This window comes from Brucella lupini, from assembly GCF_002252535.1.
In the GTDB taxonomy this organism is placed as follows: domain Bacteria; phylum Pseudomonadota; class Alphaproteobacteria; order Rhizobiales; family Rhizobiaceae; genus Brucella; species Brucella anthropi.
Map to the genome: position 1 here is coordinate 57672 of NZ_NNRN01000042.1, position 86572 is coordinate 144243.

The following is an 86572-nucleotide window of genomic DNA, read 5'->3' on the forward strand; positions in this document are numbered from 1 at the left end:
CGCGCACGAAATATTTTACGACGTTATCGGGATAAGATTTGTAGCCGACGCCGTTTGCACCGCGCAAAAGCATCTGCAGAAGAAGGTTAGGCGCAGCTTCACGCACCAGCGCCAGACGCTCCCACGGGTCTTCGGTGAGGAAGCGCATCGAAACGTCGAAGGTCGCACCGCCCCAGCATTCCAGCGAAAACAGATTCGGCAGTGCCTGCGCATAGGAATTGGCGATGCGGGCAATGTCGTATGTGCGCATGCGCGTCGCCAGAAGCGACTGATGGCCGTCACGCATGGTCGTATCGGTAATCAGCGCACGCTTTTCGTTGCGCATCCATTCCGCGAACTTCTTCGGTCCAAGCTGGTCCAGACGTTGCTTGGTGCCATCAACGACCGGCTTATCACCGAACCACGGCACGCGCGGCTTGGCGGCATCCTTAGCCGGCTTTGCGCGCCCCTTGGTTTCTGGATGGCCATTGACCGTCACGTCGGCGATATAGGTCAGAAGTTTGGTGGCACGATCCTGCCGCTTGACCTGCTCGAACAGTTCCGGCGTCGTGTCGATGAAGCGCGTCGTGTAGTCGTTTGCCTGAAACTTCGGATGATTGATGATCGCTTCGAGGAAGGTAAGATTCGTCGCCACGCCACGGATGCGGAATTCGCGCAAGGCGCGGTCCATCCGGCGGATGGCTTCCAGAGGCGTTGCGCCTGAAGCAGTCACCTTGACCAGCAGCGGATCGTAGTAGCGGGTGATGAACGCACCCGAATAGGCCGTACCGCCATCCAGACGAATGCCGAAGCCCGACGCCGAGCGATAGGCCTGAATGCGTCCATAATCAGGAATGAAGTTCTGTTCCGGATCTTCCGTGGTGATACGGCACTGAAGCGCATGGCCATTAAGGCGAATGTCCTCCTGGCGCGGCACACCCGATTCCGGCGTGCCGATGGCAAAGCCTTCGAGAATATGAATCTGCGCCTTGACGATATCGATGCCGGTCACCTGTTCGGTCACCGTGTGCTCGACCTGAATACGCGGGTTGACCTCGATGAAATAGAACTTGCCGCTATCGGCATCCATCAGGAACTCGACAGTACCCGCGCCGATATAATCGGTCGCATGGGCAATCTTCAGACCATAGCCTGCCAGTTCCTGACGCTGCGCGTCATCGAGATAGGGCGCTGGTGCGCGCTCCACGACCTTCTGGTTGCGGCGCTGGATCGAGCAGTCACGCTCGAAAAGATGAACCGCATTGCCATGGGTATCGCCCAGTATCTGCACTTCGACATGGCGCGCGCGTTCAATCAGCTTTTCGAGATAAACCTCATCCTTGCCGAATGCGGCCTTGGCCTCGCGCTTGGCTTCCGTCACTTCACGGGCAAGATCAGCCTCGGCGCGGATAGCACGCATGCCGCGACCGCCACCGCCCCAGCTTGCCTTCAGCATCAGCGGATAGCCGATTTCTGCCGCAAGTTTCTTCACTTCCTCAATATCGTCGGGAAGCGGGTCGGTGGCTGGAACCACCGGCACGCCGATTTCAATGGCGAGATTGCGTGCCGCAACCTTGTTGCCGAGGCGGCGCATGGTCTCCGGCTTCGGGCCGATGAAGATGATGCCATTTTCAGCGCAGGCTTCAGCAAATTCCGGGCTTTCGGACAAAAGGCCATAGCCGGGGTGGATCGCATCGGCGCCCGAAACCTTGGCGACGCGGATAATCTCATCGATAGAAAGATAGCTTTCAATCGGACCAAGATCTCGATCCAGATGCGGACCGCGACCGACCTGATAACTTTCATCAGCTTTGAAGCGATGCAGGGAAAGTTTGTCTTCCTCAGCCCATATGGCCACCGTTTTGAGCCCCAGCTCATTGGCGGCGCGGAATACGCGGATTGCGATTTCAGATCGGTTGGCGACCAGAATTTTCCGGATAGGCTTTTGGGCGAAAGACAAGGCAGATCTCCCTAACTGCAATGACAAAGGCGCCATTGCTTAACCTGCAATAGACACAAGCGCAAACAAACTGTGCAACAGGGAGATAAAAACAAAATGCCCGACTAAATGCCGGGCAGATTGATGAATTTTGTAGCACTTTATGCTAATATATCAGGCACAAGAGTGGTTCCTATTATGAAGCAATCATCAGAACCGTTCTAAGCATCTGTGTTCTCGCATTATCCAACGCAAAACCGCTTCGCACTTTTGCTGGAAATGCTCCATTACTTCTGGAAGTAATTATACTTGCCGTCTTCACCCTTGCGCCATTCGAACATGACGTAAGGCGAAAGGCTCGGATCGCCCTTGGCGTCGAACGAGATGTCGCCAAGCACGGTCTTGAATGGACCCTTTTCCTTCATCGCGGTTGCAACTTCCTGCGGATCGTTGCTTGCGGCAGCATTGGCGGCATTGACCAGCGACTGCACACCGGCATAGGCATAGAAGGTATAGGCTTCGGGCTCAAAACCCTTGTCGCGGAATGCCTTGATCAGTTCCGCATTCGACTTGTCGTCGCGCGGATCTGGACCGAAAGTGTTCATGACACCACCAACAGCATCACCGGCAATCGAGGCAAGTTCGTTGGACACGATGCCATCGCCCGAAATGAACTGTGCCTTGAGGCCCTGATCATCCATCTGACGGATGAGCAGACCCGCTTCCGGATGCATGCCGCCCCAGTAAACAGCAGTAATGCCAGCAGCCTTCATCTTGGAGATGAGCGCGGAGAAGTCCTTGTCGCCCTGGTTTACACCTTCGTAGAGCGTTTCCTTCATGCCGTTGTCGTTGAGCGACTTCTTGGTTTCGTCGGCAAGGCCCTGACCGTAAGGGGTCTTGTCGTGAAGGATTGCGACTTTGCCGTCCTTGTAATTGTCGGCGATATATTTGCCGGCAACGATGCCCTGCTGGTCATCGCGACGGCAGGTGCGGAACGTGTTCCAAAGTTCGCGCTCGGTGAAGGTCGGGTTGGTGGTGCCGGGCGCGATCATCAGCACGCCGTTTTCAGCATAGATGTCCGACGTCGGAATGCTGACGCCGGAATTGAAGTGACCGATAACGAACTGAACACCATCACCCACGAACTTGTTTGCAACGGAAATGCCCTGCTTCGGATCGGCAGCGTCGTCGCCATAGACGATGGTGATCTGCTCGCCGTTCATGCCGCCCTTGGCATTGGCTTCTGCGACAGCCGCTTCGACACCGCGCTTGATCTGCTCGCCGAAAGCTGCCTGGCTGCCGGTCAACGGTGCGCCGACGCCGAGCTGGATGTCGGCAGAAGACACGCCACCCATCGCAACCAGTGCCGAAAGGCAGACGCCGCAGAATAAGGATTTCTTCATTTCAGTTGCTCCCACTAAGCGCATCCCGAAAGGTATGAAACGATTTTCGAGACACACGTCAAAATAGTCATTCAGAGCGGCAGTCTGACAGGATCAGATGACCGCCATTTTTTGCAGGCATGAACAGCAACACCAGAGGCGTTGCATAAACCTGATATTCGAATGGGAGACTGCATCAGCGCCAGAAACGCAATTCGGGCTTGAAACTGCCCGCGCTGAAACTGGTCCTCCCACCAGAACGCGAGACTGGATATAGAGATTCACCCTATATTCAGCCGTCAAGCTAGATACAATCACGTTCAATACCGAAGTAAAGTAATGATTTAGTCTATATCTTGCTTTTTCCGCATGACTTTATGCGGACCGACGCCATCGAAACGAAAATGCCCGGCTTGAAGCCGGGCATTTCCATTCATCGGGAAAGAATGTAAGCGAAACTTACTGCTGAATGTAAGTATATTTCCCGTCAGCGCCCTTTTCCCACTTGTACATGACATAGCCTGGAAGCTTCGGATCGCCCTTTTCGTCATAGGACAGGTCGCCAAGCACGGTCTTGAACGGACCCTTTTCCTTAAGCGCCTTGGCAACTTCCTGCGGGTCGTTGCTTCCGGCAGCCTTCGCAGCCCCGGCCAGAGACTGAACGGCAGCGTAAGAGTAAAGCGTGTAGGCTTCCGGTTCGAAGCCAGCATCGCGGAACTTCTTCACCAGATCGGCATTGTTCGGGTTATTGCGCGGGTCCGGGCCGAACGTATTCAACGTACCGGCAACCGCATCGCCTGCGATGGAGGCCAGCTCGTTGGAAACGATACCGTCGCCAGAGATGAACTGGACCTTCAGCCCCTGATCGGCAAGCTGACGGATAATCAGACCAGCTTCAGCGTGCAGACCACCCCAATAAAGGACCGTAACGCCCTGCTGCTTCAACTTGGCGATCAGAGCCGAGAAATCCTTCTCGCCAACATTCACGCCTTCATAGACGGCTTCCTTGACACCAAGCTCGTTCAGCTTCTTCTTGGTTTCATCGGCAAGGCCCTGACCATAAGGGGTCTTGTCGTGAATGACGGCAATTTTCCCGTCTTTGAAATTGTCGAAAATATACTGACCGGCCACGATGCCCTGCTGATCGTCGCGACCGCAGGTACGGAACGTGTTCCAGAGCTGGCGCTCTGTATAGACCGGGTTGGTCGCAGCAGGCGAGATTTCGAGAATGCCGTTTTCGGCATAAACGTCCGAAGCCGGGATCGAAACGCCCGAATTGAAGTGACCGATAACGTATTTCACGCCATCAGCTGCGAACTTGTTGGCAACCGAGATACCCTGCTTCGGATCCGATACGTCATCGCCGAGAGTGATCGCGATTTTTTCGCCGTTGATGCCGCCCGCATCGTTGATTTCCTTGATGGCCGCTTCCGCGCCCTTCTGGATCTGCGCACCGTAAACGGCATTTGGGCCCGTCAGCGGCGCACCAATACCGACAAGAACATCAGCCCAAGCCGAGCCCCCGAAAGCCATAACTGCTGCAAGAGCAACGCCTGAGAAAAGTGATTTCTTCATTGTTGGAACTCCCATCATTGTATTTACCCCGAAACGATGTTTTGCATCGCCTTATTTTCTTGCTGAATACTCAGCAATATCTACGCTGAATCTTATTACTGTCAACGTGATCTTACAAAAAAGCTTCGCCGCATTACGGCGAAGCTTTAAAATTATTTTGCCTTCCAGCTGAGAGGCGAAGCTTTTTCATAAAGCCAGCTATATTGCCGCACCATCTGTTTGGTGCGGGTGAAGCGAAAGCCGACCGTACCGATAATCATCAGGACGATCGTATCCACCAGATAATAGTGGAACGAAAGAAGCGTTCCCTCAAACAGTGCGAAATGGATGAAGCGCACCGCAGCTCCCAGCGGGATCAGATAGAGCAGAAGCTGCAGATAGGTGCGCCACGTCGAAGCACAGGCACGCCCCGTCATCCAGGCGGCCCAGCCGCCTAGCAGACAGGTGATGAGGAAAAACAACCAGAATGACGATTCTTCGTAGAGAATACCCTGCATCTTATCCTCCTAGTGCCTTCCGCCTTCGAGATAGGCGGCGCGGACTTCCGGATCGGCCAGCAATTCGCGGCCAGCGCCGCTCATGGTGATCGAGCCGTTGACCATCACATAGCCACGGTCTGCGAGCTTGAGAGCACCGAATGCGTTCTGCTCAACGAGGAACACCGTCAGCCCCTGCGTGCGGTTCAGTTCCTTGATCGCTTCGAAAATCTGCTTCACGATCAGCGGTGCCAGACCGAGCGACGGTTCATCCAGAAGCAAGAGCTTCGGACGCGCCATCAGCGCGCGGGCAATGGCCAGCATCTGCTGTTCGCCGCCCGAAAGCGTGCCGCCACGCTGGTTGATGCGTTCCTTCAGGCGCGGGAACAGGTCGAACATCAGTTTCACGTCTTCTTCGAAGTGTTGCTGATGATCGAGACTTGCGCCCATCTGGAGATTTTCCAAAACCGTCATGCGCGGGAAGATGCGACGGCCTTCCGGAGACTGCGCAATGCGCAGCTTGGCAATCTCATGCGGCGGCATGGATGTAATATCCTTGCCGTTGAAGAGAATGCGGCCGGTACGCGCCTTCGGCGAGCCGAAGATTGTCATCATAAGCGTCGACTTGCCGGCACCGTTAGCGCCAATCAGCGCGACGATCTCGCCCTCATCGACGGTAAGGTCAATGCCCTTGAGGGCACAAATATTGCCGTAATAGGTCTCGACCTTCTCGACGGCCAGAAGCGGTTGCTTTTTCTGCATGGTTTCAGCCTGCATCATTCGCCTCCCTTCTTGGGCTTGGCCGCGGTTTTAGTCGGTGCTTTTGTCGGCGCTTTAGCGCGTTTCGCACCACCGCTTTTGGCAGCCTTTACGGGAGCAGTCTTATGGCTCGTCGGAACATCACCCTGTTCAACGCGCTCGGAGAACTCTGTCGCCTGACCGGCGGCAAGTTGTTTGGCCTGCCCGACCCAGTCTTCGCGCGCGATACGCCCGTCGAATTCCAGATAGGTTTCAGCGTCCACAATATCCGCGTCGCTCCAGGCGGCGATCTGATCAAAATGATAGATCCCGTGTTCGTGAAGCTTCTTTTCGTTGACCGCGCCGATGCCCTTGATGAGGGTCAGATTATCGGCCTTGCCACCACGTGCCTCCGCCAGACCACCGGCGAGAGAAACGCGTCCGGACGGTGCTTCACCTGTCTCTTCGGCAATTTCTTCCTCGATGGCTTCCTCGGCGAGTTGTGCCGCCACGAAGTCCGCCGCATCACCGGTGCCCGGCTTGTCCGCCTCTTCGATAAGCTCGGCAATCTCTTCGTCATCGACGCCGAGATAAGCGGCAATAACGCGCGGATCATTCTTGACTGCTTCTGGAGCACCGTCAGAAATCTTGGTGCCGTATTCCAGCACGATCACATGATCGGAGATTTCCATGACCACCGACATGTCGTGCTCGATCAGCAGAATTGACGTCCCGGTTTCCTTGCGGATATCGAGCAGGAGCTTGTTGAGCTCTGCCGATTCACGCGGATTGAGACCGGCGGCCGGTTCATCGAGGCAAAGAATTTCCGGCTCGGTGCACATGGCGCGGGCGATTTCCAGACGGCGCTGATCGCCATAAGGCAGATCACCTGCCGGATCGTCCGCACGACCGATCAGGTTGATTTTCTCCAGCCAGTGACGCGCCTTTTCAATCGCATCCTTCGCCGCCGACTTGTAGCCGGGCAAACCGAGAAGACCGAGGATCGTGAAGCCCGACGAACGCATCAGCGTGTTGTGCTGCGCGACCAGCAGGTTCTCCAGAACAGTGAGACCCGAGAACAGGCGAATGTTCTGGAAGGTACGCGCCACCTTGGCCTGCTTGGTGATCTGGAAGTCGGGCAGGCGTTCCAGCAGGAACTTGTCGCCCGTCTTCCGGTTCATCGTCAGCATGCCGCCCGTCGGCTTGTAGAAGCCGGTGATGCAGTTGAAGACCGTGGTCTTGCCTGCACCGTTCGGGCCGATGATCGCCGTGATATCCCCACGCTTCACATTGAAGCTCAGATCGTTGATGGCGACGAGACCGCCAAAGCGCATCGAAAGATGCTCGACCTGCAGGATCGTGTCTTTTTCAGTGTTGCCCAATTCGGCTTTATCAGGCGCAGTGCCAGACATAGTGCTTATCTCCGCCATCAGCCGTGCCCTTCCTTGGTAAAGGCACCCGACACCATCTTCTTCTCATGCAGGAAGGCACTGGGTTCTCGACTTCCGACGAAACCGCGCGGTTTCCAGACCATGACCACGACCATGGCAAGGCCGAAGATGAGCATACGATAGAGTTCCGGCGTGAAATCTGGGCCGAAAATTGCTTTCAGGAAGCTCATTTCACGCAGGATTTCAGTGCCGCCGATCATGACGATCGCAGCAATGGCGATACCGACCAGGGAGCCCATGCCGCCCAGAACGACGATGGCAAGAATGACGGCGGATTCGAGAAACACGAAGGATTCCGGGCTGACGAAGCCCTGGCGTGCTGCAAAGAAGGAACCGGCAAAACCACCGAACATCGCGCCCGTGGCAAAGGCCGTGAGCTTGGTCGTGGTGGTGTTGATGCCAAGCGAACGGCAGGCAATTTCATCTTCACGCAGTGCTTCCCAAGCACGGCCAACCGGCATGCGGCGCAGACGGATGGTGACCCAGGCCGTCAGCAGCGCCAGCAGAAGGATGACGTAATAGAGGAAGAACTTGTAATGCGCCGCCGAGAAGGTGAGGCCGAAGTGGGCCGCAAAACCGTCCTTGCTGGCATTGAAAGGCAGGCCGAAGAAGGTTGCCTTGGCAATGCCGGAAACGCCGAAGGTGCCGCGGGTGACATCTGTCCAGTTGATGAGCACCAGACGGATGATTTCACCGAAGGCAAGCGTCACGATGGCAAGATAGTCACCGCGCAGACGCAAGACCGGAAAGCCCAGAATGACGCCCCATGTTGCAGCAAGAATACCGGCAATCGGCAGCAGCATCCAGAAGGACAGACCGAAATAGGCCGACAGGAGTGCATAGGAATAGGCGCCGACTGCATAGAAGGCGACGTAACCCAGATCGAGAAGACCGGCGAGGCCCACCACGATGTTGAGGCCCCAGGCCAGCATCACATAGATGAGGATCTGAACGCCGAAATTATCGACCCATTTGAGCGATCCCTGCCAGCCCAGAAAGGTGACGATCAGGACCGGGTAGACAAAAAGGAATGCAACGCCGAGGCGCGAGAAGTTGCGGCGCACGAAAGACGGGCTTTCGTCGACCGCAGCGGTCGGCTGTTTGCTCTTGGCAAGCTTGCGCGCCTCCAGCGTTGGCTGAAGGAATGCAACGAACAGGAAACGACCAACCGCAGCGAGCGCGACCATGACGGCCAGTGCGCCCCAGCGCTGAACGAGCACCAGTTCGTTGTTGATGTTCTGATCGGTCTTGAAACCGATGATGAGGCAGAAGAGACCCAGAGCCAGAAGACCGGCGAAGAACCCTTCACGAATGGCCCGGCCAAAAAGGGAATCCGGGCGTGAACTCGACTGTGCAGCCATGATTAAACCTTTTCGACTTCAGGACGGCCAAGAATGCCGGACGGCATGAAGATTAGCACGATGGCGAGGATCGAAAACGCGGCAACGTCCTTGTAGTCGATCGAGAAATACGCCGACCACAATGCCTCGATGAGACCGATGAGCAAGCCACCGACCACAGCACCCGGAAGCGATCCGATACCGCCCAGAACTGCCGCCGTGAACGCCTTCACGCCGGGGATGAACCCGTCGGCAAAGGAAATCACGCCATAGAAGGAAAGGTAGAGCGTACCAGCCACCGCCGCGAGCATCGCACCCATCACGAAGGTGAGCGAAATGACCCGATCGACATTAATGCCGAGAAGCGCTGCCATTTTGCGATCCTGCTCACAGGCACGCTGCGCGCGACCAAGCGAGGTGCGATTGACGATATACCAGAAGATCGTCAGCAGCACGGCTGTCACCACAATGACCACAATCTGCTTCAGCGAGATCGTCACGTTGGTTCCCATGATATTGTAGGAACCGTTCAGCAGCTGAGGCACCGGCTTGTTACGCGGACCCTGCGTTACCTGTACGAAGTTGGACAAGGCAATCGACATGCCGATAGCCGTGATCAACGGTGCGAGGCGAAACGAACCACGCAGCGGCCGGTAGGCCACGCGCTCGATCGTCCAGCTCCACAAACCCGTCAGCAACATGGCGACGATCATCATCAGAAGAAGCATCAGCGCAATCGGCAATGCTCCAATGAAGGTTGTGATCATGAGAAAAACAATCAGCGCCATGAAGGCGCCGAGCATGAAGACATCGCCATGAGCAAAGTTGATCATGCCGATAATGCCATAGACCATCGTGTAGCCGATGGCGATCAGGCCATAGATCGAGCCGAGCGCGAGCCCGTTGATCACCTGCTGGAAGAAATATTCCATCGAGAAGCCACCCATTTTACCGCCCGGGATTTTATTGACGCATCTTTATTTCGTGCGCCTTCATTTTATTCCCGGCTCTTTACACCTAACGGCTGTATAGAGGAATGCAACCCCCTTTTGCCTCAGACAAAAGACTAAGGGCATCATCCCTCCACAAACTAGTTATGTCCCCTACTAAACGTCCTGTATATGTTTTTTTCTCCTACCCAGGACGCCTTATTCCATACTTTCTACATGGCCGAAAAGCCAAAAAATTGGGGGCCAGCATTAAAATTACCGACCGTACCCACTTTACGCGACCGTAAACCCATGTGCAAAGGGATCACGGTCGTCGATGAAGATCGTATTATATCCCGTCATGCGTGCCCAGCCCGCAATTGAAGGAATAATCGCCGGCAATGTGCGGTCCTGGCCCAAAACTTCGGTAGCACGTTCCACACGGCCATGGAAAAGCGACCCGATGATGGATTCATGCACAAACTCGTCGCCGGGCTTCAATTTGCCCTTGGCAGCCAGTTGCGCCATGCGAGCAGACGTACCGGTTCCGCATGGCGAACGGTCGATTGCCTTGTCGCCGTAGAAGACGGCATTGCGGGCATGCGCTTCCGGATGTTTCGGCTTCCCAGTCCACAGAATATGGCTCAGACGGTTGATATCCGGCAGCAGCAGATGCTGGAATTTGTACTTCTCATTTAACCGCTCACGCAGTATCGGACTCCAGGCAATCAGCTGCAGCGCAGAATAATCTTCCATATCGGTGTAATTTTCTTGCGGCTCGACGATAGCGTAGAAATTGCCGCCATAAGCCACATCGACCTTGAGGTTGCCAAGGTCCGGGCATTCGACCTCAAGTCCTTCAGCATAAAGGAAAGCCGGAACATTGGTGAGACGAACGCGCTCGACATACTGGCCGTTCTGCTCATACTCGATCGCCACCAGACCGGCAGGCGTATCCAGATTGAGCTTGCCCGGTGTCTTCGGCGTCACCAGCCCCTGCTCTATCGCCATCGTCACGGTTCCGATGGTGCCGTGACCGCACATCGGCAGACACCCCGAGGTTTCAATAAAAAGCACCGCAACATCGCAATCAGGACGTGTCGGCGGGTAGAGAATGGAGCCGGACATCATGTCATGGCCGCGCGGCTCGAACATAAGACCAGTACGGATCCAGTCATACTCGCGCAAAAAATGCGCGCGCTTTTCCATCATGGTCGAACCTTCGAGGTTCGGCCCGCCGCCAGCCACGAGACGCACGGGGTTGCCGCATGTATGTCCGTCGACGCAGAAGAAGGAATGTCTTGCCATGATGGTCAGTTCCGAAAACGTTGTGGCTTGAAAGGTTCGATATCGATTGCAGGCGCAGCCCCCGTGATGAGATCACGGATAAGCCGCCCGGTTGCCGCCGATTGCGTGAGGCCGAGATGGCCATGGCCGAAGCCGTAATAGATGTTGCCACCTGCCGAGGCCCGGCCGATGACCGGTACGGAATCCGGCATGGATGGCCGATAGCCCATCCACTGTCGCCCGCCCTCTGTCCGAAAGCCCGGCAGAAACATGGAAGCCTTCTTAAGCATGGCTTCAGATCGCGCGAAATTTGGTGGCAGGTCGAGCCCGCCGAATTCCACCGCACCACCGACACGCAGGCCGGTTTCCATCGGCGTGATGACAAAGCCATGGCCAGGAAAGGTCAATTGCCGTTTCACATCGAAACTGCCCACTGGCAGCGTCGTGTTGTAGCCGCGTTCCGTATCGAGCGGCACCGCATCACCAAAACCCTTGGCAAGATCGCGAGACCATGCGCCCGCCATAAGGACAAGATGCGTCGTCTTGATTTTCGTTCCATCCTCAAGATGAACGCTCGCCCCGCCATGGCCCGGCTTTGCATTCGTGACCTTGGCCTGAAGGAAGCGCGCACCCTTGCTCTGGGCATAAGCCCAGATCGCCTTGCCGAACAGTTTCGGATCGCTGACATTCTTCCAGCCGGGAACGAAAGTTCCGGCAACGAAACGCGGGTTCAGGCCGGGCTGCAGTTCGGCAAGCCGGTCACCGCGCACATGTTCATAGGCAATTCCGGCTTGTTCGCGAACATCCCAGCCCGGCTGTGAGGCAGCGAGTTCGGCTTCGCTTTCATAAAGCTCCAGATTGCCATTCTCGCGCAATCTTCCGCGCAGCCCTGCCCTGTCGATCAACGCCATCATCTCGCTGCCGGCAAGACGCATGATGTCAGCCTGCGCAATTGCAGTTTTCGCCAATGCATCCGCGCTGCTTGCGCGCCAGAAGCGGTAGAGCCACGGCACCATTTTGGGAAAATAGGAAGGACGGATCGTAAACGGACCAAGCGGGTCCATCAGCCAGCCTGGCACCTTGCGCATGACTCCCTTGGAGGCCAGCGGAAGAATGTCCGAAAAAGCGAGCGCCGCAGCATTGCCAGAACTGGTCTCTTCGCAAATACCGGTTCTGTCGACGACCAAAACCTCGCGTCCAGCCTCGGCAAGCAGGGCGGCAGTGGCAACCCCGACAATACCGCCACCGATAATGAGAATATCCTGCTGACCCTGCGGATCAGATTTCATCTTGTGCGGCTCCCCACCGGATTCATTTTTGCCTATAGCCTTGCCAAAGAACCGGACAATGTCGACGCTTCGAGCAATTGGCGTTCAGTATGTTCAATGCCAGCCTTTCGGCTCTGTCCATCGATTTTTTGGAATGACACTGTGCTGAAAGTTCGCCATCGCTTGAAAAAGCCACAAAGGCAAAGTTAGGGATCGACAAACTCAAATCACCTCATATTGATATATCAGAGATATATCTGTAAGATTGCACTATGTCAATCGTCGTAACCACAGGGCATGGACAGGCATGGAAGAAGCAAACGTTCGAGACAGGTTGACGCGGAGCCCGGCAAACATGCCGTTGGCGACCATGGACAGCTGGGGTAGCGAAAGCCTCGCCGAGCAAGCCTATCGCATTCTGGAGCGCTCCATCGTCACACTGGAACTCGAACCGGGCACCGTTGTCAACGAGCGCACGCTGATCGAGCTGACCGGTATGGGCCGCACGCCGATGCGCGAAGCCATTCAGAGGCTCGCCTGGGAAGGTCTCGTGGAAGTGCGTCCGCGCTCGGGCATTGCCATCGCGGCCATCGATCCGACGGATTTCATCAAGGTGCTGGATGCCCGCGAAGGTGTCGAGCGCGTTCTGGCGCGCGATGCCGCACGCTTTGGCAGCCCTCGCGATTATGAACGGCTTGAAGCCGCTGCAGCCGCCATGCGGCAGGCCATCCCCAACGAGGATGTGGCCCTGTTTCTCGATGCCGACAAGGCATTCGATATTGTTCTGGGCGCGGCGGCGAGCAATCCCTATGCCGCGCGTATTGCAGCCCCCCTGCAAACCCACAGCCGCCGCTTCTGGTTCCGCCTTCGCCCCTCGACCGGCATAGCCGGTTCTGCCAATGCCCATGCGACACTGATCGAGGCGATCGTCTCCCGTCAGCCGGAACGGGCCAGCGACACGGCCAGTGAACTGATGGCCTATCTGCGCACTCTTGCACCCTGACACCCGGCGTCCGACCAATATGGCTTTGTAGGGATGGACGCCCTCTCCTCAATGGTGCTCAACAAATCCATTCTGCCACATTAGAGCGCGTTTCGATCTGATTGAATCAGATCGGCGCTCTAATCATTTGTTTTTACGCGCATCTTTTCCGAAAACCGTTTCACACTTTTCGGGATGCGCTCTAAGGCCGTCGGAAGGGCGTCCATCCCACAAGAACCAATCCCAATCAATGAGCCTTGTGTTCGCCCTGCTCCACTTCGGTCGTGACAGGCATGGCACTTTGGAAAAGTTCGGCACGGTTCTCGCCGCTCACGACAAGCGTTCCGACCAATCCGCGTGCCGCTCGCGACAGCGCGTGATCCACCAGAGTGTATTCGCCGGGAACTTCCAGCTTGATGTCGACCGCCGCCGCGCCTCCCGGTGGGACCGTAATTGTCTGGACATCGGATAGCGGCTCCGTCGTCAAGGAGCCCAGCTGATAAACCTTGTCGAAGATTTCTCCGATCACATGAAAGCTCGACGTCTTGTTGGGTCCGCCGACACCGAAGTAGATGCGTACGGTTTCGCCGACCTTCGCCGTCAGGGCATTGTCGCCTGTGAGTGCATTGGCAGCCCCGTTAAAGACATAGTACTCCGGGTCCTCCTTGAGCAGGCGTTCGACGCTCTCGGTCAGCTTCCCCTTGGATCCGTATGGCTGCGACGTGTAGAGCTCGCCCTGCATTACATAGAACTCCCGGTCAACGGGCGGCAGATCGTCTGCCGGCTCGACGAGGATCAGGCCATACATACCGTTGGCGATGTGATGTGCGGCCATTGGCACAGCACAGTGATAGACGTACAGCCCCGGTTTCAGCGCCTTGAACGAGAAGGCCTTGGTTTCGCCTGGTGCGGCATCGGTCGCCGCCGCTCCGCCGCCTGGTCCGGTCACAGCATGGAAGTCTACGCTGTGACGTTCGCTGCTGTCGGCCTTGTTGGAGAGCTCCACCAGGATCGTGTCACCTACTCGGGCGCGCACGAACGGGCCGGGGACCTTCTTGTTGAACGTCCAATAGTGGTAGGCTGCGCCGTCTGCGAGCTGTCCCGTCACCTCGACGGTATCGAGCTTTACCTTGATGGTCGCTGGCTCGCTTCTTGTAATTGGCGATGCCAGGTCATTCGCCGGACGGACAATGTTGAGTGGAGCTTTGACACTGCCGTTTTCCGCCGGATGCTCGTGCGAACCAGATGCGAGGGCTGATGTCCCGGTCACCGCCAGAAATGCGAGTGCCACGGCTGTGTACGAGGGTCTGGAAAGGCGTATCATGAGAACTCCTGAGCAATGGTGTTACTCAGGTATTCAAGACCTCACCGACCTTGCGATCTTTGATCTGCGACAAGGACGACATGTCCTCGCAAGATCGTGATTGCCGGAGCATTTCCTGTTTCATTTGAATCGTTGGAAATACTCTATCTCTTTGTTCTTGCGCATGTCTCCCAAACCGGTTCTTACTTTGGGGAGACATGCACTAGGTGACCGGCTCACTGGAACGTAGCCAAACGTCAATTGCTACGAATTGAACAGATGCGCCGAAATTGTCATCACGGTTATCGTATCAGGTTGTAACGACGTAGCTGACACTGATGAAAACTTACGGCAAAACAACCCGATCAGTGGGTCTTGTTCATCGATTCTGACATTTTGCGAAGCACGTTGAGCGCGATGCTCAACTCCTCATCGCTTACACCTTCCAGCAAATCCTCGCGGACATCACCGGCGAGCTTCACGACCTGTTCAGCCAGAATCTTGCCTTCCGCCGTCATCACCACGCGCTTGGCGCGGCGGTCACCCTGAACGGTTTGCCGTTCGATGAATGACTGGCGCTCCAGACCGTCGAGCAGGCGGACCATAGTCGCATTCTCAATTTCCAGCGCTTCTGCCAGTTCTTTCTGGTAGAGGCCTTCCTGTTCCATCAAGGCAAGCAGGGTGCGCGCCCGCGCCAGGGTCAGGCCCCGTTCCTTTACACGCGCGTCGAAAACAGTGCGGAGCCTGCGATTAACCTTCGCCATGGCATCAATCATTTCAGCTTTAAGATCTGCCGTATCCATGCCAACCGCCTCATATATTAGTAAACTAATGATTACGGATTTGGATAAATCGCTGGCGAACTATTTTCAAGCGAACTTCCTGAACTCACGCAAGCGTGATGGGATTTAGCGGCAATATGACAGTTCTGCGAACAAATTCACTGGAGAGCAGATGATCTGAAAAAGAAAAAGCGGGCAAAAGCCCGCTTTCCCGAAAAACGATAGAATGCTGCCGATCAGGCTGGCATGATCGTTCCCTGCAGCGTCATCAGCTGGTGCAGGAAGATTTCCGCCTTGGTGCGGTGTTCGTTCGACGAAGCATCGTCCAGAGCCTTGCGGGCATGTTCAATGCGGCGCTGAATATCTGCCGGGTCGATATCGTCCACATGGGTCGCCGATTCGGCCAGAACGGTGCAACCCTGCGGGGTGATATCGGCGAAACCGCCGAAGACCACGTAGGAGTCGGACTTGCCGTCGGCAAGCTTCACCGAAACGACACCCGGCATGATCGTCGTCATCAGAGGCGAATGACCGGCGAGAGCCGTCAGATAGCCTTCGCTACCCGGAATGACGACTTCCGTCACCTGCGCGGAAAGCAGGAGCCGTTCAGGCGACACGAGTTCGAATTGGAAAGCTTGAGCCATGGTTCTCACTTGAATTCAAAAGCACAATCCCGAAAAAACCGACTTTCAGAACATGCTTAAACAAAATGATTGGCTTTCACGGCGGGCCTTGCGACCCACCGGGAAATTCAATTCATCAAGCAGCTTCAGCTGCCAGCTTCTTCGCCTTTTCGATCGCCTCTTCAATCGATCCGACCATGTAGAAAGCCGGTTCTGGAAGATGATCGTATTCACCTGCGCAAAGGCCCTTGAAGCCCTTGATGGTGTCGGCGAGGTCAACCAGCTTGCCTGGCGAACCGGTGAAGACTTCAGCAACGAAGAACGGCTGAGACAGGAAGCGTTCGATCTTACGAGCGCGCGCAACGGTCAGCTTGTCGTCTTCCGACAGTTCGTCCATGCCAAGGATGGCGATGATGTCCTGAAGCGACTTGTAGCGCTGAAGGATCGACTGAACCTGACGGGCAACGGCGTAGTGTTCTTCACCAACGATCATCGGATCGAGCATACGCGACGTGGATTCAAGAGGATCCACAGCCGGGTAAATACCCTTTTCAGCGATCGAACGGTTCAGCGTCGTGGTCGCGTCCAAGTGAGCGAACGACGTTGCCGGTGCAGGGTCGGTCAAGTCGTCGGCAGGAACGTAAATTGCCTGAACCGAAGTAATCGAACCCTTGGTCGTCGTGGTGATGCGTTCCTGCATCGCGCCCATGTCGGTTGCCAGCGTCGGCTGATAACCCACAGCGGAAGGAATACGGCCGAGAAGAGCTGAAAGTTCCGAACCAGCTTGCGTAAAGCGGAAGATGTTGTCCACGAAGAACAGAACGTCCTGACCCTTGTCACGGAAGTTTTCAGCAACCGTCAGACCCGACAGAGCAACACGAGCGCGCGCACCCGGAGGCTCGTTCATCTGACCGTAAACGAGCGCGGCCTTCGAGCCTTCACCGCCACCGAGCTTGTTAACGCCCGATTCGATCATTTCGTGGTAAAGGTCGTTACCTTCACGGGTACGTTCACCAACGCCTGCGAATACCGAGTAACCGCCGTGCGCCTTGGCGACGTTGTTGATCAGTTCCATGATGAGAACGGTCTTGCCGACGCCTGCGCCGCCGAACAGACCAATCTTGCCGCCCTTTGCATAAGGAGCGAGAAGGTCAACGACCTTGATGCCCGTTACGAGGATTTCAGCTTCGGTCGACTGTTCGATATACTCTGGAGCTTCCTGGTGGATCGCGCGACGGGCAGTGGTCTTGATCGGACCAGCTTCGTCAACCGGCTCACCAATAACGTTCATGATGCGGCCGAGCGTTTCTTCGCCAACCGGAACCATGATCGGGTTGCCGGTGTCACGCACTTCGTGACCGCGAACCAGACCTTCGGTCGAGTCCATGGCGATGGTGCGAACGGTGTTCTCGCCCAGATGCTGCGCAACTTCAAGAACCAGACGGCTGCCGAGATTGTCGGTTTCCAGAGCGTTGAGGATCAGCGGAAGCTGACCGTCTTCGAACTGTACGTCGACAACAGCGCCGATGACCTGAGTGATCTTGCCGACTGCGCCGGTCTTTGCAGCCTTGGGAGCTGCATCGGACTTAGCGGCGGCTGTCTTCGCCGGAGCCTTTTTGGCTGGAGCTTTCGCCGCTGCTGGCTTCGCTTCGGCCGCGGCGGTAGTTTTCGGGGTCGCTGCTTTTGCCATCGATCCTTTACCTTCCGATTAGAGCGCTTCCGCGCCCGAAATGATTTCGATCAGTTCCTTGGTGATCTGAGCCTGACGCTGACGGTTATACGTGATCGACAACTTGTTGATCATGTCACCGGCGTTACGCGTCGCATTGTCCATCGCGCTCATCTTCGCACCCATTTCGCCCGCCACATTTTCCAGCAGAGCGCGGAAAATCTGGACCGAAATGTTGCGCGGGATCAGCGTACTCAGGATCGCCGCAGGATCAGGTTCGTACTCATAGATCGCATCGCCTGCAGTCTCCGCCTGCACAACATCGCCAGCCGAAGCCGGAATGATCTGCTGTGCAGTTGGAATCTGTGCAATCACCGATTTAAATTCGGAATAGAACAGGGTGCAGACATCAAATTCGCCTTGTTCAAAAAGCTCGATCACTTTGTGGCCGATCTGGTCGGCATGCACAAAAGCGAGCTGCTTGACTTCGCGCAAATTGACGTGGTCGATAATCAGAGAGGCAAACTCGCGACGCAGAATATCTGCGCCCTTCTTGCCGACCGTGATGATCTTGACCGTCTTGCCTTCAGCGAGGAGCTTGCGGGCATGATCGCGCGCCAGACGCGCGATCTGCGAGTTGAAACCGCCGCAAAGGCCACGTTCTGCGGTGCAGACGACGAGCAGATGCACGTCGTCCTTGCCCGTACCGGCCATCAAAGCCGGCGCATCTTCGCCGGTTACGTTCTGCGCGATATTTGCGAGAACGGCACCCATGCGCTGCGAATAAGGCCTTGCGGCTTCCGCGGCTTCCTGGGCACGGCGCAGCTTCGCCGCGGCGACCATCTGCATCGCCTTGGTGATTTTCTGCGTCGCCTTGACCGAGGCGATACGGTTTCTCAGATCCTTTAGTGAAGGCATCCGTTCATCCCGTCACAAAATTCAAGCGAAAGACTTGGCGAACGCGTCGACCGCTGCCTTGAGCTTTGCTTTGATGTTGTCGGTGAGCGCCTTTTCGTCGCGGATCGCATCCAGCACATCCTTGTGCTCTGTGCGCAGCGAAGAAAGAAGACCTGCTTCGAACTTGCCAACCTGGTTGACGGCGATCTTGTCGAGATAGCCATTCACGCCGGCGAAAATCACGGCAACCTGTTCTTCCGTCTTGAGCGGCGAGAACTGCGGCTGCTTGAGAAGCTCGGTCAGACGTGCGCCGCGGTTCAGCAAACGCTGGGTCGAGGCATCGAGATCCGAACCGAACTGTGCGAAGGCGGCCATTTCACGATACTGGGCGAGCTCGCCCTTGATCGAACCGGCGACCTGCTTCATGGCCTTGACCTGCGCCGAAGAACCAACGCGCGAAACCGACAGACCGACGTTAACAGCCGGACGGATACCCTGGTAGAACAGGTTGGTTTCGAGGAAGATCTGGCCGTCGGTGATCGAGATCACGTTGGTCGGAATGAAGGCGGAAACGTCGTTGCCCTGCGTTTCGATGACCGGCAGAGCCGTCAGCGAGCCAGCGCCGTTTTCGTCGTTGAGCTTTGCAGCGCGTTCGAGAAGACGGGAGTGCAGATAGAAAACGTCGCCCGGATAAGCTTCGCGGCCCGGAGGACGGCGGAGCAGAAGCGACATCTGACGGTAAGCGACAGCCTGCTTGGACAGATCGTCGTAGCCGATCAGGGCGTGCATCGAGTTGTCGCGGAAATATTCGCCCATGGCGCAGCCCGCAAACGGAGCGAGATACTGCATCGGAGCCGGATCGGAAGCGGTAGCCGCAATAACGATCGAATATTCCAGAGCGCCGCGTTCTTCGAGAACCTTGACGAACTGAGCGACGGTCGAACGCTTCTGGCCGATAGCAACGTAAACGCAATAAAGCTTTTCGCTGTCCGGGCCGTTGTCGTGGATCGGCTTCTGGTTCAGGAAGGTGTCGAGAATGATAGCGGTCTTGCCGGTCTGACGGTCACCGATGACCAGCTCGCGCTGGCCGCGGCCAACCGGGATCAGAGCGTCAACAGCCTTGAGGCCGGTCGACATTGGCTCATGAACCGACTTGCGCGGAATGATGCCCGGTGCCTTCACGTCGACGCGGCGACGCTCGGTAGCAACGATTGGGCCCTTGCCGTCGATCGGGTTGCCGAGAGCGTCGACGACGCGACCCAGCAGGCCGGGACCAACCGGAACGTCAACGATTGCGCCGGTACGCTTGACGATGTCGCCTTCCTTGATGTCACGATCGGCACCGAAGATAACGACGCCGACATTGTCGCTTTCAAGGTTCAGCGCCATGCCGCGAATGCCACCAGGGAATTCGACCATTTCACCGGCCTGAACATTGTCCAGACCATAGACGCGGGCGATACCGTCGCCAACGGAAAGAACCTGACCGACTTCGGAGACCTCAGCCTCCTTGCCGAAGTTCTTGATTTGCTCTTTCAGGATAGCGGAAATTTCCGCGGCGCGGATGTCCATCAGCCGACCTCTTTCAGTGCAAGCTTGAGAGAAGAAAGTTTAGTGCGAAGGGACGTGTCGATCTGACGCGAACCCATCTTGACGATAAGACCGCCGAGGATCGACGGATCGACGGTGACATTGATCGTCACGTCCTTGCCGGCCACGCCCTTCAGCGTTGCCTTCAATTCGTTCTGCTGCGCAGCACTCAGTTCATGCGCGGAGATGACATCGGCGGAGACTTCACCGCGATGTTCGGCAGCAATCTTGCGGAAAGCGGCGATAATGCCCGGCAGGGCGAAGAGACGACGGTTCCGCGCGACAACGCGCAGGAAATTTCCGACCAGACCCTTGATGCCCGCCTTGTCGGCGAGAGCGCCGATGGCGTGAAGCTGATCTTCCGAAGAAAATACCGGACTGGAAATCAGTCGCTTGAGGTCTTCGCTTCCGCTCAGAAGCGCCTCGAAACGGTCAAGATCTTTTTCCACAGCCGCAACGGATTTCGCGTCGAGTGCGAGCTCGAAAAGAGATCCGGCGTAACGCTGTGCGACACCTGAAATGAGCGAAGACGTTTCAGCCACGAACAACCTGCTCTCTACGTTGAAACCATCCTTTTGGAACCCAATCTTGTTCAGGACGCCAAGCGGATGATTTTATTGAATGTTTCCGGAAAACCACTGACGCGCGAGCACGTCAACACCGAAATGTGATTGCCGTCTAGCATAGACGAACAGGACTCGCAACACGCGAATCCGGCACTTTTGTGTAAGATTTGCCGCCTTTCGCGGTCAAAAAAGTCGCATCCACCGCAGCGATGCTATCTTCCCCTGCGCAGCCTGCACGTCAGAAGTGCAGAACAGAGCTCTTTCCGATCAGGAAATGAAGCCGAAAGCGTAGAGCAGCGGACCTGCTGCAAGCACGAACTCCACCAGCGCTGCGAGACCGCCATAGAAGCGTCCGCCGCTCGGTCCGCCCTTGCGCCCACCCGCATCCGACATCATCGAAATGAAGCGTCCGAACAGCGCAAATCCCCAGACGGAACCCAATACGACCCAGAGGAATGGCTGCGCGAAAACGAGGCATCCGATCCCCACGCCGAGATAGGGTCCGGCGAGCGTCGCACGGATGGAACCGTAACCTTCGGGACGGCCATTGATCGGCTGCAGCCGCAACAGCTTCATCGTTATGCCGGGCGCAAAAAGCATGACAAGACCAGCAAGCGCCGTGATGGCGGCAGAGCCCCAGGCAAGCCATTCTCCGGTCGTGGCAGGAAGATAGAATTCCATCGCAATTACCCTCGTCGTTTCTTGCCGTATAAGCATGTCTCCCAAAAGTGGGAACCGGTTTTGGGATCAAGACATGCGGAGAGATAATCAGATAGAATATTCCCCACAATCAAACCAAACTGGAAATCTGTAGCGGAATTTTCGGCTATCTTCCACGCCTTTGCATCTCAAAGGCATGTCAAAGGAAGCTTTGCGGATCGATATCCACCTGCACCCTTATCGAGCCTTTTTCCTTCGGCCCGGCGGCGAGCAAGACGCGGATAAATCCTTGAATGTCGGCGCGTTTGGTCCCGTGCACCAGAATGCGGAAACGGTGTCTTCCCCGCACGAGCGCAAGCGGTGCCTCGGCGGGCCCGAGCACGGAAATCTCCGGGGATGAGGGTGCCGCACGGCGAAGCGCACGCGCATGATTTTCGGCTTCGGGCCGGTTGTCCGCGGAAATAATCAACGCGGCGAGCCGCCCGAAAGGCGGCAAAGTACTGCGTTCGCGCTCCTCAATTTCACGGGCATAGAATGCGCCTGCATCGCTGCTGACGATTGCCCGCATCACCGGATGATCCGGCTGGTAGGTCTGGATCAGTCCGAGGCTCTTGCGACCGGTTCGACCGGCACGTCCAGTCACCTGATTGAGAAGCTGGAAGGTACGCTCAGCCGCGCGGGGATCGCCATTGGCAAGCCCCAGATCGGCATCCACGACACCCACCAATGTCATGTTGGGAAAGTTATGCCCCTTGGCAACAAGCTGCGTACCGATCACGATATCCGCCTCGCCATTTGCGATAGCATCGAGTTCCAGCCGCAGCCGCTTCACGCCGCCTGCCATATCAGACGAAAGAACTATGATTCGCGCTTCGCTGAACGTTGCCGCGACTTCTTCCGCGATGCGCTCCACACCCGGACCGCAGGCGACCAGATGATCCAGGGTGCCGCATTCGGGACAAGCCTCCGGCACCGGCTCATGATAGCCGCACTGATGACACATCAGCTGCCCGCGAAAACGATGTTCCACGAGCCAGCTTGAACATTGCGGACATTGAAAGCGGTGGCCGCAGACCCGGCACAAGGTCAAAGGCGCGTAACCGCGCCGGTTGAGGAACAAAAGCGCCTGCTCTCCGCGTTCCACCGTCCTGCCGACAGCTTCGGTCAGTGCGGGCGACAAAAACCGGCCCGGCGGTGGCGGAGAACGCCGCATGTCGATGGTCTTCAGATCGGGCAGTGCGGCTTCCGCATAGCGACCATAAAGCTTGATTCGCTTGTAACGCCCCTGCTCCGCATTGACCTGACTCTCGATGGATGGCGTGGCCGATGCCAGCACCACCGGAAAGCCGCTGATATGGCCGCGCACCACCGCCATGTCGCGCGCATTGTAGAAGACCCGGTCTTCTTGTTTGTAAGCCGGATCATGTTCTTCATCGACAACGATCAGCCCCAGTTCCTTGAAGGGCAGAAAGAGCGCCGACCGCGCCCCTGCCACCACCCGCACCGTACCCTCGGCAATCTGCCGCCAGACGCGCTCCCGGGTGCGGGGTGCAAGGTCGGAATGCCATTCGGCAGGCTTTGCCCCAAAACGATCGTGGAACCGGTCGAGAAACTGTTGTGTCAGCGCGATCTCAGGCAGGAGAATCAGCACCTGCTTGCCTTGCTCGATCGCCTTGGCAACGGCTTCGAAATAAACCTCGGTCTTGCCCGATCCGGTCACGCCATCGAGCAGTGAAACCGAAAAACAATCGGCTTCGACAGCTTCCGACAGCATTTCAGCCGCCGCCTGCTGGTCTTCCGAAAGCGTGGCCCGTGCATAGTCGATATCGGGCTTTGCCACCACGGCTGGCGGCGGCAGCATGACTTCCTCGAAAATACCTTGCGTCTTCAACCCGTCCACGACCGTCATGGAGACACCCGCCGCATGGGCAAGGCCGGATCTGGTCCATGCAAGCCCGTCGCGGGCAAGCTCCATCACCCGCGACCTCGCTTCGGTCATACGCTCCGGTTCACCGCCGGAATAGCGAAGACCCGGCACCGATGGTTCGGGATCAAATGCAGCTGGCACACGCAGGACCATGCGCGCCACCATGCCTGGCGGCGAAAGCGTGTAGTCAGCTGCCCAGCGCATGAAGCGCAGCATGTCGGCTCCCACCGGCGGGCAGTCGAAAACTTCGGAAATCGCCCGCAACTTTCTGGCGTCAACGGCGTCGGTTTCCCCCTCACAGACGATCCCCGCCACCTCACGAGGTCCGAGCGGCACGCGCACGATCGATCCGGGCTGGACGTTCATCCCTTCCGGAACCATATATGAATAAGGCCGCTCCGCGGGCATGGGCACGAGTACGGGAACGACCCGTGGTGCGAGCTCCGGAAACAGACCAGAAATGGGGTTTGCAATATCGTGCGAATCTTTCGACATGATCGCGTGACCTTGGCGCGGCTTTGCGCTAAAGAAAAGCCACCTTCCGGGAATTAAATGGTTTTAAATTCCTCAAATCCACCCGCGCTCATTATGGAGGAACGCTGTTATGAAGTTTTTCGTGGACACTGCGGACGTCAAGGAAATCCGCGAGCTCAACGACCTTGGGCTGGTCGATGGCGTGACCACCAACCCGTCCCTCATCCTGAAGTCGGGTCGTGACATTATCGAAGTGACCAAGGAAATCTGCAACATCGTCAAGGGCCCGGTTTCTGCCGAGGTTGCCGCGACCGAATATGAGCAGATGATGAAGGAAGCCGCCGTCATCGCCAAGATCGCTGACAATATCTGCATCAAGCTGCCTGTAACCCTCGACGGACTGAAAGCCTGTAAGGCTCTGTCTTCTGATGGTCACAAGGTCAACATGACGCTCTGCTTCTCGGCCAATCAGGCGCTTCTGGCAGCCAAGGCCGGCGCGACCTTCATTTCGCCGTTCATTGGCCGTCTCGACGATACCGGCATCAACGGCATGGAGCTGATTGCCGAAATCCGCACGATTTACGACAATTACGATTACCGCACCGAAATTCTTGCCGCTTCGGTTCGCACCGTCAATCATGTCAAGGAAGCAGCCCTCATCGGCGCCGATGTCGTGACCGCGCCTCCGGCAACGCTCAAGGCACTGGTCAAGCATCCGCTGACCGACAAGGGCCTCGAAACCTTCCTCGCCGATTGGGCGAAGACCGGTCAGAAGATCGCCTGATCGACGATTTTCAGAGACATGAAAAGGCGGGCCATCGGCTCGCCTTTTTTATTCCAGCACCGTTTCCCCGTCCTGCTTGCTCACCCGGATCGGTCTTGCGCCGCATTGCTCCGCAATGGCACTGGCAAGAGCGGCTGAATGAGTCACCACCCATATCTGGCTGCGTTCGGATGCCTGCGCGATCATGCGGGCAAGTGACGGGATCATATCGGGATGCAGGCTTGCCTCCGGCTCGTTGAGCGCGATCAGTGGCGGCAGGCGATAGGAAAGCAGTGCACCCGCCAGAGCCAGCAGGCGAATCTGTCCATCGGACAATTCTCCGGGGCGAAATGTTCGCGGCGGGAAAGCCGGGAAATTCAGGCCGAAAGTCGCCGTTTCTTCCGGATAGGGAACGACCAGCTTGGCACCCTCCAGCGCGTCGGCAACCAGACGATCAAGGTCGACCGTATCCTGCCGGATATGGGCAAGCGTGGCAAAGACGGAGGCAAGATTGCCACCGTCCTCGTCCAGCATCGCGGCAGTTGCGGCTATGGACGGCTGACGCACCGGCGCATCACGGTCGCTTCGAAAACCGTGGTAAAAGCGCCAGCCACGTATCTGCGCGGAAAGATCGCCTATCTCCGGATAATGGCCGGATTGCCCAAGCACTGCCAACCCGCTTTCCGAAGTCAGCAGGCGCGCCGGGTGCTCCATGCGCCGCCCTTCCCCGTCCCGCGCGAAAACCGCAGGTCCGCGCCGATCCATCAGATCCACGGGGCGACGACCGGTATCGAGATTGAGCTGTTCTTCCTTGATCTGCGGCTCGAAGGGAAAGGCACCGGAAACCGGCGGCGGCAGACCTGCCTCGACACGATAGGAAAGACGCGAGGCGAGCCGCTCGTCTTCAAAGTCCGCTTCCAGAATGATGCGCGCCGATTCGTGCTTACGGCGATTGCCGCTCCACATGGCCGATTGCATCCCGCCTTCGCGCACCACTTCAGTAGAGAGATTGCCCTCCGCCACCGCCTTCACCAGTTGCAACGCCCGATAGAGATTGGATTTTCCGGCACCATTCTCGCCAACGAAAACCGTCACCTGTCCGAGATCAAACCGGACGGAACGCAGCGAGCGATAGCCTTTGGCAGAAAACGAAACGAGACGCATGGTTTGATCGGGCCCCTGCAAATGAAAAGGCGGCGTGAAATCCACACCGCCTTTATAGCCGCCTGTCAATTTGAGACTAGAGCATTTCCAGTTTAAATTTAATCGTTGAAAATACTCTATCTTTTTGTTTTTACGCATTATCCTACGCAAAACCGCTTCGCACTTTTGCTGGAAATGCTCCAGCTTATTCCCACTTCATCTCGCCCTTGATGACCTTTGCACCGAGTTCCAGGCTGCTTTCACCGCCAAGATCAGGATAACGCTTCTTCATTGCTGCGATCAGTTCGCCGCTATCCTTGGCTTTCGCCGCTTCCTCGTCGAAGGCCGCGATATAATCGCGGGTGAACTTGATTGCCGAAACATCCGTCACTGAACCGGGCTTCATATGCGCCGGAACAACCACTTCAGGATTGCGTGCAGCAATCGTATCGAGATTTCTGATCCAGGCCTCACGCTGGGCAAGATCGGGCGTATCGGCAAGCCAGACATGCTCGCCTGCCGTTGTCAGAACACCGCCAAACACCGCCTTCAATGAAGGCACCCAGAGATAACGCCTGTTCGTCATGCCTTCGGCGGGAACGATTTCAATCTCATTGCCCTCAAGCTCCAGCGCCTTCACATCGGAAGCTTCGGGAATAACGACATCCGACAGTTTCTGCGGGCCATTGTCCTTGAGTTGCGGACCCCAGACCTTCAATTTCGCCTCGATATTACCCTTGATCGCATCGACCGTTTCAGGGGCCGCGATGATACGCGCATCGGGAAAAGCGGCCTTGACCGGGCCAAGGCTGAAATAATAGTCCGGATCGCTCTGGCTCACATAGATCGTGGTCAGCTTCTTACCCGTTTCCTTGATCTTCTCGGCAACCGCCTTGCCGTCCGAAAGCGTGAAGCCGCCATCGAGCAGGATCGCTTCCTTGTCTCCGGTCAGAAGGACAGGCGTACGATTGAAGCCATTCTCATCCGCCTGGAAGTATTGCCATTGCAACGGCGCTGCCTTTTCCTGTGCCATCGCAGGACCGGCAACCGCCAGCCCGGCCAAAATCGCGAGACTGCCCATCGTCGTGGAAAACCGCTTCATCCAACTACTCCTGTAAAAACTGGTTTGAACCAGCGGACGCATCATGCGCTCGCAGAAGCATTCAGGTTGCTAATCACTCCAGGAAAAACAAGAAGACACATGAATGTTGGGTAGGCACAGCAATGTTACCTTCCTGAATTCATTACTAATTATCCAACCTCTAAAACAAAAAAAGCGGCACCTTGCGGCACCGCTTTTCGATGTCAGGTCGAAGCCCGATCAGAGCTTCGACAATTTCTGCGCCAGAGCGAGGAACACCTGTTCGGCAAGTTCTTCGGCAGCGCGCTTGCGCGCATCGCGTTCGGCACGCAGGTTTGCGAACTCCTGACGCGGACGGTCGAAGGAAGCGCCAACCGTGCGGGTGCCAGCGGCAAGCGGCTTGCCGTCCTTGTCACGCAACACGAAGTTCGACGTTGCCTTGACGATACCAGCCGATGGACGACCTGTACGGTCGGTCTGATCGCCAATATCCACACTCACCGCGGAGATCGTATTGCTGCTCAGACCAAGACCAAGCCGATAGGTCGGGTTGGCCGGTTCACCGGCGCCACCGCCAAGCAGGAAGATCAGGCGATTGCGGACCTGCTGCTGAAACACATCGCCAGCCGGATCGATGGCCACCGAAGCAAGCTTGGTGCGCATGTCCGGCGTCACGCTGCCGCCTATGGTTCCACCGGCACCAGCGCCGGAGGAGTAAAGCGGCTGCACGGTGCATCCAGCCATCAGAACCGCGGCCCCGAGTGCGAAAAACGCAACCCGGAAAGCTTTGATTGCGGAGAAAAAGCGGTCAGGCAACGACATTGACGATCCTTTGCGGCACCACGATAACCTTCTTCGGCGAGCTCCCGTTGAGCGCAGCCTTGACGAAGTCAAGTTCGAGCACCGCCTGCTGGATGCTAGCTTGATCAGCGTCGCGGGCGATTGTCAAATCCCCACGCTTCTTGCCGTTGATCTGCACCGGCATAACGATCTCGTTTTCCACCACCAATGCCGGATCGAATTCCGGCCAGGCACTGCGGGCAACCAGCGTTTCACGACCGGCAATCTTCCCGCCCAGCGCGGCCAGGCACTGTTCAGCCAGATGCGGCATCATCGGCGCCAGCATCAGGATGAGCTTTTCGGTGACGTCACGGACAGCACTCTTCAACTCGTCATCCGCATTACCAGAAGCCACCTGCTGCAGGGATGCAGCAGCCGTGTTGACCAGCTCATAAAGACGGGCAACCCCACGGTTGAAGGCGAGCTTCTCGATATCGTCACCGACAGCCTTGACCGCCTTGTGCGCAGCCTTGGAAACGACAAGCGCTTCACCCTGCGTCCCGGTCTTGGGCGCAACGTCCTTCAGATGTTCGGCAGCTTCCGCCACCAGACGCCAGACGCGCTGCACAAAACGATGGGCGCCTTCGGCACCGGCTTCCGTCCAGATCACGTCACGCTCGGGTGGCGAATCAGACAGCATGAACCAGCGCGCCGTATCAGCACCGTAGGAAGCGATAATGTCATCCGGATCGACAACATTCTTCTTCGACTTCGACATCTTCTCGATGGAACCGATTTCCACCGGCTCGCCGGACGAGAGCAAGGTCGCGCTGCGCTTGCCGTCGGTTTCCTCGATGCGAATGTCGGCAGGTGCCACCCACTGGCCGTTGGCCTTGTAGGTTTCGTGCACCACCATGCCCTGCGTAAACAGGCCCTTGAACGGCTCATCGATGCCGACGTGACCGGCCACCTTCATCGCGCGGGTGAAGAAACGCGAATAGAGCAAATGCAGGATCGCGTGTTCGATACCGCCGATATACTGATCGACCGGCAGCCAGTGATCGGCAACCTTTCGGTCGGTCGGCTCGTTTTCCCAAGGCGCCGTAAAGCGCGCATAGTACCAGGACGAATCGACGAACGTATCCATCGTATCCGTTTCACGGCGCGCATCGGCTCCGCATTTCGGGCACTTCACATGGCGCCATGTTGCATGACGGTCGAGCGGATTGCCCGGACGGTCGAACTCGACATCGTCCGGCAGCTTGACCGGCAGATCGGCGCGCGGCACCGGATTGACGCCACAGCTTTCGCAATGGATCATCGGGATCGGGCAACCCCAATAGCGCTGGCGCGAGATGCCCCAGTCACGCAGACGGAACTGCACCTTGCGGCTTGCCTGCGGGCTGTTGCCGAGACTGGTCTGTTCCAGACGATTCGCCACCTCATTGAAGGCGGCTTCCGGTGTCATGCCGTCGAGGAAGCGTGAATTAATCATCACACCATCGTCGCCATACGCCGTATCGGTGATCGCGAAAGTCGCAGCATCTTCGCCTTTCGGCATCACAACAGGCACAACCGGCAAGCCGTATTTGTTTGCGAAGTCAAGATCGCGCTGATCGCCAGACGGGCAGCCGAAGATCGCCCCGGTGCCATATTCCATCAAAACGAAATTGGCGACATAGACGGGCAATTCCCAGTTCTCATCGAACGGATGCCGAACCTTAACGCCCGTGTCGTAGCCCTTCTTCTCGGCCGTTTCGAGTGCTGCCAGCGACGTGCCTGCCTGATGGCATTCGGTGATAAAATCGGTCAGGGCCTGATTGCCCTCAGCCAGCGTTCTGGCCAACGGATGATCGGCAGCGATTGCCAGGAACGATGCGCCAAACAGCGTGTCCGGACGGGTCGTGTAAACTTCAACTTCCGAGAAGCCGGCAGGGGCAGTCTTAGCGTCCAGCGCGAAGCGGACCTGCAGGCCTTCCGACTTGCCGATCCAGTTGCGCTGCATCAGGCGAACCTTTTCCGGCCACTGGTCGAGCGTATCAAGACCGGCCAGCAATTCCTCGCTGAAATCGGTGATCTTGAAGAACCACTGTGTCAGTTCACGCTGTTCGACCAGCGCACCCGAACGCCAGCCGCGACCATCCACCACCTGCTCGTTGGCAAGCACGGTGTTGTCGACCGGATCCCAGTTGACCTTGGAGGTCTTGCGCGTCACCAGCCCCTTTTCAAAAAGGTCGATGAACAGCATCTGCTGGCGATGATAATATTCCACATCGCAGGTCGCGAATTCACGCGCCCAGTCGAGCGAAAGACCCATCGATTTGAGCTGGCTGCGCATCGTGGCGATGTTCTGGTAGGTCCATTCTTTCGGATGAACCTTGTTCTGCATCGCTGCATTTTCCGCAGGCATGCCGAACGCGTCCCATCCCATCGGATGAAGCACGTTGAAACCCTTGGCGCGCTTGTAACGGGCGACAACATCACCCATCGCATAGTTGCGCACATGGCCCATGTGGATGCGCCCCGATGGATAGGGGAACATCTCGAGCACATAATATTTCTCGCGGCTGTCGCTATTGTCGGTTTCGAAGGTCCGGTCTTCTTCCCAGACTTTCTGCCAATGAGCTTCCGCCACGCGCGGATTATAACGTTCGGCTGCCATGACCGTATTTACTCGTACGAAGGTGATGCAATAAGGAGAGTCGATGTTTAATGGCGACCTTCACCACGTATTGGCGAAAGCGTCAACCTTTTGCGGATGAAAAGCCTGAAAGCGAGAGTTTCATGTCAGATATCGTAGCGAACCTGAACACGGTCAAGGCCGCAATCGCCAATGCCGAAGAGGAAGCACAGCGCGACAAGGCTTCCGTGACGCTCGTCGCCGTATCGAAAACCTTCGATGCCGAAGAAATTCGCCCGGTCCTCGACGCAGGCCAGCGCGTCTTCGGTGAAAACCGCGTGCAGGAAGCACAAGCCAAATGGCCGGGACTGCGCGACGATTATTCCGGCATCGAACTGCATCTCATCGGCCCGCTGCAATCCAACAAGGCCGCCGATGCCGTCGCCCTCTTCGATGTCATCGAAACCGTCGACCGTGAAAAGATCGCCGCAGCTCTCGCTGTCGAGATCAAAAAGCAGAACAAGGCCCCAAAGCTCTACGTGCAGGTGAATACCGGACTTGAAGAACAGAAAGCCGGCATTGCGCCGAAGGAAGCCGTCGCCTTTGTCGAGCGCTGCCGCAAGGAACATGGCCTCGCCATCGAGGGGCTGATGTGCATCCCGCCTGCGGATGAAAATCCGGGGCCGCATTTCGCGCTTCTGGAAAAGCTCGCCCGCGAGGCACAGGTCGAAAAGCTCTCCATGGGCATGTCGGGCGATTATGAAACCGCCATCGGTTTCGGCGCGACATCGGTGCGTGTCGGCTCGGCCATCTTCGGCGGACGGAGCTATGCCGACCCCGCGTGAATTGTCACCCCTACTGTTTGTTTTTGTCGCATTATCCTACGCAAAACTGCTTCACACTTTTGCTGGAAATGCTCCTAATGCAGGACGATCTCGCCCTGCACATTCCTCCAGTCCGAGGGGCCAAGCAGCCGGAAATGCGTATAGCTGACCGAATGCAACGGCCCGTCGATTTCCCGATTCCAGAATTCGATGAAATGATTGAGCACCGGAAAATCGGGCGCGAGGTCATAATCCTGCCAGACGAAAAGCTGCAGCAGATGCGGGTGATCAGGCAAGTGGTAGAAAACTTTCGCCGTCGTCAGACCATAACCGGCGAGCTGGAGTTCGAAGGCTGACTTTGCGTTCAAAGCGGACGTCGTCATGGCGATTTCCCCTTTTTGTGAAGAGCCTTATTGTCAGGCTCCTGAATAGGAGATAATCACTCCAAATGGTTTTTAAACTGTAAAAACAATATATTAGCACCATTCGACAGCGAGTGCTGCCAGTTGCTATTTCTGACGATGCGTCATTGTGGATCATAGACGCGCCGATTGTCTAATTTACCTTGCCCGCAATGGAAGGTAGACAGGGCACCCGATGGTCTCGCCTTTCACGGTGGACCGTCTCATCCGGCGGGAGGTGCCGGTCAGTTTTTGGGTGCATTTATACGAGCGGGATATCGTCCGGCTCGCGGAATGCTGAAGGAGGAAATCATGTCGGAAAAGCTTTACCCGGTCCTTGCCGAGGCAAAGAGAAACACGCTCATCGACAACGCAACCTATCTCGAATGGTATCAGGAAAGCGTGAGCGACCCGGACAGCTTTTGGGCAAAGCACGGACGGCGCATCGACTGGTTCAAGCCCTTCACCAAGGTCAAGAACACCGATTTCAACGGCGACGTATCCATCAAATGGTATGAGGACGGCGTTACCAACGTTTCCTATAACTGTATCGACCGCCACCTGAAGAGCCGTGGTGATCAGGTTGCGATCATCTGGGAAGGCGACAATCCCTATATCGACAAGAAGATCACCTATCGCGAATTGCATGAGAATGTCTGCCGCCTCGCCAATGTGCTGAAGAAGCACGGCGTTAAGAAGGGCGACCGCGTCACGATCTATCTGCCGATGATCCCGGAAGCGGCTTATGCGATGCTGGCCTGCGCGCGCATCGGCGCTGTGCATTCCGTCGTCTTCGCCGGTTTCTCACCGGAAGCACTTGCCGGTCGTATCGTCGACTGCGAATCCACTTTCGTCATCACGGCCGACGAAGGCGTGCGCGGCGGCAAGCCGGTTCCGCTGAAGGAAAACACCGATACCGCCATCGACATTGCGGCCAAGCAATATGTCATGGTCAACAAGGTTCTCACCGTGCGCCGCACCGGCGGCAAGGTAAGCTGGGGACCGGGCCGCGATCTCTGGTATCATCAGGAAGTTGCTAGCGTCGAACCGACCTGCGACCCGGAACCGATGAATGCGGAAGACCCGCTCTTCATCCTCTACACCTCCGGCTCCACCGGCAAGCCGAAGGGCGTGCTGCACACAACCGGCGGCTATCTCGTCTATGCATCGATGACGCATCAATATGTCTTCGACTATCATGACGGCGACATCTACTGGTGCACGGCGGATGTGGGCTGGGTGACAGGTCACTCCTATATCGTCTACGGCCCGCTCGCCAACGGCGCGACGACATTGATGTTCGAGGGTGTGCCCAACTTCCCCGATCAGGGACGTTTCTGGGAAGTCGTCGACAAGCATCACGTCAATATCTTCTACACTGCGCCTACGGCCATCCGCGCCCTGATGGGCGCCGGCGATGAATTCGTCACCCGCTCGTCGCGTTCGACGCTGCGCCTGCTCGGTTCGGTTGGCGAGCCGATCAACCCGGAAGCCTGGGAATGGTATTACAACGTCGTTGGTGACCAGCGGTCGCCGATTGTCGATACATGGTGGCAGACGGAAACCGGCGGCATTCTCATCACCCCGCTGCCCGGCGCAACCGACCTCAAGCCAGGTTCGGCAACACGACCGTTCTTCGGCATCAAGCCGGAACTGGTCGATAATGAAGGCGCTGTCATTGAAGGTGCGGTGGACGGTAATCTCTGCATCATCGACAGCTGGCCGGGCCAGATGCGCACGCTTTACGGCGATCACAAGCGCTTCATCGAAGCCTACTTCTCGACCTATAAGGGCAAGTACTTCACCGGCGACGGCTGCCGTCGCGACGAAGACGGTTACTACTGGATCACAGGCCGCGTCGATGACGTGCTCAACATTTCCGGCCATCGCCTCGGCACGGCAGAAATCGAATCGGCACTCGTCTCGCATCACTCGGTTTCAGAAGCCGCTGTCGTGGGCTATCCGCATCCGATCAAGGGACAGGGCATCTATTGCTACGTCACGCTGATGACCGGCGAAGCAGTTCAGGACGAAGACGCCCTGCGCAAGGAGCTGACCCAGCACGTGCGCAAGGAAATCGGTCCTATTGCCACGCCGGACAAGATCCAGTTCTCGCCGGGCCTGCCGAAAACCCGCTCGGGCAAGATCATGCGCCGCATCCTGCGCAAGATCGCCGAAGACGAGTTTGGTGCACTGGGCGATACCTCGACGCTGGCCGATCCGGGCGTCGTGGACGACCTGATCGAAAATCGCCAGAACAAGAAATAATAAAAAGCCCCGGGAAACCGGGGCTTTTTTAACAACGCGGTCTGAGAAGGCGCCCAAGTTTGATGAGATTGTCGTCCTGCTGAGACGAAAATCGTGATCTTTGAGAACCGGAGCGGAGTGTACTTAAAAGTACATGAGCACCGGAAGCGCAGAAGAGCGCGATTTGCAGGCCAGCAGGGCGACAATATCCCAAACTTATTAGAAATCGATCGACCGACCCTTGATCTCCCAATCGCCGAAACGGGCGGGGTCCTTGCCGCCGCGACCACCGATTTCGCGGGGCGCTTCGTTTGCCTTTTCGGCAGCGCGGCGCGCTTCAGCTTCCTTCAATGCGCGCTGGGCAGCAGGCGGCAGGTCTTCGAACGTGCGCTTGTCGACGTTTTGCGGGCTTTCGGTTTTTTCGCTCATCGGTCACAATCCCGTTCTCGGTTTTTGCTTCGAACATTGAAGCAAAGCCTGTTCATACCCATCATATAGGCAGAAAGGCTTGCCGTGCAAAACCCTTGCGGGTCATGCAGCCTAGGATTTGGAGACCGCCGCAGATGAATATGACAAAAACTGCCATGCTGATCGCCCTCATGACGGTCATGTTCATGAGCATCGGCTATTTGCTGGGCGGCGGCGGCGGCATGATGATTGCGCTTGTGATTGCAGTCACCATGAACCTGTTCGGCTACTGGAACTCCGACAAGATGGTGCTGCGCATGTACAATGCGCAGGAAGTGGATGAGCGCAGCGCACCGGACTATTACCGCATGGTGAGTGGGCTCGCCGCCAATGCGGGCCTTCCGATGCCGAAGGTCTACATTATCCATGAAGACCAGCCGAACGCTTTTGCCACGGGCCGCAATCCCGAAAATGCTGCCGTTGCAGCCACGACTGGCCTCCTCAACCGCCTGACGCCGGAAGAAGTCGCAGGCGTGATGGCGCACGAGCTGGCGCACGTCCAGAACCGCGACACACTGACCATGACCATCGTCGCAACGCTTGCCGGTGCCATCTCCATGCTCGGCAATTTCGCCTTCTTCCTGGGCGGCAATCGCGAGAACGGCAACGGCATCATGGGCGTGGTCGGCACCATTCTTGCCATGATCGTCGCGCCCTTTGCCGCGATGATCGTGCAGATGGCTGTCAGCCGCACCCGCGAATATGCCGCCGACAAGCGCGGCGCGGAAATCTGCGGCAATCCGCTGTGGCTGTCCTCGGCGCTGGGCAAGATCGCGCGTGGCGCCAAGGCCATCCCGAACGAGGAAGCCGAACACAACCCGGCAACCGCGCATATGTTCATCATCAATCCCTTGAGCGGACGCGGCGCGGATAATCTTTTTTCGACCCATCCGGACACCGATAACCGCATTGCAGCACTTGAACAGATGGCTGCCGAAATGGGCATCCGCTCGGCTGGAATGGCCCCGCGTGCCGCTGCCCCTTCCCAAAGCAGCGGTCCATGGGGTAATGCAGGCGGTAACAGCAATGGCGGTTCCGGTTATCGGGGGCCGTGGTCCTAAATAAAGTAGAACAGTGTGAACGATAAAAAGCCCGCGCCGAAGCGTGGAAATAAAAAGCCGCAAATGAACACCAATGCCGCAGACCTGCGCCCCGGTCTGGCGGCGCGTTTGTGTGCGGCGCGCCTTCTCGGTGCGGTGATCGAAAAGAACACCTCGCTTGACGGCCTGACCGACAATACGCACGGCCATCCGCAATATCTGGCGCTGGAGCCGCGCGACCGCGCGCTGGTTCGCGCCATTCTCGGCTCTGCGCTCCGCAATCGCGGCAGCATCGAACGCGCCATCAACAAGCGGCTCGACCGGCCATTGCCGGAAAATGCCGTGGCGTTGAAACATCTTCTGCATGTGGCCATCGCCCAGATTTTCTATCTGAACCTGCCCGATCATTCGGCGGTCGATCTTGCGGTGGAAGCGGCGAACAACGATCCGCGCAATCGCAAATATGCCGGTCTCGTCAATGCGCTGCTGCGTCGCCTTTCGCGCAACAAGGAACGTGCTCTCGCCCACACGCTTGAGCCCGAAACCAATGTGCCGGAGTGGTTTGCCAAAAGCATCACCGACGCCTATGGCGCGGAAAAAGCAGCAGCCATTCTTGCCATGCATGCCTATGAGCCGCCGATCGATTTCACGGTCAAGGGTGACGCAAAGGCATGGGCCGAAAAGCTCGGTGGCGTTGCGCTGCCCAACGGTTCGGTGCGCCTGCAAACGGTCGAAGGCAATCTCACCGACCTGCCCGGCTTTGCCGAAGGCGACTGGTGGGTGCAGGATGTGGCCGCGAGCCTGCCTGCGCGCCTGATGGGTGATATCAAGGGCAAACGGGTTGCCGATCTGTGCGCCGCCCCCGGCGGCAAGACGGCGCAGCTCGTACTTCAGGGCGCAGACGTGACCGCGCTCGACCTTTCCGAAAACCGGCTGAAGCGCCTGCGCGGCAATCTGGAACGTCTCGGCTTCGAGGCGAAGACCGTTGCCACCAATCTGATGGATTTCCAGCCGGACGAACTGTTCGATGCTGTGCTTCTGGATGCGCCCTGCTCTTCCACCGGCACCGTGCGTCGTCATCCGGATGTGCCTTGGACCAAGACGCCGCAGGACATAGCAAAGCTTGCCGAACTTCAGGGCAAACTTTTGGCGCACGCCGCCACTCTGGTCAAACCCGGCGGCGTAATCGTCTTTTCCAATTGTTCGCTGCACCCGCTCGAAGGCGAGGAAATGGCGCGCAAGGCAGTGGAAAATCCGTTGCTGGAACCTTTCCCGATCACGGAGCAGGATTGCCCCAGTCTGAACGGGCTTCTGGATGGGCTGGTCACAGCAGAAGGCTTTCTGCGATCCACTCCGGCAGACTTGCCGCCGGATCGTTTTGAAGGCAATCCGCACATGGCTGGCATGGACGGCTTCTTCGCGGCCCGCTTCAAGCGCCGGGCCTGAGACCGGATATAAGCAAACAAATCGTATAATTTGCCATAACGGGTCGCGATACCCGTTATGGTTAACGCTCGATTCACCATTTCTGTACAATTGTATCAAAGGAACTGGCTGCTCGATCTGGCCAAACAATAATGACAAACGATACGGAGAAAGACCGGGTGGCAGTCGCCCTCAGCGAAACCCCACATCTTTGGGGACTGGCCGTTGCACAGGCTTGGCGCAAGTTCAGCCGCCGTCTGCGCATGGGGCCGCTTTATCGCTGGCGCTTCACCGGCTTCACCCCCGACCGTATCCTGATCGCACCGCCTGATCTGCGCGTAGCAGACCCGCAATTGGCACAGGAATTCTATCATGGCCGTTTTGCGCTGGCCGGTCGTCTGGTCGAAACCGGCGGATTGTCGCCTTTCGCCGTCGAACCGCCAACGCCAGAATGGGAAGCAGCGCTTCAGAGTTTCGGCTGGCTGCGTCATTTGAAAAGCGCCAATAGCGAACTGGCAACCGCCAATGCGCGTGCGCTCGTCGATGACTGGATGCGCATGTTCGGCAAGCGGATCGGCGGCATCGCCTGGTCACCGGAAGTCACTGCCCAACGCATCATCGCCTGGCTTCAACATTCGAACCTTATTCTGTCAGGCGCCGAACTTCCCGCCTATCGCCGCTTCATGCGCTCGCTTGCCATGCAGGTGCGTTATCTGCGCACCGTTGCCGCCGCCATGGATGATGGCGAGGAACGGTTGCGCGCCCGCATCGCATTGGCATTCGCCGCTCTGGCTCTGCCTGTTTCGCCGCCGACTGCACGCGCCGCCCGGCGCAATCTCGAATATGAGCTGAAACGCCAGATCCTGCCCGATGGCGGGCATATCTCGCGCAATCCCGTTACGGTTCTGGAACTGCTGGCCGATCTTCTGCCGCTCCGCCAGACCTATGCCAACGGCACGGAAGCACCGCCCAAGGCGCTGATCGAAGCCGTCGAGCGCATGTTGCCAGCCCTGCGTTTCTTCCGTCATCAGGATGGCAGCCTTGCGCTTTTCAACGGCGTTGGCCCGACCATGCCGGAACGCATCATCTCGGTTCTCAGGCATGACGAGACTGCCGGATCGCCGCTGACCCATGCGCCCTATTCCGGCTATGAACGGCTCTCGATGGGTTCGACCACCATCATCGCCGATACCGGACTGCCGCCGCCGGTCACAGCTTCGCGGGATGCCCATGCCGGCTGCCTCGCCTTCGAAATGTCCTCCGGGCGCCAGCGCTATATCGTCAATTCCGGTATCGACCGTTTCGGTCCGCCGGAATTTCGTCCATTAGGCCGTTCCACGGCTGCGCACTCCACGGCCACCATCAACGACACCTCATCGTGCCGCTTCAGCCTCAATGCGGGTCTCTCCAACATGATCGGCACGCCGATCATTGCAGGACCAACCCGCGTGCAGCGTGACCGGATCGAGGAAATGGGACGACAGGGCTTTGTTGCCAGCCATGACGGCTATGCGCGCCTGTTCGGCATCTATCACGAACGTCGCCTTGTGCTGTCGCACAATGGCAGCGTCATTCAGGGCGCAGACCGCTTCTATCGCGGCGATGGCCGTCCGTTGAAGGCGAACGGACGCGACAATATCGCCGTGCGTTTCCATCTGCATCCGTCGGTCGATATTTCCTTCGATGAGAACGGATTGATCGTTCTGTCGGCGGATCGCGACGATACCTGGGTCTTCTCCTGTTTTGAAGTTGCGCCGCAACTGGAAGATTCGATCTTCTTTGCGGGCTTCCGTGGCCCCGTGACATCGAAGCAGATCGTGCTCTCCTTCCCGGCATCAGAATTGCCGGAAGTGAACTGGCAGTTCAGCCGCGTCGCACTCGGCAGTTACGTATAATAGCAGGGCGCTAAGATGCTAACGCATCACGCCCTGAAAATGCTCAATTGCCGCACGGGCTTAACCAAGTCTCGATGAGTCAAACTCAATGAGACTTGGTATAGTCCGCTCTCCACCGCCCTCACCCTGAGGCGGCGCGGCAGCGCCGTCTCGAAGGGTCGAGGGTCAATGGGACCGAATGCGGGGCAAGAAATACCTCTTCACCGTTCTTTTCCGGCCTTTTGCGGTAGGATTCCCGGCGCGTCTGTGTTAGGGCGAGCCGTCCACTTTCCTGAACGCATCCGTTTCAGCAACGAAGAGACCAACTCCCTATGGCTGTCAGCTCCAAGCATATTCCCGCTCCCGATCTTCATCGGGTGCGCCGCGCCCTCCTTTCCGTTTCCGACAAAACCGGCCTGATCGATTTCGCCAAAGCGCTTCACGCGCAAGGTGTCGAAATCCTCTCGACCGGCGGCACCGCCAAGTCGATTGCCGCTGAAGGCATTCCGGTGAAGGATGTATCCGAAGTAACCGGCTTCCCGGAAATCATGGACGGACGCGTCAAGACGCTGCATCCGGCAGTCCATGGCGGCCTGCTCGCCGTGCGCAACGATCCGGAACACGTCGCGGCCATGGAAGAACACGGCATCGGCGGCATCGATCTTGCCGTCATCAATCTCTATCCGTTCGAGGAAGTCCGCTTCAAGGGCGGCGACTACGACACGACCGTCGAAAACATCGACATTGGTGGCCCCGCGATGATCCGCGCTTCGGCCAAGAACCACGCCTATGTCGCCACGGTCGTCGATCCTGCCGACTATGCCGACGTCGTCGCTGAACTGGAAAAGCATGCAGGCTCCCTGCCGCTTGCCTTCCGCAAAAAGCTCGCCGCCAAGGCCTTCTCGCGCACAGCAGCCTATGACGCAGCCATTTCCAACTGGTTTGCCGAAGCGATCAACGAAGAAACTCCGGTCTATCGCTCGGTCGCAGGCAAGCTGCATTCCGTCATGCGCTACGGAGAAAACCCGCACCAGACGGCTGGCTTTTATCTCACTGGCGAGAAGCGCCCCGGTGTTGCCACCGCGACCCAGCTTCAGGGCAAGCAGCTCTCCTACAACAACATCAACGACACCGATGCGGCTTTCGAACTCGTCGCAGAATTCGATCCTGCCCGCACCGCAGCCGTCGCCATCATCAAGCACGCCAATCCTTGCGGCGTTGCAGAAGCAGCCACCATCAAGGAAGCTTATTTGAAGGCACTCGCCTGCGATCCGGTTTCGGCGTTCGGCGGTATTGTTGCGCTCAATAAAACGCTCGATGAGGAAGCCGCTGAAGAGATCGTAAAGATCTTCACCGAAGTCATTATCGCTCCGGATGCCACCGAAGGTGCACAGGCCATCGTTGCTGCCAAGAAGAACCTCCGTCTGCTCGTCACCGGCGGCCTGCCGGACCCGCGCGCCAAGGGCATCGCCGCCAAGACAGTCGCCGGTGGTTTGCTGGTCCAGTCGCGCGACAATGGTGTGGTCGACGATCTCGATCTCAAGGTCGTCACCAAGCGTGCGCCGACCGAAGCCGAACTCAACGATATGAAATTCGCCTTCCGCGTCGGCAAGCATGTGAAGTCGAACGCCATCGTCTATGTGAAGGACGGCGCAACGGTCGGCATCGGCGCAGGCCAGATGAGCCGCGTGGATTCAGCCCGCATCGCAGCCCGCAAGGCTGAAGACGCGGCAGAAGCCGCCGGTCTTGCAGAACCGCTCACCAAGGGCTGCGTGGTCGCTTCCGACGCGTTCTTCCCGTTTGCCGACGGTCTGCTTTCCGCCGTTCAGGCCGGTGCAACCGCGGTCATCCAGCCGGGAGGTTCCATGCGGGACGATGAAGTGATCGCCGCTGCCGACGAACATGGCATCGCCATGGTCATGACGGGGATGCGTCACTTCCGCCATTAGAGCTTTTACGCATTATCCTGCGCAAAACCGCTCCGCACTTTTGCTGGAAATGCTCTAACCCCTTATAATAAAGTATTTATTGAGGCCCCGGAACCGATCATTCCGGGGCCTCGTTTTCATTGAGTTTCATATTGTTTCGTTTAAATTCGTTTTCAGCATAGACCGGATCAACGGAGGAGCCCGCCCCATGACGCAGTTTATCGGTTCCATCGACCAGGGAACCACGAGTTCGCGTTTCATCATTTTCGACAGGCAGGGCGATATCGTCGCGAGCGACCAGCGCGAACATGAGCAGATTTATCCAAAGGCGGGCTGGGTCGAACACAATCCGATAGAAATCTGGCGCAACACACAGCACGTCATTGCCGCAGCACTCAAAAAAGCAAAACTGAAGGCAAGTGATATCGCTTCCGTCGGCATCACCAATCAGCGCGAGACCACACTGCTCTGGGACAGGAAAACCGGTGCGCCGCTCTATAATGCAATCGTCTGGATGGATACGCGCACCGACGAACTTGTTTCCCGGTACACGAAGGACGGTGGCGCAGACCAGCTGCGTGCCAAGACCGGCCTGCCGATCTCGACCTATTTCTCCGGGCTCAAGCTGCGCTGGATACTCGACAATGTTCCGGGTGCGCGTGAAAAGGCCGAAGCCGGAGACGCACTTTTCGGCACAATCGACACATGGCTGGTCTGGAACCTGACCGGTGGCACCGAGGGCGGCATCCACATCACCGATGTGACCAATGCTTCCCGCACCCAGCTGATGGATCTTTCGACGCTGCAATGGGATGAAGACATACTTCGTCTTTTCGATATTCCGTCAGCCTGCCTGCCGGAAATCCGCTCTTCAAGCGAGGTCTATGGCGAGATCACCCTGCCCTCCCTTTCCGGTGTAAAACTTGCGGGCATTCTGGGCGACCAGCAGGCAGCGCTCTTCGGTCAGGCATGTCTGGAACCGGGCGAAGCCAAGAACACCTATGGCACGGGCTGCTTCATGCTGATGAACACCGGCGAGAAACTGGTGCCCTCCAATTACGGTCTGCTGACCACGGTTGCCTACAAGCTCGACGGCGCCAAGCCGGTTTATGCGCTGGAAGGCTCCATCGCCATTACCGGCGCCCTGGTGCAATGGCTGCGCGACAATCTCGGCATCATCAAAACGAGCGGCGACATCGAAACGCTGGCGCGCACCGTCGAGGACAATGGCGACGTTTATTTCGTTCCCGCCTTTTCCGGCCTCTTTGCACCGCATTGGCAGGATTCAGCGCGCGGTATCATTGCTGGCCTCACCCGCTTCGCCAACAAGGGGCACATTGCCCGGGCGGCCCTGGAAGCGAGCGCCTATCAGGTGCGCGAAGTGCTCGATGCGATGGTGAAGGATTCAGGCGTCGAAATCACCGAGTTGCGCGCCGATGGCGGCATGACCATCAACGAACTGCTCATGCAGTTCCAGTCCGACATTCTGGACGTGCCGGTCGTGCGCCCGAAAATTATCGAGACGACGGCGCTGGGTGCTGCCTATGCGGCCGGGCTTGCCGTCGGCTACTGGAAATCCACGCACGACATCGTGGAAAACTGGCAGGTGGGCCATCGCTGGCATCCGCGAATGCCCGTAGACGAGCGCACGCGCTTGTTCAACGCATGGGAAAAAGCGGTTCAGCGTTCACTCGGCTGGATCGAATAAAAGTCAGATTCCGGCCCGTTACTGCGGGCCGGATGTAAGCGGCTTGTCGGCGGGGTAAGGCGTTATGGCCGCCAGATAGAGCCCGACGGCGAAGAACAGCAGCAGCACTGACATGCCAAGTGCAGCCGAGCCGCTGAGCGCGGTAATTGTCGCAACCAGAAACGGTCCGAGAAAACTCGTCGCGCGCCCCGCCAGCGCATAGATGCCGAAATATCGACCCGATTCCTCCGGCTTGATGCTGCGCGCAAACCACGACCGGGACGAGGCCTGTATAGGCCCAAGCGCGACGCCTATCGTCAGCCCGTAGATGAGGAAAGCCTGTTCCGAAGCTGTCGAGAACAAGCCTTTTGCCTCCGGATAGCTGACAGGCACCAGACCGAACAGCAGATAATGCGTTCCGGTGGAAACGATACCGAGCGAAGCCAGCAGCAAAAGCACCAGCGATCCGATGACGATGATCTTGGAGCCGAGCCTGATATCGAGGCGCGCCGCGACAAGGCAGCTCAGGATTGCCGACACATTGGTGATCATGCCGAAGAGGCCAATCTCGTTGATGCTCCATTGAAACAATGAAGCGGCATAACCGGCGCCGAGCGCGACAATGGCATTGAGCCCGTCCTGATAGAAAAGGCGGGCGGCCAGAAAGCGCGTGATCCCCGGATGTTCGCGCACTTCCCGCAGCGTCGATTTGAGTTCCGCCAGACCGCTGCCGATTGCCTGACGCAGCGGCTGCCCGCGCGCCTGATCGGGTGTAAACAGAAACATCGGCATGATGAAAACAAGATACCAGAGTGCCGCTATGGGGCCGGTGATGCGGGCATCTTCGCCGCTGACGGGGTCGAGGCCAAAGAGTGGCGGAAGCCCAATCAGCGTCTTGCCTGTGTCGGGTGATGCAGCCAGAAAAACCACCACGAAGATCAGCACCAGAACACCACCCAGATAGCCGAGCCCCCAGGCCAGATTGGACACCCTGCCGATCTCGCTGCGCGGGACGAGCCGCGGCATCATGGAATCGTTGAAAACGATTGAAAACTCCGCCGACACCATCGCGATACTGAAAGCCAGAAGCACCCAGAACAGGTTCGCACCGGGCACCGCAAACCAGAGCGTCATGAGTCCAACGATCTTGAGGACAGCAAAAAAGCCGATCCATGGTTTGCGGGAGCCTGTCTTGTCGGCAATCGACCCCAGAACAGGCGAAAGAACAGCGATCACAAAACCTGCGGCAGCGATACCATAGCCCCAGGCAATCTGCCCGGCTTCAGGCGTGTCGGCCATGCGGGAGATGAAGTATGGACCGAAAATGAAGGTGACAATAACCGTGAAAAATGGCTGTGCCGCCCAGTCGAAAAATATCCAGCCCCATACGCCGCGCCGCGAGGCATAGCCCCGAGCAGGCAGAACCTGATCGCTCAATTGTTTGTTCCTTCCCCCGGACAAGAAGTTGGTCCAACCATTGACCGGCCAGTCGGTTGGATACTTCGCTTTTATCAGCGGCACCATATAACCCGAAATGCTGTTTCAAAAGAAACAAAAAGGGCGACCGAAGCCGCCCTTTTGCAAGATTATGTCGTTGTTTTCTATTGCGCCAGATCAGACATCAGGCCCGCTGCAACCGCCAGTCGCGAGACTGTCAGGTCACCACCTTCCGTCAGCGCCACCATACGGTTTTTCACCTGCTCGATACGCGCACCATCGGCTGCGAACCAGGCTGCTGCCGGATCCTTGTCCTTGGCAAAACGCTTGAGCGCCGCAATGGTGATACCGCGCGCGGCCTGCGTGATCGTATCGCTTGCTCGTGACAGGGCAAGCCCGTCATAATAGTCCGTGACGGGGATGGAGCGCGCAGCTTCCTCGATGCGACCAATGCGGAAGGCTTCCGAAACACCGAAATAGGTCTTGGCGGTTACCACCCGGTCGGCACCGGCCAGATGCGCGATCAGCGCGATGTCCGGCATGATGCCTGCAAGCTGCAGATTGGCAAGACGCTGAGCCAGCTTTTCCGGTGCACCCTTTTCCACAAAAGCGGCCTTGTCGGCCTGAAGCGTGCTCTTCAGATATTCCGGCATCAGGCCGTCGAAACGCGGTTCCAGTTCGGCACGTGCCCTGGTGATCGTATCCACCAGTTCCGTCAGGTTGGCGCGTGTCGTATCGTTGCGCAGCACCCAGGCCGTCGTCGCCTGCAGCATTTCGCCGACGAGATGGTAGAACTGGTTCTGCACATCGCCCGGCACCTTGCTGTCGAGCGCATCGATGGCATCATAGATCGCATCGATCTCGAAACCGTCGCGCACTGCCACATAGGCACGCACGATATCAGCAGGCGACTTACCCGTCGTATCGGCCAGACGGCTGATGAAGGTGATACCGCCACGGTTGATGACATCGTTTGCCAGCAAAGTAGCAACGATTTCACGGCGCAGACGATGGCCGGAGATTTCCTCGGCGTAAGTCTTGGTCATGCGCTTCGGGAAATAGCCGAACAGCAGCGACTGGAAGTAAGGTTCGTCCGGAAGCTGGCTTGCCACCAGATCATCCGACAGCGACAGCTTGGCATAAGCAAGCAGAACCGCCAGTTCCGGCCGTGTCAGCGGCTGGCCTGCCTTCTGGCGTTCGGCCAGCAGCGCATCGGACGGCAGATACTCCACCTTACGGTCGAGAAGCTTGCGGTTTTCCAGCTCCGCCATGAACCGCGCCTGATAGGGCAGTTCTGCCAGACCCTGCCTTTCGCTGAGCGAAAGCGCCAGCGGCTGCAGATAATTGTTGCGCAGAACCAGTTCGGACACATCGTCGGTCATGCTGACCAGAAGCTTGTTGCGTGCCGGGCGCTTGAGATTGCCCGAACGCATGGCAGCAGCCAGAGCGATCTTGATGTTGACCTCGACGTCCGAGCAGTTGACGCCCGCCGAATTGTCGATGGCATCGGTATTACCACGACCGCCTGCCAGCGCATATTCGATGCGCCCGCGCTGGGTTGCACCGAGATTGGCGCCTTCACCAATCACACGCGCACCAACTTCCGAGCCGGTGATGCGGATCGCATCATTGGCGCGGTCGCCAACCTGCGCATCCGTTTCAGCGGACGAGCGGATATAGGTGCCGATACCGCCGAACCAGAGGAGATCGACCTTCGATTTCAGGATCGCGGTCATGATTTCCTGCGGCGTGCCGGAGGTCTTTCCAAGGCCGATAGCTGCAGCAGCTTCTGCCGACAGGGTAATCGTCTTCTGGCTGCGACTATAGATGCCGCCGCCAACCGAAAGCTTGGAGCGGTCATAATCCTGCCAGCTCGAACGCGGCAGTTCGAACAGCCGCTTGCGTTCGGCAAAGCCGTCGGCTGGAACCGGGTTTGGATCGATGAAAATATCGCGATGGTCGAACGCAGCCACCAGCTTGATCTGTTCGGAAAGCAGCATGCCGTTGCCGAACACATCGCCCGACATATCGCCCACACCGGCAACCGTGAAAGGCTCGGTCTGGATATCCATGTCGAATTCGCGGAAATGCCGCTTCACGGCTTCCCATGCGCCGCGCGCGGTAATGCCCATGCCCTTGTGGTCATAACCGGCGGATCCGCCGGATGCGAAGGCATCGTCCAGCCAGAAATCATGTGTCTGGCTGATGGCATTGGCCGTATCGGAGAAGGTGGCCGTGCCCTTGTCGGCAGCAACGACGAAATAAGGATCGTCATTGTCATGGCGCACGACTTCCGCCGGCGGCACGACATGATTGTCCTCGATATTGTCGGTGACCGACAGAAGCGTGGAGATGAACACCTTGTAGGCATCGCGACCAGCTTCAAACACGGCATTGCGATCGCCGCCGACCGGCAGACGCTTCGGATAGAAGCCACCCTTGGCGCCAACCGGCACGATCACCGCATTCTTGACCTGCTGTGCCTTCACGAGGCCCAGCACTTCGGTGCGATAATCCTGTGCGCGGTCCGACCAGCGCAGACCACCGCGGGCAACAGCACCGAAGCGCAGATGCACGCCTTCCACTTCCGGCCCATAGACGAAGATTTCGCGATAAGGGCGCGGGTCCGGCAGGCCTTCGACCAGACGCGGATTGAGCTTGAAGGCAAAGGTGACACGCGGCTTGCCGTCGGCATCCGGCTGATAGGCATTGGTGCGCAGCGTCGCTTCGATCAGATTGCGGAAACGGCGCAAAATCTGGTCGTCGTCGATGCTCGGCACGCCAAGCAATGCGGTCTCAATAGCATCGACCAGCTTCTTTTCAGCCGCATCACGGCGCTTGGCCGATGGGTTGAAGCGCAGATCGAACAGCGAATAGAGATCGCTGGCGATTTCAGGATAACGGTTCAGTGCGGCCGCGATGAAGCCCTGCGAATAGGCGATGCCTGCCTGTTGCAGATAACGGCCATAGGAACGCAGGATCATGATCTGGCGTGCCGTCAGGCGTGCGGTCTGCACCAGCGCGTTATAGCCGTCATTGTCAGCCAGACCGTCCCAGACATTGCGGAACACATCTTCCAGCATCTCGCCATCGTCGGAAAGATCGACGGGAGCGCCATAGGCGTTCACGAGCTGCATGTCGTGCACGTAAACGGCAGCGCCGTCCTTGCCAGCATGCGGCAGGTCGATGGTCTGCTCGCTGACGACACGGAAGCCCATGTTTTCCAGAAGCGGCACACGCTGCGACAACACAACCGGCGCACCGTGATGATAAAGCTTCAGCGAAACCGCATCAGGACCATCGGTGCGATAACGATAGAAGTCCACGAAAAGCGGAGCCTCTGCGCTGAGGCCAGCGATGCGCTCCGCATCGACCAGCGCTTCCGGTGCCGTGAAGATTTCGCGATAGGATGGCGGGAAGCTTGCAGCAAGCGCGACCGTCTTTGCGTCTGCACTGTCAGAGCTTTCACGAACCGCATCGTCCCATGTGCGGACAATGGCGCGCACTTCGGCTTCCAGCGCTTCGCGATCCACATGCGGTGTGGAGCGCTCATGACGGCGGATGACGAACTGAACGCGCGTCAGGCCGTTCTGCAGGAAGACCGGGTGGAATTCGAAACTGTCGCCGCCATAGATATCAACGAGATAGTGTCCGATCTTCTCGCGCACGACCGAGTCGTAACGGTCACGCGGGATATAGACCAGCACGGTCGCAAAGCGGCCAAAGCGATCGAGACGCGGAACGGCACGCACACGCGGGCGTTCGCCGAGCGCAAGGATCAGCTCGGCATTGGCCGTCAGGCTTTCCACATCGATCTGGAAAAGCTCGTCGCGCGGATATTCTTCCAGCACGTTGATGAGCGCCTTGCCCGAATGGTCCTCGCGGTTGAACCCGAGATGCTTGATGACGGCATCGGCCTTGGAGCGGATGAACGGAATGCCTGCAACCGAACTCGTATAGGCAACCGAGGTGAAGAGACCGACCAGGCGCAGTTCGCCGATGGCCTCGCCCTTCTCACCGAATATCTTCACGCCGACATAATCGAGATAGGAGCGGCGATGCACCAGCGAAAGCGAATTCGCCTTGGTGACGATCAGCGGCTCGTTGCTGTCGAGGAATTCCGTTACCTCACGCGGCGTCACCGTGTCGTCGTCATCCTTGCGCAGGACGCGGACTTCATGGTCGTTGAGAATGCCGAGCGTTTCCTTGACCGGAACCAGTTCGCGCTTGTCGCCCTTGCCCTTGAAGGTGAGTTCGCGAAGTCCGAGAAAGATGAAACGATCATCGCGCAGCCATTCCAGAAACGCGATGGCCTCCGGCATGGCCGGATCGCTCGTCATTTCATAAACGCGCTTGTAATCGGCGATAGCGCCATCGAGGCGCTTCAACATCGGCTTCCAGTCGCTGACAGCGGCACGAACCTGTCCGAGCGCGCGCTTGATGGCGGCGGTCAGATCGGCCTTGACCTGTTTGTCGAGGGCTGGAAGATGAATCTGTACCAGGCTGACGCGCTCGACGCCCTTGGCAGGCGCGAGCTGCGATGCTTCGCCCAGAATGACCAGCTCGTCCTTTTCGCGCGCAATGTCCAGAACCGGATGCACGACCATGAAAATCTGGCTGACATGATCATTCAGCTCACCCATGATGGAGTCGAGCAGGAACGGCATATTGTCGTTGACGATGGTGATGACGCTCACCGGCCGACCATGGCGCTCGATACCATTATCGACGCTGATGATGCTCTTGCCCTTGCGATAGGATTCGAGGGCGGCATAGCCGTGACGGGCTGAACTGTCGAGAGCGGCAGCATCGTAAGCGGCCAGATCTTCTGGCGGCGCCCATTCGAAGAGAAGCTGCGAGAAGGCCGTAAGCGCCTTCGACTTGCCTCCCTTCTTCTCCTCCTTGCTTGCCTTGGAACCTTTAACCTTGCTCGACCGATCCTGCTTTGCAGTCACGTCGGATACTCCTGTCATGATGGCAATGCGCGCCAAACTAGCAGATTAGACATTGGTTTCGATGGCAATTCGTTGAAAATAACGAAAAATTTCCCGGAAAGTCAGAAAGACCGCATTTAATCCATTTAATTTGGAACAAAACTTCGAAAACTTCCCGCGAAATTTCGGAATATGCCAGCGGATTTCTCCGCGCAGCTCAAAAGTGCTGCCAAAAGGGCGAATCCAGAGGTCAGCTTCGCCACATTTCAGACTAAAGTTGCAGATGATTCTGATGAATGAATCGGCCTGTCAGAGCTCGATCAGGTGATCGTCCAGCTCATTGATATTGTCTGCTCCTGCCGGGAAATGTTTCTCCAGCAAAAGCCCGGCCTGACCGATGGTCAGCACGAAACCTTCGGCCACTTGCGCGCGGGAAGCGTGATGGATGAGCGTCGCGACAATTGCATTCCACTCGCCCTGTTCGACACGCGCATGAATGCCCGCATCAGCGATCACCTCGGCATAATGTTCGGCCATAGAGACAAAGAGCAAAATGCCGGTGCGGTGCTCGGTAATATGGACATTGCGTGCCAGAAACTGTTGCAGCGCATTGAGATGGGCGCGCTTGTAACGGATGCGGCGCGGCACCAGCATCATGCGGATGGCCGGAAAGAACCAGAGCACCAGCATCGCAGTCAGGAACGCCGCCAGCACCGCAAGTCCGAACATGGGCAGGCGGATATCGAACCAGTACCAATGGGCGAGAAAGGCCGCGATCACCGAAGCGATGAGGATGCCGCAAGTCGCAACAAAGCCCGCCGCAAAGAAATAGTCATCGCTCGAGCGCGCCAGAACGGCATAGATTTCGCCGCTGGTTTCTGCTTCCGCCTTGCGGATGGCCTCGGCAATGCGGGCATGGTCCTCGGCGCCAATCAGCGTTTGATGCTTCATCGTTGCGTCTCCCTACCAGCTACCCGAGGCGCCACCGCCACCGGATGAACCGCCACCACCGGAGAAACCGCCGCCTCCCCCGCCGGACGACCAGCCACCGCCGCCGCCCCAGCTGCCACCACCCCTGCCGCCAGAGCCGCCGCCGCGATTGTTGTAATCCACGACCATGCCGAGCCACTGATATTTGCCCGGCCCGATCTTGCGTCCGAAAACCGGCGTCAGGATCGCCATGCCGAAACCGCCGAAGAAGATCAGGCACCAGAAGGCGATGAAGACAACAAAGACCCAGTCGACATCATCCGAACTCGACTGCACATTGCGCTTGGCCCGCGCTTCAAGCTCGGCGGCATCGCCGGAAAGCACCGAAAGAATACCGTCAACACCCTGTACGATGCCGTTCGAGTAATTGCCGGTACGGAATTCGGGAATGATGGTGCCGTTGATGATGACGCTTGAAAGCGCGTCGGTCATGACGCCTTCAAGACCATAGCCGACCTCGATCCGCACCTTGCGGTCATTGGGCGCAACCACCAGCAATATGCCGTTGTTTTCCTGTTTCTGCCCCAGCGCCCAGGCACGGAACAGACGGTTGGAATAGGTTTCGATGTCTTCGCCGTTGAGGCTCGGGACCGTCACCACAACCACCTGATCCGATGACTTCGCTTCAAAATCGGCAAGCTTCTGGGTCAGTTGCTGGCGCTCGGCGGGGTCGATGATCCCCGCCGCATCCACGACACGACCGGTCAAGGCCTGTGCAGGCTTTGGCGCATCCTGTGCAAGGGCCGCCGTGTGCAGCGTCAGCGCTGCGGAAAACAACAGGAAAGCGAGCGCAAGGAGATGTCGCGGCCAGCCCAACCAGCCAAGACCGCGACGATCACGCGAGAGTGCTGCACTCGCCCCGAAACGCATCATGAAACGCGCCGTCAGTTGAAGTTGACTTTAGGCGCGGCCTGACTGCCTGCATCGGCACTGAAGCTCTGCATCGGCTGTGCATCGCGATACCAGATCCACGTCCAGATCATCGTCGGCATGGTGCGCAGCGCCGTGTTGTAGACGCGAACCGCCTCAATATAGTCGCGGCGTGCGACGGCGATGCGGTTTTCAGTACCTTCAAGCTGCGACTGCAATGCAAGGAAGTTCTGGTTGGCTTTCAGGTCCGGATAGCGCTCGACCACCACCATCAGGCGCGACAGCGCGCTTGTCAGATTGGCCTGATTATCCTGGAACTGCTTGAAGAGTTCCGGATTGTTGAGCGTTTCCGGCGTGATCTGCACCTGCGTCGCCTTGGCGCGCGCCTCGATCACGGCCTGCAGGGTTTCCTGTTCGTGAGCGGCATAGCCTTTCACGGTCTCGACCAGATTGGGCACGAGATCGGCGCGGCGCTGGTACTGGTTCTGCACCTCGCCCCAGGCAGCCTTCGCCTTTTCCTCATTGGTCGGGATCGTGTTGAAACCGCATGCCGATAGCAGCGGAACCATAACAGCCAGACCAAGAGCGATGAAAATACGGCGAAAAGAGAAAGAAGTGGCAACCGTCGCAGCCGACATGGACTTCTCCTGAAAAGAGCGCTTTGCCAAGCGCCGGGGAAACAAATTCATCACCCGCATATGTGCGTTCACGCAAATGCGAGCCGTCAAATCAACAAGATAACGCAATTTCGCGCATCGTCCAGCCTGATTGCAGCGCATGCACAACAGTCAAAGAAAACCGCCTGCGCACGGCGCCGCAGCGAGGTCTTTCCCGAATGGATTTCACCTTACGAATATGTTGACTTAGTCAACACAATAGATATTGATAGTGTCAACATAGGGAGACGCCGCGCCGGGGCGTAAGCAGACATGACGCAAGTAGACAATCTCGACGACATCAGTGCATTACGGGCGTTCAACCGTGTCTATACGCGCCGTCTCGGCCTGCTGAACGCCCATCTGGACAAGAGCCCGTTCACGCTGACCGAGGCGCGTATCCTCTACGAGATCGCCCATCGCACAGCACCTGCGGCGGCAGACATCATGCGAGCGCTCGGGCTCGACCGGGGCCAGTTGAGCAGAACACTGAAACGCTTCACCGAACGTGGGTTGATCGAGACGTCAGAGCATCCCGACGGAGGCCGCAGCCGTCCCATCCAACTGACCGATGCCGGTCGCAAGACATTCGGCGCACTGGAACGTAACACCTGCGACGCTGTTGGCGAACTTCTCGACGGACTGCAGCCGGATCAGCGCAGAAATCTGCTGGCAGCAGCGGGTACGATCAAGCGCATATTTGATGACGAGCACCCCAAGGATTTGCAGCTGCGCAATCTGCGGGCCGGTGATCTGGGGTGGATCATTCACCGGCAGGCAGTGCTCTATACGGACGAGTATGGCTGGAACAGCGACTATGAGGCACTCGTTGCCCGCATTCTTGCCGATTTCTCTGAAGCCTTCGATCCCACCCACGATGCGGCGTGGGTAGCTGAACTCGACGGTCGTGTGGTTGGATCGGTGTTTCTGGTCAAGGGGGACCAGCCAAAGCTTGGCAAATTGCGCCTGCTCTATGTCGAACCGGGTGCGCGCGGGGCCGGTGTCGGTGCAAAGCTCGTGAACGCCTGTATCGAACGCGCGCGCACTGTCGGCGATGAGCGCATCACTCTATGGACGAACAGTGTTCTCACGGCAGCACGGCGTCTTTACGAACGCGCCGGATTCCGGCTCATTGATGAAGCACCGCACCATTCCTTCGGCGCGGATCTCACCGGTCAGACATGGGAGCTGGACCTGAGGTAAGGCTCGACCGGCAACATCTTAGCCAGCCCATAAGACCAGCCCATAAGAAAAGCGGCGGATTGCTCCGCCGCCTTTTCAAACCATAAGACTGCGCGAAAAATTATTCGCTTGCAGCTTCTTCAGCCGGAGCAGCAGCGGCTGCGGCAGCTTCAGCGGCCTTTGCAGCAGCTTCTTCTTCAGCCTGCTTGGCCATGGCCAGACGTTCCTGAGCCTTCTTGCCCGGCTCACCCTTGGTCGGGTTGCTGCGGGTCGGACGCTTTGCAAGACCAGCCTGGTCAAGGAAGCGCAGAACGCGGTCGGTCGGCTGTGCGCCCTGTGCAATCCAATGCTGGATGCGGTCGGCATCGAGCTTCACGCGTTCAGCGTCCTTGGCCAGCATCGGGTTCCATGCACCAACGGTTTCGATGAAGCGGCCATCACGCGGGCTGCGGACGTCGGCAACAACGATGTGGTAGTAAGGACGCTTCTTGGAGCCAGCGCGGGCCAGACGAATCTTCAGAGACATTTTTTCTTTCCTTTAGACAATTGCTTCGCCCGAGGGATGGTCAGGGCAAAACGGGTTAAACCGTAGCTACGGTTGTTGTTTTGACGCGCATCTTACCCGAAAACCGTTTCACACTTTTCGGGATGCGCTTTACTTTCCGCCGTGGTTTGCGGCGGCATGCTCATGATGCCGAATGACTTCCTTCACGATGAAGTTCAGGAATTTTTCGGCGAAATCGGGATCGAGGTGGGCATCGGTTGCCAGGGCGCGCAGACGTTCCACCTGACGCTTTTCGCGGTCCGGATCAGCCGGTGCGAGGCCGCGTTCGGCCTTGAGTACACCGACAGCCTTGGTGCAGCGAAAACGTTCGGCCAGCATGTGGATCAGCGCAGCATCGATATTGTCGATGGAGGCGCGCAGTGCCAGAAGTTCAGCCGGTGCAGTGTTCTGTTCGTCGCTCATGATGCTCACTTCTTCTTCGGCAGGCCGGGAAGACCGCCACCAAGACCGGGAAGCTTAGGCCCTCCCAAACCGGGGAGACCGCCGCCCGGAAGGCCCGGCAAACCGCCGCCTTTCGTCAGACCGGCTGCTTCCGCCTGCTTGGCAAGTGCTTCAAGCTGCTTCGGGTCCATCTTCGAGAGATCAGGCATGCCACCAAGGCCGCCCATTCCGCCACCGAGACCACCAAGGCCCATCTTGTTGGCAAGGCCGCCCATCATCTGCTTCATCATTCCGCCCTTGCCCTTGCCCATGACTTTCATCATGTCGGCCATCTGGCGGTGCATCTTGAGAAGCTTGTTGATGTCGGCAGCAGTCGTGCCGGAACCCTTGGCAATGCGCTGCTTGCGGCTGTGCTTGAGAAGGTCGGGATTGGCGCGCTCGGCCTTGGTCATCGAGCCGATGATGGCGAGCTGGCGGTCGAACACCTTGTCGTCGAGACCGGCTGCTGCTGCCTTGTCCTTCATTCCGCCCATGCCGGGCATCATACCCATAATGCTGCCCATGCCGCCGAGCTTTTTCATCTGGCCCAGCTGATCGGCAAGATCATTGAGATCGAACTTGCCCGACTGCATCTTCTTGGCCATCGCCGCGGCTTTTTCCGCGTCGATGTTTTCAGCAGCTTTTTCCACGAGCGAAACAATGTCGCCCATGCCGAGAATACGGTCGGCGATACGCTTCGGATAGAATTCCTCAAGCGCATCCATCTTTTCGCCGGTGGCGATCAGCTTGATCGGCTTGCCGGTGATGGCACGCATCGAAAGCGCTGCACCGCCACGGCCATCGCCATCCATACGGGTGAGAACGATACCCGTAATGCCAACGCGCTCGTCGAAATTGCGCGCCAGATTGACGGCATCCTGACCGGTCAGGCTGTCGGCGACGAGCAGGATTTCGTGCGGATTGGCGGCCTTGCGGATATCCGCCATTTCCACCATCAGCGGCTCGTCAATATGCGTGCGGCCTGCAGTATCGAGAATGACGACATCGTGTGCGCCAAGCTTTGCAGCCTGTACGGCGCGCTTGGCGATTTCGACCGGCGACTGGCCGGCGATGATCGGCAGCGTGTCGACACTGGTCTGAATACCGAGCTGGCGAAGCTGTTCCTGTGCGGCAGGACGGCGCGTATCGAGCGACGCCATCAGCACCTTCTTGCGCTGGCGCTCCGTCAAACGCTTGGCGATCTTGCCTGTGGTGGTCGTCTTGCCCGACCCCTGCAGACCGACCATCATGATGACGACAGGCGCAGGCGCGTTCAGGTCAATTGCGACACCTTCGGTGCCAAGCATCTCGATAAGCTCGTCATGGACGATCTTGACGACCATCTGGCCGGGCTTGATGCTTTTCAGAATCTCTGCGCCGACGGCCTTCTCACGAACGCGGTCGGTGAAGGAGCGAACCACTTCCAGCGAAACGTCAGCCTCGATCAGCGCGCGACGCACTTCGCGCAACGCCGCGGCCACGTCGGCTTCAGAAAGAGCGCCGCGTCCGGTAAGGCCGTTCAGGATGGAGCCAAGACGCTCCTGAAGTGATTCAAACATCGAATTTCCTTTTAATCCAAGAAGAGGCTTATGCTTCGTCAGGGATAAATCGTCCCGCTTATCTGCCAGTTCAAGAAGCAACCAAAGCGATACAGCACCCGAGGGCGCATCGCGCTGTCGGATGTGGACCTCCGGGATCGCTTTATACCAAATGGGTCCCGGTCGGTGGCTCGCGTTCTGAAGATCGCGGATAGATTGGAGCTGGCTTTAAGGTGATCAGCCCGCAATGTCAAGCAAAAGGCCTGAAACTCACTGAAACCGGCCCAGTTTGTTTTGGGCGCTTCTTGTTCCGAAAACTGTTTCACACTTTTCGGGATGCGCTCCAATACAGGGCCGGTTTCGATTTTGTTTTACTGTGCGGCCACACCGGCAAGCGGATCGCCGATGCCCAGCACATAAAGGCCGATCATCAGCAGCGTTCCCGCCAGAACCACATAATAGATCGTGGGAATGATGGTCATGCGCAAGGTCGTGCCTTCACGTCCCAGCAAGCCGACCGTCGCGGAAGCTGCAACCACGTTGTGGATCGCGATCATGTTGCCAGCGGCGGCGCCCACTGACTGACCGGCGACCATCAACGCACCGGAAATGCCAAGCCCTTCCGCCACGCCATACTGGAACTGGCTGAGCATGAGGTTCGACACTGTGTTGGACCCGGCGAGGAACGCACCCAGCGCACCCACGGACGGCGCGAAGAACGGATAGACATTTCCGACTTCCACCGCCACCCAGTCGGCAACCATCAGCGGCATGCTTATGAGTTCCTTGCCATTGACGCCGGAATTGATCATGACGCGCACCATCGGCACGGTGAACAGAAGGACGAAGCCTGCGCCCACCAGCGTCTTTGTGCTTTCACCGAAAGCCTTGGCGAACTGTCCGCCGTTCATCCGATGCAGGAAGAAGGTGATCACACAGACGATGACCAGAAGACCGCCCGGCAGGAAGAGCGGCGTGAAATCACCACCTATACCGGTTTCGCCCATGATGTCCTTGGCAACGAACGTGATCGACTTCAGCGCATTGCCAACCGACGGGAACGTACGGCTGACCACCAGAAAGATCGCCAGCAGAATGTAAGGGGTCCATGCCAGAACAAGCGGGATTTTCTTCGAGGTCAGTTCATCGAGCTTGATCTGGACGGTGCCGACCCAGCCTGCAGGCCATTCCGAAGCGGGAGGGAAATCCCAGCTCTGCTTCGGCATCAGGAAACCGGCTCGTGCGGCAAACGTCGCCAGCGCAAGCCCGACGAGACCGCCGATCATGGACGGGAATTCAGCACCGAGGAAAACCGCGCTCAGCACATAAGGAATGGTGAACGAGAAGGCCGCAAACAGCGCGAAGGGCAGAATGGCGAGACCTTCCGTCCAGGAGCGGTTGCGCCCGAAGAAGCGGGTCATGATGACCACGAGGAACAGCGGCATGAACGTGCCGCAGATGGCGTGCAGGATAGCCACTTCCGATGTGATGATGTGGAAGAACTGTTCCCAGCTTGATCCGGCGCCCTGCAATTGCGCCGTCAGCGCCTCGCGATTGAGGCCTGACTGGACACCGACGATGAGCGGCGTGCCGACAGCACCGAACGACACGGGCGTCGACTGGATGATCAATCCGAAAGTAACGGCGGCAAGCGCCGGAAAACCGACGGCCACCATCAGCGGCGCCACGACAGCAGCAGGCGTGCCGAAACCGGATGCGCCCTCGATGAACGAGCCGAACAGCCAGGCAATCAGGAACACCTGAATGCGGCGGTCAGGGCTGATCTGGGCAAAGCCGGAGCGGATCGCAGAAATGCCGCCAGAATATTTCAGCGTATTGAGAAGCAAAATCGCACCGAAAATAATCCAGAGCAGACCTGCAGTCTGGATCAGGCCCTGAATGGTCGAGGCAATGACCCGGTTGCCGCTCATGCCCCAGACCGCCATTGCGATCACGACAGTCAGCACATAGGTCACCGGCATCGCAATGCGGGCCTGAATACGAAATCCGACCAGCATCACGCCGGCTACGAGAATTGGCAGAAATGCAAATAATGCAAGAAATCCGTTCGACATGTGGCGTCCTCCCCGTCAATGTCACGAACTTTGAAAGTCAACTATGAAACGCTGGTAAAGAAGTTTTACCAGTAAGACCATAAGCAATAGGTATGAAAGCCACAGCTTCCAAGCGAAAAATTTCGATCAAGGTTTTGCGACCAACAAAAGCTTGCTGTTTTTGTGCAAAAATGCTTGAGACGCGGCATTTCGCACCTGCCTCGTCCCGCTTTGCCGTTGCCGCATGACATTTGGTGTAAGGAATGGCAAATTCGCGTTGAGGTCGAATCAACTCCAAAGGAGAAACGAATGGCATTGGTTGCCAAGGGCCGGTCTTGGACGGCAGCAGCAGTTCTTGCAGTGGGCATGATGACGGGAACAGGCATTGCCGAGGCAGCCCAGTGCGGCAATAATGCCGCCGGTTATAATGCCTGGCTCCAGCAGACGATGAAGGAAGCCGCTTCGCGTGGCATTGGCAAGGCCGCGATCGGTGCGCTTGGCAATACCAAATACGCGCAGGCCACTATCAATGCCGACCGCAACCAGAAGAGCTTCAAGCTCTCCTTCGAACAGTTCATGCAGAAGCGCGGCGCTGATACCATCATCAAGCGCGGTCGCGCGCAGAAGCAGCAGAACGCTGCTCTCTTCGCTGCGATCGAAAAGCGTTATGGCGTTCCAGCCGGCCCGCTGCTCGCGATCTGGGGCATGGAAACAGGCTTCGGCGCCTATCTCGGCAAGCAGCATACGCTGTCGGCTGTCGCGACGCTCGCCTATGACTGCCGCCGCAGCGATTATTTCACCGACCAGCTCTATGCAGCGCTCAAGCTGATCGACCGTCAGGACCTCAATCCGAATGCGGTTGGCGCCATGCATGGTGAAATCGGCCAGACGCAGTTCCTGCCGGTCAACGTCCTGAAATACGGCGTCGACGGCGACGGCAGCGGCCATATCGACATGGCCCGCTCCAAGGCGGATGCTCTCTATTCGACCGCGAACTTCCTTGTCGGCCATGGCTGGCAGCGCGGTGCAGGCTATCAGCCGGGCGAACCGAACTACGGCGCGATCCAGGGCTGGAATGCTGCACAGGTTTACCAGCGCGCCATCGCCGTCATGGGCAAGGCCATCGACGGCAAGTAAGAACTGAAGGCTGAAATCGCAATTTCGCTCTGAAATTGCCGCAGAAAAGCCTCATGCTTCATAGAATAGCCCCAAAGTTTGGGGCTATTTTTGTATGTTTTGATGCGAATTTTCGCGTTTGGAAGACAAAAACGTCAATTTTGGCTGGCCAAAATATGGCAAAACGGCCCCTCTCGATCTGAGAGAAGCCGTTTCAGGAAGCGTTTTTTAAATCTGGATCAGGCCGGGTCTGGCCGTTTGAAATCACCCGTCTGGTGATCCATCACCCACAGCTCGCCGGTCGAGATATCGAACCATGCGCCGTGCAGAGTGAGCTTGCCCTTCTTCTCCAGAATATCGACGCAAGGGAATGTGCGCAGATTGTTGATGGAGTAGCGGATCGAGATGCGTTCCAGCGCGGTCTGGCGCTCGCTCTGCGTCATGAGCTGATTGCCACTGATGGCTTCGGCTGCAGGCGCGATCAGGCTCATCCATTTGCCGATGAAGTCACCCGGCGAAAGCGGTGCGCTTTCGGTGTCGAGCGCAGCCTTGATGCCGCCGCAACGGCCATGGCCCATGACGACGATATTCTTCACCTTGAGGCTCTGAACCGCAAATTCCAGTGCTGCCGAAGCAGCATGGTATTCGCCATCGGGCTCGTAAGGCGGAATGAGATTGGCAACATTGCGCAGGACGAAGATTTCGCCGGGCGCCGTGTTGAAGATGGTTTCGGGAGCCGCACGGGAGTCACAGCAAGCGATAACCAGCGTTTCCGGTGATTGTCCCTTGTCGGCCAAATGGCGATATCGTGAAGTTTCGTGGGCAAAATGCTCGCGCATGAAGGTTCGATAACCGGCGAGAAGTGAGTCTGGAAGATCAACCATATTTTTCCAATATCCCTATCGAAAACCGAGATCAATCGAAATGCACTGAACGGACTGCGTCCAATTGGACGCATGATCCCTTTCGCTTTCATGCAAGCTTCTCAAGCCCATATCGCCATGCGAAGACCGAAAGCGTCGCGTTCTTCATGGTCAGGATGCGGGTGCGCTTGACCGCGCGCGTGACGACCAGCCACGAGATACATGGCGCAGGCGTCAAGAAAGTCATCCTCCTTGGCACCGCGCGGGACGCGACCTTTCAAAAAATCCTCCGGCAATCCGCAGTGCTGCAACAAGGCCCGGCGCTCGGCCATTCCTTCCGGATTCACCCGGCTTTTGATCTTCTTCGGCAGGGACATGGCCTTCATGCCATTCAAAACCGCAAAAGCCAGTTCGGGATGCGATTCGATGATACGCTCGGCAAGCCGTAGATCGCAGCGCAAAAATTCATCGATCTCGCAGATCTTCGGGAAAAGCCCGAAAGCCTGCCGGGAAACCTTGCGTGGCGGGTCGGTGCGTTCCAGCGACAAAGAACAGCTCTCGCGATAATCTTCGGCATAGACAGCAGCACGCGGCGGAATGGAAAAAACACTCGATTGCCTTCCGGCAAGATGTGCTCGTGCGGCCCGCTCCGCCGAACGCCCGCCCTTTTCCGGCAGGCCGATCGGCATATCGACCGCAATGATCGCTTTGTCCGGAAGCGACGCCACCAGGGCGGAGAAACTGCCGAACACTTCCGCTCGCAAACCGCCGCCATCCCCGGTCACGGCGATCCAGCCGCGAGGACAGCCGTCAACACCAGCAAGCACTGGAGCCATAAGTGTCAAGCGCGGAACCCCTTGGTCGGATGCATCAGCCGCCGCGTCTGCACCATGGCCATCGGCGTGGCGAGGCTTGACGCATCGGCTTCCAGCATCAGCTCGTCCGCCCCGCGCTTTGCCGAACGCGCCATGATTTCGAACACTGCCGCAGTAGTGCTCTGCAACATCTTTTCCTCCGTCATGCCAGACAGGCGACGCGCCAGAAACACGGCAGAGGTCAGATCACCGAGACCGTTGGTCGGACCATCGACACGGCGATGTTCGGCCATCAGCGCCATGGTCGGCGTGAGCAGAATATTGCCGATGCTGCCGCTCATCAGCGGAAAGGCCGAGGTGACCAGCATGGTTGCCGGACCGGCTTCCAATGCAGCCTCCATCAAGGCGGAATTGTCTTCCAGCGGAACGCCGGTCAGCCATGAAAGCTCGAAACGATTGGGTGTTGCGATATCGGCAAGCGGCAGAAGCTTGTCGCGAATACCCATGGCAGTCGCTTCGGGGACATAAAGCCCCTTTTCATCGCCGATGACGGGATCGCACAGATAGACCGCCCCCGGATTCTTCGCCTTCACGGCTTTGACCAGTTCGGCAACGGCTGCCGCCTGCTCGGGATGGCCGAGATAGCCGGTCAGGACAGCACCCACCTCGCCAAGCCACGGTGCGCGCTGAAGATCCTGCATCAGGCGCGAAAACTCTTCCGCCGGTGGCACGATGCGTCCAGCAGGCCCATGACCCGGATGCCATGGCAGCACTACGGTCGGCACGGCCCATACGGGAAAACCCAGCGTTTCCAACGCGAAAACGGCGGCTCTATTGCCAACTGAACCGCGCACGACATGGCTTGAGATGACAATAACGGTTGTCGCATCCGAAGGCGCAGAAAGCGTCATTGAGTACCTAGCTTTGCATGAGATAGAGAATGAGCCAGACGATGATCGCCAGCGTGATGAGGAAGCCGAGCCCGCGCCCGATCCGCGTAGCCCAAAGCTCGATGGGATCATTTTCGGGGGCGTCAGTGGCAGCCAGATGATGCGCAGTGCGGGAAAATCCGCGCCGCACGATGCCTTCGGCACCGGTCTGCTCGCGTTCGAGTCTGTCGAGAATACGCCGGGCCTCTTCCTGACGCTCGCGTCCTGGCCCGCCGCCTTCCCCTATGCCCGCCTGCTGGCGCTCGCCCATGCTCTGCCTGCCCTTTGTAATGACCTAGTGCGGTGGATTTGAAGTTCCTGTCATTTGCATGGCATCATCGTCCAGGAACTTCAAATCCGTAAACCACACTAGATCCAATATGTTACTAGTGTGGCTTTGAATCCGAAATTCGTTCGCAACCCCGCCCCGGAGTGATACGAATTTCGGATTCGCCACACTAGTTTCCAACAGAAGAAACAGGCACAGCATCACGCTCAAGTCGCAGTTCTGCAAGCAGTTTATTGCAGTCTCATGCGAGCTTCACGATGAGCTTTCCGAAATTACCTCCTTCCAGCAGGGAAATGAAAGCTTTCGGCGCATTCTCCAGCCCATCGACAATGTCTTCGCGATAACGCACCTGACCGTCGGCAATCCACTTCACCATGTCATGGTAAAAAGCTGGCCTCTGATCGGCAAAATCGCGCTGGATAAAGCCGCGAATGGTCAGGCTTTTCGACAGAATATCCCGCATCACCAGCGGCAACCGGTCAGGTCCATCGAACGGGCCGCTCTGATTGTACTGCGCAATCAGGCCACAGACCGGAACCCGCGCAAACTGGTTCAGCAGCGGAAACACCGCGTCGAAGACCTTGCCGCCGACATTTTCGAAATAAACGTCGATGCCCTTCGGGCAGGCCTCAGCCAGCTCCTGTGCGAAATTCTTGCCGTGGTGATCGATAGCCACATCGAAACCGAATTCATCGATCAACGCCTTGCATTTATCCGCTCCGCCCGCAATGCCGACAGCGCGTGCGCCCTTCATCCGGGCAATCTGCCCGACGGCAGAACCGACCGGACCGGTTGCGGCCGCAACCACGACGGTCTCGCCCGGTTTCGGCTGGCCGATGGTGAGCAGGCCGGAATAGGCGGTAAAGCCCGGCATGCCAAGAACGCCAAGCGCCGTCGTTACAGGGGCTTCTTTCGGGTGGAGCTTGCGCAAGGTCGAGGCATCGGCAACCGCATAATCCTGCCAGCCGGAATGGGAAAGCACGAAATCACCCGGAGCAAAGCCTGCGCTCTTGCTTTCAACGACTTCGCCTACCGTGCCACCCTCCATCACATCGCCGATTGCCACCGGCGCGGCATAGGATTTGGCCGCGCTCATACGCCCACGCATATAAGGATCGAGCGACAGATAATGCAGTCTCAGGAGAACCTCACCGTCACCGGGGCTCGGGATCGCCGCTTCCTCCAGCCGGAAGTTTTCTGCGGTTGGCCGACCTTCCGGGCGCGATGCCAGCACGATACGGCGATTGATCTTTTCGCTCATGAACGGAACTCCTGACAGTAATGATCGGGCTTCGAGCTACATATTATTAGTTTAGGGCGATGATCGGAAAAGTTGAGCTTTTGCAATCAAAATCAAGCTATACATCCGTTGTGAACGCTTGGCTTGGAAAGCTGTTCCAAAGCTAGCGAATTTGCGCTGTGCATCACCCTCTTTGCAGCGGCCTTGCGCCTTGGGACAAACGACATGAATCAGGACAGACTTTTTCTCTTGAAACCGGGGTTTGAAGATCCGGCTTATCCCGGCCAGCTTTTCTATTGCTGGCATTGCGCCCTCATCGAGGGTGTTCTGGCTTCTTTTCCGGCACTGGGAGACAGGCTGCATATAGAGCGCGTGGACTGGCAGCGCCCGCGCAGGACCGTCATAGAGCTGGCAGGCGAAGACAACCAAAACCTGCCCTTGCTGGTACTGAAGGATGGCGACCGGTCCCCGTTCGAGACCGGGAGGCACGAAGGGCGTTCGCTGATCGGCGACCCGCACAAGATACTGGCCGTCCTTGCGGAGCGGCACGGCTTTCCGCTGCCGCATCCCTGAAAAACTGCCCTTTCGACAAGCTCAGGATAAGGTTGGGCAATAGCGAATTGCCATCACCTCGTCCTTCGAGACGGCGCTTCGCGCCTCCTCAGGATGAGGTGCCAGACGTCGCGCCTGCTCATCGTCAGATTGACGGATATTTGCACCATCTTTCGCGCCAAACGACCGATGGTACGGAGCCTCCCTCCGCTCAAAACGCAAACAAAAACCCCGCCACAAGGGCGGGGTTTCGCTTGGGGGACAGTAAGGTTGCCTGTCACCTCATCCTGAGGAGGCGCGAAGCGCCGTCTCAAAGGACGAGGTGACAAGCGCAATGCTTACTTCATCGTCGGGATGACTAATTCCGCACCATCCTTGACGCCATGCCGCGCGCCCGCAGCAAAGCGAGGACGCGCAAGCAAGAAAGCGTCTGGCGTTACTTCATGGTCGGGATGACGAACTCAGCTCCATCCTTAACACCAGACGGCCAGCGCGAGGTGACGGTCTTGGTCTTGGTGTAGAAGCGGAATGCATCCGGGCCGTGCTGGTTGAGATCGCCGAAGCCGGAAGCCTTCCAGCCACCGAAGGTGTAATAGGCGATCGGAACCGGGATCGGCACATTGATACCGACCATGCCGACCTGCACGCGGCTGGCGAAATCGCGGGCAGCATCACCATCACGGGTGAAGATCGCAACGCCGTTGCCATATTCATGATCGTTCGGCAGAGCCAGCGCTTCCTCGTAGTTCTTGGCGCGCACGACCGAGAGAACCGGACCGAAGATTTCTTCCTTGTAGATACGCATGTCCTTGGTCACGTTGTCGAACAGGCAACCACCCATGTAGAAGCCATCTTCATAGCCCTGCATCTTGAAGTTACGGCCATCGACGACCAGCTTCGCGCCTTCTTCAACACCAAGGTCCACATAACCGCGCACGCGGTCGAGCGCAGCCTTGGTGACCAGCGGGCCGTAATCGGCGGAATTGTCGGTGGAGGTGCCGATCTTCAGCGATTCAACACGGGGAATGAGCTTTTCCATCAGACGGTTGGCGGTGTCTTCACCGACCGGAACGGCAACCGAGATCGCCATGCAGCGTTCGCCAGCCGAACCGTAGCCAGCGCCGATCAGCGCATCGACGGTCTGGTCCATGTCGGCATCCGGCATGATGAGGAGATGGTTCTTCGCACCGCCGAAGCACTGCACGCGCTTGCCGTTCGAGCAGCCGCGGCCATAGATGTACTGGGCAATCGGCGTGGAGCCGACAAAGCCGATGGCCTGGACGTCCGGATCGTCGAGCAGCGCATCGACCGATTCCTTGTCGCCGTTGACGACGTTGAAAATGCCTGCCGGAAGACCGGCTTCCATGAACAGTTCGGCAAGGCGCATCGGTACGCCCGGATCACGTTCGGATGGCTTCAGGATGAAGGCATTGCCGCAAGCAATCGCCGGACCGGCCTTCCAGAGCGGGATCATGGCCGGAAAGTTGAATGGCGTGATGCCAGCAACAACGCCGAGCGGCTGGCGCATGGAGTAAGTGTCGATGCCCGTACCGGCATTGTCGGTGAACTCGCCCTTGAGCATGTGCGCCGCACCGAGGCAGACTTCCACCACTTCGAGGCCGCGCTGGATGTCGCCCTTGGCGTCGGCAATGGTCTTGCCATGTTCGCGGGCCAGCAATTCGGCCAGGCTGTCATATTCGGCTTCGACCAGTTCGACGAACTTGCGCAGGATGCGAACGCGACGCTGCGGGTTGGTCGCAGCCCAGGCTGGCTGCGCGGCCTTGGCGTTTTCGACAGCCGCGCGCACTTCTTCCTTGGTGGCGAGTGCTACCTTGCCCTGCACCGAGCCGTCGAGCGGCTGGAAGACGTCTGCCGTGCGACCGCTCTTGCCTGCCACATGCTTGCCGCCGATGAAATGTCCGATATTGCGCATCGAAGAACCTCCCTGATGATCGCTTTGAGGAGCCTGCAAAGCTCCCATCGTTGACATCATCTTGACTCTGCAAATTCATGATTGCAAGGCGATGAAAAGCGTATCCGTTGTGCAAATTTTATAGTAATCAGAATACATCCTTATGCAGAGAGCATCATGAACTGGGACGATATTCGCATATTCCTCGCTGTTGCGCGCTCTGGCCAGATTCTGGGTGCGGCCAAAAGGCTCGGCCTCAACCACACCACGGTTGCCCGACGGCTCACTGCGCTTGAAACGGCGCTGTCCACCACGCTTCTGACACGCCGCACCAACGGTTCGACGCTGACACAGGCGGGCGAGGAGTTTCTGCTCGCCGCCGAACGCATGGAAGCCGAAATGCTTTCCGCCCGCTCGCATGTCGGCAATGCGGATATTGCCGTGTCGGGCACAGTGCGTATCGGCGCGCCGGACGGGTTCGGGGTCAACTTTCTGGCGCCCCGGTTGGCGCGGCTGACACAGAAATATCCGGACCTGACCATCCAGCTCGTGCCGGTGCCGCGCTCGTTCTCACTGTCGCGCCGTGAAGCCGATATCGCGATTACGGTCGAACGTCCGGAACAAGGCAGGCTGATCGCGCGCAGGCTCGTCGATTATACGCTCGGTCTCTATGCGCATCGCAGCTATCTAGAGGCGAACGGCACGCCGGAAAACACCGATGATCTCGCCCGGCACCGGCTCATCGGCTATGTGGAGGATCTCGTCATCAACCCGTCGCTGGCCTATGCGCCGGAAATCAGCCGCGACTGGAAACCGGCCTTCGAAGTGTCGAGCGCGCTTGGACAGGTTGAGGCCGTGCGCGCCGGTGCAGGCATCGGCATATTGCACGCCTTCATCGCCCGCGCCGATCCTGATCTCGTGCCCATTCTGCCGGATCGGGTAATCCGGCGCGCCTACTGGCTCGCCTATCATGAATCTGCCCGCACATTGCGGCGCGTCACCGCCATATCGGCACTGATTTCCGAACTGGTGGAAAGCGAGAAATCGCTGTTCAGTTAAGCATGATCCCGAAAAGTGGAAGCCGGTTTTCGGATCAGATCATGCTAAATCATTTGAGCCGCATATAGGCGACCATGACGCCGACAATCATCGCAGCCGGAACGAACAAGGCGTCGAGGCCGATGAAATAGTGACCGAGACCGCCGCCGACAGCGCCCAGCATCAGGGACAGCCAGACCGCCACATGCTGCAGCCAGCGCCATTTCGGCGTTTCACCGCGCAGCGAACAGGCAAGATCGGCTGCAGCGTTGAAAAGCGTACCGGTCACATAGGTCACGCCGAGACGCGCAGCCCCGATGGGCTGCACTGCAGCATTCTGCGCACCCATGGCTGCGGCAAGCAGCAGCACCGGCTGGACCAGCAATGCACCCTCGCGCCGCAGCACGCCGACCAGCAGCAGGATCGCCACCACGCTTGCCATCACATAAAGACTGCCCGCACGACCGTATGAACGCACCGCAAGCGTGCCGAAGAAGGCGCCGGAAAAGAACAGCACGATCAGGATCGCGGGAAACCAGACCAGCACAGTGCCCTGCACGCCGGGCTGTCCCGCCAGCGCGACACCCAGCTGCGTGGTATTGCCGCTCATGAAGGATGCAAAGAAACCGCCCAGCTGCAGGAAGGCAATCGCATCGACGAAACCAGCCGATGCAGTCAGAACCAGACCGAGCGAAAGTTTGGAATTCGGTGTCATGGGATTGAACTTCGGAATGAAGAAACCCGGCTTGCGGGAAGCCGGGCCTGTTCAGAAGAATATTTACAAGTCAGGCGCGTTTGACGATGCGCAGGATAATCAGGAGGATGGCCGCGCCGATAAAGGCGTTGATGATTGAGGCGACAATCCCTCCGCCAACGGAAAATCCGAGACGCGGCAGCAACCAGCCTGCAAAGAATGCGCCGATCACGCCGACGATGATATTGCCGATCAGGCCGAAACCACCACCCTGCACGACCTTGCCAGCCAGCCAGCCGGCGATCAGACCTACGAAAAGAAATACGAGAAGACTTCCAACATCCATGCGTTTTTCTCCCTCTCAAAACGCAACCGTTCGGTGCGCCTGAAGCGAGTTGACTATATGTTGGGCGGCGGCACAAGGGGGCGGAAGCTCCTCCCCCTGTTAAATCAGGCTACCAGATGCCTGAAAGCCGCGACGACTTCCTCGTAAACCTTGCGCTTGAAGGGAACGATCAGTTCCGGCAGCTTGACCATCGGTTTCCATTCCCAGCGGTCGAACTCGGCAGTGTGTCCGCCGGGCGGCGGGTTGATGGCGATTTCACTCTCGTCGCCTTCAAAACGATAGGCAAACCACTTCTGCGTCTGGCCGCGATACTTGCCCTTGAGCGCCTGGCCGACCAGATGCGGCGGCAGGTCGTAATTGATCCAGTCCGACGCTTCTTCGAGCAGCGATACCGACTTCATGCCGGTTTCCTCGTAAAGTTCGCGGATAGCTGCCTCGAGCGGCTCCTCGCCCTTGTCGATACCGCCCTGCGGCATCTGCCAGAGCTGGGTCGCGCCATCCATCTCGTCGCCCGGAATGACGATACGACGGCCAGCCCAGACCAGACCGGCCTTGTTCAGCACCATGAGCCCGACACAGGGACGGTAAGGCAAGCTTTCGGGATCGACGGGACCTTTGTGCTTCGACATGACATTCTCCATGATATGCAAACTTATAGCATTTCCAGCAAAAGTGCGAAGCGGTTTTGTGCAGGATAATGCGTAAAAACAAAGAGATAGAGTATTTCCAACGATTCAGTTCAAACTGGAAATACTCTACTGCCGTTCGGGGTCGCGGACCAGTGCCGAGACCGGCACGATTTCAATGCCGCGTTTCTTGACCTCATTGGCCCATTCGGCAACTGCATCGACGGTCACCGCAAAGGCCGAGCCGGTGCCGATGGCGCTGCCATTGGCACGCGCAGTCCGCTCCAGTTCATCGAGACGATCAAGGATCGCGCCGCGCTCCTGCGCCGCATCGATCAGAATATCCGCCGCCGCGAAAGGCACCGCATCGCTTCCTGCAATCCGGTCAGCCTGACTGCGCGCCGAGGTGCCGTCATCGAGATAATACAGGCCGCGCTTTCCAATCTCGCCCAGCACCGGCGAAAAGGCTTCGGTCTCGGATGTAAAACGCGCGCCCATATAATTCATCACACCGGCATAATTGGTCATCCGCGACAGCGCCCACAGCAAGAAAGCCTGGTTCTTGCTGGCACCATCATCCACCGTCAGCGTATTGCGACCGGGATTAATGCGCGGATAGTCGAAAGGCTCCATCGGCAATTGCAGCACAAGTTCATGACCGTTTTGCCGGGCTGCCTGCATCCAGCGCTGCAAACTGTTGCCCTGCGGCGCAAATCCGAGCGTGACTTCCGGCGGAAGCTTGTCGACCGCCTCCATGCTGCCGGTCTGCGACAGCCCAAGACCGCCGATGACGATGGCAATCCGCGCGCCCCGCGCGCCGGACCATCCGGCTGCATAGGCATCCATGGGGCGCAGACCGTCTGCACCACGCACCGGAAGCGGGCCGGTGGGGCTTTGCTCGACCAGCGCCTGTTCCGGCAGATGGGCAACACGCTTATCCTGCCCGGATTGATGCTTGTTCTGCACCACGACCACATTACCCTCCGCCATACCGGTGGCGGCACCTGGCATACCGGGCGGCATATCCGGCGTGACCTTGATGATGGCAGGCCCCGGCTGACCGCTTGCCCCGCGCAGCGCACTGCCGGGCGGCGGCGTATTACCGGTTACGGGCTTCGCTTCAGTCTTGTTGGCGACTGGCGCTTCGATCTGCGTCGGGTCCACGGCGGCGGTTTCGGTTTTGCGAAAAGCTGCCTGATTGTTCTGCCAGATGGCGAATACCGCGCCCCCGGCAAGGCAAAGCCCGCCTAAAATGACAAGGCCTGTCATGAACGAACGAAAAGCGCGGGAGCGTGAGCCCCCGCGCTTTTGCGGTTTCTTATCCAGTCCTAACGGGCTGTTCAGATCCAGCATGGAGCGATCAGTTCAACACACCCTTCTTCGGATCCGGCGGGAATGCGGCATTGGCCACCTCACCACGCAGGAGCTTGAAGGCTTCGTTGAGCTGGATGTCGTCCTTCGGATCAGCCGGGACATAAGCCGACGAACCAGAGCCATTGTCATCCTCGGCATTGCCCTTGATGTGGCCCTTGAGTTCGGATTCGCCGCGAACGACGTCCTCACCCTTCAGTTCCGGCGGCAAAGGCTGGTCGACCTTGATGTCGGGTGTGATGCCCTTGCCCTGGATCGACTTGCCCGACGGCGTATAATAAAGCGCCGTCGTCAGACGCAGAGAACCGTTTTCGCCAAGCGGGATGATGGTCTGCACCGAACCCTTGCCGAAGGACTGCGTGCCGAGCACCGTGGCGCGGCGATGATCCTGCAATGCACCGGCAACGATTTCCGACGCACTGGCCGAACCGCCATTGATGAGAACGATAACCGGCTTGCCGTCAGTCAGGTCGCCCTTGCGTGCATCGAAGCGCGTCACATCCTGCGGATCGCGACCACGGGTCGAGACGACTTCACCCTTGTCGAGGAAGGCGTCGGAAACAGCCACAGCCTGATCGAGCAGACCGCCCGGATTGAGGCGAAGATCCAGCACGAAGCCCTTGAGCTTTTCGGCCGGAATCTTGTCCTGAATATCCTTGATCGCCTTCTTGAGGTCTTCGGATGTCTGTTCGGTGAACGAGATGACGCGCAGATAGCCGATATCGTTCTCGACGCGATAGCGAACGGCCTTCACCTTGATGACAGCGCGTGCGATCTTCAGCGTGATCGGCTTGTCGACGCCCTGGCGCTGGATCGTCAGCTCGATAGACGAACCGATTTCACCGCGCATCTTGTCGACCGCATCGGTCAGCGAAAGACCGCGAACTTCCTGCCCGTCAATCTTGGTGATGAGATCGCCTGCCAGCACACCGGCCTTGGAAGCGGGCGTATCGTCAATCGGCGCGATGACCTTCACGAGATCGTTGTCCATCGTCACTTCGATGCCAAGACCGCCAAACTCACCCTTGGTCTGCACGCGCATGTCCTGCGCGGCTTCCGGGTTGAGATAGGAGGAATGGGGATCGAGCGAGGTCAACATGCCGTTGATCGCGCTTTCGGTCAGCTTCTTGTCGTCCGGCGGCGTCACATATTGCGCGCGCACCCGTTCGAAAATATCACCAAAAAGGGCCAGTTCCTTGTAGACATCGCTATCTTTCCCTGCCGCAAAAGCAGTGGAAGCCGGCGCGCCCTGGACCATCACCATGGCTGACGCCCCCAGAAGGGCCCCGGCGAACAGCAGCGATAGTTTACGTATCATTTTCACGTCCTTCCAGAAAGCCGTTCGGTCCACCAAGGGGCGGGATCGACGGGTTTTCCATCCTTTCGAAATTCAATGTAAAGCAATGGCGCACCATTGCCCACCTCTATCGGTGCAACACTTGCCAGAAGTTTTTCTCCCATCGCGCCGACCGGCTCTCCCGCAAGTACAAACTGGCCTTGCGATACGTCGATTCGACCCATGCCAGCCATGACGACATGATATCCATTGCCCGCGTCGAGTATCAAGAGCTGCCCGTAAGAACGGAATGTGCCTGCGTAAAGTATCACGCCATCGGAAGGTGACGTAATCGTGGCAGAAGGCAAGGTTTCAACGACCTGCCCCATCATGCTGCCGCCGACACCGTCCTTCTCGCCGAAGCGACGCATCGTCTTGCCAGCTGCAGGCAAAGCGAGCTTGCCTTGTAGCGAAGCAAAATCAATCTGGGCTCGCAGATGATTGTCGTTCGGCGTTGCTTCTCCGGCCTTTTCCCTTGCTGCGGCAAGGCGATCCGCCTCGGCCTTGCGAGCGGATTCGGCTGCATCGCGCACGCCCGCCATCTGCTTGTCGAGCCCGTCGATAAGGTCTTTCAGGCTGCCTGCCTTGGCCGCCAATTCTTCCGAACGCTGGCGCTGCGCATCGATTTCCTGTTCCGATTGCGACTGCAATTTCTTCTTCTCCTCAAGAAGAAGTGATTGCCGTTTCTGCTCTTCGGCCTGAACCGTGCGCGTCGCCTTCAGCTTTTCCTGCTCCTGCCGGATGGAGGCAGTGACCCGCTGCATATCCTTCAGGTCGCCCGTCAGCTCTTCCACCTGCTCACGCATTTCAGGCACGACAGCGCCAAGAAGCACGGCGCTGCGCACTGAAGCCAGAGCATCGTCGGGCCGCACCAGAATGGCAGGCGGCGGGTTCAGCCCCATGCGCTGCAATGCGGCCAGCACCTCCGCCAGAACGCCGCGCCGTGCGCGCAGCGACGAGCGAATGCCATCTTCCTGCTCGCGCAGCGCGGTAAGCTTGTCGGCAATATCGGCAATATCCTGCTGCAGCTTCTTATCGGTCTTGGCCGACTGGATCAGTGCTGCGGTAATGGTGGTCTGGTCCTTCTTGAGCCCGGCCACCTCGTCTTCAAGCTGTTTCAGCTTGTCGCCGGTGACGGTGAGTTCGCTGCTGAGCTTTTCATATTCGCTCGCCGCCTGATCACGCTGCTGCTGCAAGGCTTCCTGCGCAAGAACCGACGGCGCGCAGACGAACAAGCCAGCCAAAACGAGGCCAGCCTGCGTGAAAGCAAGCAATCGTGGTCTTTTGAAAAGGCGTTCAGGACTCATGCGTGTTCTATCAGGACGAAACAAGGCCAAATTCAGAGCCGAAACTAGACTGAACCCGTTAACGAACCATCAACCATAAATACCGCCGCTAACGGATCGCTGGTTAAACCGGCCTTCGCACGATAAACCGGTCGTCATGAATGCAAAAGCACTGAAAACGATGACGGAGGATTGGCGCGAAGGGCGCGGCTATGTCCATACCTATATTTGCGAGCATATCATGGCGGCAAAGCGTTCCGACCGCGCCTTCATCGTTGAAACTCTTGCTAAGGCCGGTCTGGAGATCACACGGCAAGCAGCAGATGGCCTTACCGTTCTCATTCCCGAAAGCGGTAAGAGTTTCACGCTAAGGGGCGCAGTCTACAACCAGCCCCCATATCAGGACCTGTGATACGGATGCCCGGCCAGAATGGTGGCGGCGCGATAAAGCTGCTCGGCAATCAGGATGCGGGCGATCTGGTGCGGCCACGTCAATTCGCCCAGCGCCAGAACGAGGTCGGCGCGTGATCGCAATGCCGGATCGTGACCGTCCGGCCCACCAATGGCGACGATGAGATGACGCTTGCCATCGTCCCGCATCCGCCCGATGCGATCCGCAAAAGCTTCCGATCCGAGCGCCTTGCCGCGCTCGTCGAGAAGGATCAAGGCAGCTCCGTTATCGAGAGCTTCATGGATGCGCTGGGCTTCTTCGGCCTTGCGCAACTCTGCCGTCTGGCCCCGGCTTTCGGGAATTTCGCTCACACCGGCGAATTCAAGCCCCAATGGCGGTCCAGCTTTCGAAAATCGGTCGAAATAACGCTCGACCAACTCCCGTTCGGGGCCGGCTTTCATCCGGCCCACGGCAAAAACACTCACACGCATGACGCTCTCAATTCATCGAACTAAAGCGTTTCACGCTTTAATCTTCTTTTTTCGCGCATGTTTTATCCCAAAACCGTTCCCACTTTTGGAAAGTACGATGCGTAGATTCTATAGTTTAGAGCGACCTTTGTGCGTCCTTAAGGACGCACGGCGCTCTAATGCACCAATCCCGGCGCACGTTCGGTGTCGAACGCGTCGAAACCCTCGTCGAGCCAGATCTTCTCGAGATTGTAGAAGTCACGGACTTCCGGTCGGAAGACATGGACGATAATGTCGCCGGTGTCGATGAGAACCCAGTCGCCACTCTCGAGACCTTCGACCCGTATATCCTTGCAGCCTGCTTCACGCAGAGCCTGCAGGAGATGGTCGGCAACCGCCGTCACATGACGATGCGAACGGCCCGACGCGACGATCATATAATCGCCGATCGTTGATCTTCCGCGAATGTCGATGGGGATGATGGATTCTGCCTTGGAGTTTTCGAGACTGGCCAAGGCCGCGTCGAAGGTCTGGGACACGAGATTGGACTCGTCCATCCTGACCGTTGAAGGCGCGTGATGAGCCTTCTTCTCAATTGCTGTTCTCAGTGTATTCCCTTTCTCAGCAGAACAACGCCGTGTGGCAGTTATAAGCACCACACTCCCTAAAATAGGCAGAGTCCCTGTTTTGTTTCAAGACTATCGGCTTTTCCAAACCGTTCACTTTTTCAGTTTATTCGCCCGTTTTGCATATATCTTGTCGAAATCGTCATGAAAGCATCAAGATCATGTACGGGATTTGCGGATCGCGCTGGATGAGAGCGACGAACGCGGTCCATGGATGAAGGTCCAGGCCGGAGGTGTGCGACGCGCCAGCATCGGCGCATATTGTTCATCGACGCGACTGTCGGAGAATGTCTGCGCCATGCGTGACGACAGATAGGCCAGCGTCGAACCCGGCCGGTCGATAACCGCAATCGGAAAATTCTGCGCAATCTCGCGCCAGCGCTGCCAGCGATGGAAGGAGGCGAGATTATCCGCCCCCATCACCCAGACAAAATGGACGCCGGGATTGGCATCGCGGATGAGCGCCAGTGTATCCGCCGTATAACGCACGTTGAAGGCTGCCTCGAGCGCCGTCACCTTGATGCGCGGATCGGATGCAATTTCCTCGCTCAGTTTCAATCGATCGGCAAGCGGCGCCAGTTCGCGACTGTCCTTCAGCGGATTGCCGGGCGTCACCATCCACCAGAGCTGGTCGAGCTTGAGCCGCCGGATTGCGATTTCCGCCACCAGCGCGTGCCCGCCATGCGGCGGGTTGAACGAGCCGCCGAACAGCCCGACCGCCATGCCCTTCTCGACATAAGGCATGCGCAGATAATGCGCATCGACACCAGGATATTGCGCCTTCAATGCGGAAAGCCCGAAGCCGAATTTCATTCGAACCTAACCACGGATCTGACCGTCACCGCGAACGCGATATTTGAACGAGGTCAGCTGCTCCACGCCGACCGGTCCACGCGCATGCATCTTGCCGGTGGCAATGCCGATTTCCGCGCCCATGCCGAACTCGCCGCCATCGGCAAATTGCGTCGAGGCATTGTGCAGGAGAATGGCGGAGTCGATCTCGTTGAAGAAGCGCGCAACCGCTGCCGCATCCTCAGCCACGACAGCTTCCGTATGGTGCGAGGAATAGCGGTTGATGTGCTCAATGGCGCCCGAAATACCGTCAACCAGCGCAACGGAAATGATCGCGTCGAGATATTCGGTCGACCAGTCCTCTTCGGTTGCAGGCTTTGCTGCCGGATAGAGCGCCAGCACGTCCGCACTCCCGCGAATTTCACAACTCTTGGCAGCCAAGTCTTCAAGGATCGGCACCAGATGCATCGCAGCTGCGGCACGATCGACCAGAAGCGTTTCCGCCGCGCCGCAAATGCCGGTGCGCCGCATCTTGGCATCGACCGCAATCTTGCGGGCCATGTCGAGATCGGCGGACTTGTCGATATAAAGATGGCAAATGCCTTCCAGATGCGCGAAGACCGGCACCCGCGCTTCCGACTGAACGCGCGCAACAAGGCTTTTTCCACCACGCGGCACGATCACATCAATCGCACCGTCCAGACCTTTCAGCATTTCACCAACAGCGGCCCGGTCGGTCACTGGCACGATCTGGATCGCATCGGCTGGCAGGCCGGCTGCTTCGAGCCCCCTGACCAGTGCTTTATGAATGGCAGCCGACGAATGCGCCGAATCCGAACCGCCACGCAGGATAACGGCATTGCCTGCCTTGAGGCACAGCGCACCGGCATCCGCAGTCACATTGGGGCGGCTTTCATAAATGACGCCGATCACACCGAGCGGCGTGCGCACGCGTTCGATATGGAGCCCGTTCGGACGATCCCATTCGGCAATCACTTCGCCCACCGGATCAGGCAGGGCTGCGATAGCGCGAATACCGTCAGCGATGGCACTGATCCGGCCGTCATCGAGCGTCAGCCGGTCAACGAAAGAGGCTGCCATGCCGTTCTTTTCCGCATTGGCCAGATCAAGCTTGTTGGCTTCAAGAATATCGCCACGCGCTTCAAGCATCGCATCGGCGGCAGCAATCAGCGCCCTGTTCTTCTGTTCAGTGGTAGCGATGGAAAGAGGGGCTGCGGCAGCGCGCGCCTTGCGGCCCACTTCCGCCATGACTGCAGCAATATCGTTTACCGTTTCTGCCTTGGTCAGCATCCCATCTCCCCTATGCGACTTCTGCATTGCTGGCAGCACGCACAACCAGATCGTTGCGATGGATCATCGCCGCGCGAGCATCATAGCCAAGAATTTCACTGATCTCATCGCTTTTATGCCCTGCGATCTTGCGCGCATCCTCGGCATCATAAGCGATCAGTCCGCGCGCGATTTCGCGTCCGTCCTCGTTGATCACCGCAACCGTATCGCCGCGCTCGAACTGGCCGTCGATTTCCCTGACGCCTGCGGGCAAAAGCGACTTGCCGGATTTCAGTGCCCTGGCTGCACCGGCATCCACCGTCAAACGGCCAGCCGGTTCAAGATTGCCGGAAATCCAGGTTTTCCAGGCATTGACCGGCGCACGCGCCGGTTCAAACAGTGTCGCGCGTTCACCGCGATCGATTGCTGAAAGCGGGCCGAAACGCGTGCCCGATGTGATGATCATCGCGGTCCCTGCCGCATTGGCGATCTTGCCCGCGTCGAGCTTCGTCTTCATGCCGCCGCGCGACAGTTCCGACGCCGCCGCTCCCGCCATGGCCTCGATCTGCGGGGTGATGGTTTCGACCAGCGGCAGAAAGTCGGCGTCCGGGTTCTTGTGGGGCGGGGCCGTATAAAGCCCGTCAATATCCGACAGCAGGACAAGCAGGTCCGCGCCCATCATGGTCGCCACACGTGCGGCCAGACGATCATTGTCACCATAACGGATTTCGGTGGTTGCCACCGTATCGTTCTCGTTGATGACCGGCACGGCCTTCAGCTTCAACAGCGTCTCGATGGTCGCGCGCGCGTTGAGATAGCGGCGGCGCTCCTCGGTGTCGGACAGCGTGACGAGAATCTGGCCTGAACGGATGGAATGACCGCCAAGCACATCGGCATAGGCCTTGGCGAGCGCGATCTGGCCTGCGGCGGCGGCCGCCTGACTTTCCTCAAGCTTCAGCGCCTTCTTCGGCAGCCCCAGAACGGTGCGTCCAAGTGCAATAGCACCGGAAGAAACCACCAGCACTTCGACACCTGCATGATGCAGAGCGGCAATGTCCTGCCCGAGGCTTTCCAGCCAGTCCCGCTTGAGACCGGCTGCTCGATCCACCAGAAGAGCGGACCCGATTTTAACAACGATGCGGCGATAGTTTTTCAGTTGCTTCAGCATGCTTTCATTCCCCCTCGCCGCATCCAAAGCGCATCCCGAAAAGTGTGAAACGGTTTTCGGACAAGATGCGCGCCCAAATAAAATCCGACGCTTATTCTTCGGCTTCCGCCGTACCGGCCTCTGCGGCGCGGCTCTGGTCGATGACACTTGCGAGCTGGCGCAGAGCATCGTTCAGACCTTCATGGCTGACGGCTGAAAGCAGCAGCGGGTCGCGCCCACATGCCTTTTTCAGCGCCTTGACCTTGGCCTTGCGCGCTTCAGGATCGAGCGTATCGATCTGCGACAGCGCAACGATTTCCGGCTTGTCGGCAAGCCCGTGTTCATAGGCCTCAAGCTCACCACGAATGACCTGATAGGCCTTGGCGACATCTTCTTCCTGCGCCGAAACCAGATGCAGCAGAACGCGCGTGCGCTCGACATGGCCGAGGAAACGGTCGCCAAGACCGACGCCTTCACTCGCACCTTCGATCAAGCCCGGAATATCGGCGATGACGAATTCGCGGCCATCCACGCGGGCGACGCCCAGATTGGGATGCAGCGTGGTGAATGGATAGTCGGCAATCTTCGGCTTGGCAGCTGTCACACTTGCAAGGAAGGTGGATTTTCCGGCATTGGGCAGACCGACGAGACCAGCATCGGCGATCAGTTTCAGGCGCAGCCAGATGGTGCGCTCGATGCCTTCCTGTCCGGGATTGGCGCGGCGCGGCGCGCGATTGGTCGAGGTCGTGAAATGCAGATTGCCGAAGCCGCCATTGCCGCCCTTGGCCAGCCGGTAGCGCTGGCCGATTTCGGTGATATCGCAGATCAGCGTTTCGTCGTCTTCCTCGAAGATCTGCGTGCCGACCGGCACCTTGAGAATAACGTCGTCGCCCTTGCCGCCGGTCATATTGCGGCCCATGCCATGCATGCCGGTCTTGGCCCGGAAATGCTGCTGATAGCGATAATCGATCAGCGTGTTGAGACCATTTACAGCCTCGACCCAGACATCGCCGCCGCGTCCACCATCACCGCCATCGGGACCGCCGAATTCGAGAAATTTCTCGCGGCGGAACGAAACCGCCCCCGCACCGCCATTGCCGGAGCGGATGTAGATCTTTGCCTGATCGAGAAACTTCATCTGAACGTAACCTTCTTGGATGCCCGCACTCTGGCGGGCTTTTGGGCGGCAGACGCCCTGAATATTGTTACATGTGGGCCTGTGCCCGCATGTGGTGTGTTGCAATTACAGCAAAAGCGGCCTCCTGCAAACAGTCGAGGAGGCCAGATTTCATCCGAGTTTGTCTTTCCAGACCGGATCGGTGAAATCGATATAGATCAATTCCTGATCCAGATACTGGCCCTGCACGTAAAGTGACTTGGGTTCGACACCGAAAGTCTTGAAACCGAGCGCATAATAGACGCGCTTGGCGGCTTCATTCGTGGCTACCACCTTGGCATCCAGAACGACGACCTGCTTTGCGGCATGGTCGATGACCTTGCTGACGAGGGCCTTGCCCAAGTCCAGCCCGCGCGCTTCGGGGGCCACATAGACACCCCAGAGCGTGCCGCGATGGCGCTCGGACTTGCGGTCGTGGCGGAAAAGGCCAGCCGTTCCCAGCAGGTTTTCACCGTCGAAGGCACCGAAAACCACATTACCGTCCACCTGCTCCAGACGACGTGCGAACACGCTGTCCGAATAGGCATTCTCTTCTTCGAAACTCGAACCGAAGGCCATTGGCGCACGCTGCAAAGCGCTTAATCTTATGGCTCGATAGCGATGCAGATCGCCCTTTTCGAGCGCACACACCACGATCTTCTCGCGTGCGATTGCATGAGTATCCATCATTTCATTCCCCGTTATTATTGGTCCTGCGGCCTATAAGGTTTGGCACGCAGGACCTTTTGTTTACGATTGCCAGCTTCTCAGCCCGATCCAGGTGCGACGATCAAGGACATAGCGCTCGACCGGCACATTGCCTGCGGCAAGCGAATCCGCCATGCCCATGCTGCTGAACTGGAACCCGCACTTGTGGATCACCCGGCGGGAGCCGCCATTGCTGGCCCGGCACGAGACATGCAGCCGCTCGATGGCAGTTGCACGGAAAGCCAGATCGATCAGGGCGTGAGCGGCTTCAGTGGCAAAGCCGTGCCCCCAATAGGGCTCACCCAGCCAGTAGCCGATTTCCAGCCCTTCGCCATGCTTATGCGCATGAATGCCGCAGCAGCCCATAAAGATGCCGGTTTCCGCTTGCGTGATGGCGTAGATGCAATTGCCCATCTCGCCTTTTCGCACGCGCTCGACAAAATCGACCGCATTTTCACGCGTGTATGGATGCGGCATGCGGGCAAGCATACCGGAGACGCGGGCGTTATTGGCAAGATAGGAAATCGCATCCACGTCTTCGACATGCGGCGGGCGCAGGACCAGCCTTTCAGTGACGAGGACAGGACAGTCTAGTTCATAAGCCAGATCGGGGCTCAGATCATCAGCCAGACTGGTCGCCAAGCCGGTCGCCTGGCCGGGCGACAGATCGGTGTAACTGTCTCTTCTTTCGCTACTGCTTGCGTCGTAACAATCTTCTTCCAGAACTTCGACAACCATTTTTCGTTCCTCCAGATGCAAAAAGGGAAGATGGTGGCCCCATCTTCCCTTCGATCTTTTGGCTAGGCTGCCATTTGCACCGGGTCCGATGGGACGCCGGTGCTTTAGAGAGTGCCCGGCTTACTCTGCTGCTTCCGCGATCGGGTCTACCGATACGTACGTGCGGCCATTGGCTTTCGTACGGAAAGATACAGAACCGTTCGTGGTTGCAAAAATCGTGTGGTCCTTGCCGAGGCCAACATTGGCGCCCGGATGCCACTTCGTGCCGCGTTGACGCACGATGATGTTGCCGGCGAGCACAGCTTCGCCGCCGAACTTCTTCACGCCAAGGCGTTTGGATTCTGAATCGCGACCGTTACGCGAGGAACCGCCAGCTTTTTTGTGTGCCATTGGTGTTCTCCTTTAATCTCTCTACTTACTCAGCCGACTCGGCCTTGGCTGCTGCCTTCTTAGGCGCTGCCTTCGGAGCCTTCTTCTCGGCGGCCTTCTTGGAAGGCTTTGCGCCGTCGGTGAGGATCTCCGAGATACGGATGGTCGTCAGTTCCTGACGATGACCGCGGGTGCGCTTCGAATTCTGACGACGACGCTTCTTGAACGCGATGACCTTGCGGGCACGGCCCTGTTCGACGACTTCGGCGGTGACAATAGCACCGGCGACGGTCGGGGCGCCAATGGTCGAGCCGACCATCAGAACTTCTGCGAATTCTACGATGTCACCGGCTTCGCCAGCAACTTTTTCGACCTTGATGAGGTCGTTTGCGGCAACGCGATACTGCTTGCCACCGGTCTTGATGACTGCGAACATTTGTTGTCCTTTCGGTTGTTCGGTCCGGCTCTCATTTCCACGACATTGGCGTCGAAGTGATGGGCCGTCTTTTTATCAGTCGGTTGATGAGCGGGCTTTTGGCCCCTGATCGCAGCCCGGAAAAGTCCGAAATCTGCAATCAAAACAATAGGCGCGGACTACCCCACGCCTAAGGTCTGGTGCTTATAGGTGTGAAGCGGCAGAAAAGTCAACAATTTTCACAACGGAATGCAAATTAGGTCTTGTCTAATTGCCTCTGGCTCGTTAATGAGCCGCTACACACTTAGCATTCGCTTTAGATGCTTTTCAACGGCGCGATTTTTATAGATCGTTTTACCGTAGTGCACAATGCGGAGAGGTGGCTGAGTGGTCGAAAGTACCGCACTCGAAATGCGGCGTGGGGGTAACTCCACCGTGGGTTCGAATCCCACCCTCTCCGCCATATCACTTCAAGGTTGTGTGTCTTCCTGACAGGTATTCTCGGGCTTGCAGACCAGTCCAGCCTGCGCCAGCAGACCAGCCACGCCATCACGTGCGCCCAGCCCCTCGGGATCGCACAGATATTCCATGTGATCATTCAAATATCCGGCCATAGGCGCACGCCAGTCAGGCGAGGTTTCGATCATCTGTTCAGATGTATAAAGCAGATATTCGACATATGCCCCATAGGCCGTGAGCTGCGTCGTGCCTCTCAGCGCACAATAATCGGCCTGGGCCAGCTCGGGCTTTTGCACCGTCAGATTCAGAAACTCGCGATATATTTCGCGCGCTGTCTGGTCGCGCTGAATGAGATCGGCCTGACCGACCTGATAGGGAATGATAACCAGCGCCGAGAGCGCGGCAAAGGCTGTAGCAATCCCGCCCAGAGCGGTTAACGGTTCAGTATTACGCCGCAACCAGTTCCACATGTTCAGACCTTGGGTTGCTCATGGGTGGCACAATGGATACCACCGCCAACCTCACCCACTGGATCGATATTCAATGTAACAATCTCCCGACCGGGATACAGTTTTGCAAGAATAGCAGCAGCCCGTTCATCGGCTTTACGATCCCCGAACTCGGCAGCTATCACCGCGCCGTTACAAACGTAGTAATTGACATAGGAAGACACGAAATCGTGGCTTTTCGAGCGGATATTATAAGGCTCCGGCAGAATAACTATATCGAGTTTGCGACCCTCAGCATCGGTGGCTGCGGCCAGAATGTCGTGCGTTTCGAAGGCAGCAGCCGACCAGGGGTCGTCGGGATCGATCTTATCTCCCATCTGGATTACCAGCTGTCCCGGCTTAACAAAACGGGCAAGCGCATCGATATGATAATCGGTGATATCGGCACCAATGATTCCGGGCGCCCAGATCATCTTGCGGGCGCCCATCGTATCCAGCAGCATCTTCTCGATTTCCGCTTTGCTGCCCCGATTGCGATTGCCATTGACGAAGGTGCTTTCATGAGCGATCAGCGTGCCATGGCCGTCGGTTTCAACACCGCCGGCTTCCCCCACCAGCCCGGTGTCGAAAACCTGCAACCCCAGCCGTTCGGCTATCCGCGCGGCGATCTGACCGTCTGCCCCATGGGTCTGCTTGTTGCCCCAACCGTTGAAGTTGAACTGCGTGACGGCGAGACCACCCTTGCCATTCACGACAAAGGAGGGACCGGAATCACGGCACCACAAATCATCGGTCGGAATGTCCCATAATTCCACATTGCGCGACACCAGCTTGCGAACTGCGCGGTGGTGCTGTGCCGCCGCCAGCATCACGACCGGCTCGAATTCAGCAATGGTGTTGGCGATTTTCGCGATCGTTTTCTGAATGTCATCCAGAAAATCAGGATCGTCATAGACCGCCAGATTCACCGGCCATTGCATAAAAGTGCGTTCATGCGGTTCTGTTTCTTCCGGATACCAAAAACCGGCAGAACGAGCCGATTGACCTTCAGCCTGCCCTCTCTGTGACTGCGTAGACATAGCAACGGCAGCAGCGGCAGCACCCAACAAGGTTTGGCGACGGGTCATCATCGTATCACCATGAAAATAAAAAGGAAAAAATGTATTTTAGAGCATCTTTATATACGGTAGAGCGACCCGGTCTTGCTGTCAACAAAGGCCCGCTTCTCCGCGACACGTAAACCATGCTAGAAGCGTATCATGACTGTGTTATCCGCCGTTACTCCCGTCTATCACCCTCCGCTGGAACCCTACCTCTCGATCCTTCATCGCGATGCAGGCTTTCTCGTGCTGGATAAGCCGAGCGGCCTCTTATCCGTACCGGGGCGTCACCCTGCATTGTCGGACAGTCTCGCAACACGCGTTCAGGAACAGTTTCCGCAAGCCCAGATGATCAATCGTCTCGACAAGGACACGTCGGGCCTTGTGCTGATGTCGCTCAACCGCAAGGCACATGCTGCCATCGCCTCGCAGTTTGAAGCGCGGACGACGCAAAAATCCTACGTTGCAGTGGTCTGGGGGCTTGTTGAAGATGACGAAGGGCTGATCAACCTGCCTCTGGCCATAGACCCCGACAACAAACCGCGTCATCGTGTCGACCGTGAAAATGGCAAACCAGCACAAACCCGCTGGCGGGTTCTGGATCGAGACCAGAACACAACGCGTCTGCGGCTCCATCCCCTCACAGGGCGCACGCACCAGCTGCGTGTACATATGAAAGCGCTCGGCCACGTGATCCTTGGCGACGAATTCTATGCCGAAGGTGAAGCGCTGGCTGCTGCAGATCGCCTTCTGCTGCACGCGGAAGAATTGTCTTTTCAGCATCCCGATGGTCGTTCCGTGACCTTTACCGCGCCCTGCCCCTTCTGAGAGCATCCATGTCGCAGAAAATCGATACATCGGAACTGGTCGTTGATTTCGTCGGAGGCGCTGTCGGCCACCGGTTTCGTTCCGGCGAAGGACGCGGACAGGCTCTCGCCAAGGCCGCAGGTCTGACACGCGATGCCACGCCGGAAATCGTGGATGCGACGGCGGGGCTCGGACGCGACGCATTTCTGCTGGCATCGCTGGGTGCAAAGGTAACTTTGATCGAGCGTTCCGAAAAGATGCACGCTCTTCTCGCTGAAGGGCTGGCGCGCGCTGCTGAAGAAGGCGGTCGCTATGCCGAGACTGTCGCGCGCATGACACTTCTGCTGGGTGATTCCAGCCTGCTCCTGCCGGATCTGAAGCCGCAGGTCGTGCTGGTTGACCCGATGCACCCTCCGCGCGGGAACAGTGCGCTCGTCAAAAAGGAAATGCGGCAAATCCGCGAGATCGTCGGCACAGATCCGGATGCCGAAAGACTGATGCAAGTGGCGCTGGAAGCCGCGCAGAACCGCGTGGTGCTGAAATGGCCCCTGCGTGCCGACCCAATGGTCGGATTGCGCAAACCTTCCCACCAGATACTCGGCAAAAGCACGCGCTATGATGTGTTCGTCAAAGCCAAGCTGAGTTGAACATCATGCAGCAATTATGACTGGTCGCTCCCGCCTGTAGTGGATCCGCGCAACATTTCGCCGGAATAGACACTGAGGCCATTGCGCCCTTTCGCCTTGGCGTCATACATGGCCGCATCCGCAGCCGCCAAGAGTTCCCCCGCCGCACCGCCATGTCTTGGGAAACAGGCGACGCCGATACTGCAGGTGACCTCCAGACATGCCCCGTCCAGTTCGACCGGCTCGCTGATCTTCCGCCTGATTTCGTCCAGCCGGGAGCAAAAATCACCTTCATCCGCCTGCAAAACCAGAATGAATTCATCGCCTCCCATGCGACCGGCTAGTTCACCGTCGCGCAGGAGCACCGAAATCCGCCCGGCAATCCGTTGCAGGAGCTTGTCTCCCGCTGCATGGCCGAGCGTATCATTGACCGGTTTGAACTGATCCAGATCGAGAAAGCCAACAGCCACCCTTCGAGATCGGGAAGCTGCCTGTTGGAGAATCTCGTCGAGCCTTCGCTCCAGGAAGGCCCTGTTCGCCAGTCCCGTCAGCGTATCGTGTTCGGCCAGATAGCGGATGCGCTCATCGGCAATGCGCCTGTCTATGGCAATGCCGGTCAGCCTCGCTGCAGTAGTGAAAAACTCCCTGAGATCAAGGTCTTTCGAAGCGTCAACATCGGCCACCAAGCCTAGAAAACCGTGCCCCTCAGCGTCCGCAGACGGAATCTCGATGCAGAATATGGTTTGGCTGTCTGGAAGCAATGTCCTCAACACCACTTCGAGACTCGCGGCCGAAATCGATTCAAGCCTACCTCTCAAACCAGTCACCAGTTGAGGCAGCGAAGGCGCGGATATGACGACTTCGTCAGTCGTTTCCCCGGTAACCATGGCAACACAGTGAACACCAGCTGTAATATCTTCCAGCAAATGTGCCAGCTGATCGACAAATTCCGGTATGGCAACCGCGCTTACCGTCATCTCCAGAATACGGGCCTGAACCTGCATGAAGCGTTCAGCCCTTTTCTTGATAGAAATGTCACGAGACACACCCACAACGCCGATAATATTGCCGCTTCTATCGCGCAAAGGCACGCGCGAGATCATGAGCCAGCGATCAGCTCCGCCGCGCATGGCGCGTTCTTCATAACCGAGATCCGGCTGGCCGCTTTCCATGACCTGCTTTTCGATTTCGGAAATGCGAGCAGTGATCGCAGCTTCACCATGAATTTCGAAGTCGGTCAGTCCGACCAGATCTCTGATGTCCGACAGTCCGTTGTTGCGAACCACAGCATCATTGGCAAACAGAAACCGACCCTGCAGGTCCTTGGCATAGATGAAATCTGGCACGTGATTGATCATTGCGACGAGCCAATTGAGCTGCTCTTCGCCTGCACAGGCGTGGTCGCCCGGGTTCAGTTGTGATGGCTGACACCCCGCTTGAGCAGGATGTAGATCACCCTCATTCTTATCGGCATCTTGCAATGCCTTATTTGCCAGACCTTTCATGGATAGAGCCCCTCCATGCTTTCATGACCATATTAGCAATCTTTTGATTAGTGGGAATGGCATAAAACGGTCGTACCATCGCTTTGCGTCACATCCGATACTCTTTTCCGTGACTTTACGTGTGGTGTGCAAACTGCCAACATCACTCCGGAGTACAACCATTTAGGTTTCCGGTAACGGGGACGAACATCCAGTTTCATTTAGGCAGTTCTTTCACAACAAAACATTCCGATGACGAGGTCTCATGAAACAAGGCATCGACCTGACAACAGCCCCGATCAATCAGGCTTTGCTGCTTTTTGCGTTGCCGACGCTTGGCTCTTCCATATTGCAATCGGCCAACGGTTCGATCGATACGATCTGGATCGGCCAGTTGCTGGGCGAGAATGCACTTGCTGCTACGACAAACGGCAACCTGGTCATGTTTCTGCTAACCGCCTTTGTCTTTGGTTTCGGCATGGCATCGACGATCCTGATCGGACAGGCATTCGGGCGGCGTGATGTCGAGACAGCGCGCGCAATAGCGGGCACCACGGTTGGTACTTTCGTGCCGCTTAGCATTGTCGTCGCCATCATCGGCTGGCTACTCGCCCCAAAGGTGTTGGATTTGCTCGGAACGCCTGAAGCAATTGAACCGCTGGCGCGCGCGTTTCTGCAAGTTACGTTCCTCGCCATGCCGGCGATTCTGATGCAGACGACATTGATGATGGCATTGCGCGGCAGCGGCGACGCCATGACCCCGCTCATATTCATGGGAATGGCCGTTCTTTTGGATATAGCGCTCAATCCCCTTTTCATTCTGGGCTGGGGGCCGTTGCCCGCACTAGGTATCGCAGGGTCTGCCCTGGCGACGGCTGCCGCCAATTACATAAGCCTCGCAGCGATGCTTTATTATATCTACTACCGTGATCTGCCTTTGCGCCTGCGCGGCGAGGAATTATGGCTTCTAGTTCCGGACCGGGAATTACTGCGGCTGATCTTCACCAAAGAACTGCCAATGGGCGTCCAGATGATTGTGGTTTCCAGTTCGATGCTGACCATGATGCGGCTGGTCAATCAAGAGGGGGTCGATACGACAGCCGCCTTCGGCGCTACGCAGCAGCTCTGGACTTATGTGCAGATGCCGGCAATGGCGCTTGGCGCCGCTGTCAGCGCCATGGCTGCCCAGAATATCGGTGCGGGAAAATGGGATCGCGTGAGTTCGATAACGCGTATAGGGGCGATTTATGCAGTTCTGATGACGGGAGCCCTGGTTGTGCTGCTGCTTCTCGCGGATCGACAGGCCATGCAGATATTTCTCGGCGCGGACAGTCCGGCAATCGCGATCGGCCAGCACATCGGACAGATCGCGACCTGGGGCTTCATCGCCTTCGGCGTATCGATGGTTCTTTTCGGAACTGTAAGAGCAAACGGCCAGGTTATCTGGCCGCTCATCATTCTCTTCGTATCCATGTACCCGGTGCGTCTCGGTGTCGCCATTGGTCTGCGTGAACAGTTTGGTTCCGATGCGCTCTGGCTGAGTTTTCCAGCTGCAATGGTATCAACCCTGCTGATGGCGACGGTCCTTTATTTTCACGGCGGATGGAAAAAGAACTCATCGATGCATATCGACGCCCACGAACTTCAAGGGGAAGCGGCTTGTGTATCGCAATCGACAGAAGCCGCCCCATCGAGCAACGCGCTTGCTCCCAATGCTCCGCTTGTGGTGGAAGTCGAGCCAGGGACGTAAAGTTCCTGTTCAACCGATGGACCGCATACAGTTCACGCTCCGTCAAGGCTACACAAACGATAGGCTGGTTGGGTTATTGTTTCACAAGCTTCACCTGCAAGGGCACGGGGCGTGACACGATCCCCGTCTGTACGACGAAAGGAATCCTTCATGCTCCAACTAAGACCTATGCGAGAGGATGAGTTCCCGACTTATCTCGGCTATTTCATTCCTGACTACGCAGCGGAGGTTGCATCAAGTTATCGTCTTTCCGACGTAGCCGCTCTTGATCAGGTAAAACGAGAAATGGCTTCGGACTTGCCAGACGGTGTCAATACGACTGACCAGATCTTGCTGTGTTTGATCGACCCTGCCTGCAGTCCGGAAAAGCTTCTCGGCTATCTCTGGTACAAACAGGATCCAGCGAAACAGGTAGCATTCATTATGGACTTTTACATCTTTCCCTCTTTACAGGGGAAGGGATACGGCAAGCTGGCCTTAACAACCCTGGAGGTCGACTTAAAGCGTCAAGGCTTTCAGCAAATCAAGCTCCGCGTCGCCGCTGACAACGCGCGTGCGAGGCATGTTTATGATGCTACGGGATTTCATGTGACGGGTATCAATATGAATAAGTCCCTC

The 86572-nt window shown here is 57.8% G+C and carries 78 protein-coding genes and 1 tRNA gene (1 of these 79 running past the window's edge); 19 read left to right on the top strand and 60 right to left on the bottom strand.

Annotated elements, in window-relative coordinates; all coding sequences use genetic code 11:
- The 10 genes from pyc to CES86_RS09185 form a co-directional block, all read right to left on the bottom strand.
- Positions 1–1939, bottom strand: the 5' portion of a protein-coding gene (gene pyc / locus CES86_RS09140) for a pyruvate carboxylase (protein WP_094514215.1). Its footprint begins 1535 nt before the window's first position; the window shows 1939 of its 3474 coding nt (coding positions 1–1939); its start codon is at positions 1937–1939; the stop codon falls past the left edge of the window.
- A gap of 266 nt (positions 1940–2205) precedes the next feature.
- Complete coding sequence (locus tag CES86_RS09145; protein ID WP_012091270.1) at positions 2206–3321, bottom strand: branched-chain amino acid ABC transporter substrate-binding protein; 1116 nt, start codon at positions 3319–3321, stop codon at positions 2206–2208.
- Positions 3322–3759: 438 nt separating this feature from the next.
- A complete protein-coding gene (locus tag CES86_RS09150) occupies positions 3760–4875 on the bottom strand; it encodes a branched-chain amino acid ABC transporter substrate-binding protein (RefSeq protein WP_010661453.1) in 1116 nt (371 codons plus the stop codon).
- Positions 4876–5027: 152 nt separating this feature from the next.
- Positions 5028–5372 carry a DUF6867 family protein gene (locus tag CES86_RS09155; protein WP_094514217.1) on the bottom strand — a complete coding sequence of 115 codons (345 nt, stop codon included), beginning with the start codon at positions 5370–5372 and terminating at the stop codon, positions 5028–5030.
- 9 nt (positions 5373–5381) lie between these two features.
- A complete protein-coding gene (locus CES86_RS09160) occupies positions 5382–6128 on the bottom strand; it encodes an ABC transporter ATP-binding protein (protein WP_029376283.1) in 747 nt (248 codons plus the stop codon).
- Positions 6128–7519 (bottom strand): ATP-binding cassette domain-containing protein, encoded by a 1392-nt coding sequence (locus CES86_RS09165; protein ID WP_373418751.1) that lies wholly within the window; start codon positions 7517–7519, stop codon positions 6128–6130. The genes CES86_RS09160 and CES86_RS09165 overlap by 1 nt, the downstream gene beginning before the upstream one ends.
- On the bottom strand, positions 7519–8901 hold the full coding sequence (livM, locus tag CES86_RS09170; protein WP_010661457.1) for a high-affinity branched-chain amino acid ABC transporter permease LivM: 1383 nt from the start codon (positions 8899–8901) through the stop codon (positions 7519–7521). Before livM ends, CES86_RS09165 begins: the two co-directional genes overlap by 1 nt.
- A 2-nt stretch (positions 8902–8903) precedes the next feature.
- Entirely contained in the window at positions 8904–9812 is a 909-nt protein-coding gene (locus tag CES86_RS09175) for a branched-chain amino acid ABC transporter permease (protein WP_010661458.1), read from the bottom strand.
- 291 nt (positions 9813–10103) lie between these two features.
- Positions 10104–11117 carry a 4-hydroxyproline epimerase gene (locus CES86_RS09180; protein WP_094514220.1) on the bottom strand — a complete coding sequence of 338 codons (1014 nt, stop codon included), beginning with the start codon at positions 11115–11117 and terminating at the stop codon, positions 10104–10106.
- A gap of 5 nt (positions 11118–11122) precedes the next feature.
- On the bottom strand, positions 11123–12385 hold the full coding sequence (locus tag CES86_RS09185) for an NAD(P)/FAD-dependent oxidoreductase (RefSeq protein WP_094514221.1): 1263 nt from the start codon (positions 12383–12385) through the stop codon (positions 11123–11125).
- 286 nt (positions 12386–12671) lie between these two features.
- Between CES86_RS09185 and CES86_RS09190 the strand changes: the two genes are divergently transcribed.
- A complete protein-coding gene (locus CES86_RS09190; protein WP_010661461.1) occupies positions 12672–13367 on the top strand; it encodes a GntR family transcriptional regulator in 696 nt (231 codons plus the stop codon).
- Positions 13368–13593: 226 nt separating this feature from the next.
- Here CES86_RS09190 and nirK read toward each other — a convergent pair whose 3' ends face one another.
- The 9 genes from nirK to CES86_RS09235 all read right to left on the bottom strand — a co-directional run bounded on the left by nirK (position 13594) and on the right by CES86_RS09235 (position 23858).
- On the bottom strand, positions 13594–14670 hold the full coding sequence (gene nirK / locus CES86_RS09195; RefSeq protein WP_040129083.1) for a copper-containing nitrite reductase: 1077 nt from the start codon (positions 14668–14670) through the stop codon (positions 13594–13596).
- Positions 14671–15014: 344 nt separating this feature from the next.
- A complete protein-coding gene (locus CES86_RS09200; protein ID WP_010661463.1) occupies positions 15015–15452 on the bottom strand; it encodes a MarR family winged helix-turn-helix transcriptional regulator in 438 nt (145 codons plus the stop codon).
- Between the two features lie 215 nt (positions 15453–15667).
- On the bottom strand, positions 15668–16075 hold the full coding sequence (locus tag CES86_RS09205; protein ID WP_010661464.1) for a F0F1 ATP synthase subunit epsilon: 408 nt from the start codon (positions 16073–16075) through the stop codon (positions 15668–15670).
- Between the two features lie 115 nt (positions 16076–16190).
- The gene (atpD, locus tag CES86_RS09210) at positions 16191–17744 is read right to left on the bottom strand and encodes a F0F1 ATP synthase subunit beta (RefSeq protein WP_012091261.1); all 1554 of its coding nucleotides are present in this window, start codon (positions 17742–17744) and stop codon (positions 16191–16193) included.
- Between the two features lie 18 nt (positions 17745–17762).
- Positions 17763–18641 (bottom strand): F0F1 ATP synthase subunit gamma, encoded by an 879-nt coding sequence (locus tag CES86_RS09215; protein WP_094514222.1) that lies wholly within the window; start codon positions 18639–18641, stop codon positions 17763–17765.
- A 21-nt stretch (positions 18642–18662) separates the two neighbouring features.
- Entirely contained in the window at positions 18663–20192 is a 1530-nt protein-coding gene (atpA, locus tag CES86_RS09220) for a F0F1 ATP synthase subunit alpha (RefSeq protein ID WP_012091259.1), read from the bottom strand.
- Positions 20192–20752: a F0F1 ATP synthase subunit delta gene (locus CES86_RS09225; RefSeq protein ID WP_012091258.1), complete on the bottom strand. Its 561-nt coding sequence runs from the start codon at positions 20750–20752 to the stop codon at positions 20192–20194. Before CES86_RS09225 ends, atpA begins: the two co-directional genes overlap by 1 nt.
- Positions 20753–21043: 291 nt before the next feature.
- Entirely contained in the window at positions 21044–21457 is a 414-nt protein-coding gene (locus tag CES86_RS09230; RefSeq protein ID WP_094514223.1) for an AGROH133_08824 family phage infection protein, read from the bottom strand.
- Positions 21458–21635: 178 nt separating this feature from the next.
- On the bottom strand, positions 21636–23858 hold the full coding sequence (locus CES86_RS09235; RefSeq protein ID WP_094514225.1) for a primosomal protein N': 2223 nt from the start codon (positions 23856–23858) through the stop codon (positions 21636–21638).
- 109 nt (positions 23859–23967) lie between these two features.
- On the opposite strand from CES86_RS09235, the gene fsa reads away from it, so the two are divergent.
- Positions 23968–24621 (top strand): fructose-6-phosphate aldolase, encoded by a 654-nt coding sequence (gene fsa / locus CES86_RS09240; protein WP_010661472.1) that lies wholly within the window; start codon positions 23968–23970, stop codon positions 24619–24621.
- Between the two features lie 48 nt (positions 24622–24669).
- Here the strand turns inward: fsa and CES86_RS09245 are convergent, their stop codons facing one another.
- From CES86_RS09245 to leuS, 4 genes are all read right to left on the bottom strand, one after another.
- The gene (locus tag CES86_RS09245; protein WP_094514227.1) at positions 24670–25764 is read right to left on the bottom strand and encodes an AAA family ATPase; all 1095 of its coding nucleotides are present in this window, start codon (positions 25762–25764) and stop codon (positions 24670–24672) included.
- Between the two features lie 184 nt (positions 25765–25948).
- Positions 25949–26845, bottom strand: coding sequence for an MBL fold metallo-hydrolase (locus CES86_RS09255; protein ID WP_094514228.1), 897 nt, complete (start codon positions 26843–26845; stop codon positions 25949–25951).
- Between the two features lie 219 nt (positions 26846–27064).
- Positions 27065–27646: an LPS assembly lipoprotein LptE gene (gene lptE / locus CES86_RS09260; RefSeq protein WP_010661475.1), complete on the bottom strand. Its 582-nt coding sequence runs from the start codon at positions 27644–27646 to the stop codon at positions 27065–27067.
- Positions 27633–30266 carry a leucine--tRNA ligase gene (leuS, locus tag CES86_RS09265; RefSeq protein ID WP_094514229.1) on the bottom strand — a complete coding sequence of 878 codons (2634 nt, stop codon included), beginning with the start codon at positions 30264–30266 and terminating at the stop codon, positions 27633–27635. Before leuS ends, lptE begins: the two co-directional genes overlap by 14 nt.
- 122 nt (positions 30267–30388) lie before the next feature.
- Between leuS and CES86_RS09270 the strand changes: the two genes are divergently transcribed.
- On the top strand, positions 30389–31069 hold the full coding sequence (locus CES86_RS09270) for a YggS family pyridoxal phosphate-dependent enzyme (protein WP_094514259.1): 681 nt from the start codon (positions 30389–30391) through the stop codon (positions 31067–31069).
- 74 nt (positions 31070–31143) lie between these two features.
- On the opposite strand, the gene CES86_RS09275 is transcribed toward CES86_RS09270, so the two are convergent.
- Positions 31144–31431, bottom strand: coding sequence for an usg protein (locus CES86_RS09275; RefSeq protein ID WP_006471250.1), 288 nt, complete (start codon positions 31429–31431; stop codon positions 31144–31146).
- 330 nt (positions 31432–31761) lie between these two features.
- On the opposite strand from CES86_RS09275, the gene acs reads away from it, so the two are divergent.
- Positions 31762–33717: an acetate--CoA ligase gene (gene acs, locus CES86_RS09280; RefSeq protein ID WP_010661479.1), complete on the top strand. Its 1956-nt coding sequence runs from the start codon at positions 31762–31764 to the stop codon at positions 33715–33717.
- 198 nt (positions 33718–33915) lie between these two features.
- Here the strand turns inward: acs and CES86_RS09285 are convergent, their stop codons facing one another.
- Positions 33916–34125 carry a DUF1674 domain-containing protein gene (locus tag CES86_RS09285; RefSeq protein ID WP_012091251.1) on the bottom strand — a complete coding sequence of 70 codons (210 nt, stop codon included), beginning with the start codon at positions 34123–34125 and terminating at the stop codon, positions 33916–33918.
- 134 nt (positions 34126–34259) lie between these two features.
- Here CES86_RS09285 and htpX point away from each other — a divergent pair, with 134 nt between their 5' ends.
- From htpX to glpK, 5 genes are all read left to right on the top strand, one after another.
- The gene (htpX, locus tag CES86_RS09290; RefSeq protein WP_012091250.1) at positions 34260–35225 is read left to right on the top strand and encodes a zinc metalloprotease HtpX; all 966 of its coding nucleotides are present in this window, start codon (positions 34260–34262) and stop codon (positions 35223–35225) included.
- 15 nt (positions 35226–35240) lie between these two features.
- Positions 35241–36650, top strand: coding sequence for an RsmB/NOP family class I SAM-dependent RNA methyltransferase (locus tag CES86_RS09295; protein ID WP_094514230.1), 1410 nt, complete (start codon positions 35241–35243; stop codon positions 36648–36650).
- Between the two features lie 131 nt (positions 36651–36781).
- Entirely contained in the window at positions 36782–38524 is a 1743-nt protein-coding gene (locus CES86_RS09300; RefSeq protein WP_010661483.1) for a heparinase II/III family protein, read from the top strand.
- Positions 38525–38835: 311 nt separating this feature from the next.
- Entirely contained in the window at positions 38836–40452 is a 1617-nt protein-coding gene (gene purH, locus CES86_RS09305) for a bifunctional phosphoribosylaminoimidazolecarboxamide formyltransferase/IMP cyclohydrolase (protein ID WP_043061913.1), read from the top strand.
- 187 nt (positions 40453–40639) lie between these two features.
- On the top strand, positions 40640–42139 hold the full coding sequence (gene glpK / locus CES86_RS09310) for a glycerol kinase GlpK (protein ID WP_094514232.1): 1500 nt from the start codon (positions 40640–40642) through the stop codon (positions 42137–42139).
- Between the two features lie 18 nt (positions 42140–42157).
- On the opposite strand, the gene CES86_RS09315 is transcribed toward glpK, so the two are convergent.
- The 5 genes from CES86_RS09315 to CES86_RS09335 form a co-directional block, all read right to left on the bottom strand.
- Complete coding sequence (locus CES86_RS09315) at positions 42158–43555, bottom strand: MFS transporter (RefSeq protein ID WP_094514260.1); 1398 nt, start codon at positions 43553–43555, stop codon at positions 42158–42160.
- A gap of 164 nt (positions 43556–43719) precedes the next feature.
- Entirely contained in the window at positions 43720–48510 is a 4791-nt protein-coding gene (locus CES86_RS09320; protein WP_094514262.1) for an NAD-glutamate dehydrogenase, read from the bottom strand.
- 288 nt (positions 48511–48798) lie between these two features.
- Positions 48799–49440, bottom strand: a complete 642-nt coding sequence (locus CES86_RS09325) for a TPM domain-containing protein (RefSeq protein ID WP_094514233.1) — start codon at positions 49438–49440, stop codon at positions 48799–48801.
- Positions 49441–49452: 12 nt separating this feature from the next.
- Positions 49453–50352 carry a TPM domain-containing protein gene (locus CES86_RS09330; protein ID WP_094514234.1) on the bottom strand — a complete coding sequence of 300 codons (900 nt, stop codon included), beginning with the start codon at positions 50350–50352 and terminating at the stop codon, positions 49453–49455.
- A gap of 11 nt (positions 50353–50363) precedes the next feature.
- On the bottom strand, positions 50364–50987 hold the full coding sequence (locus tag CES86_RS09335; protein WP_012091242.1) for a LemA family protein: 624 nt from the start codon (positions 50985–50987) through the stop codon (positions 50364–50366).
- Between the two features lie 291 nt (positions 50988–51278).
- Here CES86_RS09335 and CES86_RS09340 point away from each other — a divergent pair, with 291 nt between their 5' ends.
- A complete protein-coding gene (locus CES86_RS09340) occupies positions 51279–52208 on the top strand; it encodes a bifunctional helix-turn-helix transcriptional regulator/GNAT family N-acetyltransferase (RefSeq protein WP_012091241.1) in 930 nt (309 codons plus the stop codon).
- Positions 52209–52308: 100 nt separating this feature from the next.
- Here CES86_RS09340 and rpsP read toward each other — a convergent pair whose 3' ends face one another.
- The 5 genes from rpsP to CES86_RS27495 all read right to left on the bottom strand — a co-directional run bounded on the left by rpsP (position 52309) and on the right by CES86_RS27495 (position 57080).
- On the bottom strand, positions 52309–52713 hold the full coding sequence (rpsP, locus tag CES86_RS09345) for a 30S ribosomal protein S16 (protein WP_010661492.1): 405 nt from the start codon (positions 52711–52713) through the stop codon (positions 52309–52311).
- A 129-nt stretch (positions 52714–52842) separates the two neighbouring features.
- Positions 52843–53154: a chorismate mutase gene (locus tag CES86_RS09350; RefSeq protein ID WP_012091240.1), complete on the bottom strand. Its 312-nt coding sequence runs from the start codon at positions 53152–53154 to the stop codon at positions 52843–52845.
- A gap of 5 nt (positions 53155–53159) precedes the next feature.
- Entirely contained in the window at positions 53160–54731 is a 1572-nt protein-coding gene (gene ffh, locus CES86_RS09355) for a signal recognition particle protein (RefSeq protein WP_012091239.1), read from the bottom strand.
- 350 nt (positions 54732–55081) lie between these two features.
- Complete coding sequence (locus CES86_RS09360; RefSeq protein ID WP_010661495.1) at positions 55082–56785, bottom strand: L-lactate permease; 1704 nt, start codon at positions 56783–56785, stop codon at positions 55082–55084.
- Between the two features lie 37 nt (positions 56786–56822).
- Positions 56823–57080, bottom strand: coding sequence for a hypothetical protein (locus tag CES86_RS27495; protein WP_167387107.1), 258 nt, complete (start codon positions 57078–57080; stop codon positions 56823–56825).
- On the opposite strand from CES86_RS27495, the gene CES86_RS09365 reads away from it, so the two are divergent.
- Entirely contained in the window at positions 57074–57901 is an 828-nt protein-coding gene (locus CES86_RS09365) for a lytic murein transglycosylase (protein WP_010661496.1), read from the top strand. The two genes, CES86_RS27495 and CES86_RS09365, sit on opposite strands and share 7 nt — an antisense overlap.
- Before the next feature lie 218 nt (positions 57902–58119).
- Here the strand turns inward: CES86_RS09365 and CES86_RS09370 are convergent, their stop codons facing one another.
- The 5 genes from CES86_RS09370 to CES86_RS09395 form a co-directional block, all read right to left on the bottom strand.
- A complete protein-coding gene (locus tag CES86_RS09370; protein WP_012091238.1) occupies positions 58120–58764 on the bottom strand; it encodes a carbonic anhydrase in 645 nt (214 codons plus the stop codon).
- Between the two features lie 101 nt (positions 58765–58865).
- On the bottom strand, positions 58866–59579 hold the full coding sequence (locus tag CES86_RS09375) for a DUF429 domain-containing protein (RefSeq protein ID WP_094514236.1): 714 nt from the start codon (positions 59577–59579) through the stop codon (positions 58866–58868).
- A 5-nt stretch (positions 59580–59584) separates the two neighbouring features.
- Positions 59585–60469 carry a pyridoxal kinase PdxY gene (gene pdxY / locus CES86_RS09380; RefSeq protein WP_094514237.1) on the bottom strand — a complete coding sequence of 295 codons (885 nt, stop codon included), beginning with the start codon at positions 60467–60469 and terminating at the stop codon, positions 59585–59587.
- Positions 60470–60476: 7 nt separating this feature from the next.
- On the bottom strand, positions 60477–60758 hold the full coding sequence (locus CES86_RS09385; RefSeq protein WP_010661500.1) for a hypothetical protein: 282 nt from the start codon (positions 60756–60758) through the stop codon (positions 60477–60479).
- A 259-nt stretch (positions 60759–61017) separates the two neighbouring features.
- Positions 61018–62037 (bottom strand): NADP-dependent oxidoreductase, encoded by a 1020-nt coding sequence (locus tag CES86_RS09395; RefSeq protein WP_094514240.1) that lies wholly within the window; start codon positions 62035–62037, stop codon positions 61018–61020.
- Positions 62038–62241: 204 nt separating this feature from the next.
- Between CES86_RS09395 and CES86_RS09400 the strand changes: the two genes are divergently transcribed.
- The gene (locus tag CES86_RS09400; RefSeq protein ID WP_094514263.1) at positions 62242–62589 is read left to right on the top strand and encodes a DUF3088 domain-containing protein; all 348 of its coding nucleotides are present in this window, start codon (positions 62242–62244) and stop codon (positions 62587–62589) included.
- Between the two features lie 415 nt (positions 62590–63004).
- Here the strand turns inward: CES86_RS09400 and CES86_RS09405 are convergent, their stop codons facing one another.
- Positions 63005–64501: a CoA-acylating methylmalonate-semialdehyde dehydrogenase gene (locus tag CES86_RS09405; RefSeq protein WP_010661503.1), complete on the bottom strand. Its 1497-nt coding sequence runs from the start codon at positions 64499–64501 to the stop codon at positions 63005–63007.
- 156 nt (positions 64502–64657) lie between these two features.
- Here CES86_RS09405 and CES86_RS09410 point away from each other — a divergent pair, with 156 nt between their 5' ends.
- Positions 64658–65539: a LysR family transcriptional regulator gene (locus CES86_RS09410; protein WP_010661504.1), complete on the top strand. Its 882-nt coding sequence runs from the start codon at positions 64658–64660 to the stop codon at positions 65537–65539.
- A 49-nt stretch (positions 65540–65588) separates the two neighbouring features.
- Here the strand turns inward: CES86_RS09410 and CES86_RS09415 are convergent, their stop codons facing one another.
- From CES86_RS09415 to CES86_RS09440, 6 genes are all read right to left on the bottom strand, one after another.
- Positions 65589–66233 (bottom strand): YoaK family protein, encoded by a 645-nt coding sequence (locus CES86_RS09415; protein ID WP_012091233.1) that lies wholly within the window; start codon positions 66231–66233, stop codon positions 65589–65591.
- Between the two features lie 70 nt (positions 66234–66303).
- Positions 66304–66558, bottom strand: coding sequence for a GlsB/YeaQ/YmgE family stress response membrane protein (locus CES86_RS09420; RefSeq protein WP_010661506.1), 255 nt, complete (start codon positions 66556–66558; stop codon positions 66304–66306).
- A gap of 104 nt (positions 66559–66662) precedes the next feature.
- The gene (locus CES86_RS09425) at positions 66663–67187 is read right to left on the bottom strand and encodes an RNA pyrophosphohydrolase (protein ID WP_012091231.1); all 525 of its coding nucleotides are present in this window, start codon (positions 67185–67187) and stop codon (positions 66663–66665) included.
- 126 nt (positions 67188–67313) lie between these two features.
- The gene (locus CES86_RS09430) at positions 67314–68537 is read right to left on the bottom strand and encodes a divergent polysaccharide deacetylase family protein (protein WP_094514241.1); all 1224 of its coding nucleotides are present in this window, start codon (positions 68535–68537) and stop codon (positions 67314–67316) included.
- Between the two features lie 7 nt (positions 68538–68544).
- Entirely contained in the window at positions 68545–69873 is a 1329-nt protein-coding gene (locus CES86_RS09435) for a S41 family peptidase (protein WP_010661509.1), read from the bottom strand.
- A gap of 2 nt (positions 69874–69875) precedes the next feature.
- Positions 69876–71198: a murein hydrolase activator EnvC family protein gene (locus tag CES86_RS09440; RefSeq protein ID WP_094514243.1), complete on the bottom strand. Its 1323-nt coding sequence runs from the start codon at positions 71196–71198 to the stop codon at positions 69876–69878.
- A gap of 136 nt (positions 71199–71334) precedes the next feature.
- On the opposite strand from CES86_RS09440, the gene CES86_RS09445 reads away from it, so the two are divergent.
- The gene (locus CES86_RS09445) at positions 71335–71589 is read left to right on the top strand and encodes a hypothetical protein (protein WP_012091228.1); all 255 of its coding nucleotides are present in this window, start codon (positions 71335–71337) and stop codon (positions 71587–71589) included.
- Here CES86_RS09445 and rlmH read toward each other — a convergent pair.
- The 10 genes from rlmH to rplU form a co-directional block, all read right to left on the bottom strand.
- Entirely contained in the window at positions 71577–72059 is a 483-nt protein-coding gene (gene rlmH, locus CES86_RS09450) for a 23S rRNA (pseudouridine(1915)-N(3))-methyltransferase RlmH (RefSeq protein WP_071634112.1), read from the bottom strand. The two genes, CES86_RS09445 and rlmH, sit on opposite strands and share 13 nt — an antisense overlap.
- 155 nt (positions 72060–72214) lie before the next feature.
- A complete protein-coding gene (gene rsfS / locus CES86_RS09455; RefSeq protein ID WP_010661513.1) occupies positions 72215–72595 on the bottom strand; it encodes a ribosome silencing factor in 381 nt (126 codons plus the stop codon).
- A gap of 228 nt (positions 72596–72823) precedes the next feature.
- Positions 72824–73477, bottom strand: coding sequence for a nicotinate-nucleotide adenylyltransferase (locus tag CES86_RS09460; RefSeq protein ID WP_012091225.1), 654 nt, complete (start codon positions 73475–73477; stop codon positions 72824–72826).
- Positions 73478–73483: 6 nt separating this feature from the next.
- Entirely contained in the window at positions 73484–74767 is a 1284-nt protein-coding gene (locus tag CES86_RS09465) for a glutamate-5-semialdehyde dehydrogenase (protein WP_094514244.1), read from the bottom strand.
- A gap of 10 nt (positions 74768–74777) precedes the next feature.
- Entirely contained in the window at positions 74778–75914 is a 1137-nt protein-coding gene (gene proB / locus CES86_RS09470; RefSeq protein WP_094514245.1) for a glutamate 5-kinase, read from the bottom strand.
- A 91-nt stretch (positions 75915–76005) separates the two neighbouring features.
- The gene (gene obgE, locus CES86_RS09475) at positions 76006–77031 is read right to left on the bottom strand and encodes a GTPase ObgE (protein WP_012091222.1); all 1026 of its coding nucleotides are present in this window, start codon (positions 77029–77031) and stop codon (positions 76006–76008) included.
- Positions 77032–77181: 150 nt separating this feature from the next.
- Complete coding sequence (locus CES86_RS09480; protein ID WP_094514246.1) at positions 77182–77739, bottom strand: GNAT family N-acetyltransferase; 558 nt, start codon at positions 77737–77739, stop codon at positions 77182–77184.
- A 60-nt stretch (positions 77740–77799) separates the two neighbouring features.
- Positions 77800–78495 (bottom strand): GNAT family N-acetyltransferase, encoded by a 696-nt coding sequence (locus CES86_RS09485; protein ID WP_094514248.1) that lies wholly within the window; start codon positions 78493–78495, stop codon positions 77800–77802.
- A gap of 120 nt (positions 78496–78615) precedes the next feature.
- A complete protein-coding gene (rpmA, locus tag CES86_RS09490; RefSeq protein WP_010661520.1) occupies positions 78616–78885 on the bottom strand; it encodes a 50S ribosomal protein L27 in 270 nt (89 codons plus the stop codon).
- A 25-nt stretch (positions 78886–78910) separates the two neighbouring features.
- Positions 78911–79300, bottom strand: a complete 390-nt coding sequence (gene rplU, locus CES86_RS09495; RefSeq protein ID WP_010661521.1) for a 50S ribosomal protein L21 — start codon at positions 79298–79300, stop codon at positions 78911–78913.
- 352 nt (positions 79301–79652) lie between these two features.
- Here rplU and CES86_RS09500 point away from each other — a divergent pair.
- Positions 79653–79742, top strand: a tRNA-Ser gene (locus tag CES86_RS09500).
- A 7-nt stretch (positions 79743–79749) separates the two neighbouring features.
- On the opposite strand, the gene CES86_RS09505 is transcribed toward CES86_RS09500, so the two are convergent.
- Positions 79750–80208, bottom strand: a complete 459-nt coding sequence (locus CES86_RS09505) for a hypothetical protein (RefSeq protein WP_012091219.1) — start codon at positions 80206–80208, stop codon at positions 79750–79752.
- A gap of 2 nt (positions 80209–80210) precedes the next feature.
- Positions 80211–81317 (bottom strand): agmatine deiminase family protein, encoded by a 1107-nt coding sequence (locus tag CES86_RS09510; RefSeq protein WP_094514249.1) that lies wholly within the window; start codon positions 81315–81317, stop codon positions 80211–80213.
- A 129-nt stretch (positions 81318–81446) separates the two neighbouring features.
- Here CES86_RS09510 and CES86_RS09515 point away from each other — a divergent pair, with 129 nt between their 5' ends.
- Both CES86_RS09515 and CES86_RS09520 read left to right on the top strand, forming a co-directional pair.
- Positions 81447–82115 carry a pseudouridine synthase gene (locus CES86_RS09515; RefSeq protein ID WP_094514250.1) on the top strand — a complete coding sequence of 223 codons (669 nt, stop codon included), beginning with the start codon at positions 81447–81449 and terminating at the stop codon, positions 82113–82115.
- A gap of 8 nt (positions 82116–82123) precedes the next feature.
- Positions 82124–82741 carry a class I SAM-dependent methyltransferase gene (locus tag CES86_RS09520; RefSeq protein WP_012091216.1) on the top strand — a complete coding sequence of 206 codons (618 nt, stop codon included), beginning with the start codon at positions 82124–82126 and terminating at the stop codon, positions 82739–82741.
- A gap of 14 nt (positions 82742–82755) precedes the next feature.
- Here the strand turns inward: CES86_RS09520 and CES86_RS09525 are convergent, their stop codons facing one another.
- The gene (locus CES86_RS09525) at positions 82756–84225 is read right to left on the bottom strand and encodes a diguanylate cyclase domain-containing protein (RefSeq protein ID WP_094514252.1); all 1470 of its coding nucleotides are present in this window, start codon (positions 84223–84225) and stop codon (positions 82756–82758) included.
- Positions 84226–84469: 244 nt separating this feature from the next.
- Between CES86_RS09525 and CES86_RS09530 the strand changes: the two genes are divergently transcribed.
- Positions 84470–85954 (top strand): MATE family efflux transporter, encoded by a 1485-nt coding sequence (locus CES86_RS09530; RefSeq protein ID WP_094514253.1) that lies wholly within the window; start codon positions 84470–84472, stop codon positions 85952–85954.
- Positions 85955–86104: 150 nt separating this feature from the next.
- On the top strand, positions 86105–86572 hold a 468-nt coding region (locus tag CES86_RS09535; RefSeq protein ID WP_094514254.1), incomplete at its 3' end, for a GNAT family N-acetyltransferase.

Coding starts and splice junctions, on each gene's coding strand:
- CES86_RS09150 (WP_010661453.1), bottom strand. CDS start 4,875: ATGAAGAAATCACTTTTCTCAGGCGTTGCTCTTGCAGCAGTTATGGCT.
- CES86_RS09230 (WP_094514223.1), bottom strand. CDS start 21,457: ATGGAATTCTATCTTCCTGCCACGACCGGAGAATGGCTTGCCTGGGGC.
- atpD (WP_012091261.1), bottom strand. CDS start 17,744: ATGGCAAAAGCAGCGACCCCGAAAACTACCGCCGCGGCCGAAGCGAAG.
- CES86_RS09430 (WP_094514241.1), bottom strand. CDS start 68,537: ATGCTGGATCTGAACAGCCCGTTAGGACTGGATAAGAAACCGCAAAAG.
- CES86_RS09275 (WP_006471250.1), bottom strand. CDS start 31,431: ATGACGACGTCCGCTTTGAACGCAAAGTCAGCCTTCGAACTCCAGCTC.
- CES86_RS09520 (WP_012091216.1), top strand. CDS start 82,124: ATGTCGCAGAAAATCGATACATCGGAACTGGTCGTTGATTTCGTCGGA.
- CES86_RS09405 (WP_010661503.1), bottom strand. CDS start 64,501: ATGCGCAATATCGGACATTTCATCGGCGGCAAGCATGTGGCAGGCAAG.
- pdxY (WP_094514237.1), bottom strand. CDS start 60,469: ATGACGCTTTCTGCGCCTTCGGATGCGACAACCGTTATTGTCATCTCA.
- htpX (WP_012091250.1), top strand. CDS start 34,260: ATGAATATGACAAAAACTGCCATGCTGATCGCCCTCATGACGGTCATG.
- CES86_RS09525 (WP_094514252.1), bottom strand. CDS start 84,225: ATGAAAGGTCTGGCAAATAAGGCATTGCAAGATGCCGATAAGAATGAG.
- proB (WP_094514245.1), bottom strand. CDS start 75,914: ATGCTGAAGCAACTGAAAAACTATCGCCGCATCGTTGTTAAAATCGGG.
- CES86_RS09440 (WP_094514243.1), bottom strand. CDS start 71,198: ATGAGTCCTGAACGCCTTTTCAAAAGACCACGATTGCTTGCTTTCACG.
- livM (WP_010661457.1), bottom strand. CDS start 8,901: ATGGCTGCACAGTCGAGTTCACGCCCGGATTCCCTTTTTGGCCGGGCC.
- CES86_RS09365 (WP_010661496.1), top strand. CDS start 57,074: ATGGCATTGGTTGCCAAGGGCCGGTCTTGGACGGCAGCAGCAGTTCTT.
- CES86_RS09335 (WP_012091242.1), bottom strand. CDS start 50,987: ATGTCGGCTGCGACGGTTGCCACTTCTTTCTCTTTTCGCCGTATTTTC.
- CES86_RS09300 (WP_010661483.1), top strand. CDS start 36,782: ATGACAAACGATACGGAGAAAGACCGGGTGGCAGTCGCCCTCAGCGAA.
- lptE (WP_010661475.1), bottom strand. CDS start 27,646: ATGTCGTTGCCTGACCGCTTTTTCTCCGCAATCAAAGCTTTCCGGGTT.
- rlmH (WP_071634112.1), bottom strand. CDS start 72,059: ATGCGTGTGAGTGTTTTTGCCGTGGGCCGGATGAAAGCCGGCCCCGAA.
- CES86_RS09515 (WP_094514250.1), top strand. CDS start 81,447: ATGACTGTGTTATCCGCCGTTACTCCCGTCTATCACCCTCCGCTGGAA.
- CES86_RS09480 (WP_094514246.1), bottom strand. CDS start 77,739: ATGATGGATACTCATGCAATCGCACGCGAGAAGATCGTGGTGTGTGCG.
- acs (WP_010661479.1), top strand. CDS start 31,762: ATGTCGGAAAAGCTTTACCCGGTCCTTGCCGAGGCAAAGAGAAACACG.
- CES86_RS09245 (WP_094514227.1), bottom strand. CDS start 25,764: ATGCGTCTCGTTTCGTTTTCTGCCAAAGGCTATCGCTCGCTGCGTTCC.
- CES86_RS09395 (WP_094514240.1), bottom strand. CDS start 62,037: ATGAGCGAAAAGATCAATCGCCGTATCGTGCTGGCATCGCGCCCGGAA.
- CES86_RS09385 (WP_010661500.1), bottom strand. CDS start 60,758: ATGGGCGAGCGCCAGCAGGCGGGCATAGGGGAAGGCGGCGGGCCAGGA.
- CES86_RS09200 (WP_010661463.1), bottom strand. CDS start 15,452: ATGGATACGGCAGATCTTAAAGCTGAAATGATTGATGCCATGGCGAAG.
- obgE (WP_012091222.1), bottom strand. CDS start 77,031: ATGAAGTTTCTCGATCAGGCAAAGATCTACATCCGCTCCGGCAATGGC.
- CES86_RS09145 (WP_012091270.1), bottom strand. CDS start 3,321: ATGAAGAAATCCTTATTCTGCGGCGTCTGCCTTTCGGCACTGGTTGCG.
- fsa (WP_010661472.1), top strand. CDS start 23,968: ATGAAGTTTTTCGTGGACACTGCGGACGTCAAGGAAATCCGCGAGCTC.
- CES86_RS09180 (WP_094514220.1), bottom strand. CDS start 11,117: ATGGCAAGACATTCCTTCTTCTGCGTCGACGGACATACATGCGGCAAC.
- CES86_RS09485 (WP_094514248.1), bottom strand. CDS start 78,495: ATGGTTGTCGAAGTTCTGGAAGAAGATTGTTACGACGCAAGCAGTAGC.
- CES86_RS09185 (WP_094514221.1), bottom strand. CDS start 12,385: ATGAAATCTGATCCGCAGGGTCAGCAGGATATTCTCATTATCGGTGGC.
- CES86_RS09415 (WP_012091233.1), bottom strand. CDS start 66,233: ATGACACCGAATTCCAAACTTTCGCTCGGTCTGGTTCTGACTGCATCG.
- CES86_RS09510 (WP_094514249.1), bottom strand. CDS start 81,317: ATGATGACCCGTCGCCAAACCTTGTTGGGTGCTGCCGCTGCTGCCGTT.
- CES86_RS09235 (WP_094514225.1), bottom strand. CDS start 23,858: ATGTCGAAAGATTCGCACGATATTGCAAACCCCATTTCTGGTCTGTTT.
- CES86_RS09460 (WP_012091225.1), bottom strand. CDS start 73,477: ATGAAATTCGGCTTCGGGCTTTCCGCATTGAAGGCGCAATATCCTGGT.
- rsfS (WP_010661513.1), bottom strand. CDS start 72,595: ATGGACGAGTCCAATCTCGTGTCCCAGACCTTCGACGCGGCCTTGGCC.
- rplU (WP_010661521.1), bottom strand. CDS start 79,300: ATGTTCGCAGTCATCAAGACCGGTGGCAAGCAGTATCGCGTTGCCGCA.
- CES86_RS09205 (WP_010661464.1), bottom strand. CDS start 16,075: ATGGCTCAAGCTTTCCAATTCGAACTCGTGTCGCCTGAACGGCTCCTG.
- CES86_RS09425 (WP_012091231.1), bottom strand. CDS start 67,187: ATGTCGAAGCACAAAGGTCCCGTCGATCCCGAAAGCTTGCCTTACCGT.
- CES86_RS09175 (WP_010661458.1), bottom strand. CDS start 9,812: ATGGAATATTTCTTCCAGCAGGTGATCAACGGGCTCGCGCTCGGCTCG.
- CES86_RS09370 (WP_012091238.1), bottom strand. CDS start 58,764: ATGGTTGATCTTCCAGACTCACTTCTCGCCGGTTATCGAACCTTCATG.
- CES86_RS09255 (WP_094514228.1), bottom strand. CDS start 26,845: ATGAAGCGGTTTTCCACGACGATGGGCAGTCTCGCGATTTTGGCCGGG.
- CES86_RS09270 (WP_094514259.1), top strand. CDS start 30,389: ATGTCAGATATCGTAGCGAACCTGAACACGGTCAAGGCCGCAATCGCC.
- CES86_RS09375 (WP_094514236.1), bottom strand. CDS start 59,579: ATGGCTCCAGTGCTTGCTGGTGTTGACGGCTGTCCTCGCGGCTGGATC.
- CES86_RS09160 (WP_029376283.1), bottom strand. CDS start 6,128: ATGCAGGCTGAAACCATGCAGAAAAAGCAACCGCTTCTGGCCGTCGAG.
- CES86_RS09155 (WP_094514217.1), bottom strand. CDS start 5,372: ATGCAGGGTATTCTCTACGAAGAATCGTCATTCTGGTTGTTTTTCCTC.
- CES86_RS09190 (WP_010661461.1), top strand. CDS start 12,672: ATGGAAGAAGCAAACGTTCGAGACAGGTTGACGCGGAGCCCGGCAAAC.
- nirK (WP_040129083.1), bottom strand. CDS start 14,670: ATGATACGCCTTTCCAGACCCTCGTACACAGCCGTGGCACTCGCATTT.
- rpsP (WP_010661492.1), bottom strand. CDS start 52,713: ATGTCTCTGAAGATTCGTCTGGCCCGCGCTGGCTCCAAGAAGCGTCCT.
- CES86_RS09360 (WP_010661495.1), bottom strand. CDS start 56,785: ATGTCGAACGGATTTCTTGCATTATTTGCATTTCTGCCAATTCTCGTA.
- atpA (WP_012091259.1), bottom strand. CDS start 20,192: ATGGACATCCGCGCCGCGGAAATTTCCGCTATCCTGAAAGAGCAAATC.
- ffh (WP_012091239.1), bottom strand. CDS start 54,731: ATGTTTGAATCACTTCAGGAGCGTCTTGGCTCCATCCTGAACGGCCTT.
- CES86_RS09445 (WP_012091228.1), top strand. CDS start 71,335: ATGAATGCAAAAGCACTGAAAACGATGACGGAGGATTGGCGCGAAGGG.
- CES86_RS09325 (WP_094514233.1), bottom strand. CDS start 49,440: ATGAAGCATCAAACGCTGATTGGCGCCGAGGACCATGCCCGCATTGCC.
- CES86_RS27495 (WP_167387107.1), bottom strand. CDS start 57,080: ATGCCATTCGTTTCTCCTTTGGAGTTGATTCGACCTCAACGCGAATTT.
- leuS (WP_094514229.1), bottom strand. CDS start 30,266: ATGGCAGCCGAACGTTATAATCCGCGCGTGGCGGAAGCTCATTGGCAG.
- CES86_RS09435 (WP_010661509.1), bottom strand. CDS start 69,873: ATGATACGTAAACTATCGCTGCTGTTCGCCGGGGCCCTTCTGGGGGCG.
- CES86_RS09340 (WP_012091241.1), top strand. CDS start 51,279: ATGACGCAAGTAGACAATCTCGACGACATCAGTGCATTACGGGCGTTC.
- CES86_RS09330 (WP_094514234.1), bottom strand. CDS start 50,352: ATGATGCGTTTCGGGGCGAGTGCAGCACTCTCGCGTGATCGTCGCGGT.
- rpmA (WP_010661520.1), bottom strand. CDS start 78,885: ATGGCACACAAAAAAGCTGGCGGTTCCTCGCGTAACGGTCGCGATTCA.
- CES86_RS09420 (WP_010661506.1), bottom strand. CDS start 66,558: ATGGATGTTGGAAGTCTTCTCGTATTTCTTTTCGTAGGTCTGATCGCC.
- CES86_RS09215 (WP_094514222.1), bottom strand. CDS start 18,641: ATGCCTTCACTAAAGGATCTGAGAAACCGTATCGCCTCGGTCAAGGCG.
- CES86_RS09505 (WP_012091219.1), bottom strand. CDS start 80,208: ATGTGGAACTGGTTGCGGCGTAATACTGAACCGTTAACCGCTCTGGGC.
- CES86_RS09400 (WP_094514263.1), top strand. CDS start 62,242: ATGAATCAGGACAGACTTTTTCTCTTGAAACCGGGGTTTGAAGATCCG.
- purH (WP_043061913.1), top strand. CDS start 38,836: ATGGCTGTCAGCTCCAAGCATATTCCCGCTCCCGATCTTCATCGGGTG.
- CES86_RS09165 (WP_373418751.1), bottom strand. CDS start 7,519: ATGGCGGAGATAAGCACTATGTCTGGCACTGCGCCTGATAAAGCCGAA.
- CES86_RS09285 (WP_012091251.1), bottom strand. CDS start 34,125: ATGAGCGAAAAAACCGAAAGCCCGCAAAACGTCGACAAGCGCACGTTC.
- CES86_RS09410 (WP_010661504.1), top strand. CDS start 64,658: ATGAACTGGGACGATATTCGCATATTCCTCGCTGTTGCGCGCTCTGGC.
- CES86_RS09465 (WP_094514244.1), bottom strand. CDS start 74,767: ATGCTGACCAAGGCAGAAACGGTAAACGATATTGCTGCAGTCATGGCG.
- CES86_RS09530 (WP_094514253.1), top strand. CDS start 84,470: ATGAAACAAGGCATCGACCTGACAACAGCCCCGATCAATCAGGCTTTG.
- CES86_RS09350 (WP_012091240.1), bottom strand. CDS start 53,154: ATGAGCGACGAACAGAACACTGCACCGGCTGAACTTCTGGCACTGCGC.
- glpK (WP_094514232.1), top strand. CDS start 40,640: ATGACGCAGTTTATCGGTTCCATCGACCAGGGAACCACGAGTTCGCGT.